Here is a 108757-nt window from a genome sequence, read left to right as displayed (position 1 = left end):
TGTGGGAGCGGGTTCTACCCGCTAAGGGGGCGCCGCGGTCACTCGTGCCAGTGGCGGCACTTGGAGGTCTGGCCGACACCCGGATTGAAGGCGTTACATGGGTCCAGTTGCTGATAGAAGGCCTTGAGCGCCGGCTTGGCCGGGTACAGATGGCCGACGTTGTGCTCGGCCGGATACTCTGCGCCGCGCTCGTCGAGCAGCGACCACATGCGATGCTCCACCGCCAGACAATCGCTGCCCTTGCGCAGGATGTAGTCCTGGTGGAACACGTGGCAGAAGAAATGCCCGTAATAGAGTTTGACGATCATCTGCTGATCGATGTCTGCGGGCAGCGTCTCGAACCATTGCCGATCATTGCGCGCCAAGGCGATGTCCAGTGCCACGATGTCCTCCACCTCCCGATCGTGCACGGCGCGGTAGCGCACCGCAGCACCGGCGGCAGCGAAACGATGCAGGAAGGCCTTGCTGCCCTCCTCCGCGGTGCACCGGAAGAAATCACCGTCACGTCCGGCGAACAGCTCTTCCAGCAGCTTCTGGGTCGCCGCCACCGAGCCAGCAGACACCTTGAGCATCAAGTAGTGTTCATAACGCTGACGGAACTCGCGAATGCGCGGCGGCAGGTGCTCGGGAAAGCAGCGCGCCGCCAGTTGCAGGACACGGTCGGCGAGGTTGGCACGCAGCCAGGGAAAGCGCTTGAGAAAAGTGTCGGCGCGGCTCTTCAAGGCGAACAACTTGGGCAGGCGCTGGGTGCCCAGGTGGTGGATCATCAGAAACGTGTCCTTGCCGTATTCGGCGGCCACGTCGTAGGCGTCGCGGTGCATGTACTCGCCGGCGATCGGCAGCTCGTCGAACCGTTCGAGCATGTGCCGGCGGATCTGGGTGAGGTCGGCGGTGTCGTTGCTGCCGATGTAGAACACCGCGGTGTCGCGCTCGGCGGCGAAGGTGTCCAGGCGTACGGCGAACACCGCCAGCTTGCCGGCACTGCCGCTGGCCTCGTACAGGCGCTGGTGGTCGGCATTGAACCGTGCGGGCGTGGGCGCGTCGACTTCGCGCACATAGGCGGCGTAGCCATGGTCGGAGCCCAGCCCGGCATCGGCCTTGATATCGGTGGCGGTGTAGCGCTGGGCGTCCAGGTTGCCGAGGATCTGCTCGGGCGTATCGCCCAGTTCGACGCCCAGGTGGTTGACCAGTTGCAAGGTGCCATCGGCGCCGAGCTGGGCGTACACCGCCATCTGCGTGTAGGCCGGTCCGCGACGCACCAGCGAGCCACCTGAATTGTTGCAGACGCCGCCGAACACCGACGCGCCGATGCACGAGGAACCGATCACCGAATGGGGCTCGCGACCCAAGGGTTTGAGGACCTTCTCCAACTGATCGAGGGTCGAGCCGGGGAAGCAGATGACCTGACGGCCCTCCTCGATCACGTGCACCGTGCGCATGCGCAAGGTGCTGATGATCACCACTTCACGGTCGTAGCCACCGTCGGGGGAGGAACCTCCGGTCAGGCCGGTGTTGGCCGCCTGCATGATGACGATCACGTCGGCCGCCACGCAGGCCTTGACCACCTGCCACTGCTCCAGCAGCGAGCCGGGGCGGACCACGGCCAGTGCCTGGCCGCTGCCGAAGCGGAAACCCTGACGAAAGCGTTCGGTCTCGGCCGAGTCGGTGAGCACATGGCTGGCGCCGACGATGTCGCGCAGTGCGCTGATCAATTCGCTCATTGCGGCATCACCGCCACCGCATCGACTTCGATGAGCATGCCGTCCAGGGCCAGGCGCGGAACCGGGATCAAGGTGCAGGCTGGCGTCATGGCATCGCCCCACGCCTCGCGCAGGGTGTCGATCCAGATGGCCAGGCGCTCATGGTCGTGGTCGACGATCAACACGGTCAGCTTGGCGACGTGGGCGTAGTCGGCACCGGCTGCACCGAGGGCAGTGCGCAGGTTGGCCAGAGCCTGCCCGGCCTGTAACTGGAAATCCGCAGAAATGCTGCTGTCCAGGCTTTCACCGCCTTGCCCGGCGATGAACAACAACTTGCTGCCGCCGGCGACCTCGGCCACATGGGAGTAACCATAGGGCGCGGGGTCGAACAGGCCGGGCGGATTGCTGAGCTTGAGCGGGACGTGGTCGGGCATGGGCAGGCTCCTGTTGGCTGACAGACCTTACCCTAGCACGGCTTGCCGGGCGCATCGCGGCTTCTTCAGGCGTCTTTCGGCCAGCCGCCGCCGAGGGCCCGATACAGACGCACGCGGTCGATCGCCGCGGCAGTGGCACTGTCCACCAGCTGGCTTTGCGTGGCCAGCAGCGCACGCTGCACACCGAGCACGTTGATGAAATCGGTCGCGCCCTGATTGTAGCGGTCGCGGGCGGTACCCAGGGCCACCGTGTTCTGCCGCACCGCCTCGCTCAGCGCAGCATGGTGCTGCTGTTCAGCGGCGTAATCGCTCATGGCATCGTCGACCTCGTGCCAGGCGGCCAGTACCACCCGCTGGTAGTCCAGCGCCGCTTCCTGCTGCTGATGTTCGCGCAGCTCCAGCGTGCCCGTCAGGCGTCCGCCCTGGAAGATAGGCAGGTACAGGCTGGGGCCGAACGACCAACTGCGTGAATCCCAGCCGCCCAGGACGGAGCCATTCAGGGCCTGAAAGCCGAAGCTGGCGCCCAGGCTCACCCGTGGATAGAAATCGGCCTTGGCCACGCCAATGGCGGCCGTGGCCCGATGCAATGCTGCCTCGCTGCGCTGGATGTCAGGCCTGCGCTGGGCCAATTCCGAGGGCAGACCCATGGGCACGTCCGGCGCCGGGTCGGGAATGGCGCGCGGGGTGCGCAGTTCGTCGGCCAGGGCGCGCGGCGGTTCGGCCAGCAGGTAGCTCAGCGCATTGATCAAGCGGTCCTGCTGCGCCTGCAGCACGGGCAGCGAGGCTTCGATGGTTGCCACCAGGGCAGCGGCGTTGGCGGTGTCCAGGTTGGTGGTGACGCCATTCTCGTAGCGAGTCTGGGTCAGGCGCTGGCTCTGCCGGGCGATCTCGAGATTCTCCCGCGCCACAGCCAGACGCGCCTGCACGCCACGCAGGCGGATGTAGTCGGTGGCCGTGCGCGCGGCGATGCTCAGGCCGACCGCGTCGCGCTGGGCCTGGCTGAACTGGACGTCGGCGTCGGCCATCTCGACGCTGCGCTGGACGTGCCCCCACAGGTCGACCTCCCAGCTGGCGTCGAGCGCCCCGCTCCACAGCTCGAACGGTGCTCGGCCGCTCTGCCCTGACGGGTCGTTGAGGCCTTCGGCGCTGTTGCGCTCGCGCTGATAGCCACCGCGCGCGCTGAGCCCCGGCAACTGCTCGCTGCCGCTGACCTGGCGCAGGGCCTGGCTTTGCTGCACGCGGTTGGCCGCCGAACGGATGTCCAGGTTGGCCTTGGCGGCGCGGGTCACCAGCGCGGTCAATTGCGGGTCGCCCAGCTGTTGCCACCAAGCGCTGTCCAGCGCTGCGTCGGCTCGGGTACCGGCGCTGTCCTGCCACTGCGCGGGCAGCGCCGCTGCGGGCCGCTGGAAGTCCGGCCCGACGCTGCACGCGGCCAGGCTGCTCAAGGTCAGGGCAAGCAATGCACGTTTCATCTCAGGGCTCCTGGGTGGTATCGACCGACGCAACCACCGACAAGCCAACACGCAGCCGGTCCAGATGGGGCTGATCGGTTTCGAACACCACCTTGACCGGAATGCGCTGGACCACCTTGGTGAAGTTGCCGGTGGCGTTGTCCGGGCTGATCTGCGCGAACGACAGACCCGTGGCCGGCGCGACGCTGTCGATGTGGCCGCGAAAGACCTGGTCGGGAATGCTGTCGACATGAATGTCTACGCGCTGATTGGCATGCATGTGCGCCAGTTGCGTCTCGCGGAAGTTGGCCACCACGAACGCCTGGTGCAGCGGCACCACGGCCAGCAGGGGTCGACCGGGGGCGACATAGGCACCGACGCGCACCGAGCGCTGGCCGATCATGCCGTCGGCCGGTGCCAGGATTTGCGTGTAGGACAGGTTCAGCTCGGCCTGTTCCAGCGCCGAGCGATCCTTGTCCACCGCCGCCTCGGCCACTTCCAGTTCAGCCTTGAGCACATCCAGGGTGCGCTGGGCGGCGACCCGTGAGGCGCCATCACGGTCGCGCGAGGCTTCCCAGCCCTGCAACTCGGCCTCGGCCTTCTGCCGCTCTTCCTGGGTGCCAGCGCCGGCCTGGGACAGGTTGCGGTAACGCTGCGCATTGGCCTGGGCGAACTTCAGGGATGCGGCGGTGGCACGCGTGGCAGCGCTGGCCTGGTCGATCACCGCCCCCTGCCGCTCGATGCTGGCGCGCAGGTTCTTCACCTGCGCCTGCGCGGCATCGACGTTGGCCCGGGCCGCCGCCACCGAGGCCGTGTAGTCGCGCGGGTCCAGGCGCGCCAGCAGTTGCCCGGCCTTGACCGACTGGTTGTCCTGCACCAGTACCTCGGTGACCACCCCGGCCACCCGCGGCGCCACCAGCACCGAGTCGGCGCGGATGTAGGCGTCGTCCGTGCTCTGTACGCCGCTGCGGTGCAGCACCTGGTAGAGGCCATAGGCGGCGCAGACGAGGATGACAGCAACGATGAGAAAGACAGCGGTGCGATGTTTGATGACAGATTTCATGACGGTACCGGGGGTTGCGGTGGATAGGCGCGTTTGGGCAGGGTCAGCAACACCACCAGCAGCACGGCGATGAAGGCCAGCAGCGCCAGGAACGCGTCGCTGTAGCTGAGCACGAAAGCCTGGGCGCGAACGCGGCCGGCCAGTTCGGCAGCCGGCTCGCCGTAGAGCGGCAACAGGCTCTGGTAGCTGTTGCCGACCTGATCGAGCAAGGTATTGGAATGCAGGTGCTCACGGGCGGTGACGAAGTTTTCCAGTACCACGCCGGCGACCACCGACGACAAGCCGCGCAGGGTATTGACCATGGACGAGGCGAACGGCCCCTCCAACGGATGGATGACCCCGGTGGCGATCATCAGCAGCGGCACCATCACCATCGGCTGGCCGAAGGTGTGCAGCGTCTGCAAGAGATAGAAGTCATCGCGAATCCATTCGCCGGTGAGCTGCGAGCCGCCCAGCAGCGCCAGGGTCAGCAGACCGAAACCGGCGGCCATCACGTAGCGCGAGTCGACCCAGTTGCGGTTGATCACGAACGCGACCAGCGGCGCGATGAGCAACTGCGGGATGGCAATGCACAACGCGGTGGGCATGGTCTGCAACGGCCGATAGCCCTGAATGTGAGTCAGGTACCCTGCCGGAATCGCGCTGCCGGCCATGCCAACGAACAGGAACAGGCACAGCGTGGTGATGCCGAAGGCGAAATTGCGCCGCCCCAGCAACTGCAGTTTGAACAGCGGCAGTGGATGAAACCATTCGTTGAGCAGAAACAGCGGCAGGCAGACACCGGCACCGATCAGCAGCAAGGCAATCAAGGGCGACTCCAACCAGTCCAGCCGTTCGCCCTGGGTCAGGCCGATGATCAGCATGCTCAGGCCGGCCGTGCCCAGCAGTGCACCGCGCCAGTCGGCCTGCTTGAAGCGCTCCAGCCGCAGTGGATCCTGCGGCAGACCGTAGGCGATGCACGCGCCACCGATCAGGCACGCCGGGATGATCTGCCAGAACACCATGCGCCAGTCGCTGCCCTCGGTCCACAGCGCGGCGAGGGGCATGGCCAGGTTCGGTCCGAACGTCGCGGTGAGCGCGTAGGCCGACAGCCCGTACAATTTGATGTGCCACGGCAGGAAGCGCAGTGCGGCGGTCATCAGCAGTGGCGGCAGCGCGCCTCCGGCCAGACCCTGAAGCACACGCAACAGCAGCAGGCTTTCCAGGTTGGGGGCGAACGGGCACAGTGCACCGAAGCCGGCGAAGGCCACGGTCACCACAATGGCGAAGCGCCGCAACGAAAAGGTCACGGCCAACCAGGGCGCCAGTAGCATCGCCGAGACTTCGGCCGCCGCGTAGGCAGAGCTGATCCAAGTGCCTTCGTCGTGGCCGAAGCCATAGATCCCCAGCAGGTCCGCCAGGGTGATGTCGGTGACGCGGTCGTTGATGCCGGAGGTCAAGGCGGCGATCAGCACGCCGACCAGCCCGATGGCCAGACGCCAGCCGAACGGCGCCGGGACAGGAGGTGAAGGTGGGGACACGGATGGAACCTGCTTGCTGCAAACGACGATGAACCAATAATTGCGGTACACTGTACCGATCAGCGATACAAAAGGCAAATTGCATGACCAGCGACAACGACCGTAGCGGCATACAAGTCATCTCCCGGGCCGCGGCCATTCTGCGCTGCCTGGAAAGCGAGCCTGACGGCCTGAGCCTGGGCGCGATCGCCAAGCGCATCGACCTGCCCCGCTCCACGGTGCAACGGCTGGTCGATGCGCTGGCCCATGAGGAGCTGCTCAAGGTCCAAGGCGCCGGTGGCGTGTGCCTTGGCCCGGCATTGATGCGCCTGGCGTCGAACAGCCATGTCGACCTGATCACCCAGGTGCGTCCTTATATGGAGGCACTGACCGAACGCACCGGAGAGACGGCAGTGCTGGTCAACCGCAACGGTACCCACCTGATGCTGCTGCATTCGGTGGTGTCGCCGCAGCCCTTGCGCGTAGCGCCCTCCTCGGGCAGCTTCCTCAGTGTCTACGCGACTTCGGGCGGCAAGGCACTGTTGGCCAAGATGAGCGACGAGGCCGTGGTGCAACTGCTCGGCCCGGTGCTGGAACCACTGACCCCGAGCACCCCGGATCTGCCACGCCTGCTCGAACAGCTGGCCGAGGTCCGCGATCGAGGGTATGCCTGCGACGCCAATGAGCACATGATGGGTGTCGGTGCCATGGCCGTGGCCCTGCAGACCTCGCAAGGGCAGTACGCCTTGGCACTGGTGGGCCCGGTATGGCGAGTCGAGGCGCAACACGTGCTGTTTCGTGAGGCGCTGTTCGATACCCGCGAGGCCTTGGCCGGTGTCCTCAGTGCTGGACTGCGCGCGAGCGAGCCATCGTCAAGTTGAAACAAAATGCCATTAACTTGAGTCGGGCAAGTCGTGAACAAACTGGCAACATGGCACTCAGAGAGTCGTCCCTGCCACTGGATAACGGGCAGGCAAAATAAAGACAGGGAGAACCCGGGCGTCTGCGTGCAGCGCGCATCGGTCGGGTGTGTCGGCTAACCCAACGAGAGTTAAAGACCCTTCCCATGAAAACCTTGAGCGACTGCGTCCGGCAGTTGAAACGCTACTCCTACGCCTTGCCTGCCCTGCTGCTGGCGGGTACCTGTTCCTTCCTCGCCCTGGAAATCAGCGACAGCCGCGCCGAGTCGGTCGATGGCACGCAGACCCTGGTGTTCCTGCGTCACGCCGAGAAGCCCGCCGGCGGTCTGGGCCAGCTCAACTGCCAGGGTCTCAACCGCGCGCTGAATCTGGCCGAGTTGCTGCCAGAGCGGTTCGGCAATGCCGATTACGTCTTCGCCGCCGACCCCGGCCGGCACGTCGAGGAAGGCGAGAACGACGAATCCTACAGCTACCTGCGTCCGCTCATGACCATCAGCCCCAGCGCCATCAAGCTCGGCCTGCCGGTGAACATCGACTACGGCGCCAACGACACCCAGGATCTGGCCCGGGAGCTGATGCGCGACAAGTACCACAACGCGGTCATCTACACCGCCTGGTCCCATGGCTACCTGCCCGAGCTGATCAACGAAGTGGCCGGCCGCGCGGTGGGCCAGGAAATGAACATCACCGACGATTGGGCAGCCAACGACTTCGATTCGGTCTACGTGCTCACCCTGACCTGGCACGACGGCAAGGCCAGCCTGCTCTCGCGTAACGTCAAGCAAGGCCTGGACAACGGCCACACCGCCTGCCCGGCCTAGCAGCGGGCCTGGGTTCACACGCAGCACCAAGCGTTGCAAGGGAGGCTCGGGTATACTGCCGCTCCCTTTCAACGTGCTGCCCCGGAGTCACCATGCCTGCCAATCAACATCCCGATGCCGAGCCGATCGTTCAGGACGCCGAAGTCGATGGCCAGGCAGCGATCCCGGCGTTTACGTTCCCGTTCAAGCCCGGCGCGTTCGCGACCAAGCAAGCGGCCAGCTACCCCGGCGCGGGCAAGTCAAACCATGACAAGACCCCAGGCCGCGCCCCGAACGGCACTCGCCGCTCCATGGGCAAGCGCTGATCCCGTTCGCCAGGACACCAGAATGACAAAGCCACCCGAGGGTGGCTTTGTCGTTTTCAGGGGGTACGGCGTTCAGGGCTTGTCGCGCTGCTGCGCATATTGCCGCTGCTGCGAACGCTGGCGCAGGATGATCGGCAGGATGCGCCGCCCGTCGTTCCAATAGCGTCCGGCCAGGCGGCTCGGTTCGCTGAGAATACGGTGCAGCCATTCCAATGAGAGCTTCTGCACCCACATCGGCGCACGTTGCACCTTGCCCGACAGGAAGTTCAACGCCGCACCGGTGCACAGGCCCACGCCATGGGTGCGACCGCGGTCGGCGATCAGCTTGCACAGCAGTTCCTGGCGTGGCGAGCCGACCGACATGATCAACAGCTGCGCCCGATGCTGCTCGACGAACTGCAAGGTGGCCTCAACTTCCGCGGGGTTGTCGAAGAAGCCCATCGGCGGGTTGTAGTGCAGGAACGTCACCGCCGGATAGCGCTGGGTCAGTATTTCCACCACATCGGGGGTGGAGCCGACGACCGTCACGGTCCAGCCTTCGCGCTGGGCTTCGTCCATCATCGACACGGTCAGGGTGCTGCCGGGAATCGCCTCGGGCACGCCTGCGTCGAACTTGCGCAGCACCGGCATCAGTACCCGGCTGTCGCAGATCCGATAAGCGGCCCCATCGTAGGCATTGCGGAATGGCGGACTGTCTTCGAGCAGTACAACATGGTTGACGTTGGCGGTGACCACGTAACCAAAAGGCTTGTTCACGTCGCCCTTGATGGCACGGATCAGGTCCCTTTGGTCACCTTTGTAGAAATCTATCCCAAAAACTTTCATCCAGGCCGTCCTATCAGTTCTAGAATGCGTTAATGCAGCGCCGTAGAAAGGCTGCGGGAGCTTGGACGATTCGGCTTGTTCGTCTAAAGCATGTAATTGATTGTCTTCTATCCATAGGCTTAGCCGATGAACATCAAAAGGTTGTTTTCACGTGCAGAGTTCGAGCGCGCTGTACCTTTCGTGCTCAAGCCCGACCCGTTACGTCCCCGTCGCGCACTGTTGAGTGCGACGATGGCGTTGCTGTTGGGCTCTGGCGCTGCGTTCGCGGATGTGCCGATGACACAGGTCAACGTGTCGGGGGCCGAGTTCTCCGAAAACGTTTTTCCGGGCGTGGAAGGTACGCACTATTTCTTCCCGCGCGAAGGCTTCTTTGCCAACTGGAAGCGTCGTGGCGTTCAAAGCGTGCGCTTCCCGTTCAAATGGGAGCGACTGCAGCCTACGCTGGGGGGTCCGCTTGACCCTGTCTACGCCAAGCTGATCGACAAGATGCTGGTGCAGGCCGCGCAAGCGAACATGCAGGTGATCCTGGACGTGCACAACTACGGGCGCTACCGCGGCAAGATCATCGGGACCCGGGACGTCACGGTGGATCACTACAAGAACCTCATGAGTCAGATAGCGCGCCGCTGGAGCGGTTACAGCGCCCTGGCCGGCTACGACCTGATGAACGAGCCCCACGACGAATCCGATGCCATCTGGCCGACGGCCGCTCAGGCGGGCATCGATGCCATTCGGGCGATCGACAAGACCCGTCCGATCTACGTCGAGGGTCGTTCGTGGGCCAGTGCCGAGCGCTGGCCGAACTACAACAACGATCTGCTCAAGCTCAAGGACCCGTCCAACAAGCTGATCTTTTCCGCGCATATCTACCTCGATCCTGACGGCAGTGGTAACTACAAGAATCGAATTTCCGGCACATGGAATCCGGACATCGCCGTGAACCGGGTCAAACCCTTCGTCGAGTGGCTCAAGCGCAACGGCAAGAAAGGCCACATCGGCGAATTCGGCATCCCTGACAACGACCCACGCTGGCTGGACGCGGCCGAGCGTCTGCACAAGTACCTGGCCCAGCAGTGCATGCCCCTCACCTACTGGTCGAGCGGCCCCTACTGGGGTGGTTACTTCATGGCGGTCGAGCCGATCAACGGCCAGCCTCGTCCTCAATGGACAGTCATGGGCAGGTACCTCAAAGAGCCGAAGTGCAAGGCTATCGGCCCGACGTAACCGCCAGGCCCGCAGTACCGGCCGGTCGTCCCAGCGGACGATCGGCCGATTGCGAAGCCGGCACCCTCACCTGCCCGTAATACACGAATGCCGCAACCGCGAGCGCTGCGATGTTGCCGTCATACATCATGGCCGGCGACAGGAACAGATTGATCAGGTTGAAGCACATGTCGAGAACAAAGGCAGCAAGCAGGTCACCTTTGTTCCGGCACTGGCGACTGATTCTCCAGAATCCGACGAAATACACCAGAATGATCAGCGGCATGATGAAGCCGTAGCGGTACATCACGCCCAGCACACCCACGTCGGACAGGTAGAAGTAAGAGCTGTACAGGCGCGAGAAACCACCCTGCCACTGCAGCGACAGTGCGCCCATCCCCACGTACCAGTTCGCAGCCGTATCGCGCAGGATGATCGCGGTGGTATCGGCACGCACACCACCCGGCTCGGTCGCTTCCTGCACCAGGGCCATCAAACGCTCGTACTGAGCTTCGAACGGCGCTGGCATCACCATGTAGGCGACCCCGCCCACGACGATGATCGCCAGGCCCAGTTTGACCAGCACGTGCAGGTGCGCGCGGAAGATCCACAACGCGGCCAGGGTCCACACCAGCATGGTGTTACGTGTCTGCAGCACCAGCCACAGGTAGGCGGCGAACAGGCCCAGCAACAGCACCGGTACCAGCTCGATACGGCGGCGCAGGCGGTACATCAGCATCATGGCGCACAGCGAGACGTAGGAGCCGCCGATGCTGAAGCGGTCCGGACGCAGCGGATTGAGGCCGTAGTCCTTCTCGTCGACGTTGAAGGCGACCGCAGCGTTTTCCGGGACGATCTTGAAGTAGTAGAGAAAGCCGACCGCCACACATGCCAGGCCGCCGATCAGGAAACAGCGCTCGAGCTGCTCCTGGGTCGGCTGCGCCTTCAGCATCAAGTACAACGCCGGAAAGAACAGCAGGTACAGAAAGTTGCGGCGTTCTTCGAGCAGGCCGTAGAACAGTGGCTGCTCGAAGTGATACCAGGAGAACAGTGCCGACATCACCGGCAGGGCCACGCCCATGAACAGGATCCACATACTGGCCCGCGACTGCCACGGGCGTTGCCACATGGCCAGCAGCAGCACGGCCGCGCCAACCACGCCAGCCAGGTACAGCTCGCGCAGGTATGGCAAGCCTGCCAGCTTGTTGTCGGTCAGGAAAAGAAAGCCGGAGTTGACCACCACCAGCACGCACAGCAACGTGCGTGGATTGAGCAAAGCCTGGAGCATGTCCGTTACCTCGTGGACGATAGATCACTCAGCGCCATTTGAACGCCAAGCCCTCGGTGATGCCCTTGATGCCGAACTTGATGTTCTTGGCACTGCCGCGGTTCTGCAACACGGTGATCGCGCCCAGGGCGACCGCCGAGACGAAGGTGCACGCGGTCGAATGGAAGCGCTTGTTGTACATGATCGCCGCACGGTTGCGGTAGTAATGAAACATGTGGCTGCGCCCTTTGGTGCTGCCGCTGTCGCCATGACGGGCGAAGCTGTCGAGGGCCACGCGGCCATGCCAGCCCACGGCGGCGGCACGACGTTCCCAGTCCACTTCTTCGGAGTACATGAAGTAGCGGTGGTCCATCATGCCGACCTCTTCGATCACCTCGCGGCGTATCATGAGGCTCGCGCCCATCAGGTAGTCGGGCTCGGGCAAGCCGGCGGTGGCCAACTGCGCGCGGTCCATGTTCTTGCCCATCAGCTTGGTCTTGCCCAACCAGGGGAACAAGGTGCCGCCACCGACGCACTGGACCACCTGTGGGCGGTCCGAGTAGACCAGCACGGAGGCCGAGAAGCCACATTTGGGCGACTGTTCCAGGGTGTCACGCAGTGCTTCCAGGGCGCCGGGCTCGACGGTGACGTCGTTGTTGAGCAGCCAGATGTAGCGATAGCCTGCGCGCACAGCGTAGTCGATGCCCACGTTGTTGCCGCCGGCGTAGCCGTGGTTGCCTTCGTTGATGATCAACACCCGCTCGTGGGGTGTGTCATAACTGCCGGCTGAGCGCTCGTCGATCACCTGCACGTCCGGGCCGGTCGAGTCGTTGAGAAACTGCTTGAGGCGCGACACGCTGTCGTCCTTGGAATCGTTGTCGATCACCACCACCGGGACGCGGCAATGGGCGTCCAGGGCGCGGATGCAGTCGATGGTGGTATCGGCGCCATTCCAGTTGAGGATGATCGCGCACACGTCGTTGTTGGATCGGGTCATGCTTGAGCCTCCTGTAGAGTGCCACTCTGGCGGTTCTGCCAGGCACGCGCCTTGAATACGACGATCGACATCATCGCCAGATAGATGAAAATGTTTGCTGCGGCGATAGCGATCACCACCGCCAGGGCCGAGCCGCCCCACAGGGCGCCGATGGCCACCGCGCCGAAGCGTAGCGAAGTCGCGAAGACTTCGAAGCCCAGGAAGTAGGCCTGCAGGCGCAACGCCGGGATGGCGACCTCGCATGGCATCGCTGCGAACCGGGCCAGCTCTGCCAGGGCCAGCCAGCGCGCGTATTCGCCCGCTTCGTGCCACTGGGCGCCGAAGGCCAGGGTGAACAGCCATGGCCCGGCGATGACCAGAATCAGGAAGCCCGACGCACCGATCGCGGTCATCGCGCCCACGCCCTTGAGCAGCAGGCCGACCACCGCTTCACGAGCGTGCACGGCAGCGGCGATGCGCGGGTAGAAAACGCTGCCCATGGCTTTGCCGATGAAGTTGCTGGGCATGGCCAGCACTTGTAGGCACAGGGCGAAATAGCCTGCCGGTATGGCGCCGAAGAGCGAGGCCAATACCAGTGTGGGCATGTGCACCGACAGCGCGTTGATCAACACTTGCGGGGCACGGAAAAGGGGGAAGTCGCGGTATTCGCTGGCCAGTTGGCGCAGGGTCTTGCGCGGGGCCTCGTCGGCCTCGGTCGCGTCGGCCGGTGCCGGCTTGCTCATGGCCATGCCGATCAGGATCAGCAGGCTGTGCACCACGTAGTACAGCGCGCTGGTCACCACCAGCATGGTCGCGCTGTTGTTGAACAGGCCGCCGACACTGCGCATGCCGTTGTAGACCAAGGCATGGCTGGTGGCCGCGCGGGCCGTCAGGCGGTAGCGGCCATGGCGATACAGCCACTGCTGGAGCACTTCGAGGACCGCCGAGCTGAACATGACCAGCGGCAGCAGCATCAGGTACGGGGTGAGCAGTTCCAGGTTCCAGCGCTCGGCCAGCATCGGCCCCCAGAACAACAGCACGACCGCCACCAGCAGGGACACCAGCAAGGCGACCACGGTCGCCAGCTTGGCCAGGCCGCTGGCGTCGCGATGGCGTTGCGGCAGGACGATGGCCATCGACCAGGTCAGGCTGCAGGCCGGAATCAGGATGATCGTCAGGCTGAGGAAGGTACCCACCACCCCGAACGCTTCGGGGCCGTAGATCCGCATGATCACCGGGATCAGCGCCAGGTTGATCAGCTGCGCGCCGGCCGAGCCGCCGAGCGCTGTCGCCAGGTTTCGCACCATGCGGTTCTGGCGCAGTTGCTGGATCAGGCCGGGGGCCGCTGCCGGCCCCTGGCTCAAGTCGTGTTCCATCCCAGCCTCCGGGCTCAATAGATGTTCCGTGAGAACAAGGTGAACGGGGTCTTGATCAGGATCTTGATGTCCAGCCACAACGACCAGTGATTGATATAGGCCAGGTCACGCTCCAGGCGCCCCTGCATCTTGTCCAGCGTGTCGGTTTCGCCACGGAAACCGCTGACCTGGGCCAGACCGGTGATGCCCGGCTTGATGCGATGACGCGCCATGTAGGCCATCAGCTTGTCGCAGTAGTAATGGTTGTGGGCGATCGCGTGGGGACGCGGACCGACCAGGGCCATTTCGCCACGCAATACGTTGAGCAGTTGCGGCAGCTCATCCAGCGACGAGCGACGCAGGAATGCACCCACGCGGGTCACTCGCGAGTCGTTGCGGGTGGCCTGCTTGACTTCCTGGTCGTCGTGCATGCGCATCGAGCGGAACTTGAAGACGTGGATCACGGTGCCATTGCAACCGTCGCGCCCCTGGCGGAAGAACACCGGGCCTGGCGAGGACAGCTTCACCGCCACTGCGCAGGTGATCAGCACCGGTGCCAGGACCACGATCGCCAGCAGTGCCAGGCTGCGGTCGATCAGATCCTTGGCCATGGCAGCGGCCGGGTGCGAACTCAACGGCGTTTCGTTGAGGTAGATGGCCGGGAACTGTTCGATCTGCGAGATCGACTGGTTGAGCAGCATCATGCTGCCGAAGTCCGGCACCCAGACCACGTCCACGGCCAGGTCGAGCAGGTCGACGTAGATCGATTCGATCTGCACCATGCGATCCAGTGGCAAGGCGATGTACACCCGGCGCACCTGTTCGCGCTGGACGATATCGCGCAGCTCGTCGAAACCACCCAGGTGCGGCACGCCCGGCACCGGCACCCAGTCGGCATCGACTTCGGCGTCGGGCGCGATCACGCCCAGCACCGGAACGCGCGGCTTGAGCTGACGAGCCAGCTTGCCGGCCAGTTCCCCGGCGCCGATGATCACTGCCTTGCGTTCGTTCTTGAGCCGCTGGTTATGGCGGTTGAGCAGGAAGCGCAAGGGAATGAACGTCGCCGCCTGGGCCAGGAAGCCGTAGACGATCAGCTTGACAGCCATGCCTGGCGCAAGGCTCTGCGGACTGCCGCTGAGGTAGATGACCACGGCCAGCGCGGCGACCAGGGTCAGCCAGCCGCCGAGCAGGCGCAGCAGGCCGCTCAGGTAGTTCAGGCGTTTGTGGTAGACGTGCAGGAAGCTGTAGACCGGAACCGAGGCAAGCACCCCGATCATCATCAGCACGCGGTACTGCGGCGGGAATTCATTGAAGTGTGCGTACAGCACACTGAATGTGAGCGCGCATGCCAGAGCGGCACCCGCGAGCCACATGGTCCAGAACGTCAGGCCCCGGCGGTTTACCATCGGGTGCAAGCGAGGCGCAATCATGGAAGTTTCCTCAGCAGACAAATGCGGCGTGGATTGGCATTTTCCGTAACGCGGCCAGCCGGGCGCACTGCTCGCCCCAAGGGGTGAGCGGCGCGGCTGCAAGGTCGGAAAGGTTTATTGGGCCGGGGCTGCCGGCAGGTAATCGTAGTAGTGGTCGCGACGCTGACCGGGCTCGGGACGCGAGACCTGGTTGAGCACCACGCCGGTGATCGGCGCGCCGGTCTGCAACAGCTGACCGATGCTCTTGCGCACCAGCGGCATGCTCGTGGCCTCGGACTTGATCACGTAGATCACCGAATCGGCCATGCCACACAGCAGTGCCGCGTCGCTCACCGACTGGCTGGCCGGGGTGTCGAGGATCACGCGGTCGTAGCGGTGACGTGCCCATTCCAGGAAGGTCTGCATGCGCGTGCTGGCCAGCAGTTCCTGCGGGTTGTAGGGCATTTCACCGGCGCAGATCACGTCCAGGCTACCGATGCTCTGCAGGCAGTCATCGACGCCCGCCTTGCCGGCCAGCAACTCGGCCAGGCCGATGTGGTGAGCGTCCAGGCCCAGGTTGGTGGCCACTTTCGGACGGCGCAGGTCGGCTTCCACCAGCAGCACGCGTTCGACACGAGCCATGGCACCGGCCAGGTTGATGGCCAGGGTGGTCTTGCCTTCGCCCGGCGTGGTCGAAGTCAATACCAGGGTCTTGCGACGGACATCGTCGTCGTTGAGCATCACGCCGGTGCGCAGGGTCCGTACGGCTTCGGCGAAAGCCGCGTCGTCGTTGCGCTCGAACTGGCGATGGATGCGCGAGCGGTTGCGGCGCTTGAGCATCGGCACCACGCTGAGCACCGGCAGGTGCAGATTGCGTTCGACGTCGGCGCTGTTCTTGAAGCTGTTGTTCCAGGCTTCACGCAGCAGGGCAATGGCGCAACCGGCAATCAGCGACAGCAGTGCAGCCAGGACCACCAGAATGGCCTTGCGCGGCGTGGTCGGGAACAGCGGAGCGATGGCCGGATCGACCACGCGGGCATTGCCCGAGACCAGGTCGGCGGTCGCCATGGTTTCGCGCAGCTTGGTCATGAAGGTGTTGTACACGTCACGGTTGCTGTCGACGTCACGCTGCAGTTCACGCAGGGCGAACTCCTTGCGGGAGATGTCCTGGATTTCCTGCTTGTTGCTGTTGAACGAGGAGCGCAGTGCGTTCTCGTTGTCCTGCGCCAACTGATAGTTGTGCTGCAGGCCGGCGACGACCTGGCTCACCTGGCTGCGCAGGCTGGCCTGGGCGGCTTGCAGTTCGGAGCGTGCGGCAACCATCTGCGGGTGTTTGTCACCGTAGCGCTGGCTGTACTCGTCGACACGCGCCTGGGCGGTGGCGGCGACGGCCTGGAACTGCTGGATCACTGGGTTGTTGATGACCGCAGGCACGCTGGACAGGTCCAGGTTGCCGCCGCGGGCCAACAGACCCTGCACCTGACGGTACTGGCTCTGGGCATCGGCACGTTCGCGGCGCGCATCGACCAGACGGTCGCTGGTGCGAGCCAGCTCGTTGGCGGTGATGGTGGCAACGCCGCCGACGTCGACCAGGCCCTGGCCATCGCGGTAGGCCTGCAGTTTGCTTTCAGCCTGCTGCAGTTGGGTACGCAGTTCCACCATGCGGGTGTTCATCCAGCGGCTGGCGTTCAGCGATTCCTGCTGCTGCGAAGACTGGCGGCTTGCGAGGTAGCCCTGAGCCAGGGCGTTGGCGGTAGCCGCGCCGGTTTCGGCGTCTGCCATGGTCACGCCGATGCTGACCAGATGGCTCTTGCCGACGACCGTCACGCTGGTGCGCTGACGCAATTCCATCACCGCGCTGTTGAAGGCCTGCTCGTCGGTGTAGTTCAGCTCCTGGTGCCAGCTCTGCGGGAACCAGTCGGCATGCCAGTTGGACAGTTGCGCCTTGATCTTGGACAGACGCGAGGCTTTCTGGCGTGGGTCCAGTTCTTCATGGTGCGACAGGTCCAGCTCACGCACGGCGCGCTCGGCCACTTCGCGGCTCTGGATCAGGCCCATCTGGGTCTGCAGGTAGTCGCTGTTGGGATCCGGACGGTCCGGCGTCTGCTGGAAGGTGATGACCTGGTTGCCACTGGGCTCGATCACCAAGGTGGCGACGGAGCGATAGGTCGGCGTCATGTTCAGCGCGTAGATCACGGCGGCAGCGGTGCCCACGGCGAAGACGCCGAGGATCATGCCGCGGCGACGCCACAGCGTGCGCCACAGTTTACGCGAGTCCAGTGCGTCGCGATCTTCCGGCGCGGGCGAGGCCTGCCATGGGGCCATGCCCTGGCTGTTTCTTACGGCAATCTGGCTCATCTTAGAAGAACCCCTGATCAATAGTGATGGTGTCGCCCGGTTCTACCGGTGTTGCCAACTGGGCCGGCTTGGCGCTGCCGCCGCGGTTGATGTTGATGCGGTTGACCGAAGCACGCTCGGTCAGACCGCCCGCCAGAGCGATGGCGCGGTCCATGGTCAGGCCCGGCTTGTAGGGATAGCCGCCCGGCGCCTTGACTTCACCGCCGATGTAGAAAGGACGGTATTCGACGACGCTCACGGTCACTTTCGGATCCTTGAGGTAATCACCGCTCAGGCCCTTGGTGATGACCCGCTCGATCTCGTCGGTGGTCTTGCCCAGCGCTTTCACGTTGCCCAGAAAGGGGTACGAGAAGGTCCCGGAATCGTTGAGGTGGACTTCTTCGTTGGTCAGGTCAGGTTCACCCAGGACGGAGACCCGGATGACGTCGCCCGAAGCGAGTTTGTAGGCATCGGCCTGGGCTCCCAGGCTGAACAGTGCCAGTACGACGATCAATGCTTGCTTGAACATGGTGGCTTCTCCCCTTTGGGTCAGGTTCACAGGGACAGCTTGAGGCTGAGCAGGTAGATGTTGCGAACGTAGTCTTCGCTGTCCACGTTCGAGTTGTTGTCCACGCGGTTGTAGCCCAGGGAAACCTCGGCCCAACGGCTGGCGGTGTAGATGATCTCGGCACCCGCGGCATTCTGGGTGTCGTCACGACCACCCGTGCCCAGGTACTCGCGCTGTGCGTGGCGATAGTTGACGTCGGTGGCGAAGAACGACGACCAGCTGTGGCGCCAGCCCAGGCGGCTGCTGGTCACGTGCACGGTGTTGGCACCGTCGTCACCTTCGTCGAAGGCGCGGCGCATGTTCACCGAGATGGTGGAATAGGTGCGTGGCTTGTAGTCCATGCCCACTTCCCAGGTGCCGCTGCCGTAGTCGTTGCTCTGCGAGCTTTCGAAATCCTTGCGCTCGTAACCGGCGCGGGCGGTACCGCTGAGCTTGGCGGTGACGTCACGGTCGATACCGAACAGCACGCGGTTGCCCTTGCTGTTACGGCGGTCGAAGTCCAGGTAGTCGTAGTCGACGTGGTCCAGCTGGACCAGGGCGCGGGTGCTGCCGCCCAGGCGATGGAACCAGGTACCGCTGACGCTGGTGGCGTCGTATTCCTTGTCGTCGTTGATGCCATCGGCGTTGCGATAGCGCTGCTGACGGTAGCCGCCACCCAGCTCGATCTGGTTCATGGCGCTGAGGGCGCCGAAGGTGTACTTCAAGCGACCGCCCTGACGGGTGTACTTGTCGTTCTCGCGCTCGTCGGCGGAGTCGACGGTTTCTTCGCCGCGCTTGTAATCGAGCGTAGCGTCGAGGCGATTGCGCGAATCGAAGGCCCAGATACCGCTCAGCTCGGCATCGTGGTCGATGTGGCTGGCGTCGGCGTGGTCCAGATAGGTCTGGCTGTCGGCCGAGTACTGGAACTTGTAGCCGGTGTTGCGGGTTTCGCGGGTAAACAACAGGGTCGGCTTGACCGAGGTGATCCAGGACGCGTCCTCATTGCGATCCACGGCGCGAAAGTTGTCGTCGTAGCGTTCGCTTATCTCCAGTGTCGGAGTGAAGTTCACGGGGCCCAACTCGACCTTTGCCGGTTCCAACGCCCAAGCGCTCAAGGGCCAGGGCGCCAGCGCCAGGCATGCCATCCACTGTTGTTTATTCATATCCATTCCCACTGCGTAATTCGGGTAGACGCCAGAGGCGCCTAGAAAGAAAAGCCGATTTCATTGCGTCGCAGATCGGCCTCGACCATCATCCGGCACAGCTCTTCGAGGCTGGTCTGCGGCTGCCAACCCAGCACTTCACGCGCCTTGGCCGGGTCACCGATCAACAGATCGACTTCGGCCGGACGGTGGAACATCGGGTTGACCTTGACCAGCACCTTGCCGGTCGCGCGGCAGGTGCCGCATTCCGAATCATCCTTGCCCGACCAGTCCAGGCTGATGTCCACAGCCTTGAACGCCATGCTGACGAAGTCGCGCACGGTTTCGGTACGGTTGGTGGCCAGCACGAAAGTGTCCGGCTCATCGGCTTGCAGCATGCGCCACATGCCTTCCACGTATTCCTTGGCGAAACCCCAGTCGCGCTTGGCGTCCAGGTTGCCCAGTTCGAGCACGTCGAGCTTGCCCAGCTTGATCTTGGCTACGCTGTCGGTGATCTTGCGGGTCACGAACTCACGGCCGCGCAGAGGCGACTCGTGGTTGAACAGGATTCCGCTGGTCGCGAAGATGCCGTAAGACTCGCGGTAGTTGATGGTCATCCAGTGGGCATACAGCTTGGCGACGCCGTACGGGCTGCGCGGGTAGAACGGCGTGCTCTCGATCTGCGGAATCGCCTGCACCTTGCCGAACATCTCGGAGGTGGACGCCTGGTAGAAGCGGATCTTCGGGTTGACGATGCGGATCGCTTCAAGCAGGTTGACCACCCCTACCCCGGTGATCTCGGCCGTGGTCAAAGGCTGCTCGAAGGACACGCCGACAAAGCTCTGCGCCGCAAGGTTGTAGACCTCGGTCGCCTCGGTGTTCTGCAGCAGGCGAATGCTGGCCGACAGGTCGGTGAGGTCATACTCGACCAGGTGCAGGTTGGCATGAGTCGCGACACCGAGCTCTTCCAGACGCCAGAAGTTCACCGAACTGGTGCGGCGGTAGGTCCCGTAGACGGTATAGCCTTTTTCCAACAAGAGCTGCGTCAGATACGCCCCATCCTGGCCGGTTACACCGGTGACAATCGCTTTCATGCAAATCTCCAGAGTCTTTGGTAAGCAATAACAACCAGTGCAACGCCCGACGGTACATCCGGAGGAGCTGACCTTGGACAAGCTATTGCAGCAAGGTTCAGTACGGACATCGTATAAGCGTGGCATTGGCGCAAAATAAATCAGGTACACGTCCTGCCCAGCACTGTGAGGCGCTGCAACTGTGGTGTACCCAAGGCATTGGCGATCGTGTGCGTCCTGTTCGGTCGCTCTTTGTCAGTGCCGACTCTGGGGCGGCATCGGTAAGGCGAGGTGATACTAGGTGTCGAAACTCCGGCAGTGCAAGCTGAGTGCTATTACCCGCCTCCAAATAAATAACAACCCGGGTGATTTTTTATAAAAACGTTGTAGATCAATAGGTTATATATTCTGTAATGATGGCGCCAAATATCTGCAGGCCCATGGTGTTATTTTTATTGGCGCCAATAAACATTGGCTCAGCAATGCAAGTCGAAAGTCCGTCGAGGCGCGACGGTTCATTGGCGAAACGGTACCAACTTCGTGTGTGGCTCAGGTGCAGCCCACGGTTGGCGAGGTCCGCAATGATTGGAGCAGGTCACCATGTGCAACACGCACGAAACAGGTTTGTTAAAAAATGGCTTCATACCCATCCGAGTCGTTCTGGATAAACGCCAGTAAACCGACTTGCAGGCTGCTTGGTCATTGCACAGCGCCCAGTCGCGCCGCTTGCTTCGCGTAGGCTGACATGCTGGTATCAGCACCCGTTTGGCTGCTGCAGTGGCCCATTGGTTAACACAAGGAAGTCCTGTGTCATCGTCTGAATCTGTAAAACGTTGGTGGGTGCTGGTCGCGGTCATGATGGTGTTTCTGCCGGTGGTGCTGGACGTGACCATCCTGCACGTGGCGATCCCGTCACTGACCTTGGCCTTGCAGGCCACCGGCACCGAAGTGCTGTGGATCATCGACATCTATCCGCTGCTCATGGCCAGCCTGCTGATTCCCATGGGCACCCTCGCCGACCGGATCGGCCATCGGCAACTGCTGATCACCGGGCTGTGCATCTTCAGCCTGGGTTCGGTACTGGCCGCCTTCTCGCCCAACGTCGCAGCCTTGATTGCCGCGCGGGCGTTCATGGCGTTCGGCTCGGCAATGATCATTCCCTGCACCTTGGCCATCCTCCGCCAGACCTTCGACGACGAGCGCGAGCGGGCGCTGGCGTTGGGTATATGGGGCGCGACCGGTTCGGCAGGCGCGGCCATCGGGCCCTTGGCGGGCGGCGCTTTGCTGGAGCATTTCTGGTGGGGCGCGGTGTTTCTGGTCAACGTGCCAGTGATGATGATCGTGATGCCGCTGGTGCTCAGGCACGTACCCCGTACCTCGATCACCGGCGACGGCAACTGGACCATTGGCCAAGCCTTGATCCTCATGCTCGGTATCATGGCCTCGGTCTATGCGCTCAAGTCGGGGTTCAAACCTGGCAGTTCGGCGTCGCTCACCACGGTGTCGGCAGTTTTGGGCCTGGGCATGCTGGGCTGGTTCGGGCACAAACAGTTGCATGCCGCGCGACCGATGCTGGATCTGAGTCTGTTCCGCTCGCCGGCGATCAGCGCCGGAGTGGTCATGGCGCTGGTGGTGATGGGTGCCTTGGCGGGGGTGGAATTGATGCTGGCGCAGGAGCTGCAATTCGTCCTCGGACAGACGCCGTTGCAGGCTGGGATGTTCCTGTTGCCTTTGATGATCGCCTCGGCGATCGGCGGGCCCATGGCGGGGTTGCTGCTGCGCGCCATCGGTCTGCGCTGGGTCGGCAGTCTGTCACTGGGCGCCGCCAGCGCGAGCCTGGCGGGCTTGGCCATGGCTGACCTGCACCAGAGCGGATGGGCGGTGATCGGGCTACTGGTGGTCCTCGGCCTGTCCCTGAGCATCGGCCTGACGGCGTCCTCGGTGGCGATCATGAGCAGCACCCCGCCGCACAAGGCGGGCTCGGCCGGCGCACTGGAAGCCACCAGCTATGACTTGGGTACGGGCCTTGGGATCACCGGCTTCGGCCTCGTGCTGGGCAGCGGCTACGTCCGCTCGATCCGATTGCCCGATGGCTTGCCGCCGGAAATCGCCGAGAGCGCCCGGCAGTCGATCGGCGAAACCATGAGTGCAGCGAAGACCCTGGAAGGTCAACAGGCGGCTGATCTGGTCGCGGCCGGTCAAGCGGCGTTCAGCACCTCGCACAGTCTGGTACTCATGTCCGCCGCGACATTGATCGGCATCCTGGCCGTGGTCATCTGGGTAACATTGCAGCGCCACGGGCACAGCCACAGCCAGACTCCCTGACCGCAAGGCACGCCCCCATCCACTGCGATCCCTGTAGCAGCGGCGCAAGCCGCGTCCGGGTGCACCGCGTTGTTCCAGGCGAACCGCGTCCACCGCCGAGGCGGCTCGCGCCGCTGCTACAGGAGCGCCGCGTCCGGGGGCGCCGCGTTACCGATGCCGTGCTCCGAAGCTCTCGCGGTAGAAGGACGGCGCCAGGCCAACGGTCCTGCGAAACGCTACCCGGAAACTTTCCGCGGAGGTGAACCCACAACGTTGAGCTATCTGTTCGGTGTCGAGCCCACTGGTTTCGAGCAACGAACGGGCTCTGGCCATTCGTTCGTGCTGCAGCCAGGCTTTGGGCGTCATGCCGGTCGCGTCATTGAAGCGCCGCAGAAACGTGCGTTCGCTCATCAGCGCCTTGGCGGCCATCTGTGGAATCGTCAACGGTTTATCCAGATGTTCGCGAACCCAATCCAGGACCACGGCCAAGTCGTGCCGCGGGGCCTGGGCGACCGGCGCGGCAATGAACTGCGCCTGCCCACCACCGCGCTGTGGCGCCATGATCAGCCGACGCGCCACGGTATTGGAAACGTGAGCGCCAAAATCCCGCTCGACCAAATGCAGGCAAGCATCGATGCCCGCCGCACTGCCTGCCGAGGTGATCACCTGCCCGCTGTCCACATAGAGCACCGAGGAATCGACAGCGATGCCCGGAAACCGCCGCGCCAACTCGTCGCTGTAGCGCCAATGGGTGGTGGCCCGCTTGCCATCCAGCAACCCAGCTGCGGCCAGCACAAAGACACCGGAGCAGATCGACAGCAGGCGCGCACCCCGTGCGTGCGCCTTGCGCAGCTCCACAAGCAGGGCCTCGGGCGGTGGCTCATCGCGACTGCGCCATCCGGGGACGATGATGGTACGCGCCTGGGCCAGCACCTCCAGCCCGGAATCGGCGCCGACAACAAAGCCGCCCGTCGCACGCAGCGGCCCCGGATCGACGGCAACGATGCGATGCGCGTACCAGGCGAAATCGAATTCCGGCCTGGGCAAGGCGAATATCTCGATGGCAATGCCGAATTCGAAGGTGCACAGACCATCGTAGGCCAGGATGGCCACCAGTCCGGGGATGTCTTGCATTGGCGGAAAATTACCGGTCGATGTCGAGTGCGCCACTGTAGCTCAAACTCTGCCCTCCCTTAAAGTGATGTCACACGAACCTTGAACGGAGCCACCTGATGCCAAGCCTGATCACTGAATACCCGGCGGCCAGCGCCGAGCAAGCCCTGGCCCACTTCAGCCAGCGGCTGCGCTTTGAAACCGATTGCTCCGATGTCTACCACAGCCAGCAGGCGGGCCAGGTGGACTATGTCCTGGTGGATGTTCGCAATGCCACTGCATTCGCCGCCGGCCACGTGCCAGGCGCGATCAACCTGCCAACCCGCACGATCACGCCCGAGCGCCTTGCCGCATTTCCGGCCAACAGCCTGTTCGTCGTCTATTGCGCCGGGCCGCATTGCAATGGCGTACACCGCGCAGCGGCGCGATTGGCCGGTCTGGGCTACTTGGTCAAGGAGATGATCGGCGGCATCACCGGTTGGCTCGACGAAGGTCTCCCGCTTGGCCGAGCGGATGAGCAACCCGTGGCGACGACAACGGTCACGTCGTGCGCCTGCTGAGCGCCTTCAGATGCCGCTGAACCAGTTATAGCCCTGATCTTCCCAGTAGCCGCCGGGGTAGTCGTTGCTGACGAAGATTTCGACGATGTGCTTGGGGTTCTTGAAGCCCAGTTTGGTCGGCACCCGAACGCGCAACGGGTAGCCGTATTCGGGCGGCAGAGCGACCTCAGCGTAATCCAGGGCGAGCAGCGTCTGCGGGTGCAGCGCGGTGGGCATGTCCAGGCTGGAGTAGTAGCGGTCGGCGCACTTGAAGCCGACGAACTTGGCCGTGGTGTCGGCACCGATGTGTTCCAGGAAGGTTTTCAGCGGCACCCCACCCCACTGGCCGATGGCGCTCCAGCCTTCGACGCAGATCAGGCGAGTGATGTCGGTGCGCTGAGGCAGCTTGCGCAGGCCTTCCAGGGTCCAGGGTGCCTTGTCGCGGACCAGGCCGGACACGGCGAGGGAATAGCCCGGTAGGTCGATATCGGGAATGTCGTCTTCGCCGTAGAACGCGTTGAACGGGAACGGCTGGGTCATCTGCGCCTTGCTGTAGGTGGGTGCCAACCGCTGGCCGCTGAACAGCCAGGCCTGCACGCGATCGTTCCAGCGCGACATGGCCCACAGCACTTTGTCGACCTGATCGCCGTCCTGAAGGTTGCAGCCGCTGAGCATCGCCATGGCGCCGACGGTCAGGCCGCCACGCAAGAAGTGCCGGCGCTGGAGGTTTTCCAGCTGAGTGCGCTGGGCAGGCTCGAGTCTGATCGGAGCGCTGCGTCGGGGTTTGGGTTCATTCATGGTCAGTCTTCCCGGTGTTCAGCGGTCGTACGCCGCCGGTGATCATCGGTGGTAGGGTCTTGGGCACCAGCAGCACCAGGACCAAGTGCACGATCACGAACGCGCCGATGGCCGACATCGCCGCGAAGTGCACATAGCGGGCGAAGTCATAGCCGCCCAGCAGAGCGACCAGTTCCTGGAACTGAATGGGCTTCCAGATGGCGACGCCGGAAATCAGGATCAGCACGCCAGCCGCCAGCACCAGCCAGTACATCAGGCGCTGCACGGCGTTGTAGACGCCCTTTTCGTGGGCCAGTCGCAGGCGCAGGGCGTCGCGCAGATCACGCTTGACCGCGCTGGGGGTCACCGGTAGCAGGTCGCGCTTGAAGTGGCGGCTGCCCAATCCGTAGAGCACATAAATGAGGCCGTTGATCACCAGCAGCCACATCACCGCAAAGTGCCAGGCCAGTGCGCCGCCCAGCCACCCGCCCAAAGTGAACGAGGGCGGGAAGCGGAACGCGAACAAGGGGGAGGCGTTGTAGATGCCCCATCCACTCATGAACATGCAGGTCATGCCAAAGGCATTGATCCAGTGGGTGAGACGTACCGTGAGTGAATGTATGCGTTGCACGGCCATGGAAAGGGCCTCCCCTGTTTAAAAAACCACTGCCCCTGGTGGGAGCGCTGTCCATGTGGGAGCCCTGCCATTGTGGGAGCACCCCCCCTTGTGGGGGAAACCTGCCCTTGTGGGAGTACTACTGTCCCTTGTGGGAGCGGGCTCTGCCCGCGAAGCAGGCGCCGCGGTATGGCTGAAGCATCGCGGCGCCTGCTTCGCGGGCAGAGCCCGCTCCCACAGAGGTCCTCCTCAGAGAGATCCTCCTTACAGAGATCCTCCTCACAGAGACCCTTCTCACAGAGCCCCCCCTCACAGAGATCTTCCCCACAGGGAACCCGCTCACTCAGGGGCCTGGCACCTATGAGGTGAGCATGTCCCGCCGCTTACATCGGCGGCTGGAAGCCGTCCTTGCCTACGGCCACACCGCGTGCGGTCTTGCCGTCATCGGCTGGGAACACGACGATCTTGGCGCCCTTGACCAACTGCTCCGCCTTGCCCGCTTCGACGTAGGCGATCGGCACGTCTTCAGGCACCACCACCTGCTTCTCGCCGCCTTTGTAGTTCACGGTCATGGTACGGCCGTTGGTCTGGGCCAGCTTGCCCACGGTACCGTTGGTCATGGTGCCGGTAGTGCCGTCGGCGTTTTCCCAGCCGTAGTGCCCTTCGCCGCTGCCCTTGAGGCTAGGTTCGAAGACCGTCACTTCCAGCGCCTTCAAGGTGCCGTCCGCCTGGGGCGTGGCGGCCGAGCCGATGAAGCTGTCGGCCTTGATCGAATCGATGTTGGCCTTGGACACCAGGCGGATGCCGGTCTTGTCGGTCAGGCCGATGGTCTGATGCGCACCGCTGCGGGTGGTGAAGGACAAGGTGTTGTTGTCAACGCCATCGACCGTGCCCCGCATTGGTTTCACGACTGGCATGTCCGCAGCCGACGCCATCACGGCGGCACTGAGCAGCAACGTGCCGAGGGTGGTCGACAGGGCAGTTTTGATCTTCATCGGTACGACTCCTTGCGATAGGTGTGCATGCATCCTCGGCCCTCCATCGGTACGCGTGCATGACCGGGCGATGACATTTCTGTCATTCAAGCAACGACGCTATCGATGACATGAATGTAACCGACAGCGTCGTGCCGCTCGTTTAGACTGCACGGCGCGGGCCCCGTTCGCCGCGCAGTCTGAACCCCGAACCGTCAACGCCCCAGCGAGCCTGATCGATGCACATCCTGTTGATCGAAGACGACATCAAGACCGGCGAGTACCTGAAAAAAGGCCTTGGCGAGTCCGGCTACAACGTCGACTGGGCGCAGCACGGTGCCGACGGTTTGCACCTGGCCCTGGAAAATCCCTATGACCTGCTGGTGCTCGACGTGATGCTGCCCGGCATCGACGGTTTCCAGATCATGGAAGTGCTGCGCGCCCGGCAGGCCGTGCCGGTGCTGTTCCTGACCGCCCGCGACCAGTTGCAGGACCGCATTCGCGGTCTGGAACTGGGCGCCGACGACTACCTGGTCAAACCCTTTTCCTTCACCGAACTGCTGCTGCGCATCCGCACCATCCTGCGTCGCGGCAGCGCCCGTGAAGCCGATCGATTCCATCTGGCTGACCTCGAACTGGACCTGCTGCGCCGTCGAGTGACCCGGCAGCAGGAGGTGATCACCCTGACCAACAAGGAGTTCGCCCTGCTGCACCTGCTGCTGCGCCGCGAAGGGGATGTACTGTCGCGAACCCAGATCGCTTCGGAGGTGTGGGACATGAATTTCGACAGCGACACCAATGTGGTCGACGTCGCGGTCAAGCGTCTGCGCAGCAAGATCGACCAACCGTACCCGGTCAAGCTCATCCACACCGTGCGCGGCATCGGCTACGTCTGCGAGGTGCGCGCATGCAACGCCGACGCCCAGCATCCCTGACCCTGCGCTCGACCCTGGCCTTTTCCCTGGTGGCGATGCTCACCGTGGCGGGCGCCGGCTGGTACCTGTACGAGTCGATGAAGACGTCGGTACTTGCGCGCAGCGACAACGCCGTGCTCGGGCGGCTCGATCACTTTCGCAAACTGCTGCACTACGATCTGACCCTGGACAAGCTCTCGAGCAGCCCGCAGATCTTCCAGAACATGCTCGGCAGCGAAGACGACATTTTCGTCATCGCCGAAGTCGGTCAGCCACCGGTGATCCAGGTCAACCCGCTGCGCGCGACCCTGCCGCCCCTGCCCGAGGTGGCCCAGGACGCCGTGCCCACCGCGTCCGACCTGCGCACCGGTACGGCGCCGTCCGGCATACCGCTGCGCGCCGCGAGCGTCTTGACCACGTCCGGCGGGCGCGAGGTGAAGCTCACCGCCGCGCACATCATGGTCAAGGAAATGGCCATGCTCGGCGAGTTCCGCCAGCGCATCTACCTGGCCGTGGGCATGGCCTTTCTGCTCACCGCCTTGCTCGGCTTCGTCCTGCTGCGGCGCGGCTTGCGGCCGTTGCGCGAGATGGCGGCGCACGCCACCGACATCTCCCCTGCCCGCCTGCACAGCCGCATGAGCAGTGACAACACGCCCGTCGAACTCCAGCAACTGAGCGACGCCTACAACGCCATGCTCGATCGTCTGGCCGAGGGCTACCAACGGCTGACCCAGTTCTCCGCCGACCTGGCCCACGAGATCCGCACCCCGGTAGGCTCGCTGATGGGCCATTGCCAGGTCGCCTTGCGCCAAGGCCGCAGCGCCGACGAGTACCAGGCGCTGCTGGCATCGAACCTTGAGGAGCTGGAGCGGATTTCACGCATCGTCGAAAGCATCCTGTTCCTGGCACGCGCCGAAGACACCCAAGCCGTGGTGCAGCGTCAGCCGCTGCAGGTGCACGACGAACTGGAACGGGTGACCGAGTATTTCGAGGGGCTTGCCGAAGAGCGCAGGATTCGTCTGTCGATTGCAGGCGACGCCACCCTGAACGCCGATCCGTTGCTGCTGCGTCGGGCCTTGAGCAACCTGGTGGCCAACGCCATCCGCTATGCCGACCCGCACAGCGAGGTGCAGATCGACGTGGCGTCGACGCCGACACAGTGCGTGATCAACGTAGAGAATCAGGGCCCTGCGCTGGACCCGGCAACGCTGACCCACCTGTTCGACCGGTTCTATCGCGGCGATGCGTCGCGTCAGCACAACTCGGACTCCAACGGCCTGGGCCTGGCTATCGTCGCGGCGATCATGCAACTGCACGCTGGTGAAGCCAGCGTCAGCCAGCCGCAGCCCGGACGCATCCGCTTCGCCCTGAGCTTTCCAGTCTTGGGCAGGGCCTGAAACGGGCCTATTCAGGTTTCTTCCGGGCGCGAAAGGCCGCCACTTTCATGCGATTGCCGCAGGTCGCCATGCTGCACCAGCGGCGCCGATGCGATTTGCTCAGGTCATGGAACAGCAGTATGCAGTCATGGGCCTCGCACTGGCGCACGAACTCGAACTTGTCACCGGTAACCAGGCTGACCAGCGCGTCGGCCACCGGCCACAGCAGGCTTGCCGGACCAGCATCCCTGGGCCGGGTGGCGACACGAAACGCCTGGGCTGCATCCTCCCAGCGCAAATAGCTAACCGGACGCCCTGCTTCCAATACCTGATTGACCATCGAGGGATCGGCTTCCACCCCCGCCATCGCTGCCTCCAGCACCGCCCTGGAATTGCTACGCAGGGCGTGGGCCTGAGCCAATAGCCCATCGAAAACCTCGGGGCTATCCTGCGCGGCGAGCAGCCCTGCCGACTCAAGCCACGTCAGCACATCCTCATCGTCGCGCAGGCAGTCGTGGCGGTGCTCGCCGACACCGTACTCGGTATTGAGGAAATCCAAGGCGATATTGTCCGCCACAAAAAGCGTATCGGGCGCGGTGCGGGTCGAGCTCATGATGACCTGTAACTCATTAAATGTGTTTGACAGGTTACCAAATTAGTTCGTAACCTTCAAATACACACATAACAGGTTACACAAGGAGGCATCATGACTACGCCTACATCCACAGCCGCTGCCGCGCTTGCCGCTTCGTTGCTCATCGGCGGTACCCAGGCCGCCCAAGCCGACGACACCGTCCACTACCGCCACGAGCAGGTCGGCGACGTGAAGGTGTTCTATCGCGAGGCGGGCAACCCCAGCGCGCCTACCGTGTTGCTGCTGCACGGCTTCGCCGCCTCGTCGTTCATGTTCCGCGACCTGATCCCGCAGTTGGCCGACCGCTACCACGTGATCGCCCCAGACCTGCCCGCGTTCGGCTTCACCGAAGCGCCCGCCCGGGGGCAGTACGCCTACACCTTCAGCCAGCTGGCGCAGACCATCGGCCAGTTCACCGAACAGCTGAAGCTGGAGCGTTACGCGCTGATGGTCCATGACTACGGCGCGCCGGTGGGCTGGCGCCTCGCCGTGGCTCACCCGGAGCGCGTGACCGCGATCATCTCGCAGAACGGCAACGCCTATGAGGAAGGTCTGGGCGCCGGATGGGCGCCGATTCAGACGTACTGGCGCGAGCCTACGCAGGCGCACCGCGACGCCCTGCAGGACTTCCCGACACCGGCGTCGATCAAATGGCAGTATCTGGAAGGTGTCAGCGACCCCAGTGTGGTCTCGCCGGACGGCTACACACTGGAAGGCCTGCAGATCTCACGCCCCGGCAATGCCGACATCCAGCTCGATCTGGTGCTGGACTACGCCTCCAACGTGGCGATGTATCCCGAGTTCCAGGCGTACTTCCGCCAGTACCAGCCGCCTCTGCTGGCAGTCTGGGGCAAGCACGATCCGTTCTTCCTTCCGGCGGGCGCCGAGGCCTGGAAGCGTGACCTGCCCAAGGCGGACATCCGGTTCTACGACACCGGGCACTTCGCTCTGGAAACCCACGGACGGGAGATCATCCCGGTGATCCGGGAGTTTCTGAACGAGCACCTGAAGTAACGGCGCTACTACAGGTCCTGCGGCTGAAAGCGCACTGCCAGTGTGTCGGCGCGGACCTTGGTGGCCTTCAACAGGCACATCTGAGCGTTGATCCGGTCGAGCGTGCCGCCCGTTAGGCCCGCCTCGACGGCGCAGTCGGCGTCGCGAAACTGGATCCACAGCCGCTGCGCATCGCGCATCGCCGTGCGCTTGGTGCCTTCAAGGGTCTTCATGCCGGCCTGGTAGTTGGCATTCAAGCGTGCGTCCTGACGCTTGGTCTCGTCGGCGGCGCAGCTGACCATGCCGGTGGTGGAACTGTTGCTGTCCATGCAGGTGGTGTACGCCGAGCTGTAGTCGGACGCCGAAGTGGAACCTTCGGCCGAAGCCAGGGTGGCCTGGCCTGCGCAGAGCGACAGCAACGCAGCAGTGAGCAAAGGCTTGCAGAGGGGTGTCATAAAAGACCTTTCGAATTCGTGAAAAGGTCTGGATCTTACCAGCCCCCACCCTCCAAGGATCCCACCCATGCTTTACATCGTTTTACTTGGCGGCAAGCACCCCAGAGCGCGCATCGAAGTGCACGACATCGCCTGCGCGGTCGCCGACAGCCTGGAGGCCAGCTACCCGCAATTGCGCGCCGACTGGTTCGGTACTCAGAAAGGCTTGCACATCGATGCCTGGATGGCTGTGGACGGCGTCGAGCAATGGAAGGTCGAATTCAGCCCGCTGGCACCGGCTGCGGGCATGCCGCGCCTGTATGTGATCAATCTGGGCGGGTACGAGGCGCGCTCGTTCGGCGAAGCGCACCACTACGTGCTGGTGGTGGCGCAAAACGCTCGCGATGCCAGAAACCGCGCCCGGCGGCTGTACCTGGAGCAGTGGCGCCAGCCCCACACCGACGCCGTCCTGGATGTGGACGATTGCGTACCGATCGAGCAGGTGGGTGGCCACTACGTGCACCTGGTCGAAGGGCCTCATCGGGGCGTCGAGCAGCGCAATGAGTACATCGTGCTGCCGGCGGGCTGACCGGAGGCTGGGGTCCGGATCACCCGAGAATGAACTTGTGACCATAACCCGTTACAGTCACGCTCTGTCGATCCACGCCCAAGAGCCCACCCGCAGCCATGACCCGTCAGCCCCCCACGTTCCCCTCACGAGGCCCGTCCGATCACAGCGTTCGCGATCAGATCGTCGAGGCCGCCATGCAGCATTTCGGTCACTACGGTTACGAAAAAACCACGGTGTCTGACCTGGCCAAGGCCATCGGCTTTTCCAAGGCCTATATCTACAAGTTCTTCGAATCCAAACAGGCCATCGGCGAGAGTATCTGCGCCAGTCGGCTGGCCATGATCATGGCCGTCGTCGACCAGGCGATGGACGAAGCCAGCGGTCCGTCCGACAAGCTGAGCCGTCTGTTCAAGGCCTTGGTGGAAGCCGGCGCTGAACTGTTCTTCCACGATCGGAAGCTGTATGACATCGCCGCCGTTGCAACCCGTGATCACTGGCCCTCGGCGGAGGCCCACCGCGAGCGCCTGCACCGGTTGATCGAGCAGATTCTGCGCGAGGGCCGGGACAGCGGGGAATTCGAGAGCAAGACGCCGCTGGAAGAAGCCAGTCATGCGGTGTTTCTGGTGATGCTTCCCTATATCAGCCCCGTGCAACTGCAATACAACCTGGAGACCGCCGCCACCGCTGCGCAGCAGCTCCCCGCGCTGATACTGAGAAGTCTGTCGGCGCCATAAGTGACCATTGACTGAATTAGTCACTCGTATCAAAATCGGGTTCCTTTCCGTTTGTGCCCGTAAGGAATCCCATGTCTCGGCTTCGCGCCTCCGCGCTCGGTATCTGCCTGCTCCCTGTGCTTCTCACGGCCTGCGACCGTCCGCCGAGCGTTGCCGACCCGCGCACCCAGCCGCCCAAGGTCAGGGTGGTCGAGGCAGGTCCTGCGCCAGAGGGTCATCGCGCCTTCACCGGCGTGGTCACGGCGCGCGTGCAAAGCGATCTGGGCTTTCGGGTGAGTGGCAAGGTGATGGAGCGCTTCGTCGATACCGGCCAGGCGGTGAGCCGCGGACAGCGCCTGATGCGCCTCGATCCGGCTGATCTGGCGCTGCAGTCCAACGCCCGCGAGCAGGCAGTCGCCGCCGCACAGGCACTGGCCACGCAGACCGCGAACGATGAACGACGAAACCGCCAACTGGTCGCCAGCGGTGCCATTTCCGCCGCCAACTACGACCGCTTCAAGTCGTTGGCCGACACCGCCCGCGCCGATCTGGTAGCGCTTCAGGCCCAGGCCGCCGTGAGCCGCAATGAGCAGAGCTATGCCACCCTGAGCGCCGATTCCGACGGTGTGGTGGTGGCCACCCTGGCCGAACCGGGTCAGGTGGTGAACGCCGGGCAAGCGGTGGTGAGGCTGGCCAAGGCAGGCCTTCGCGAAGCGGTGGTGCAACTGCCCGAGACCCTGCGGCCGGCGCTGGGCAGTTCGGCACAGGCTACCCTGTTCGGCGCCTCCGGCAATGGCGGCACCGCCACGCTGCGGCAGCTGGCCGACGCTGCAGACCCACAGACTCGCACCTTCGAAGCCCGGTATGTGTTGGGCGGCGAGCAGGCCAATGCGCCGCTGGGCTCGACCGTGACCCTGTCCATCGCATCGAACCCTTCCGTAGCCGACGCCCTGAGCGTGCCCATCGCCGCCATTCATGACTCAGGCATTGGGACGGGTGTGTGGACCGTCGAAGGCGAGCCTTCCAAGGTCGTGTGGCGGGCGGTTCAGGTCATTGGTCTGAGCGACGCCATGGCCACGGTGCGTGGGTTGCACCCAGGCGAACGCGTGGTTGCCCTGGGCCCTCACCTGCTGCACGAGGGGCAAGAGGTGCTGGTGGCGCCGCAGGATCTGCGCGCCCAGGCCGGGGACCAGCCATGAGCGGCAGCCGCTTCAACCTCTCGGCGCTGGCTGTGCGGGAACGGTCGGTCACGCTGTTCCTGATCCTTCTGGTCGCCGTCGCCGGCACCCTGTCGTTCTTCAAACTGGGGCGCGCCGAGGATCCGCCGTTCACCGTCAAGCAGCTGACCGTGGTCACGGCCTGGCCCGGTGCGACCGCACAGGAGATGCAGGACCTGGTCGCAGAGCCCCTGGAGAAGCGTCTTCAGGAGCTGCAATGGTACGACCGCAGCGAAACCTATACCCGTCCGGGCCTGGCCTTCACCCTTCTATCGCTGCAGGACAAGACGCCGCCGGCCCAGGTCGAGCAGCAGTTCTATCAGGCCCGGAAAAAGCTCGGCGACGCGGCGAGCACCTTGCCGGCAGGCGTGGTCGGGCCGCTGGTCAACGACGAGTTCGCCGACGTCACCTTCGCCTTGTTCGCCCTCAAGGCGCGCGGCGAGCCGCAACGCCTGCTGGTGCGTGAAGCCGAATCCCTGCGGCAACGGCTGCTGCATGTGCCAGGGGTGAAGAAGGTCAACATCATCGGCGAACAGTCCGAACGGATCTTCGTGTCCTTTTCCCATGAACGCCTGGCGACCCTGGGTCTGTCACCCCAGGACCCCTTCGCCAGCCTGAACGACCAGAACCGGCTGACCCCGGCCGGCTCGATCGACACCCGAGGGCCCCAGGTCGTAGTACGGCTCGACGGTGCCTTCCAGACCCTGGACGCCATTCGCAACACCCCGGTGAACGCTGGCGGACGCACGCTCAAGTTGGCGGATGTGGCGACCGTGGAGCGTGGCTACGAAGACCCAGCGACCTTCATGGTGCGCCATCAGGGCGAACCGGCGCTGATCCTGGGCGTGGTCATGCGCGATGGCTGGAACGGCCTGGATCTGGGCAAGGCGCTGGCCGCCGAGACGGCGCGGATCAATGCGGCCATGCCGCTGGGCATGACCTTCGCCCAGGTCACCGATCAATCGGTGAACATCGGTTCGGCGGTCGACGAGTTCATGATCAAGTTCTTCGTCGCCCTGCTGGTGGTGATGGTGGTGTGCTTCCTGAGCATGGGCTGGCGCGTCGGCGTGGTGGTCGCCGCGGCGGTACCGCTGACCTTGGCCATGGTGTTCGTGGTGATGGAAGCCACTGGCAAGCACTTCGACCGCATCACCCTGGGTTCGCTGATCCTCGCCCTGGGATTGCTGGTGGACGATGCGATCATCGCCATCGAGATGATGGTGGTGAAAATGGAGGAAGGCTACGACCGCATCAAGGCGTCGGCCTATGCCTGGAGCCACACCGCCGCACCCATGCTCGCCGGCACCCTGGTGACCGCCGTGGGCTTCATGCCCAACGGCTTCGCGCAGTCCACGGCCGGTGAATACACCAGCAACATGTTCTGGATCGTCGGCATCGCGCTGATCGCTTCCTGGATCGTGGCGGTGGTGTTCACGCCGTATCTGGGGGTGAAGATGCTGCCGCCGATCAAGGCCGTCGAAGGCGGTCATGCGGCCATCTACGACACCCGTCACTACAACCGCTTTCGCACCTGCCTGAGCTGGATCATCCGCTGGAAATGGCCGGTGGCGGGCATCGTGATACTGGCCTTCGCGCTGGCCATCGTCGGCATGGGCCTGGTCAAGAAGCAGTTCTTCCCGACCTCCGATCGCCCGGAAGTGCTGATCGAGGTGCAGATGCCCTATGGCACGGCCATCGAGCAGACCAGTGCGGCCACGGCCAGGATCGAAGCCTGGCTGCGCAAGGATGACGCGGCCAAAATCGTCACTGCCTACATCGGCCAGGGTTCGCCGCGGTTCTATCTGGCGATGGCGCCCGAGCTCCCCGACCCCTCCTTCGCCAAGATCGTCGTGCTCGCCGACAGCCAGGCGGCTCGGGATGCCCTGAAACTGAGAATCCGCGAGGCGGTGGCGCAGGGTCTGGCGCCCGAGGCGCGGGTACGGGTCACGCAGCTGGTCTTCGGGCCCTATTCACCCTACCCCGTTGCCTACCGCATCATGGGGCCGGACCCGCAGGTCTTGCTCGATATCGCCGGCAAGGTCGAAGCGCTCATGCAGAGCAGCGCGATGATGCGCACCGTCAATCAGGACTGGGGGCCGCGGGTTCCTGCCTTGCATTTTTCCCTGAACCAGGACCGGTTGCAGGCGCTGGGCCTGAGCTCAGCCGCCGTGGCCGAACAGTTGCAGTTCCTGCTTTCAGGGGTGCCGGTCACTGCCGTGCGCGAAGACATCCGTTCGGTGCAGGTGGTGGCCCGCGCCGCAGGGCCGGTACGCCTCGACCCGGCGAAGATCGAAGGCTTGACCCTGGCCGGCGCGAACGGCCAGCGCATACCGTTGGCGCAGATCGGGTCCGTCGAGGTGCGCATGGAAGACCCCATCCTGCGACGTCGCGATCGCGTACCGACCCTGACCGTGCGCGGCGACATCGCCGAGCACCTGCAGCCGCCGGATGTCTCCACGCAATTGACCAAAGCGCTGCAGCCGATCATGGCCGCGCTGCCCGACGGCTACCGCATCGAGCAGGCCGGGTCGATCGAAGAGTCGGCCAAGGCCACCGCCGCACTCGCGCCGCTGTTCCCGATCATGATCGCCATTACCCTGCTGATCATCATCGTGCAGACACGCTCGATGTCCGCCATGACCATGGTCTTCCTCACTGCTCCTTTGGGCCTGATCGGTGTGGTGCCCACGCTGCTGCTGTTCAACCAACCCTTCGGCATCAATGCCCTGGTCGGTCTGATCGCGCTGTCCGGGATTCTGATGCGCAACACGCTGATCCTCATCGGACAGATCCACCTCAATGAGAAGAATGGCCTGGCGCCCTTCGATGCCGTGGTCGAAGCCACCGTGCAACGCGCCCGGCCGGTGCTGCTGACGGCGCTGGCGGCGATCCTGGCGTTCATCCCGCTGACCCATTCGGTGTTCTGGGGCACCTTGGCCTACACGCTGATCGGCGGCACGTTCGGCGGTACGCTGATGACCCTGATCTTCCTGCCCGCGATGTATTCCATCTGGTTCCGCATCCGTGCGGATGCCGAGGCAACCCATCATTCAACGACAGACCTGGAGAGACACCCATGAACAATCGAGATGGCCAGAAACGCATCGTCGTCACCGGAACCGGTCTGGTCACCCCGCTGGGCTGCGGCGTCTACGAAGTGTGGCGCCGACTGCTGGCGGGCACGTCGGGCATCGGTGCGCTGCCCGCGCACATCGGTGAAGGCACGGGCGTTGCCGTGGCTGGGCAGGTGCCCACGCTGGAAGCGGACCCTGTGGCCGGCTACAACCCGGAGGCGCTGATACCGGCCAAGGAACGCAAGAAAATGGATCGCTTCATCGAGTTCGCACTGGTCGCCGCCCATGAAGCGCTGACCCAGGCGCAATGGCATCCCACCGACGAGGTTCAGCAACAGCGCACCGCTACGGTAATCGGCTCGGGTGTGGGCGGCTTCGGCGCGCTTGCAGGGGCCGTGCGCACCACGGATGAACGCGGTCCGCGGCGATTGTCGCCGTTCACCGCCCCGTCGTTCCTGGCCAACATGGCCGCCGGACACGTGTCCATCCATAACGGCTTCAAGGGCCCCCTGGGCGCGCCGGTCACCGCCTGCGCCGCGGGCGTGCAGGCCATCGGCGATGCCGCGCGGCTGATCCGCAGCGGAGAAGCGGACATCGCTATCTGCGGTGGCACCGAGGCGGCCATCGACCGGGTCACCCTGGGCTGTTTCGCTGCCGCCCGTGCCCTGTCCACCGGCTTCAACGACCGCCCTGAAGAGGCCAGCCGCCCCTTCGACCGGGATCGCGACGGGTTCGTGATGTCCGAAGGTGCAGGCCTGCTGGTCATCGAGTCCCTTGAACACGCCCTGGCCCGCGGCGCGACACCGCTGGCGGAATTGATCGGCTACGGCACCAGTGCCGACGCCTACCACCTCACGGCAGGTCCGGAAGACGGCAGCGGTGCTCGCCGCGCCATGGAACAGGCCTTGCGCCAGGGCGGTATCGATGCGCAAGACGTCCAGCACATCAATGCCCACGCCACTTCCACCCCGGTCGGCGACAAAGGTGAGCTGGCCGCCATTCGCGCCCTCTTCGGCACCCGTAACGGACTGGCCATCACCTCGACCAAATCGGCCACCGGCCACCTGCTCGGCGCCGCTGGCGGCATCGAGGCCATCTTCACCGTGCTGGCCTTGCGCGACCAGATAGCGCCGCCGACGCTGAATCTGCAAAAGCCAGATGAGGCAGCCGAAGGCCTCGACCTGGTGGGCCCGACCGCCCGCAAGACGGCAATCACCCACGCGCTTTCCAATGGCTTCGGTTTCGGCGGCGTGAACGCCAGCGCGCTGTTTCGGCGGTGGGAGGGTCGGTGATCCGCAAGTAGATGAATGGATTCAGCTCCAGCCCCTGCGGGCATTGGGCCGCGCACCTTTCGCGGCCCGCAGTGAAGATATGTTCATCCTCGACCCCGCTTTTCCGCCCTAGACTCCAGGGGCAAACATCATGAACTGACAGGAGTTGACCATTATGTTTTCCCACGAAAGCACTGGATTGATCGCGTTGTACGTCATTGTCGCGCTGATCGTGGTAAGTACCGCTGGACACATCGCGCACAGCCACTGGCAGTATCGCCAGGGCAAGCGTGATCGGTCTTTGGAGCGTAATGGACGGGACTGACCGGGCTGGGGCCAGTCGCTCGGTTCGTGGGGAGAATGATGTGCTGGATCTTCGGACGGATCGTGCGGCTGGATAAATGAACGCGTGTAGGCAGGTCTCTTCGCGGCCAAAGGGCTCGCTGCCTGCCCCGCTGAATCGATCGCGCTAATGATGACTATCAAGGTTCGCGCCTCGGTGATGGTCGCCACCCTGCCTTATACTCGCCGCCAATCCCCCCGTTACCCCCGCCTGCTCGCAGGCGACTGTCTCCTTGGAATCCATTCCCATGCCAAGTCCCCATCAGGCCGCCCCAGGCCTTTCCGAACCCACTTCGCAGAGCGTCAAGCAGCAGTGGCTGGCCATTCTTTCGGTAGCCGTGGGCGCCTTCGCCCTGGTGACCAGCGAATTCCTGCCTGTGGGCGTGCTCAACGATGTCGCCAGCGACCTGGGCATCAGTGCCGGCCAGGCGGGCCTGATGGTCACCCTGCCCGGCATCATGGCCGCCCTGGCCGCGCCGTTGCTGTCGGTGGGCATCGGCGCCATGGACCGTCGCTACTTGCTGACCGGCCTGACGCTGATCATGATCATCGCCAACTGCATCGTCTCCTTCGCCAATGACTTCAATGTGCTGTTGTTCGGCCGGGTATTGCTGGGGGTCAGCATCGGCGGCTTCTGGGCCACCGCCATTGCGTTGAGCGGTCGCCTGGCACCCAGGGGTGTCGGTGTGGCCAAGGCCACGTCGATCATCATGATGGGCGTGACCCTGGCCACGGTGCTGGGCGTGCCCGTGGGCACCTGGCTCAGCGGCTTGATGGGCTGGCGCATGACCTTTCTGGTGACCGCGCTGGTGGGTGTGCCGGTGCTGCTGGCGCAGATCTTCCTGCTGCCACCGCTGCACCCGGACCGCGCCATTCGGGTCAGCGACCTGCCGGCCCTGTTCACCAATCCCCAGGCGCGGGTGGGTTTGATCGCCGTGCTGCTGATCGGTCTGGCGCACTTTGCCGCGTACACCTATGTCGCCCCGTTCTTCAAGCAAAGTGCCGGTTTCGACGGGCCGACCATTGGCTCGCTGTTGCTGCTCTACGGCATGGCCGGAGTGCTGGGCAACGTGTTCGCCGGCTTCGCCGCCAACCGCAACGTGCGCTACACCTTGCTGCTGGTGGCGCTGATGATCGGCACCAGCACGGCCCTGTTCCCGCATTTCGCGACCGGCCTTGTCGGTGCCGCGATGCTGATCGCTCTGTGGGGTTTTGCCTTCGGCGCGTTCCCGGCCTGCTCCAGCATCTGGATGTTCGTGGTCGCGCCCAAGGACGTCGAGCGCGGCATGCCGCTATTCGTTGCGCTGTTTCAGGTGATCATTGCGCTGGGATCGTTCTTCGGCGGGCAGATCGTCGACCAGTTGGGCAGCTCGGTGCTGCTGAGCCTGGCGACAGCCTTGGTCGGTGCAGGTTTTGCGACGGTGCTGGTGTTGGGTCGCAAGGTCAGCAACAACGCGGTGGCCCAGCCCTGCTGAGCCCGCGTGCGCTGACGATCCCGGCAGGATTGTCAGCGCACCTGCGCAGATTGCAAAAAAATTTTGAACTGCCTTTCCGCCCATTCACCTAATGATCAGCCTGTGAATATTCCCACAGGCATTGTGTCAATATCGGCACTCTCCGAGAGGTGGTCAACGTGGCTAAAGACGAAAAGAAAACCAAAAGTGACGCTTCGAAAGCCAGCAAGGAATTGAAGGACAAAAAGTCGTCACCGGAAAAGAAATCTGCCGCAGCCTCAGCGCTTTCGAAGTCCTCCGACAAGGAGAAAAAAGACAAGAAGAAAGACGCCGAGCCGAAGAAAACCGCAAAGAAAGCTGACAGCAAGCCGGAAAAGGCTGAGAAAGCCAAGAAGTCCGACAAAGTGGAAAAAGCTGAAAAGCCTGCGAAGAAGAAAAAGTGACATTCGCTGTCTGCTAGGGCCCCCGCGCCCTAGCGTTCCCTCTGTATTCCCCTGCCTCTACTCCCCCGCCTATCCCGTTTTCGACGCCTTTCACGCGCGCGTCTGATTCACCACCACCACGGTCAGCCAAGGCATTCGATAGATCCGTACCGGCTGGGTGCGGGCAAGCATATCGAGCATGCCGGGAACATCGTCGAGGTTGAACACACCGCTCACCGCTGTGCTGGGCAAGCGACCGGCGATGACCAGTGAGCCCGGCAGGTAACGTTCGATGTCAGCGAATACCTCGGCCAGCGGCTGCCGATTGAAGATCAGCTTGCCGCGCTGCCACGCCGACGCCGTACCCAGGTCCAGAACGCCTGTCGCCGACGGTGTCGCGCCAGCGGTGTAGGCCAGGCGCTGAGCGGCCTTCAACGGCACCACGGCGCCGCCGGACGAGACCCTCACTTCTCCTTCCGTTACCCCCACACGCACCTGTTCACCCTGGCGATCGACATCGAAACGAGTGCCCACCGCCTGCACGCTGCCGCCCGAGGCCTGAACCACGAACGGCCGCATGGCATCCTTGCTGACTTCGAACAACGCCTCGCCCTTGAGCAGGCTGATCTCTCGACGCGCTGCCGAGTAATTCACCGACAAGGCCGAGCCGCTGTTCAACCAGACCTGGCTGCCGTCTTCCAGGGTCAACGCCCGGCGTTCACCGACCGCCGTGGCGTAGTCGGCGAAATAGACCTTGGCCGGTTCGCTCAAGCCGGTCAACGCCAGCGCACCCAGCCCGGCGGCCAATGCCGCCCAGCGCAGCGGCCGTCGCTCGCGCCTGGGTGGGGCGACGAAGGTTTGCGCTGTGTGGGTCTGTGGCAGTGCCTGCCACATCGTTTCGGCCAGCCGCGCTGCGGCCTCGTGGTCCGCACTCTGTCCACGCCAGCGGGCGAAAGCGTGGCGATCGGCATCACTGGCCTGGCCGGACGTCAGGTGCACCCACTGCTCGATGGCCTGGTCTTCCAGGTCAGTGGCGCAAGGGACGCGGTTCAAGGGTTCGGTCATGGTGAGGGGCTCGCAGGCGCCGCCGGAAGGAAGTCGGTTGCGTGCATTCTAGAGGCACTCCGACTGACGAAGCCAATCGCGGCAATGGCGCATGGCGAGCACCAGGTACTTGCCCACCGAGCTTTCCGAGACCCCGAGGCGAAGGGCGATCTGGGCGTGGGTCAGGCCCTCGAGACGGCTGAGCAGCAACGCCAGGCGGGCGTTGCTGGGCAAATGCTGCAGGGCATGGTCGAGTTGCTCGATGGCCTCGGCAGCCAGGAACGTGCGCTCCGGCGAGGCGATGGGATCGCAGGGCTCCTCGTCCGGCTCCTCGACCTGCAGCGCGCAATAACGCCGCTCCTGGCGCAGACGGTCGATGGCCAGATTGCCCGCCACGCGGAACACGAACGCGCGAGGTTCGAGAATCTGCGCGGTGTCTGCCAACCCGGCCAGGCGTACGTAGGTGTCCTGGGCCACGTCGGCCGCCTTCTCCACATTCCCCAGGCGCCGCGCCAGAAAGGCCAGCAGGTCGGCATAGTGCTCCTGAAAGACCATCAGCAAAGGGTTGGAATTGGGTGACACGGACATTCGCACGGCCCCGGCGGTTGAGGGCCGCATCCTATCCCAATTGAGAACCCTTATCATCAGAATGGCGGATGATAATGAAAATAATTTCAATCTGGACGGCAAGGTTTGCCCTGCTCGGTCGTCGTTGGAGAGAGAACCCTGATTCTCGGGCATTTCATCTCCATTCGATAACGGACGTTTCAGATGCAGGCACGTTTTCCGCACTTCGCTCCCGCCGCCGGTCGCACCCTGACCCTGGCGCTGATGCTGGCCATGACGACCGGCTTGCCGACGCTTTCACTTTCGGCACAAGCGGCCGAAGCCAGCACGGCGCTGGACCTGCGATCGGTCGAGCAGTCGCTGGACCAGGCATTGACCCGGTTGGCGGACCAGGCCAACGTGCGGTTGATCTTCAACTCGGCGGACGTGGCCAACCTGCGTGCTCCTGCCTTGAAGGGCCGGTACACCCTAGGCCAGGCCATGGAAATCCTGCTGCGCGGCAGCGGCTTCACGTGGCAACTGCTGGACGAGCGCACCCTGGTGCTGCAGAAACTGCCCGCCCGCGATGACCCGGCCATGGCCTTGGGCGCCACCACCGTCAATGCCATGAACGACCTGGGCAGCACCACCGATGGCACCGGCTCCTACACCACCGGCAGCAGCAGTACCGCCGCCAAGCTCAATCTGAGCCTCAAGGAAACCCCGCAGACCGTCAGCGTGGTGACCCGTCAGTTGATGGACGACAAGAAGCTCACCAGCCTGGACAAAGTGCTCGAACAGACTCCGGGCATCACCTTCCAGTACCGCAACTTCGGCGGCCACGTGTACACCTCTCGCGGGTTCTCCCTGCTGGCGGAAAGCTTTCTGGTCGACGGCGTTCCCGGTCAGGGTTACCAGATCACCGGCTGGATGAAGCCCGACACCGCCATCTACGATCGCGTCGAGGTCCTGCGCGGCGCGAGCGGTCTGTTGGTGGGGGCCGGCGAGCCCGGCGGTGCGGTGAATCTGGTGCGCAAACGCCCGACCGCCGAACCGCGGCTGACGGTTCAGGCCAGTGCCGGATCCTGGGACCGTTACCGCATGGACCTGGACGCCAGCGGCAAGCTCAACGATGCCGGCAACGTACGCGGACGGCTGGTCACCGCCTACGAAGACAACGGCTCATACCTGGACGAGCGCAACACGCGCACGCCGCTGGTGTACGGCATCGTCGAGGCCGATCTGGACCCCGACACCACGGTGAGCCTGAGCCTGCGTCATCAGCAGAACGTCATCAACGGCTATTCGATCTACGGCTTGCCGCGCTACAGCAACGGCAATGCACTGGACATCTCCCGCTCCACTTCCCTGGTGCAGGACTGGAACCGCCACGAAAGCGAGATGAGCGAGGCGTTCGCCGAAATCGAACATCGCTTCAACGAGCGCTGGTCGAGCACCACCTCGGTGACCGTGTCCCAAGGCAGCTTCGATCAGCAGATCGCCTACGCGCGGCGTGCCATAAGCCCGGTGACCAATACCGGCTCGGTGTTCCAGGCGGCGCTGTTCCGCCAGGACGAAGTGACCAGCACCGGGCTGGACAGCCATGTCAGCGGCAACTTCGATGCCTTCGGCCTGACCCACGACATCACCGTCGGCGGCACCTGGTCGCGCCAGGAAGCCAATACCCAGCAGGCCACCGCCAGCCTGCGCAACCAGCCACTGAACATCTTCGACGTGGATCACCATGCCATCGCCAAGCCCGCCCGGCCGGCCTGGACCACGGACATCGACATGACCGAAGAGCGTGCGGGCCTGTACGCCAACTCCCGGCTGCGCCTGAGCGAGCCGCTGAGCCTGGTGCTCGGCGGCCGCGCGAGCTGGTACGACTACACCTACGACATCAAGCGCGGCGCCGCCCTGCCCTACGAGTCCAAGGTGACGCGCAAGGTCACGCCCTACGCTGGGCTGATCTACGACATCAACGATGACTGGTCGTGGTACGCCAGCTACGCGGAAATCTTCAACGCTCAGGGCAACTACGTTGACACCCGCGGCACGCCGCTCTCCCCCTCCGAGGGTGACAACTACGAGACCGGCATCAAAGGCGCCCTGTTCGACAACCGCCTGAACCTGTCGATGGCGTTGTTCTACATCAAGCAGACCGACGTCGCTCTGGTGGACCTGGCCAACACCAACTGCACCAGCAACGACTCCGAGGGCACCTGCTACGTCAATGGCACCATCAAGCGCAGCAAGGGCATCGACCTGGAGGCCAGCGGCGAGATCCTGCCGGGCTGGCAAGTGTTCGGCGGCTACACCTTCAATCTGCTGCGCAACAACACCGAGGATGTCGAAGTTGCCTACGAGACGCCCAAGCACATGCTGCGCCTGCAGACCAGCTACAACCCGCCCGGCACCTGGGACCGGCTGACCGTCGGTGGTGGCGTCTCGGCGCAGTCCTATTACAAGGCGTCGTCGACCACGGGGCTCGATTTCGGCAGCCAGGGCTACGCCATCTGGGATGCCCGCGTGGCCTGGAAACTGGACGACCACTGGCGGGTGCAACTCAACGCCGAAAACCTCTTCGACAAGCGCTACTACACCACGGCCGTGGCGGTGGACCGTTCGAACGTGTTCGGCGAGCCGCGCAGCTACATGCTGACCTTGCGAGGCGATTTCTGATCGCATCGGTGCAGGACCCATTGCAGTGAAGGGCTCGCTGCGCCGGTCGATGGCCTGGCTGCACACCTGGTGTGGCCTGGTGTGCGGCTGGGTGCTGTGCGTGATCTTCCTCACCGGCTCGCTGAGCGTGTTCCGCGAGCCCATCACGCGCTGGATGGAGGCGCAGCCATTCGCCACGTCCGAGGTTGGCGCTTGGGTGAACGAAGGGCTGGCCGCATCCCAGGCGCAGCGCTACCTCGCGACACATGCCTCGAGCGCACGGCTGTGGCGGGTGCAGTTGCCGGCGCATCCGGGTGAAGCGGTACGCCTGCTCTGGCGGGACGGCAGCGGCACCCGGCAGATCGCCCTCGATCCTGCGACCGGCACGCCGTTACCCCCGGCAGCGCTGCGCCAGACCGAAGGGGGGCGACATTTCATGTCGTTCCACTACATGCTGCAACTGCCGGTGCTGGGGTTCTGGATCGTTGGCGCACTGACCGTCGGCTTTCTGGTGGCGCTGGTCTCCGGGGTGGTCATCCACCGGCGCCTCTTCGCCGACTTCTTTACCTTCCGGCCCGGTACCGGCCCGCGTGCCTGGCTCGATGCGCACAACGCCGCGGCCGTACTGACCCTGCCGTTTCTGCTGATGATCGCCTACACCGGGCTGTCCATCTTCGGCAACAGCTACATGCCCTGGCCCGTGCAAGCGGTATACGGTTCGGACGATGGCGCCTATGCACGGTTCACTTCCGAACTCGCCGCCGAACCGACCGTGGTCCGCCCCGTGGCGCAGCCGACCGGCGCTGCGCCGGGCTGGGCAGCGCTGCTGGACCAGGCGCGTACGCTCACCGGGCAACCGGCACAGATGCTGCTGGTGAATGCACTAGGCTCAGCCAATGCGAGCCTACGCATCATCGGCCGTGCGGACCCGGGGCAGCCTGCAGACCACCTGTTCACGCCCCAGGCCAGCGTGCTGTTCGACGCGGCCAGCGGCGGCGTGTTGCAGGTCCGGCGGCCAGACCCGGCCAGCCTGTCCTTGGGTACCCGGATCGAAGGCGTGGTGCGCTCCCTGCACTTCGCCGATTTCGGCAGCTGGGCACTGCGCTGGGTGTACTTCGCCAGCGGCCTGCTGGGCACATCGATGATGGTGGCAGGTACGCTGCTGTTCTCGATCAAGAGACGCATCAAGGGCCAGCACGAATTTGGCGATGCTACGCGACGCTTCTACCACTGCGTCGAAGCTTTCAATGTGGCGTGCAGCGTCGGCATCGGGATGGCGTGCTGTGGTTACTTCTACGCCAACCGCCTGCTGCCGTTCGAGTTACCGGACCGTGCTCAGTGGGAAATACGCGCCTTTGTGCTGATCTGGGCGGCAACCTTGTTACACGCCCTGTGTAGGCCGCGGCTGCGCGCATGGACCGAGCAGCTGGGCCTGACCGCGCTGCTGTGTCTGTGCCTGCCGCTGCTCAACCAATGGACCACGGGCCAGGCGTTGTGGCACTACGCACGCGTCGGCGACTGGCAACGGGCGAGCGTGGAAGCGGTGTGCCTGGGCTTTGGTGCGTTGCTGATAAATATCCTGGTGAAGCTGCGCCGGCACCGGTTGCGCCAGGGCTTGGTGCGCTAGGCCGATGGATGCCGATTCAAGCGGGGAAAAAGCGTATACCCTATACGCTCAATCCTTCGAATGACCCAGTGACGTGGCCCAGACCAAACTCAACGCGCCGGACCTCGGCAACTCCCCCTCGACCTCGGAGATCATCACCCGGCACCTGCGCGACGCGATCGTCGCCGGGCATTTTGCCGAGGACGAACCGATCCGGCAGGACGACATCGCGCGCCAGTTCAATGTCAGCAAGATCCCGGTTCGCGAAGCGCTCAAGCGTCTGGAAGCCGAAGGCCTGGTGATGTTCCAGCGCAATCGCGGGGCGATGGTCACACGGTTGTCGGACGCCGAGCTGGCGCAGTTGTTCGAGGTGCGCATGCTGCTGGAAGACAAAGTGCTGCGCCTGGCCATCCCGAACATGACCGAATCGACCTTTGCCCGCGCCGAGAGCATCTGCCGCGAGTTCATCGGTGAAGACGACGTGGGTCGCTGGGCAGAGCTGAACTGGGAGCTGCATGTCTGCCTGTACGAGCCCGCCCAGCGTCCGTTCCTGGTGGGCCTGATTCGCTCGGTCAACGACAAGCTGGAGCGTTACCTGCGCATGCAGATGAGCTTGTCGGCCGGCAAGGATCGCGCAGACCACGAGCACCGGGAGATCCTCCAGGCATGCCGCGAGGGCGATGTCGAACGTGCCGTGCGCCTGCTCGACGAACACATTGCCGGGGTCTGCCAGACCCTCTTCGAACACCTGCCGAGCGCGCGTTGAATTCGTTTTGCGAACCGGCCAATAAAATTGGCCACTATGCCGAATTCGTCATCGGCATGCGCTAAATCGCTCAAGCCCGACGGCTTCATCTGCGCCACCCTAAGGTTCACTGAACCAACTCGACAGGTGGCCCGATGAACCGCATTGAAGTGATCGACTCGCATACCGGGGGTGAGCCCACGCGTCTGGTGATCGAGGGTTTCCCGGATCTCGGCACGGGCACCATGGCCGAGCGCAGGCAACTGCTGGCCGAACGGCACGATGCCTGGCGGGCCGCCTGCGTGCTGGAGCCGCGCGGCAGCGATGTGCTGGTAGGCGCGCTGTTGTGCATACCAGTGGACCCCAGCGCTTGCGCAGGGGTGATCTTCTTCAATAACACCGGCTATTTGGGCATGTGCGGCCACGGCACCATCGGGCTGATCGCCTCGCTGGCGCATCTGGGCCGGATCGGCCCGGGCGTGCATGCCGTCGAAACCCCAGTGGGTACCGTCCAGGCGACATTGCATGAGGACGGTTCGGTCAGCGTGCGCAACGTGCCCGCCTATCGCTACCGCAAGGACGTAGCGCTGCAGGTGCCGGGTATCGGCGCGGTGATCGGCGACATCGCCTGGGGTGGCAACTGGTTCTTTCTGGTGGCCGAGCATGGGCTGGCGGTTGCCGGGGACAACCTCGAAGCCCTGACTGCCTACACCGTCGCCGTGCAGCAGGCACTTGAGGATCAAGGCATACGCGGTGAAGACGGCGGCCCGATCGACCATATCGAATTGTTCGCCGAAGACGATGACGCCGACAGCCGCAACTTCGTGCTGTGCCCCGGCAAGGCCTACGATCGCTCGCCCTGTGGCACGGGGACCAGCGCCAAACTGGCGTGCCTGGCGGCCGACGGCAAGCTGCAGCCCGGCCAGATCTGGCGTCAGGCCAGCGTCATCGGCAGCACGTTCGAAGGGTCCTACGAGCCGCTGGAGCCGAGCGCCGATGGGCGGGTAGTGCCGACCATTCGTGGGCAGGCGTATGTGAGCGCCGAAGCCACGCTGATTTTGCACGGCAACGACCTCTTCGCCTGGGGCATTCGCCTGTGAGCACCCAGGCCGTGGCCGACGCCATCGTGATCGGCGCGGGCATCGTCGGCGCCGCCTGCGCCCAGGCGCTCGCCAAACGTGGCCTGAACGTTCAGGTGCTGGACGCCGGCCAGCCCGGCGCCACGGCGGCCGGCATGGGCCACCTGCTGGTGCTCGACGACAACGCCGCTGAACTGGCGCTGAGCCAATACTCGCTCGGGCGCTGGCGCGAGATGGCCTCTGCGCTGCCGCAGGGCTGTGCGTACCGCAGCAACGGCACCCTCTGGCTGGCTGCGAACGATGAGGAAATGGCCGTTGCCGAGCACAAGTTCAGGGTGCTGCACGAGCATGGCGAGGCGTGCGAAATCCTTGGCGCAACCGCCCTGCGCGAGCGTGAACCGCTGCTGCGCGAGGGCCTGGAAGGCGGTCTGTTGATCAAGGGCGACGGTATCGTGTATGCACCGGCGACCGCGCAGTGGATGCTCGACCATCCCTTGATCCGCCAGCAACACGCCATGGTCATCGAGGTGGACGGCCACCGCGTGCGCCTGGCCGACGGTCAATGGCTGAGCGCCGATCTGGTGCTGTTGGCCAATGGCATCCAGGCCACCGAGCTGTGCCCCGAGTTGCCCGTCCAGGCCAAGAAAGGTCATCTGGCGATCACCGACCGCTACCCTGCGCAGATTACCCACACGCTGGTGGAGCTGGGCTACGTCACCAGCGCCCACACCGCCAGCGGCCCGTCTACGGCCTGCAACATCCAGCCGCGCCCGACCGGGCAATTGTTCATCGGTGCTTCGCGACAATTCGGCACTACCGAGCCTGATGTCGAAGGCTGGATGCTCGCCAAAATGCTCAGGCGCGCGGCCGAGTATGTCCCTGCCCTGAACGACATGAACGTGATTCGTGCCTGGACCGGTTTTCGCGCGGCCAGCCCGGACGGCTTGCCCTTGGTGGGTGAGCATCCACAGCGTCCGGGCCTGTGGCTGGCGGTGGGTCATGAAGGCTTGGGAGTGACGACCGCGCCGGCGACCGCCGACCTGCTGGTGGCGCAACTGTTCGACGAATCGCTGCCGCTGGCCGCAGCACCGTACCTGCCACAGCGTTTTCTCGGAGCACGTGCCCATGCCTGAATTGACCGTGAATGGCCGCACACTGCGTGTGGCTGCAGGCACCAGTGTCGCAGCCGCGCTGGCGATCGCCGCTGACGGCTGCACGCGGACCTCGGTCGGCGGCCAGCGGCGTGCGCCCCTGTGCGGCATGGGCATCTGCCAGGAGTGCCGGGTCACCATCGACGGTTCTCGGCGTCTGGCGTGCCAGACGCACTGCCGCGACGGCATGCAGGTGCACACCTCATGATGAACGAACACGCCGAGGTCCTGATCATCGGTGCTGGCCCCGCTGGCCTCCATGCGGCACTGGCAGCAGCGCCCAGCGGGGCTCGCATCGTGCTGCTCGACGACAATCCGGCCCCCGGTGGGCAAATCTGGCGCGACGGACCCCACGCTGCGTTGCCGACTCAGGTGATTCGACTGCGCGAGCGTTTGCAGGGATATGGCAATGTGCAGGTCCATACCGCCACCCGAGTGATTGCCCGGCCCGCGCCCTACCGCTTGCTGGTGGAGAACGAAGAGCGCGGCTGGATCATCGACTATGCCAAGCTGATCCTGTGTACCGGCGCCCGTGAGCTGTTGCTGCCCTTCCCCGGCTGGACGCTGCCCGGCGTGACCGGCGCGGGAGGTTTGCAGGCTCTGGTCAAGGGCGGCCTGCCCATCGCGGGCGAGCGTGTGGTTGTCGCGGGCAGCGGTCCGTTGCTGCTGGCCAGCGCCCACACCGCGCAAAAACAGGGCGCTCGGGTGATCCGCATCGCCGAGCAGGCCAGCCCCGGCGCTGTCGCGCGCTTCGCAGCGCAGTTGCCACGCTGGCCGCACAAGGCGCTGCAAGCGCTGCAACTCGGCTCAGCGGTGTATCGCACCGACAGCTACGTACTGGCCGCGCTCGGCAGCGAACGGCTCGAAGGCGTGCGCCTGATGCAACGGGGGCGAATCGTGGAAATACCGTGTGAGCGCCTGGCCTGTGGCTTCGGCCTGGTACCCAACACGCAGTTGGGGGAGGCCCTGGGCTGTGCGTTGCAGGCCGGAACCATTGCCGTCGATGGCTGGCAGGCGAGTAGCCTGGCCGACCATTTCGCCGCCGGCGAATGCACGGGTTTCGGCGGCAGCGAGTTGGCTTCGGTCGAAGGCAGCATCGCTGGGCACGCTGCGGTGGGCGATCAGGCTACAGCCGCACGGCTTTGGTCGAAACGCAGCCATTGGCAGGGCTTCGCCGCCGTGCTGAACCGTGCATTTACCCTGAGGCCGGCGCTCGCCACCCTGTGCGAACCGGACACACTGGTCTGCCGCTGTGAAGACGTGCCCTACGCGGCCGTTCAACCATACGGTTCCTGGCGCGAGGCCAAGCTGGCCACCCGCTGCGGGATGGGCGCCTGCCAGGGCCGGGTGTGTGGTGCTGCCACCGCGCAGCTGTTCGGCTGGCAGCCGTCCACACCCCGCCCGCCGTTCAGCCCAGCCCGGATCGCGACCTTGCTCTGCATCGACGACCACCCGCCTACTTGATCCCATCTCCAGCTTTGCGCAGCAGGCAGGGGGCACTATGCTCCGAGCGTCCTTTCCGGAGCCTGACGCCATGCTCGCCGCCGTCGTTCCTGCCAGTCCCTGCCACCTGCCCGACCTGCTGGTCAGCCTGCAACCGTTGGCGCCACTGCTCGATGCGTTAGCCGATGTGGTGTTCTTCATCAAGGACGACGCCGCCCGCTACGCCTTCGTCAACACGACCCTGGTGCAGCGTTGCGGCTTCAGGACCGGCCAGCAACTGCTGGGGTTGACTGCGGAGCAGGTGTTCCCGGAGCGCTTCGGGTCGCTCTACACCGAACAGGACCGCAAGGTGCTGGGCAGTGGCCGCGCGCTGGCCAACCAATTGGAATTGCACCTCTATTTCGGCAACCAGCCGGTGTGGTGCCTGACCCACAAGATCGCCCTGCACAATGAACAGGGCCGGATCGTTGGCCTGGCGGGCATCTCCCGCGACCTGCAACTGCCGCAATCCAACCATCCGGCCTTCCAGAAAGTGGCGGCGGTCGATGCGCACATCCGTGCCCACTACCACCGTCCGATCAGCCTCGCGGAGCTGACCGCAATCGCCGGGCTGTCGGTCGCACAGCTCGAGCGTCACTGCAAACGGATCTTCCAGCTCACGCCGCGCCAGCTCATTCACAAGGCGCGTCTGGAAGAAGCCTCGCGCCTGCTGCGCGATGAGGACCTGCCGATCACCGACATCGCCCTGCGCTGCGGCTACACCGACCACAGTGCCTTCAGCCGACAGTTTCGCGCCCTCACCCACCTGTCCCCGAGTCTGTATCGCGACAGCCATCGCTGATGTTCCGTTAGCGGGCAGTGCGGCCTGGCGATGCTCCCTTATGTAACACCCTCTCTCTTGTCATCACCTCATCACTGCATCTGCCCACAGCGTAATGCCCCTTTGGATGAGGACTATCACGGCTTCGGCCGGACTGCATACGAAATGGGCACGCCTGTTGCATTTGAAATATCGTATACGAAATTCCATAAATCCCAGCGATCACTTAAACGTCGAGGCTTCCATGAAAAACTCTGCTTTTGCCGTCGCCTTTACCGCCGCGCTCAGTACCGCTTTCATGGCAAACGCCCAGGCTGACAAACTGGACGACATCATCGGCTCCGGCAAACTGCGCTGCGCGGTGACGCTGGACTTCCCGCCCATGGGTTTCCGCGACAGTGCCAACAAACCTGCAGGGTTCGACGTCGACTACTGCAATGACCTGGCGAAGGTACTGGGCGTGGATGCCGAAGTCGTCGAAACGCCCTTCCCGGATCGGATTCCTGCATTGGTCTCAGGACGTGCCGACGTTATCGTCGCTTCCACTTCGGACACCCTTGAGCGTGCCAAGACAGTCGGTCTCAGCGTGCCCTACTTCGCGTTCCAGATGGTGGTGCTGACCCGCGACGACACCGGCATCAACAGCTTCGAAGACCTCAAAGGCAAGGCGCTGGGCAACACCAGCGGCACCTATGAGGCCATCGCCCTTGAGAAGGATGTGAAAAGCTGGGGCAACGGCAGCTTCCGGGCCTACCAGTCGCAGAACGACACCATCCTGGCCGTCGCCCAAGGCCACATCCAGGCCACCGTTGTCACCAATACGGTGGCTGCCGCAACCCTGAAGTCGGGTAAATACAAGAACCTCAAGGTCGCCGGCAACGCACCGTACGTGATCGATTACGTGTCCCTGGGCGCCAAGCGCACCGAGTACGGGCTGCTCAACTACCTCAACCTGTTCGTCAACCAGCAAGTGCGCAGCGGCCGCTACAACGAGTTGTTCGTGAAATGGGTCGGTACCGAGATCGCGCCCACCCCACTCACCGTACCCAACGTCTACTACTGAGATGAAGACCATGCCCGGCATCGTCAGTGGCCGCTGCCTGATCGATGGCAGCGCGCAGGGCGCCCTGCTGTTCGCCGACACCGGCCTGAGCTTCTGGGGCGGGGTCGACCCCTCAAGCGGCGAGGTCATTGATCGGCACCATCCTCTAAGTGGCCAGAGCGTCGCGGGCCGGGTTCTGGCGATTCCGGGCAGTCGTGGTTCCTGCACCGGCAGCAGCGTCATGATGGAGCTGATCAGCAACGCCCACGCACCGGCAGCGTTGGTGCTGGCTGAACCCGATGAGATTCTCACCCTGGGAGTGCTGGTGGCGCAGCACTTCTTCGGCCGCTCCCTGCCCGTGCTGTGCGTGGGACAATACGCCTTCGACACGCTGCGCGGTCAGCCATGGGCGCGAGTCGACGGCGCATCGTTGAGCCTCTACAGCAAAGCGCCAGATGACGCTTGGCTGCCTCGCGAAGCCGAAAGCGAAAACGATACAGCCGACGGCGCCATCGAACTGAGCCGCCGCGACCAGGAACTGCTCGACGGCGCCCACGGCAAGGCAGCCCAGGTGGCGATGCAGATCGTCCTGCGCATGGCGCGCCTGCAGGGCGCTCGCGAACTGATCGACATTACCCAGGCGCATATCGATGGGTGCATCTACACCGGTCCCGCCAGCCTGCGTTTCGCCGAACGGTTGGTGCAATGGGGTGCCCGGGTGCAGGTACCCACCACGTTGAACGCCATCTCGGTGGACCAGCGCCGCTGGCGCGAACTGGGCATCGACCCGGCCCTTGGCGAGCCCGCGAGCGCGCTGGGCGATGCGTACATGGCCATGGGCGCGCGACTGAGCTTCACCTGCGCGCCCTATCTGCTCGACAGCGCGCCGAGCCTCGGCGAGCACGTGGTGTGGGCCGAGTCCAACGCCGTGGTGTACGCCAACAGCGTGCTCGGCGCACGTACCTTGAAATACCCCGACTACCTCGATATCTGTATCGCCCTGACCGGCCGCGCGCCGTTGATCGGCTGCCACCTCCCGGAGCGGCGCCGGCCGCAACTGCAGATTCAGGTGCCGCCCCTGGCTGGAGCCGATGACAGCGTCTACCCGTTGCTCGGCTATCACATCGGTGGCCTGTGCGGCAGCCGTATTCCGTGGATCAGCGGTCTGCATCAGCAGCATCCTGACCTGGATGACCTGAAAGCGTTCGGCGCCGCCTTCGCCACCACCAGCGCCGCACCGATGTTCCACATCGCCGGGGTCACCCGCGAAGCCCTGGACCCGGACCTCTCGAGCGGGTTATCGGAGGCACTGCCCTGCGTGTCGATCACGCCACAGGATCTCCTCGCAAGCTGGAAGGAACTCAATACCGCTCGGGACACGCAGGTGCGGATGATCTCTCTGGGCAATCCACATTTCTCCCTGAGCGAATTCGCCCGCCTGGCCGCCCTCTGCCAAGGCCGACGCAAGCACCCGGGAGTGGTGCTGGCCATCACCTGTGGCCGGGCGGTGCTGGAACAGGCCCGCGCGGCAGGTCACCTGGCCGGGCTCGAAGCCTTCGGTGCGACGCTGATCACCGACACCTGCTGGTGCATGCTCGGTGAACCGGTAGTTCCCGTGGACTGCCGCAGCCTGATGACCAACTCGGGCAAGTACGCCCATTACGCACCGGGTCTGGTCGGGCGACGCGTTCACTTCGACAGCCTGGGCGCGTGTGTCGACAGCGCGTGCAGCGGTACCCGCAGCGGTCGACCACCGGCCTGGCTGTCGCCCATTTCTCTCGCGGAGCCTGCAGACCATGTTTGATTACACCTTTCAGTGGCGGGCTGCGTGGCGCGCCTTGCCCGACATGTTGCAGGGCGCCTGGGTGACATTCGAAACCGCGGCGCTGTCGATGGTCTTCGGTGTGCTCATCGCCTTGCTCTTGACGGTGATGCGCGCCGGCACCCACCCGGTGCTGCGCGGCTTCGGCGACGGCTGGGTGTCGATCGCACGCAATACCCCATCGCTGTTCCAGATCTACATCCTTTACTTCGGCCTGGGCTCGATGGGCCTGCACGTCAGCTCGTGGCTGGCCCTGCTGGCCGGTATCACCTTCAACAACGCCGGCTACCTGGCGGAAAACTTTCGCGGCGGCCTCAAGGCAGTGCCCGAGACGCAGATGCGCGCTGCACGGTCGCTGGGCATGAGCGCGTTCCAGGCATACCGGATGATCATCGTGCCGCAATTGCTGCGCGTGGTGTTCTACCCGCTCAGCAATCAGATGGTCTGGGCGGTCCTGATGACCTCGCTGGGTGTTGTGGTCGGTCTCAACGACGACCTCACTGGCGTCACCCAGGACTACAACGTCAAGACCTTCCGCACCTTCGAATATTTCGCCATGGCCGCGGTGCTCTATTACCTGATCGCCAAGCTGATCGTCGGCCTCGCCCGACTGTCGAGCTGGCGCCTGTTTCGCTACTGAGGAGCGGCGCATGTTCTCTACCAGCCTCACCGCGACAGACCTGGTGTACATGCTCGACGGCGCCTGGGTCACCCTGCAACTGACGTTCTGGGCAATTCTGCTGGGTTCGTTCGTCGGTTTGCTGTGTGGCCTGCTGCGGGCTTTGCTGCCACGCGCCAGCTTGCCGCTGGCCTGGGTGCTGGACGTGTTCCGCAGCGTGCCGCTGCTGATTCAGTTCGTCCTGCTCAATTCGTTCAAAAGCATTGCCGGGCTGAACATCAGCGCCTTCAGCGTCGGCTGTCTGGTGCTGGGTGTGTACGCCGCAGCGTACTTCACTGAGATCGTACGCAGTGGCGTGCTGGCCGTGTCGCCGTCAGTGCGCCGCGCCAGCCGCTCGCTGGGCCTGAGCTACTGGCAGGACCTGCGCTACATCGTCCTGCCGATGGCCACCCGAGTGGCCTTCCCCGGCTGGCTCAACCTGGTGCTCGGGGTCATGAAGGACACCGCACTGGTGATGTGGATCGGCATCGTCGAACTGCTGCGCGCATCACAGACCATCGTCACGCGCATACAGGAGCCGCTGCTGGTGCTGTGCATCGCCGGCCTCATCTATTACGTCATGAGCCTGGTAGTCGCACGCCTGGGCGCTCGTCTGGAAAGAAGGTGGCAGGAAAATGATTGAGATCGACAACGTACACAAATCCTTCGGCGAACTGGAGGTCATCAAGGGCGTCAGCCTGACGGTGAGCAAGGGTGAGGTGGTGTCGATCATCGGTGGCTCGGGTTCGGGCAAGTCCACCCTGCTGATGTGCATCAATGGCCTTGAACCGATCCAGAAAGGCAGCATTCGGGTCGATGGCGTCGAGGTTCATGAGCGCAGCACCGATCTCAACCGGCTGCGCCAACGCATTGGCATCGTCTTTCAGCAGTGGAATGCGTTTCCCCACCTGACGGTGCTGGAGAACGTGATGCTGGCGCCGCGCAAGGTGCTGGGCAAGAGTCGAGAGCAGGCCGAGGCGCTGGCCGTCCAGCAGTTGACCCATGTTGGCCTGGGCGACAAGTTCAACACCTTTCCCGGCAAGCTGTCGGGTGGCCAGCAGCAGCGCATGGCGATTGCCCGGGCGCTGGCCATGTCGCCGGACTACATGCTGTTCGACGAGGCCACCTCGGCGCTCGATCCGCAGTTGGTCGGCGAGGTGCTCGACACTATGCGCATGCTGGCCGAAGACGGCATGACCATGGTGCTGGTGACCCACGAGATTCGGTTTGCCCGTGATGTATCCGATCGTGTCGCTTTCTTTCGCAACGGCTTGGTGCATGAGATCGGCAGCCCGGATCAGGTCATTGGCAATCCCTTGCAGCCGGAAACGGCTGCGTTCTTGAAGTCGGTCAAATAGCCTCAAGCAGGCGATAGCTGACTTGCAACAACCGGCTTCATCAATACCGCTCACTTAAACCGTATACGAAATACTTAATCCCTGGAGACATTCTAATGAGCAAGCGCATTAACTGGAGTGGCGTATTCCCGGCCGTCACCACTCAATTCAACGATGACTTTTCCATCAACCTGGAGAAGACCCACCAGGTGATTTCCAACGTGATCCGCGACGGCGTGTCCGGGTTGGTGGTCTGTGGTTCGGTGGGCGAAAACACCTCGCTGACCGCCGAGGAAAAGATCGCGGTTACAGAGGTGGCCGTGGACGCCTCCGGTGGCCGAGTACCGGTCATCTGCGGCGTGGCCGAGTTCACCAGCGTCGCTGCCGCGAAAACGGCCAACGCCGTGCGCAAGGCCGGAGTCGATGGCGTCATGTTGATGCCAGCGCTGGTGTACGGCTCGAAACCCTTCGAAACCGCCGAGCACTTTCGCTACGTGGCCAGGCATGCCGACGTGCCGCTGATGGTCTACAACAACCCGCCGATCTACAAGAACGACGTCACTGCCGAGATCCTCATCTCTCTGGCCGACTGCGACAACGTGGTGTGCTTCAAGGACTCGTCTGGCGATACCCGACGCTTCATCGACGTGCGCAACGAGGTAGGCGACCGTTTCGTGCTGTTCGCCGGGCTCGATGACGTCGTCCTGGAGAGCATCGCAGTGGGCGCCGAAGGCTGGGTGTCGGGCATGTCCAACGTCTTCCCGCAGGAAGGCGAAACCATCTTCCGCCTGGCCAAGGCCGGACGTTTCGCCGAGGCCATGGAAATCTACCAGTGGCTGATGCCGATCCTGCACCTGGACGCCCGTGCGGACCTGGTGCAATGCATCAAACTGTGCGAAGCCATCATGGGTCGCGGCAGCGCTCTGACCCGCCCGCCGCGCCTGGCCCTGCCGGAGGAAGACCGCCTGTTCGTCGAGCGCATCATGGCCAAGGCCTTGGCCAACCGCCCCACCCTGCCCGACGTCGGTCTTTGAATCATGCCCGGGCCAGGCGCATCCGCCAGGCCCGGCCCGCTGTCACAGCCACCCCCCAGGAAGCCTGATCATGTCCACTTCTTCCAACGCGACCAACCCGGCGGGACTCAAGCGCGTCGTAGCGGCCGCCATGGCCGGTACCGTCGCCGAATGGTACGAATTCTTCCTTTACGGCACGGCTTCGGCGCTGGTCTTCGGCCAATTGTTCTTTCGCCAGACCGACCGCCCTATCGATGGCATCATCGCGGCTTTCGCCCTCTACGCCGTAGGCTTTCTGGCGCGACCGTTGGGTGGGCTGGTGTTCGGCCATTACGGGGACAAATTCGGTCGCAAGCGGCTGCTGCAACTGAGTCTGGTGGTCGTGGGCATCACCACTTTCCTGATGGGCTGCCTGCCAGGTTTCGCCACCATCGGTTACGCCGCGCCGGTATTACTGGTGCTGTTGCGCCTGATCCAGGGTTTTGCCTTCGGCGGCGAGTGGGGCGGAGCGATCCTGCTGGTGTCCGAGCACTGTCCCGACAACCGCCGCGGTTTCTGGGCCAGCTGGCCGCAGGCAGGCGTGCCGGCGGGCAACCTGATCGCCACGGTCGCTTTGCTGGGGCTGTCCAGCGGGCTTTCCGAAGAGCAGTTCCTGGCCTGGGGTTGGCGTGTGGCGTTCTGGCTGTCGGCCATCGTCGTGCTGATCGGCTACTGGATCCGCAGCAGCGTCGACGACGCGCCCATCTTCAAGGAAGCCCAGGCGCGGCAGGCGTTGATTCAATCCGAACAACTGGGTGTAGTCGAGGTACTGCGCCACCATTGGCGTTCCGTGTTGGTGGGCATCGGCGCGCGGTTTGCCGAGAACATTCTGTACTACACGGTGGTGACCTTCTCCATCACCTACCTCAAGCTGGTGGTGCACAAGGACACGTCGCAGATTCTGCTGCTGATGTTCGGCGCACACTTGCTGCACTTTTTCATGATTCCGCTGATGGGTTACCTGTCCGACCTGATCGGCCGCAAACCGGTGTACCTGACCGGAGCGGTATTGACGGCGTTCTGGGGCTTCGTCGGCTTTCCGATGATGGACACCGGCAACAACTGGCTGATCATGGCAGCCATCACGCTAGGGCTGGCCATCGAGTCCATGACCTATGCGCCCTACTCGGCGCTGATGGCCGAGATGTTCCCAACCCACGTGCGCTACACCGCCCTTTCACTGTGTTATCAAGTGGCACCGATTTTTGCCGGTTCGTTGGCTCCGCTGATCGCGATCACCTTGCTCAACAAATACCAGAGCTCCACGCCTATCGCCTTTTACCTGGTGGGCGCCGCGGTGATCTCGATCATCGCCGTCAGCCTGACCCGAGAAACTCGGGGCAAATCGTTGCGCACAGTGGACGCCGAAGCGGCCACACGCGTGGCCGCCCGTGAGCAGGCTGAAGTAACGCGCGCCAAACTGGTCTGAGCGGTTGGCGCTGCCCCCCCCGTCAGCGCCTCCTCAAAGCCCCAGATCACTCAAGCCTGGGTGATCGTCGGGGCGGCGGCCCAGGGGCCAGTGGTATTTGCGCTCGGACTCGGCGATGGGCAGGTCGTTGATGCAAGCGAAACGCCGTTGCATGAGCCCGTTGGCGGCAAACTCCCAGTTCTCGTTGCCGTAGGAGCGGAACCAGTTGCCCGAATCGTCGTGCCACTCATAGGCGTAGCGCACGGCAATGCGGTTGTCGGCGAAGGCCCACAGTTCCTTGATCAGGCGATAGTCCAGCTCTTTACGCCATTTGCGTTCGAGAAACGCCTGGGCCTGGGCGCGTCCTTCGATGAACTCGCTGCGGTTACGCCAGTACGTGTCCTGGGTATACGCCAGCGCCACCTTGGCGGCATCGCGGGAGTTCCAGCCATCCTCGGCGCCACGCACCTTCTGGATCGCGGTTTCGAGGGTGAACGGCGGCAGTGGCAGGCGTTTCTCTTCGCTCATGTCGATGCTCCTAGAGTCGATGCTCCTAGAAAGGTTTGTAGGGCAGGAATTTGCCGTCCAGGGTGATCACGGCGCGGGATCCGCCTTCTGGATCTTCGACCTTCTTGATGTCGAGCTTGAAATTGATCGCGCTGATGATGCCATCGCCGAATTGCTCGTGCACCAGCGCCTTCAGGGTCGTGCCATAGACCTGGACCATTTCGTGGAAGCGATAGATGGTCGGATCGTTCGACACGTCTTCGGCATTGCCGCGTAGGGGTATGGTCTGCAGTTCGACTACCGCCTCGGCGTCCAGCCCCAGGCGTTCAGCCACCACTTCGGCCACTGCCTGAGGCAATGGATGCTGGCCCAAAAGCGCGGCGGTCACATACACCGTGCTCAACCCGGTGCCTTCGGCCAGGCCCGCCCAGGTCAGGTTGTTCGCGGTCTTGGCCTGCAAGACGCGCTCGGTCAGGGTCTGGCGTGGTGCCTTGGAAACGTTGCTCTGGGACATGGTCGATTCTCCGGATGGGAACGCAAGGTCAGGTGTAACGCTTGGAGGCACAGAATCAACAAAACCCACCATAATGGCCAAGACTCATTTCAGATCATTTCCATAATTCCAACTTATGGTGAATCCGTGCTGCTACGTCATATCCGCTACCTGCTGGCCGTTGCCGATCACGGTAATTTCACCCGCGCCGCCGAGGCCCTGCATGTGTCCCAACCTGCGTTGTCGCAACAGATAAAGCAACTGGAATCGAGCATGGGCGTGCCCTTGTTCGACCGCAGTGGCCGCAGCATCGTCCCCACCGATGCCGGTCGCGTGTACCTGGAACATGCGCGGCGCTCGCTGCGAGAGCTGGAGGCGGGTCGGCGCGCGGTGATGGACGTCAGCGATCTGTCGCGCGGCCAATTGCGCCTGGGCGTCACGCCGACTTTCAGCGAATACCTGGTAGCGCCGCTGATCGACCGCTTCTCGGCACGGTACCCAGGGGTTGCAATCAGCCTTACGGAAATGTCGCTGGAACAGATACTCGACGCCCTGGCCCGCGATCTGCTGGATGTGGCCATCGGCTTCACCGGCGAGCATGGCGCCGACATCGATGCGCAGCCGCTGTTCGAGGAGAAACTGTGCCTGGTCACGGCAGGCTCGGCGCTGGACCCCGGTCAGCAGAACAAGGTGCTGACCCTGGCCGATCTGCAGACGCTGCGCTTCGCCCTGCTGGCCCCGGCCTTCGCCACGCGTATCTCGGTGGATGCCTGGTGCCGCAAACAGCGCTTCACGCCCAACATTGCTCTGGAAGCCAATTCGATCGCCATATTGCTCAAGGTGATCAAGCAGGGGCGCATGGTGACCATCCTGCCCGATGCCATCGTGCGCGAGCAGCGCGACCTCTACGAGCTTCGTACCAGACCGGTGCTGCCCAGGCGCACGGCGGCCTTGCTACGGCGCAAGAACGGCTATCGCAGCGTCGCCGCCGATGCATTCGCCACGTTGGTGAAGGGGTTGCAGGACTGAACGCATCGGTGCCGGCGCAAACTTTTTCCTGATTCAGGCGTCAGCTTGAGAGCGACCTTTCGCCACCGCACTTTCGCCTTTGCACTTTCGTCATTGAACAGGGACTCACCATGGTTTTCTTCATCTTCCTGCTGGCCTGCGCCGCTGCGGCCAGCACCGGCATCATCTTCAAACCCGGCCAGTGGTACGCCTCGTTGGTCAAGCCTCGTTTCACCCCGCCGAACTGGGCATTCCCCGTAGCCTGGACGGTCATCTACCTGCTGCTGGCCTGGGCCGGCTACCGCCTGACCCAACTGACCGGCAGCGAGACGGTCCTGGCGCTCTGGGCCGCGCAGATTGCCCTCAACACCCTGTGGACACCGGTGTTCTTCGGCGCCCACCGCCTGCTGGCCGGCCTGGTGATCATCGTATTGCTGTGGCTGGTGACCGCCGCCATGGTAGTTCTGGCCATCCGCCTGGACCTGATCACCGGGCTGATTCTGTTCCCCTATCTGGCCTGGCTGTGCGTGGCGGCCGCGCTGAACTTCTCGATCCTGCGCAACAACCGCTGAGCTCGGTGCCACGCCGCCTGGCTCAGGTCAGATGGCGAACTCACCCACCAATGCCGTCAGACCGACCGCCAGTCGCGACACTTCGCCACTGGCGGTCGCCGTCTGGGTGGCACCCGCAGCACTCTGCATCGAAAGATCGCGAATGCTGGTGATGTTGCGGTCGATCTCCCGCGCTACCTGAGCCTGCTCTTCGGCGGCGGTCGCGATCACGGTGTTGCGTTCGCTGATCAGGTTGATCGATTCGGAGATCTGGCTGAGCGAGGTACTGGCGTGCTGCGCCACGGCCGACGAATCGCTGGCCATCTGCTGGCTCTGCTCCATGGCTTGGACGGCCTGCACCGAATCGGTCTGCATCGAGCCGATCATCTTCTCGATCTCCTGAGTCGACTGCTGCGTACGGTGAGCCAGAGCGCGCACTTCATCGGCAACCACGGCAAAGCCACGGCCCTGTTCACCAGCGCGAGCCGCTTCGATGGCAGCGTTCAGTGCGAGCAGGTTGGTTTGTTCGGCAATGGCGCGGATCACCTCGACCACCGTGTTGATCTCACGCGCCCGAGCCGACAGCTGCTTGACCTGAGTGCTAGTGCTGCCCACGTTGGTCGCCAGCGCCTGGATAGCGGTCAGGGTCTGTTCGACCTTGCCCAGACCATCCCTCGCCAGCGATTGGGTGGTGGCCGAGGCGTCGGCGGCTTCGGCCGCGTTACGCGCCACCTCGTCGACCGCCGAGCTCATCTGGGTGACCGCACTGGCCGCCTGATTGACCTCATCGTTCTGGCGCACCAGCCCCCGGCTGGATTCCTCGGTCACCGCGCTCATCTCTTCCGAGGCGGCGGCCAGTTGGCTGGAGCTGTCGGAAATGTGCGCGATCGTCTGCCGCAGGTTGGCCTGCATCCGTGCCAACGCCGTGAGCATGCTGGCGGCTTCGTCCTGGCCAACCACGACGATCTGTTCGGTCAAGTCCTTGCGCGCGATGCGCTGGGCGATCTGCACGGCTTCCTGGATGGGCTGGGTGATGCTGCGGATCAACAGCGCCGCAAGCAGGATGGTCGCCAGCACGGCCGCAGCCATCAGCCCAATGACCCAGGCACGGCCCGACTCGAAGGTCGCGAGCGCCGCATCCCCGGCGTCGGTGGCACCGCGGTCGTTCAGCGCCATGAGCTCGTTGACCTTGCCTTCCAGGGTGTTGGTCAGCGGGCGAATGGCCGTGTTGATCAGGCCGGTTGCCGCCGTGGTGTCGGCAGCGCGCAGCATGGGTTCGAGCTGGCCCAGCAGTTGGTCATACGCAGCCGCATCGGAACGTATGGAGTCGTAAAGTTTGCGGTCATCGTCGCTGGCAACGGTGCTTTCATAGTGCTTGATGGTTTCCTGAAAAGCACGGCGATAGCCGGGAAACGCAGCGATCGTCTGTTCACGAAGCGCGGAATCGGTGGTGGTGGCGCCGCGCATGCTTTCGAGCCGCAACCTCAAGAGCCCACTGTTCATCTGGCCCGCGTCGCGGATACCCAACATCCAGTTGGTTTCCACATCCTGCTCGGCCTGGTACAGCTTGTCCATCTGGACGATGGAAAGACTTCCAAGAAGGATGACGACCACGACAATGGCCGAGAAGAATGCAATAGCGCGGGGGGCGAGGTTCAGGCGTCGAATGATCATGCAGGATTCCATTGCGATCAGGGGTTGATGCCTTCAGTCATCGGCCTGCGGCGCAAACACTTGAGCTAGAGGGCCCTGGGCAAATGTAAGCAAGCGCGAGAACAGGCCAGCTGTATGCCTGTACAGCCATTCAAGGGCAACCTATGTATAATCGCCCGCTTCAACGAAAATGGGTCCGCGCATGTCCAACGCCGATTACGAGGGTTCGCTCCCGCCACCTGCCGAAATGACCGTCATCCCCGTCATTCTGCGCCTGGTCAAAGAGGCGACCGGTCTGAGATTTGCGGCAGTGGCCAGGGTCACCGCCACGCGCTGGGTCGCCTACGCGGTGGACGACTCGGCCCACTTGGACATACGCCCGGGCGATCAGCGGCCACTTGCACAGACGTTGTGCAACGAAGTCCGCCAGCGTCGCCAGTCGCTTGCCTACGGCGAAGGCATGCACGTTCTGGCCGACGGACGCTACGAGCCGGAAACCCAACCAGGCCTGGAAACATTCAAAAGCCATATCTCGGTGCCCATCATCACCTCAGCAGGCGTGTTCGTAGGGACCCTCTGCGGACTGGACCCGGAACCGGTCGCGGTCGAAAATGCCAGCGTGATCGACACCCTCGAACTGTTCGCACAACTGCTGGCCAGCCATCTGGAACTTCACGCGCGGCTGCACGACAGCCAATCCGAACTGGGGGCATCCGAAGAAACCGGGCGATTGCGCGAGCAATTCGTGGCGGTACTGGGGCACGACCTGCGCACGCCGATCAGCGCCGTGCGGATGAGTGCCGATCTGCTGGACCGGCAGGTCACCGATAAGCGCTCCAAGACCCTCGTGGCCGCGATCCAGAGCAGCGCCAAGCGCATGTCGGCGTTGATCGACGACGTGCTGGACTTCACCCGCTGCCGCCTGGGCAGCCGCTTCGTGATCAACCTGAACCGCGTCGACAACTTGTTCGAAGCGTTGATCCCGGTCATCGCCGAAATCCGCCATGCCCACCCGCTGGCCGATGTCAGCTATCACTACACCGATGCCAAACCCGTTCAGTGCGATTTCGGACGCATCAGCCAGTTGGTCTCCAATCTGCTGTCGAACGCCGTACACCACGGCGCACCCGGCGGCCCGATCAGCATCGATGGACGCATCGAGCAGGACAGCCTGGTGCTGTCGTTTTGCAACGAAGGCCTGCCCATCCATCCCGACCGGATGGATCTGCTGTTCAAGCCGTTCACCCGCGCCGACAACGACCGGCAAAACGAAGGACTGGGTTTGGGTCTCTACATCTGCTCGCAGATCGCCGAGTCCCATGGCGGACAGTTGCAGGTCACTTCCAGCGATCGGCACACGGTGTTTACCGTGCGATTGCCGGTGCTTGACCAAGGTCGAGCCGAGCGCTGAAAGCCATACGACGGTACCGCGCTCACACTCCGCCTTCAGGTCGACAATGATGTGACCATCACCGCAGCCGGCTAGGCGTTCGCACTATGTTCACTGAAGCACGGCGCAGCTAACGCCTTATTGACCTTGAGCAACAGGATAGGGTGATACGCGCGCGCCTGATGGTTAAATTACGAATGAGGTCGGAGGAGCAGCAATCCACTGGTTCAAAAGCATCGGCGTCATCTCGCTTGGTCCAGAGTTGGAAAGCGGATTTAAGGCAGCCCCCCCTTGGGCGCCTCCGAAGCTCGCCATCGCATTGATGAGATTTTCAACGCGTGAGGTATCAATTGGGTACTCGCTTACCGATATCTCCTGAGCGCGACTGGCTGCATTTTGATTCCAACCGGCGAAAGCGACAGAATCAGATGTACCCATGACCTCCGAGGCCGCGAGCCTGTCGCCAATCCAAATGGGTTGCTTTCCCGAATCATGATGAGGCTTGGTTCCCTGGCCACCATGCCATGCCTCATCCTGAGGCTCGCTCGCTATCGAAGCAACAATCGGCCCACCCAGAATCATGTCGCTGCCTAGGCTTTCGCCAATCCAATGATCGACAGGATCCATCACCACCATTGACTCGATCTGCGCGGGCATATATTCAACACCCTCGATAGTAATAGAAGCGAGAGAGCTGCCTTGGAAATAATAGCCAAGGACCGTAACGCTTTGATCAACACCCTCACCTATTCGGATGATCAGATCATCAAAAGAACGCTGAAATGAAATCGAGTCGAGCGAAATACGTGTATCCATGATCAATCTATCAGCGCCCCCAGTGCCTGCAGCAATTTTGTCGTGACCTCCACCTGACTCATAAATATACGTGTCGTCGCCGCGATCACCCGAGAGATAGTCGTCACCTGTTCCGCCGTTGAGAATATCGTCTCCCGCAGCACCATGAAGGATATCGTCACCGGCCAGCCCGAGGATCAGATCGTTACTGGAAAGACCATGAAGGCTATCTGACTGCTCGCTCCCGAAAATCCTGTGGGATATAGGAAAACCAGATAGCAAACGGTCGGACGAATAATGCAAAGCCTGTTGCCCGTCGGTTAAGGTAATCGCGTACCGTGTAGCACCGTGCGTGAAGATCGACCGAAACGTGAGCGTGTCTTGCCGGGTGTCATCAAAGAACAATACCAAGTCTTCGTCAGATCGCTCAAGCATGTAGCTTGAAAAATCACCAATGGGCAATTGCACCTTTACTTGGCTGAAACCCCCGCACTCTAGAACATCATGGTCAGCGCCGCGACCGAAAAATACGGTATTATTTCCTTCGCCAAAACCGAGAGTGTCATTACCTTTACCACCATCGAACAGATTATTACCTCCGTTATCGGCAAGGTGATCACTACCATCACCTCCAAAGAGCTGATCATTACCGGCACCGCCATAGATCTCGTCGTCACCCGAGCCACCGTAAAGAACATCATTCCCTCCACCTCCAAGTATCAAATCATCCCCATCTTCTCCATTCAATACGTTATCCCCATGATCACCACGCAGGTCATCAGCGACTTTAGTGCCGACCCATACCGCCGCTTGGATTTTTTCGCGATTCCAAGACAATCCATTTGAAAATTCAATGCTGCTGATCGATTCCGGCGCGTCATCATGAACGATGAAATAAGACTCTGCATGTATGGACTGAGTAGGGTCGTTTGCGAGCTGAATCACCAAGTCGTGCATGGATCGATAGAGGATGATATCTGAAGGCGCTATATCAGGCCCGAATTTCACCACATTGATAGCGCCATCTGATTCCCTGATGATATCCCGTCCCCAACCGCGCGAAAAATAGTAGGTATCCATGCCTCGTCCTCCCGACAGCGTATCGTTTCCCGAACCACCTATTAACAAGTCATCGCCATGACCACCTGAGATGTAGTCGTCCCCATCTCCACCAATAAGTATGTCATCGCCAAATGCTCCGGAGAGCTCATCGTCCCCAGCGCCGCCATTCAAGAAGTCGTTACCCACACCTCCGGCGACATTGTCATCACCTTCCTCTCCAAAGAGGATATCTCTGCCTGCACCGCCATCAATTCTGTCATTTCCATCCCCACCACCGACGATATCGTCTCCAGAGCCACTGTGCACATGGTCTGCTCCGTTCCCCCCTAAGATGAAGTCAGACCGATCACGTGAGTCTCGCAGCTGGTTGGGACCCGTTGCTTCATCCAGATCATCGCTATACATAGCGGTAAGCCGAGCAAATTGTTGCGATGACAAGGCACGGGCTGTGGGTATTATCATACTTGCCCACTCGTCGGTTTTCAGTTCACGAGTAAGTTCGATAGCATCTACAACCGCCTGTAGCGGATCAGTTTGCAGGAGTGCCTCAAGGGAGCGTGTTATTTCCTCATACCGTTCGGCCGGAACACCATTTGCAACGACGAACTTCCTCTTGTCAGCGTAGGCAGCCAGTCGTGTGTGTAAAACCAGACCATTATGCACCGAAGCCCGGAGTGCAGTATAAGCCCTTTCTATTTGTGCTACCTGCTGTGGTTGAACGTTGATATCTCGCTCCGTGACATAAATTATATCTGGGGGCGGGCCAATGAACGGTACTTGGGATTCTGCTTGACTGCCCACATCCACCCCAGCCAAATAATACAGTGAGGGCATATCAAAATCTTCAGGGTCAAAGGTAAAATACTCAATACCTGTAAAAGCCTCGAGTATCTCAATCTTTCGCAACAGGTCTGCTTTCGATAGGTCGTCAGGGGAAGGCAAAGTGGAAACCACACTCGATTCGGACGCTCGCAGGCCCGCATGCCAAGAATACTGGAACTCCACGGCGTACGGGTCACGTGATAAGGAGGCGATCCGTTCTCTAAAGTTTTTCTCAGTGCTGGTTTCAGTCCAAGACATCAACAGGTCATCAAGCAGTGCGAATTGAGCCAATCGCGTAGGCGCCTTGGCATAGGCCGCAAGTGCTGTTTTTAATTTACTACTTAGCATGGCGGATTCACGCAGACTTCTTAGCGAACCGGAGCCATTCATATCAGGAAGTCTTGCGGCAACAGCATCAAGTGCAATCGGACTTTGAGGGTCCTGAAAGAACGTATTCTTGATGAAATTGACACCCTCAATGTTTCTTTCGACGACCGCACCAGCACGCGTCGACTGATAACTACCAATACCCGAAATCACATTACCGTTATCCATATAGCTTAGGGCTTGATGAGCCAGGCTGATCGAGGTTATAGCGTGTTCGCTCAGACTTTTTAGCTCCGCGCTTTGTGATAGGCCGTCCTGGTTCAGATCCCGCCATACCTTGACACGTTCGAAATCAGCGTCATTGGCGTCGAACACCGAGTCCTTATTGGTATCGTAATCAGCAAGCGCTTCAAAACCACTACTGGCTTTCTGCCCTGAGGCAAGTATCATATCGACCCCAAACAATTCGCCGCCGTTATTGATGGTACCGTCACGGTTTTTATCAATGACCAAAAGGCCGTCGTCGCTGAGTACCCACCCCGATCCAGTTCTTACGCCATCCCCGTCATGGTCAAACATGATGCCGACATCTGCGGACACTGTTTCAACTCCATCACCATCAAGATCGAGGACAAGAGGATCGATAACCTGCCGCGCGCTGGTGAAATAAGCATAGACATCGAAGTCGATCGATTCCCGCGGAGCGAACACGTGGCTGAGCGTGCTCCAAACACTATCAAAACTGATCATGTGGCCCAACCACGTACTAGACTCTAATACACTATTACCCGTGTCATAGCTGTGGTACATCAAGCCCATCGTTTCAAAGGCAAGCTCCAGTTCTTTATCGGCATGCCCTGCTGACTCCAGCACCTTGTCCCAGTACGCTTCGATTTCTGACGAATCATTAATGATTTTGAAAATACTGTCTAGCGTCCAGGCCTGGATAGGCAGGCCGTTAGCTTCGAAGACCTGGGTGTGAAACTGCAATACCTCTTCAGAATTTATCTCCCTATCTACGCTGCCATCATTACCACTCGCTATAGAATCAAGAACATCTAAATAACCGCGCGCCATATCCAAACGAATTTTATTCACATCGGACTCGGTAAGCGTTTTTCCACGACTTCTAGCGACAGACCTCATATAGGATAACGCTGCCTCACCAGACAGTGAGTTTCCTAACGCGACACCATCCGCAAGCCGCGCATAATTAAATCCATTCTCGGCGAAATAGCCATACATCTGGCTGACGCCCTGGTCCGCTAATACAGTTCTGGCGACATCCAACTGATCTCGCTCAATCTTCCTGACCATTTACCTCTCCCTGCCCTTGATGACACCAATTAATATTTTTGCCTCATCCAATATGGTTTCCCATTGTGAGAGCATATGGTAGCTGAAGCCGACTCTGAGTTCGGTGGCGGTACCCACCGATTTAGAATGTAGTAAACACCTCGTACGAAACTTGCTCGAATGAAACCTACAGATAATATATAGCGGGTCAACTTCATTGGCCGAGTTAGACCAATAGATTTCTGCCAGGCTTGTTTTGTAGACCGGATCAACACCGGAGTACTTCTGAAGACTAAACGCCTCTTCCGAACCGTAGGCTTGGCCCTGACCAGCCTTTAAATGCGGCATGTATCGTTGCAGTGTTCCGGTAAAGTCTAAGCTACTGGATGCAGGGTTCAACCTCACCATATGTATCGAAACATGGCGCTTATCCGGATCATTATAGACATTGCGTCTTCCAGCGGCTTCCATGCCCGGATAATAGACTTCCAGCACAATGGACTTGAATGACCCCGTACAGTCTTTTGTGCCGTGCTTGGGGCGGGACACCCACGAATCCCCCTCCAGCTCGGGGGGAAAGAATGTGTATTTCATATCGATCACAACCGTGTCTTTACCCCAGAGTCCACACCACACACCGGCAGCTCTTGCGGAATCCATGTCACCCAGCACAACGACCACGACAAAACATATATATACGAAGGTTTTCATGACGCATCCCGATCACGCGTGGTGTAAAATGCTGCAAAAGATAGCCCTTAGCCATTTACCGCAGAAGAGCTAGCCTGAAGCTTTACGTGCAATACCCTTTTGCCCGTTCGATAACAAGCATAGCGGGCCAAACAGCTGGGCGACCGCTGATAATATTATCGGAATATGTCAAGCATGAAGGGGTAGCGCTATCTGACGATCAGAATAATGTAGGTCTGCACACCAACGAAGTTACACCAACTCCAATCCTAGAGCTTACATAGCCACCCCATACATCCTAAAAAGCATTAATACCTATTCGTCCATACAACTGATTTACACTTATTGATAAACACACGCATCTAATACCTCTACCTGCCAAACAGATAGACATCATTCCATTGGATATCCGCAGACTCAAAGATCCCGATAAGTGGCAGCCGCGTACGCATCACCTTGCCAACTACTTAGGCAATAGCTAATTCACCGTTGTGGTGTCGTATTGGATAGGTACAGCCAGATATGGCTCGCAGAAGACTATAGATGCGTACCACGCCCCACCCACCACCTCACGCTCTGCCAAACAGAAGCCTCAAGCCTGCTCCGGCAAACACCATCGCCAAGGTGCCCTCGATCCAGCGGCGCGCCTTTTGATAGGCGCGCACCATCGGCGCTGTGGAAAACACCACCGCGTAGCCGCCGAAGATGGTCACGCTGAGCACGGCGCAACCGGCCAGGATGATGGCGACCGTCGAAGTGGTAGCCCCTGGCCCCAGACCGAGGGTCATCGTCGCGATCCAGCTCAGGATCGCCTTCGGGTTGGTGAGGTGCATCAACAGGCCACGCTGATAGAGCTTCCATCCAGATGCCTTGGGCGCCGATGACAACTCGTTGGCAAAGCGTTCGTTGGAGGTCAGCGCCGAGCGGCAGGCCTTGCTGGCAAGAAAGAGCAGATAGGCGCCCCCTATCACCTTCAAGACGATGAGCGCCTCGGCGTATTGAACGATAACGGCGGAAACCCCTGTCGCGGCCATGGATCCCCAGAAGAACGAACCGCTGATGACACCCCCTGCCAGCATCAGCGCCGGCCGTCTGCCCTGGTGCATCGCCGCGCTCATGATCCGCATGTTGCTGGGGCCGGGGCTGGCGGCGCCAACGATGTAGGTCACGAACACCAGCAGTAGAAGATGAATATCGAATGACATTGAAGGACTCCATTCCAAGGCGGCAGGTTATCGGTTTGGATACCTTATAGTACCGTCACGCTTTGAAGTATCCCCAGCCGCCACTTTCAATACCGAGGAGCTCTTGCATGTTCACAGGTCTCAGCGCGTTCCCATTGACCCCGCTGCGCAATGGCAAGGTAGACGAAAACGCCTTCGTCGGCCTGATCGAAAACCTGGTCTCGGCCGAGGTCGATTCCATCGGTGCCTTGGGATCGACAGGCAGCTATGCCTATCTCAACCGCGAGGAGCGGCGCCTCGCCGCCCAGCTGGCCGTTGGCGCGGCAGGTGACGTGCCTGTGATCGTCGGCATCGGCGCGGTCGCCACGCGGGACGTGCTGCTGCTGGCCGAAGATGCCCAGGCTGCCGGCGCGTCGGCGCTGCTACTGCCACCGGTGAGCTATCAGGCGCTTCGTGCGGATGAAGTGTTCGAACTCTATGAAACGGTCGCCCACCGGGTGTCGCTGCCGTTGGTGGTCTACGACAACCCTGGTACCACGCATTTCCAATTCACCGACGAGCTTCACGGGCGCATCGCCGCCCTGCCCAACATCGCGTCGATCAAGATCCCGGCTGTCCCGGCCGACCCGGCACAGGCGTCAGCCAGGGTCGCGAGCCTGCGGGCGGTCATCCCCAGTCACGTCAGCATCGGCGTCAGTGGCGATGCGGCCGCAGTGAACGGCCTGAATGCAGGGTGTGAGTTGTGGTACTCCGTGATGGGCGGCCTGTTTCCGCGAACCGCACGGGCATTGGTCGAGGCAAGCCGATCCGGGCAGGCCGAGCGGGGCCTTGAAGAATCGGCCCGGCTCGAACCGTTGTGGGCCCTGTTTCGTGAGTACGGCAGCCTCAGAGTCATTGCAACGGCCGCCGAAATCCTCGGCCATACCGCTGCGAACTGCCTGCCGCCGCCGCTCAAGGGGCTCGACGGGCCATCGACCCAGCGAGTCGCGCAGATCCTGCAGGCGCTGCGGCTGGCCTGAGGCGCGCTATCGCTCCGTCTCCATGCTCAGGCTCACGTCCGACGGTGCCTGTAGCCTGTAACCCATGCTGTGCACGGTATGCAGCAACGGCACCTCGAACGATTTGTCGATGGTTCGGCGCAGCATGTAGATGCCGGTTCGCAGGCTGTCCGAATCGGGCGTTTCCTCACCCCACAGCGCCAGTTCCAACTCGCGGCGCTTCACGATGGCGGGGCTCTTGCGCATCAACAGTTCCAGCAGCACGAGGGTGGTGGGGTTGAGCTTGAGCAACCTGCCCGCCCGCTTTACCTCCAGTGAATCCAGATCGAAGCTCAGGTCATGGACTTCGAGCACGTTTTTCCTCATCCCGGCCGAACGTCGACTCACTGTCTCGACGCGGGCAAACAGCTCGGACAAGGCGAACGGCTTGACGATGTAGTCGTCGGCGCCAACGCGAAATCCCGTCAGCCGGTCCTCCAGCTCGTCACGGGCAGTCAGCATCAGAATGGGCGTGTGCCGCCGGGAGACCGAGCGCAGCTTGTGACAGACCTGGTTGCCGTCCATGCCGGGCAGCATCACATCGAGAATGATGGCGTCATAATTGCCGGTCATCGCCAGGTGAAGCCCGGTCACGCCATCCAGTGCACCGGTCACTTCACACCCCTTGAGCACGAAGTATTCCGAGACGTTGGCGAGGATATCGGCATGATCTTCGATGACCAGTATGCGCATGGGACTCTCTTTTTATGTAAGGCACGAGTACGAAACACAACTACCCACTCAACGCTGGACCGGCATTTGTTTCGTGGCCACCAGCGCATTGCCGCTCACCCCTCTGCAGCCGGCAAACATGTCCAGCGCGCTGTTGTAGACCCGCGTCTGGACATTCAACAAGCCTAGCATCGAGTGAAAGAGATTGTCCTGACTCAGCGGATCGTTGCGTGTGCGCTGCAAACAATGACTGTCGACGGCAAGCGCACGTTGATAACTGTCGGAGAACCATACCAGCAGTGGGACGTGTTTCTGCTGGTCAGGTGCCAACATGTAGGGCGTGCCGTGCAGGAACACGTTGTACTCGCCAAGAGACTCGCCGTGATCGGAGAGATAGATCATGGCGGTGGCCACACGGTCCTGGTTGTTGCGCAGGGTATCGATCAGCCGCGCCAGAACGTGATCGGTGTACAGCACGGTATTATCGTAGGCATTGACGATACTCTCCCGGCTGCAGGCGTCCAGCGCGTTGCTCTTGCACACCGGAGTGAAGTGCTCGAAGGCTTGCGGATAGCGCTTGAAATATTCAGGCCCGTGACTGCCCATCTGGTGCAGGACCAACACGGTATCGTTGGAAAGGTGATCGATGAAGGCCTGCAAACCCTGCAGCAGGATTTCGTCCCTGCACTCGCTGTCTGCGCACAGAGCCGGGTCCTTGCCGTGGCTGACATCCAGCTGGGTGACCCGGTCGCAGGTGCCCTTGCAGCCGGACTGGTTATCCCACCACACCACGTCCAGGCCGGCACGCTTGAGCACGTCCAGCAACCCTTCCTGGTTTTTCGCGACGGCTGGTTTGTACTGCTTGCGGCCCATGTTGGAAAACATGCAGGGCACCGACACAGCGGTTTCGGTGCCGCAGGAATGCACGTCGGTGAACGACACCAGACCCTGCTCAGCGGCCAGTTGCGGTGTGGTATCGCGCCCATAGCCGAGGATGCCGAAGTTATCGGCCCGGGCACTTTCGCCCACCACCAGTACGGTCAATGATTTGGTGGGGTGGTTGCCCACGTTCACCGCACGCATCGCATCCTCACCCAAGGGCACGAAAGGATGCTCGACGGTCGACACCTGCTCGCGGGCATAACCGATCGAGGCGCCGATGTAGTTGCTGGGCACCACCATCAGGCGCAACTCGTGGTGATTGCGCAACAGTGACGACAGCCCCTGATAGTCCAGCAATGCGACGCCGGTGATGATGCCCGCACAGCCGGTGCCGATGAGCACTTTGTGGAGCAGCTCGCGATGGGGTTTGCGATACGCAATAGGTGTCTTCCACAACAGCACACACGGCAGCACGCCCAGCGCCAGCAGGTAGACCCACAGCAGGGGCGACAGTAGGCCTTCCACTTCGGTCACGTTGGTTTCGACAAGATTGCGGAACATGCCCGCGTCGACCACGATTCCGTACTGCCCCATGAAATACGCCACACAGGCGCTGACCAGAAACAACACCATCAGCAGCGGTTTCAACAGCTTGGGAAAGGCCAGCATCGTCAACACGAAGTTGAAGACGCACAACAGCAACATCCCAAACGCCCAGGCCAGTTGCGTACCTGCGCCCTCGCCGCCCGTGATGGACGCCAGGTGTTGCCAAAGTGGTGTGTTGAAAGCAATCAATAGAAACAGGCTTGCAGCCAGTGTGACTAATTCCGGACGAACAGGTTTTATCTTGAACATGCGAGTCTACTGTCAGGCAGATAGGCGGGCCGTGCGCAGTGCGCCGGGTATCGACAGCGCGGACTGTAATCTCGAATAACTCAAACTTTCGTGAAAGATTTGCGAGGAAAAGCTTGCTGGAAAAGAACCCGAAGTGTGCATCTCCCGCGCATTGATCATCAGTCGCAGTCATCTGCTGAACGCTGCCCACCTAACGCATTTTTCACATCTTCTTCACCCATCACTGAAGGCCGGAAATCTATCGTCGCCAGCACAGCACGCTGCAGGCAGAACCTTTGGCTGAGCAACGCTTGCGAGACTTCGTGCCTACCGCCCTCATTGATTGTCTACCCACCGATCGGAGCCGTTCATGGCTATCGAAATACCTTCCCGTGCGTCCCGGCCTTTTGACTTTCGTTTCGCCCTGGGTGTGCCACTCGCCCTCATGGCAGTGATGCTCTGGCTGTATCCGCCGGCACTGGACTTTGCGCTTGCACAAGTGTTCTACGTACCCGGCAGCGGCTTCATCGGGCGGCAAAGTTACTGGCTGGAAAACATCCTGCACGACCGCGCCAAACAGGCCGTGATCGCCTTCGCCGTACTGGCGCTGGCCGGATTCATCGTCAGTCTGTGCAGCCCGAAGTGGCGGCAATGGCGCCGGCCTTTGGGCTACGTGGTGCTGTCGATGGCCCTGACGACTGCGGTGGTGATGCCACTCAAGGTGCTCACCGCCGTGCATTGTCCGTGGAGCTTGAAGGAGTTCGGCGGCCAGGAAACCTACACGCCCCTGCTCAGCCCACGCGCCGAAACCGAAAAACCCGGTTTGTGCTGGCCGGGCGGTCATGCGTCGAGCGGCTTCTCGCTGCTCGCGCTGTTCTTCTTCTGGCGCGACCGCCGCCCACGCACTGCGCGAATCGCCCTTGCCGTGGCGCTGGGATTGGGGGCGATCTTTTCCCTGGGCCGCATGGCGCAGGGCGCCCATTTCCTCTCCCACAACATCTGGACCCTGCTGATCGATTGGATGATCTGCGTGCTGTGTTACCGCTGGATTCTGTATCGGCCTGCGGCGTCCCGGATCACCCGCAGCCAGGCCACGATGGTCACCGGAGATCGCTGAAATGAGTGCCAGACGCCAGCCGTTCAAACAGGCGAGCCTGCTGCTGGCTCTGGCAATGGCTGCCGCCCTGCTCAGCGCGTGCCAGACGACACGCGAGCGGCTGTTGGCCGAAGGCTACCCCGCGCCGTTCGCCAACGGCTTCGAGGACGGCTGCAGCAGTGGCCGCAACGCGGCGCAGGCGCTGGGGGAATTTCGCAAGAACGTCCCCACCTACCTCGCGGATCGCCAGTACGCCACCGGCTGGGACGACGGCTTTCGCCAGTGTCAGGCCAGCGTCGCCAGCGATTTCCAGCGCCGCATCGGTACCGACAGCAAGGCCGACCGCGACTGGCGGCATGCCCGGGATCAAGACATGGGCAAGGCCTTGGGTCGTACGTCGCGTGACTAGGCAGATCGGTTAGATTGCCGTCACTTCGCGACTATCGTTCGGATGCTCCGCATCGACGATCAGCGTTGCGCGGGCCAGACGAATACGCGGCGGCGCCGTCGTAGTGATAGCGCAGATGAGCAAGCAACATACCGATTGGCGCACGCGGCGACTGCCACGGTTCGCGTGACCTCCGTATCCACCCGCCAACAGTCCTTCCATTATGCGAGATCCCAATTCTGCAACAAGCCGAAAGATATGCTGTGTCGTTGAGCTCGCCGCAAGGCAGCAACTGCGTTAAAAATGGCGTGAATGGCTGAACGTGGTGTCTATGTAGCGTGAAGAACATTGCCCTGTTTTCAGGCGCCGCTTGCCAATACCCACACGGAACGCTCATCGATGCACGAGAACACCCACTGGCCGCTGACACTCTACTTCGACGGTGACTGCCCCCTGTGCGCTCACGAGATCAAGGTCCTGAGCGCTCGCGCCTCACCCGATCGCCTGCGTTTCGTCGACATCAGCGATCCGGCCTTCGATGCCCCATCCCTGGGGTTTACCCGTGCGCATATGGAGTCGTTGCTGCATGCCCGCTTTGCCGACGGAACATGGGTCACCGGCCTGGACGCCACACTCTGGAGCTGGCGAGCCGCAGGCCTTGGCATCTGGGCGGCGCCGTTGTCGTGGCGCTGGGCCCGGCCGCTGTTGAACGTGGGCTATCGCCTGTTCTGCCGCTGGCGCCCGCACCTGGCATGGCTGCCCCACCCCGACGGCAGCGCGCGCTGCCGTAGCGACAGCTGTGCGCTTCCCGATACGGATCGTGCGGCGCGCAAGCAGCCGCCTTCTGAGCCTCGGTGAGCGCCAAGGCAGTCGCTTTCACGCCATGTGTCGCATGGCAAACGAACCCATCAAATCGTCGCATGTTGCCAAAATTGACAACATGCGTATGATGGACTACAACGCAAGGAATGCTCGTGGACGTACTCAAGAAGGATCGGTTCGATGAAGCCTGTCGAAGGCATCCAACGTGCGCCAACGCACTCCGGACGTGCTATCGAGTGCTGTGCGCTATCGAACCTGAAAGCTACAACGACTTGAGCAATGCCTTCGGCAGCAGGCTCGATCTGTTCAAACCTCGTTCTGGTGCAGGATGGGTTGTGATTGATATTGGCGGTAACAAGTTAAGGCTGATCGCGGGCATAAACTACGAACGGAAGAAGTTGTACGTAAAACATATCTATACACATGCGGAATACGACGCTGCAAACCAATGGTATGCCAGAAACAGTCAAGGAGTGAGGCCATGACCGCTGCGCTTGAAAACTCGCAAGCTATTCGCGCTGCTCTGGAGAGCCTTCAGCGGCTGGTCGAGCAACTTCGTGAGTCTTTCGTTGGCGGAATCCATACGCCTGACGAGTACCAACGTGCGTCTGTTCTGCTGGACGAGCTGACCGATGGCCACCCCCTTAACAAGTACGAGACACAAGTTCTGATCGAGCTTGAGGAGGCCATTGAGCTATATGAGCGCGAATCCGAACACTTCGCGGCTATCAATGCGAACCTGACATCCGCCGTCACGCCCGTGCAGCTCCTACGTGACTTCATGGACGTGCTTGGGCTCACCGGTTCGGACTTGCCTGAAATTGGAGACAGGCACGTAGTCTCCAAAGTGCTTTCGGGCACGCGTCCGATCAGCCACAAGATGGCCTATGCGCTGGCCGAGCGGTTCAGCACCAAACCGGATGTTTTTTTGGAGAAGCAAGAGCGGTCCTGACGTTGCTCGATCGTTTCGGCGAAGACTATCGGCGTCACGGAAACTGCGCCGTTCACGAAAGCGCAGTGGTGGAAGAAGGCGCTGTACTCAACGGCGCGATCATCATCGGTGAAGAAGCCTTCGTCGCCGCGGGTGCGTACCTGCGTGATGGCGTTTACCTGGGCAGGCAGTGCATCGTGGGCCCCTGCTGCGAGCTCAGATGCAAGCAAGTGACACATTCACTTTCCTGAAAAAACACAGAAACATTTTGAAACACGCGGCGCATCTCCCTACTCCAACGTCTTTCTCTCAAAGACTAATCCATGAAGACGCCCCGTCCTGCCGCACGTTTGGAACCGCTCGAGCAACTGCGTAACTTGAAGATGGCGCGATCCGCCCATGCCTATGTGCGGGGCAGCACGGTGCAATTCTATGACTGGCTGCAGTCGCAATCGGGCCGACGCTTGCCCAGTGGTCCGCCGGTGTGGATCTGCGGCGACTGCCATGCCGGCAACCTCGGCCCTACCGGGGATTCGAAGGGCCGTATCGATATCCACATCCGCGATCTGGACCAGACCGTCATCGGCAACCCGGTGCACGATCTGGTGCGGCTGGGCCTGTCGCTGGCGACCGCCGCACGCGGCTCGGACCTGCCGGGCGTGGCCACGGCGCGCATGCTGGAAGAAATGATGGTGGGTTATGAACAGGCCTTCGAGAACAACCACGACGAAGAACCGCAACGCCCCGCCCAGGTGAAGGCCGGCATGCGCAGCGCCGTGCAGCGGACCTGGAAGCACCTGGCTCAGGAACGCATCGAGGATATGCGCCCGACGATTCCATTGGGCAAGCATTTCTGGGCCTTGTCCAAGACCGAGCGCAGCGCCATCAAAACGCTGTGCGCCACCGATGAGATTCATGCCTTGGTCACGTCGTTGAAAGGGCGATCGGGCAGCGACAGTGTCGAACTGCTGGACTCGGCTTACTGGGTCAAGGGTTGCAGCTCTCTTGGGCTCAAGCGCTACGCCGTGCTGCTGGGCGTGGGCGACGATGACGATCAGGAGTTGTGCCTGCTCGACATCAAGGAAGCCGTGGCGGCCGCAGCGCCGCGCACCGTTCGCGCAGGCATGCCACGGGACAACGGCAAGCGCGTGGTCGAAGGTGCCCGGCACCTGTCCCCCGGTCTGGGCAATCGCATGCTGGCCACGCGCATGCTCGACCATGGCTTCTTCATTCGCGAACTGCTGCCTCAGGACATGAAGCTCGAGCTTGATCAGTTGAGCGAAACCGAAGCCATGCGTGCGGCCAGTTACCTGGCCAGCGTGGTCGGTACGGCACACGCCCGGCAGATGGACCTTTCGACCAGAGCCGCCTGGATCCGCGAGCTGCAAACCAACCGCTCCAACACCCTGGATGCGCCTTCCTGGCTTTGGTCCAGCGTGGTGCATCTGGTAGGCAGCCACGAACAAGGCTATCTGGAACACTGTCGCCGCTACGCGCTGCAGAATTGAACATCGGCGCTTGCGTCGAGGACTAAATTGAAACCTTGCGCAGCCCCTCACTCAGGAACCCCGTGTATGCATATTCTTCACATTGCCAGCTCTCCTCGCGGGGAGCGTTCGGCCTCCCTGAAACTGGCCGATCGCTATCTCGAAACGGCTGCTTCGGTTGAGCCCGACACGACCGTCGACGAACTGGATGTCTGGACCACCGACCTGTTGCCGTTCGACGGCCCCGCGTTGAAAGCCAAATACGCGGACCTGGAGGGTGTGGAAATGACCGCCGAGCAGGCGGCCGTCTGGAAGCAGATACATGCCTTGGGCGAGCGTTTTCACCGCGCTGATGTGATCGTGTTCAGCGTGCCGATGTGGAACTTTGGTGTGCCCTACCGCCTCAAGCACCTGATCGACTCGGTGTCGCAGCGTGGCGTGCTGTTCGACTTCGACGACAAGGGCATGGTCGGCCTGCTCAAGGGCAAGAAAGTGGTGGTGCTGGCCACCCGCGGGGTGGCGCTTGGCGAGGATTACCCGACCGAAGACTTCGACCATCAGGTGGCCTTTCTGCGAACCTGGGCCCGCATGGTAGGGATTCCGGCCATCGATACCGTCGAATCGGAAGGCACCCTCGGCGATGCCGCAACCGCCGAGGCCAACTTCAACGCCGCCCTGGATGCAGCTGCTAAGCTGGCCACGACACTGACGTCCTCAAGCGGCCCATCGCACTAGACTTCGGTATGCCGATCCGCCGGTTGGCGCGGATCGGCACCGCTCACCTCCCCTCCTTACACCTTGAACCGCGAGACCACCGTGCGCAGCTCGGTCGCCAGCAAGGTGAGTTCTTCCGCCGTCACGGCGTTGTCTTCGATACCTTCCATGAGCGCCAGGCTGCCATTGCGGATCTGGGTCACGTTGCGGTTGATGTCCTCGGACACCGCGTGTTGCTGCACCGCCGCGCTGGCTATCTGAGTGTTCATGCCGACGATCTGTTCGACGCCATCGCTGATGGCATCCAGGCTGGTCGAGGCGGCATCGGCCGACTGCAAACATTCCTGGGCACGCTGCTTGCCGGCCTTCATCTGCTCGACGGCCGCAGAGGTGGCCGATTGCAATTCCTGAATGATCCGGCGGATTTCTTCGGTGGAGTTCTGCGTGCGTGAAGCCAGGGTCCGCACCTCGTCGGCGACCACCGCAAAGCCACGNNCAGGTTGGTCTGGTCGGCGATGTTGCGGATAACCTCGATCACGCCGCCGATCTGCTGGCTGTGCTGGGCAAGCGCCGAGACCTTCTGCGCGCTGCGCTCCACCTCATCGGCCAGGGCCTCGATGGTGACTTTGGTTTCATGCATCTTCGCCAACCCGGCCTGGGACGACTGACTGGCCTGTTCGGCAGCGTGGGCCGCCCCTTCGGTGTTCTGTGCCACGTCGGCCACGCTGGTGGTCATCTCGTTGATGGCCGTGGCGACCTGTTCGGTCTCGCTTTGCTGAGTGTTCATCGATTGCTTGGCCCGATCGATGGAAACGCCCATGCGCGCGGCGGCATCGGAAACCGACTGCGAGCTGCGCTCGACCTGGGTCAGCGAGCTGCCGAAGGCCTGCACCATGTGGTTCAGGCTGTTGCCCACGTCGGCCATTTCGTCCTTGCCACGCACCTGGACGCGTGCGCTCAAGTCACCTTGGCCGATAAGCCGGGTGGCCTGCAGCACATCCTCGATGCTGCGGCGCATGGCACTGTAGATACCGCAGAACACGTACACCAGCAGCAGGCCGACGACGGCGAACATGCCAAGAATGAACAGCCGCTCCGAGGTCTTTTCCTGAGCCCGCTGGGCCAGGCGGTTGAGCAGTTCTTCCTGCAGCGTGTCCTGCGCCTTGTACAGTTCGGCCACGACCGCGTTGCCTTTGGCGGGCACGTTCTGCACGTTGACCAGCGTGTCACTGGTGGAGGACGTGACCGCTTCCAGGTCCGCACGGAAGCCGGTCAGGCTCATGAACGCACTGTCGATAGGTGCCTGAATGCGATCGGCCAGGGCCGGCTCTCGGCGACGCAGCAGATCCAGGCTTTGCTGAAGCTCCTTGTGGATCAGCAATTCGGTCTTGAGCATCGACTTGATCACGCCCCGCGTCGCCGGGCTCAACGGCTGCCCCTCACGCAGCCCGCTGGCCAACCCGCGCAGTTGCCCGACGATGTTGATCTGGCGGGGCAGACGCAGCGTGCTCAGGTCGATCATGAACAGCGATGCGTAATCCTCATCCAGCACCATGCCCGACGTCGCGGAGACGTAGTAGACGAAATTCAGGGTCTCGATCAGTTGGTCGTTCCATTGATCGAACATGCCCCCAGGATCGACGCCGGGCTTGGCCAGCGACATCAAGCGCGTGGCCGAGGCATGCAGGCGTTCCACGCGATCGCCGGTCTGCAGAGCGTCGTTGAACTGGCGGTCAGTGGTGGCCAGTTTCGAGAAGGCGTCTTCGATCTTTGCCTGATTGGTCAGCACATCGGCCTGTGCGGTCTGATCGCCGCTGAGCAGGCGGTTGGTCAACGCGCGCTGCATCATGGACAGGCGCAGGATCGGCGTCACATCCAGCAGGTAGCGCTGGCCGGTCTGCTCCGAGCGTATGACCGCCAGGCTGTCATTGAGCTGAACGATGAAGCGGGTACCGAGCAGGAGCAGCGGAACCAGAACGATGATGGCGAGCACCGCGAATTTGGTCTTGAAGCGTAATCGGTTGGCGAGCGTTACGGCAGGAGCAAGGAGGTTCATAGGGTTCTCACAGCCCGGAATGGGACGGTTAGTGGTTAATCGTGAGTGAGAACGGTCCATTTCTCGGACGCCGGGGCTCTGTCCGGCCCCTTGGCCGAGCACAGGTGTTCTGTGCTCAAACGTCCGTATCGGTTGGGTTTCGGATAACTTTACGAGGATTTGTACAAATATCTTTATTTGTACAGGTTTTGAACTTCATGACCTGAGTAATGTCGCGGCGATATCACTGTGGGGATCGAAAAAATAAAGATTGAATACTCACAGAAAATGTTATTTAAATAACATAAATAACAGCCGACGGTGGGTCCGTCGGCGCTGGCGAGGTCACAACAACAATGAGCAAGATCGCAGTCATCGGCAGCAACATGGTCGACCTGATCACCTACATCGAGCGCATGCCCGCCCAGGGCGAAACCCTCGAAGCACCGCGTTTCGCCATGGGCTGCGGCGGCAAGGGGGCCAACCAGGCCGCGGCGGCGGCCTTGCTGGGTGCCGACGTCCTGATGCTGAGCAAGGTCGGCGACGACAACTTCGCCGATACCACCTTGGCCAATTTCCAGCGTCTGGGCATCGACTCGCGCTTCGTCGAGCGGGTACCGGGCGTGTCCAGCGGCGTGGCGCCGATCTTCGTTCAGGAGAACTCCCATAACAGCATCCTGATCGTCAAAGGCGCCAATGCCCATCTGCACCCGGCCGACATCGATCGCGCCGAGGCGCAATTGCGTGATTGCGCCCTGATTGTGCTGCAACTGGAAATCGAACTGGCGAGTGTGTACCACGCCATCGAGTTCGCTCGACGCCACGCCATTCCAGTGTTGCTCAACCCCGCCCCTGCCCTGGCCGGCCTGAGCAACGACCACCTGGCGCTGCTGGACTTCCTGATTCCCAACGAAAGCGAACTGGCGCTCATCAGCGGGCTGCCGGTGAACTCTACCGACGAAGCGGCGCATGCCGCGCGAACCCTGGTGGCCAAGGGTGTACGCCACGTCATCGTTACCTTGGGTGAACAAGGCGCCCTGTACGTCGGCGCCGAAGGCGAGTGGCAGGTCCCGGGCGTCAGGGTCGAGGCGCGCGACACCAGTGGCGCGGGCGACGCCTTCATCGGCTGCTTCGCAAGGCATTGGAGCCAGGACGCCGATATCCATCAGGCGATGCAACAAGCGGTGGCCTACTCGGCCTGCTCGGTCACCGGCCTCGGCACGCAGTCTTCCTACCCGGATGCAGAAACGTTTGCACGCTTTCTGGATGCATCGGCTCGCTGACACCTCACCAGCACTCTCGCGGAGAACAATAATGAACAAACCTGCGCTGCAACAAACCCCGGACGGGTTCTACCTGAACCGCACGCCATGGTTCGCCTTCATCCTGCTGTGTCTGATCTTCGCCCTGTGGGCCGCTGCGGCCGGCATGAACGACGTGCTGATCGCCCACTTCAAGAAGGCCTTCCTGCTCAGCGACTTCCAGTCGGCCTTCGTCCAGTCGGCGTTCTATCTGGGCTACTTCTTCGTCGCCATACCGGCAGCCCTGGTGGTGCGCCGCTTCAGCTACAAGACCACGATCCTGGTCGGCCTGATGCTGTACCTGTTCGGCTGCGCGCTGTTCTTCCCTGCCGCGTCCACCGCCAAGTACGGCATGTTTCTGATCGCCCTGTTCGTCATCGCCGCCGGCCTGTCGTTTCTCGAGACCGCCTGCAACACCTATTCGACCCTGATGGGTCCGCGGGAAACCGGCACGCGGCGCTTGAACATTTCCCAGACCTTTCACCCGTTCGGGGCCATGACCGGGGTGTACGTCGGCAGCTTCGTGATGTTCAAGGACACCGACGCCAGCCACGAGCAACTGGCGCAGATGAGTGCCAGCGAAGCGGCCGTGCAGCAGTTGCAGATGATCCAGTCGACCTTGCTGCCGTACAAATGGATGATCGCGGTGCTCATTCTGATGTTCATCCTGATCGCCATCACCCGCTTTCCCGCCTGCAAGGGCAACCGCACCGGCAGCGAACCCCGGGCCAGCCTGGGTGAAAGCCTGGGACGCCTGCGCCGCAACCCGCGCTTCTGTTTCGGCGTGCTGGCGCAGTTCCTCTACGTCGGCGCTCAGGTGGGCGTCTGGAGCTTCACCATTCGCCTGGCCATGCAGATGGGTGGCATGAACGAACGCAGTGCCTCTTGGTTTCTGTTGATCACCTTTGCCGCCTACTTCGTCGGCAAGATGATTGCCAACGTGCTGATGCGCAAGCTGCACCCCGCCAAGGTGCTGGCTCTGTACGGCGTGCTGTGCATCCTGTTGCTGGCCTACACCATCTTCGTACCCAACATCACCGCGGTGTACGCAGCCGTGGGTGTCAGCGTCTTTCTCGGTCCTTGCTGGCCGACCATCTACGGCCTGACCATCGACGGGCTCGGCGAAGACACGGGTGTCGGTGGTTCGCTGCTGGTGATGAGCATCGTCGGCGGTGGCGTGATCCCAATCTTCCAAGGCCTGCTCAGCGACGCCAACAACGGCAACATGCAGATCGCCTATACGGTGCCGCTGCTGTGCTTCGTGGCGATCGTGCTGTACGCGGTGCGCTGCATGCGCCAGCCACAACCGGCCCTGACCGGCTCAGCCGCGGCGGTGGCGCAATGAGTGCCGAATGCCTGCGCCTGCCGCTGTACCCGCAACTGTGGGACAGCACCCGTCGAACCCTGCTCGAGTCGCGTCAGTTCACCGTACACGCCTGGACCTACCCCAGCGGGGTCAAGGCACTGTCGCTGGAGAACAGCCGCGGCAAGCTGGTGATACTGCCCTGGCAGGGTCAGATGATCTGGTCGGCCGAGTTCGATGGCCACGACCTGACCATGCGCAACATGTTCAGCCAGCCCCGCCCCAGCAACAGCATCATCGGCACCTATGGCTGCTTCATGTTCCACAGCGGCCTGCTGCGCAACGGTTGCCCAGGCCCGGAAGACACCCACGCGCTACACGGCGAGATGCCCTGCGCGCCGATGGACGAGGCCTGGCTGGAAAGCGGTGAGGACGAGCATGGCGCCTACCTGCGCCTGGGCGGTACCTGCGAGTATGTGCAGGGATTCGGCGACCACTACCGGGCCAGTCCCAGCGTCACCCTGCGCCCGGCCAGTGGCGTATTCGAGATCGGCATGGAAGTGCTCAACCTGGCGGGCAAGGCCATGGACCTGATGTACATGGCGCACATGAACTACGCCTATGTCGAAGGCGCGCGGCTGAGCCAGCCGCTGGGCTGCGAGCGCACCCGGGTGCGCAGCAGCGTGCCGGCCCACGTACGGCCGACGCCAGCCTGGAGCGATTACATGGCGCAGCTGAGCCAGGATCCGCAAGCCCTGGAAGTGCTCGACTCCCCTGCCCTGTACGACCCGGAAATCGTCTGCTTCTTCGATGAAGTGCGCAGCGATGCCGAGGGGCAGGCGCATTTCTTTCTGGAGCACCCCGACGGCGCGGCCTTCTACACCCGCTACAGCCCGCAGCAGTTCGAGCATGCCGCGCGCTGGATCCTGCACAACGCGGATCAACAGGTTGCCGCGTTCGTCTTGCCCGCCACCTGCGAACCGGAGGGTTACCGCGCCGAACTGGCCAAGGGCAACGTGCGCAGCCTGGCGCCCGGTGCGCGCGCCGAGTTCAGCGTGCGCACCGGTTTTCTCAGCGCCACGGAACGGCGAGCGTTGCCGACGTGACCTGTCTACACCACCAGTTGAGCACCGCCGGCCTGGATGGCCTCGCGGTAGGCGCGGGGGATTTTCTTGTCGCTGACCACACACTGGAAGTCGCTCAACGCGCCGAAATGCGCCGTGCGCACGGCGTCGAACTTGGAGTGATCGGCCAGCAGCAGGCACTGCCGCGCCTGACGCATGACCTTCTGCTTGACCTCCACCTCGTGGAAGTTGAAGCAGGTGACGCCGCACTCCAGGCTGACACCGGCCGCGGAAACGAATGCCCAGGTGAGCCGTACGCTGTCGAGAATGCTGGCTTCGGCCTGGCTCTCGAACACCTGGTTCTTGCGGTGGAAAACGCCACCGCACAGGACGATGTTGCAACGGGTTTTCTGCTGCAGCTTGAGCAGCACGTTCAGCGAGTTGCACACCGCAGTGAACTCGAGATCGTCGGGAATGAAGTCGACCACGAAGGGCACCGTCGTACCGCAATCGAAGAACACCGTGTCGCCCGGCTGAATGAAGGCGGCCGCCAGCTTGCCGATCCGGCGCTTTTCCTCGACATGACGGGTGTCCTGCTCGCTGACCCGGTAATCCCCCGGCTCAGGGTCGTCGTGGGCGCGCGTGATGTAGCCGCCCAGCAGCCGCAACTGTTCCGGATGCCGACTCAGGTCGCGGCGCAGGGTCATTTCGGACACGTCGAGCAAGGCCGCCATCTCGCGCAGATGCACGGCTTTCTGGTCTTGCAGGACCTGTTGGATCTGTTTGATTCGGTTGGTTTTCTTGACGTCCACGGGCATCCAGGCAATCCGTTGGTGAGGTAGATACGGTTGATACCGCGAACAAAGTAACACCAATTGTTAATTTTATAACGTGTGGGCCAAGGCCCCGTGTTTCCATTGATGACAGGAATCGCTTCATGACTTCACTCGACCCCACCGCACTGGCGCAGACCATCGATCACACCTTGCTGGCGGCCGATGCCAGCCGCGAACAGATTGCCACGCTTTGCGCGGAGGCCCGTGAGCACGGTTTCTACTCCGTGTGCGTGAATTCCAGCCAGGTGCCCGTCGCGGCCCGGCATCTGGCGGGATCCGCCGTCAAGGTCTGCGCCGTGGTGGGCTTCCCGCTGGGTGCCGGCCTGAGCGCCGCCAAGGCAGCGGAAACCGTGCTGACCATCGCCGCCGGCGCACAGGAAATCGACATGGTGTTGAACATCGGTTGGCTCAGGGAAGGGCTGTACATCGACGTCCGGGACGATATCGCTGCGGTGCTGCAGGCCTGCGGCGAGGTACCGCTCAAGGTGATCCTGGAAACCTGCCTGCTCGACGATGCGCAGAAGGTGCGCGCCTGCGAGATCTGTCGCGAGCTGGGTGTGGCGTTCGTGAAAACCTCCACGGGTTTCAGCCGCAGCGGCGCCACGCTCGAAGACGTCGCCCTGATGCGCCGGGTGGTTGGCCCGGACATCGGCGTCAAGGCGTCGGGCGGCGTGCGTGACGTCGCCACCGCCCGGGCGATGATCCAGGCCGGCGCCACCCGTCTGGGCACCAGCTCGGGAATCGCCATCGTCACCGGCGGCCAGGCAGGTAGCGGCTACTGAGTCCACGTGCGATTGAGGAATGTTTTTCACCAGTGTCGATCCAAAAGGTCAGAAACAGACGTCAGGCTGACCGTTAGACTGATGTCATCTCTTGAATCTTGGACAGACACTATGAATGTACGAAATCAGGACACTCGATCGCACGATCTGGCTGACCATGACGCGTTCAGCCGTACCTTCCAACAGGACCAGTTGAGCATCGGCTTCATCGCCCCGGCCTGCGGCTATCCCGACAGCCCGTTCCCGAGCCTGTCGGACCAGGCCGAGATCGTGCAGAGTCTGGACCGCAGCGACGCCGCAGCCCTGTGGCTGCGCGACGTGCCGTTCTACGACCCCTCGTTCGGCGACACCGGCCAGGTCCTCGATCCGCTGGTGTACGCCGGCTGGCTGGCCGCCCTCACCCAGCGCATCGCGATCGGCACCGCCGGATTCGTCACGCCCCTGCGTGAACCGGTGATCACCGCCAAGCAGATCACCACCGCCGACCAATTGCTGGGCGGACGCTTTCTGGCCGGCATGGCCTCCGGTGACCGACCCACCGAATACCCGGCCTTCGGCGTCGACTTCGGGACCCGTGTCGAGCGCTATCGCGAAGCCGTGGCCTTGATCAAGACGTTGACCTCGGTGTCATTCCCACGCCTGAAGACCGAGCATTTCGGCCATTTGCGCGGGGACATCGACCTGGTACCCAAGCCGGCAGCCTCGCGCATCCCGCTCATCGCCATAGGTCGCGCCGGGCAGAGCCTGGAGTGGCTGGCCGAACACGTCGACGCCTGGATCTGGCACGGCGACGCCCAACGCATGCCGGAAGTGGTGCCGCACTGGCGCGAAATGACCGCAGCGCGGGGCTTCGTGCCCTTCGGCTACGGTGCGATGTTCGATCTGGACAGCAATGCCGACGCCCCATTGCAGACCGGCCGAGTCCTGCGTGGCGGCCGCCATGCCTTGAAGCAGTTCTTCGCGCAGCAACGCGATGCCGGCATCAACCACGTCGCCCTGAACCTCAAGCCGACTCGACGTCCGGCATTGGAGGTGATTGCGGAGCTTCAGGAACATGTGCTTCCCGAGTTCTCGCTGGCATAAGGTTCATCAGTCCCTCTCGCCTCGGTGTGCTGTAGGCCGCCTGGGATAGCATGGTCTAGAGCTTGTCCCGGCGCATCTGTGACACCAGAGTGAAGCGGTCCTGGGGGTGGGTGGTTTCCGAAACCACCATTACCGCCCCGTCCTTGTCGCGGTATTGCCGCAGAATGTTCAGGCCGGGTGAACCGACGTCCGCATTGAGGCTTTTGGCAATCTCGACCGAGAGCAGTACCGCACGTACCTGCTGATCCACCACATCAATGTACCGGCCGAAATGCCGTTCGATCAGGGCGGCGATCAGCTCGTCGGGATGCTGATTGGCCAGTTCGATCACTTCCGAATAGATATCTTGGGCGTACACATCGGTCCAGCAGAGCGGCGCGCGCGGGTTTTCCTGATCGACGCGCAGGCTGGATACTCGAAAGTAATGCTCCCCAGGCTCAAGGCCCAAGCGCTTGGCCTGCGCGATGTCGGCCACGAAATGGAGGACGTTCTGAATGCTGCGCACTTGGGTTTCGGCCAGGTGCACCAGATCCGATACCGAGGCCAGCGACTGCGAGTACCCACCGATGGGTGTGGCCGACTCGACCCGTGTGCCGACTCGCTTGCGGCGTGACACCAGGCCCTGATTCTGCAGCTGGGTAATCGCCGCGCGCACGGTATGCCGACTCACCGCATAGAGGTCGCACAGCTCCAGCTCGGTGGGCAGCAAGGTGCCCACCGGAAATCGACCGCTGGAAATCCCTTCCCTCAAGTCCTTCGCAACGACCTCATAGCGCGTCTGGCTCATACCTTCCATCAGTCTCAAGCGATCAACGAGTTGACAGTGTACCAGTGCGCGCGCAATTATTATGTACGTACATATTAATATGTATGGTTAATAACAAACATAACAGGATCTTCTCATGTCCAGCACCGTCTTTGATTCCGCTCTCTTTCGTGACATGTTCGGCACAGCGGAAATGCGTGCCGTGTTCTCCGACCAGGCGCTGATCGAACGCTATATCGAAGTGGAAGTGGCACTGGCGCGCGCGCAGGCAAGCTGTGGCGTCATTCCCGGCGAGGCCGCCGAACGCATTGCCGAAAGCGCCACCTATGCATCCCTCGACCTGGCACTCATGCAGCATGAGACCGAAATCGTCGGGTACCCGATTCTCCCGCTGGTCGAGCAACTGTCAAAAATCTGCGGCGATGCAGGTCGCTACGTCCATTGGGGGGCGACCACCCAGGACATCATGGACACCGCCGTCGTACTGCAAGTCCGCGCCGCGCTGCTGCTGATCGAGCGTGATATCAAAGCGGTGCGGGGCCTACTCGCCGACCTCGCCAGGCGCTACCGCGACACCCCCATGGCCGGTCGCACCCACCTGCAGCACGCCCTGCCGATCACCTTCGGCTACAAATGTGCCGTGTGGTTGAGCATGTTCGATCGCCACGCCGAGCGTCTGGTCGAACTGCGTCCGCGGGTTGAAATCGGCCAATTCGCAGGCGCCGCCGGAACCCTGGCGTCCCTGGGCGACAAAGGTCTTGAGGTGCAGGAAGCGCTCATGGCGGAATTGAACCTCGGCGTTCCGCAAGCCACCTGGCACGTTGCCCGGGACGGCCTGGCCGAAACCCTGAATTTCCTCGGCCTGGTCACCGCGTCCCTGGGCAAGGTCGCACTGGACGTCATGATGATGATGACCAGCGAACTGGGCGAGGCGTACGAACCTTTCGTCAAGGGACGCGGCGCCAGCAGCACCATGCCGCAGAAGCGCAATCCCATTTCCTGCGAACTGATGTATGCGGCCGCCAAAGGCGTGCGTCAGCAGGCCGGGCTGATGCTCGACGCCATGATTCAGGACTTCGAACGCTCCACCGGTCCATGGCAAGCCGAATGGATCGCCATTCCCGAAGCCTTCGCCTTGAGCGCCGCGTCGCTGGCCCAGGCCAAGTTCATGCTGGCGGGTCTGGAAGTACGTCCCGAGCGCATGCGCAAGAACCTCGACATGACCCAAGGGCTGATCGTGGCCGAAGCCGTGATGATGGGCCTAGCGCCGGCGCTGGGTCGTCAGGTTGCGCACGACGTGGTCTATGCCGCCTGCCGCCTCGCCAACGATGAAGGCACCAGCCTGCTCGACGCGTTGCTTGCCCAGGGCGAAGCCACCGCTGAACTCGATATCGAAGAGCTCAAGCGACTGACCGATCCGGCCAACTATCTGGGCCTGGCACCGCAGATGGTGGATATCGCCCTGGCCCGTGAGGGCAGCGTCAAACGCTGATTGTTCGAAGGCTCGCCGCGATCGAGCCCTTCTGCCTATTGCTCGCCTATAACAACAACGAGACTGCAGACATGACGACCCTCAACAAAAAACCGTTCTATAAGGACCTGACCTTCCAGGTCATCGCCGCCATGGTGCTGGGCATTGCCTTCGGCTTCCTGGCGCCGGAACTGGCAGCCAAGTTCAAGATTCTCGGGGATATCTTCCTCAAGTTGATCAAGACCGCCGTTGCCCCTCTGGTGTTTTTCACCGTGGTCCACGGCATCGCTTCGGCGGGTGATATAAAGCGGGTCGGCAAGGTCGGCCTGCGCGCGCTGATCTACTTCGAAATCGTCTCCACCATCGCCCTGGCCATTGGCTTGCTCTGGGGCAATCTGCTGAACATCGGCTCGGGCATGCACGATGCGCATCCGAGCAGCGCCACTGCCGCCGCAGCGACTGCGGCAGTCGCCAAAGGTCACGCGCCGGCCTCGACCCTGGACTTCATCTACGGCATCTTCCCCGACAACTTCGTCGGTGCCTTCGCAGGTGGGCAGTTGCTGCAGGTACTGGTCATCTCGGTTTTGTTCGGCTTTGCCCTGCTGGCGCTCAAGCCTGAACGTCGCAGCGTCATCGAAGATGGACTGAGCCGCATTTCCGAATGCTTCTTCGAGTTCATCAACCTGATCATGAAGTTCGCCCCTTTGGGTGCCTTCGGCTCGGTGGCCTATGCCGTAGGCAGCAACGGCGCAGCGGTCCTGATGTCCCTCGCCAACCTGGTGCTGATGTTCTACGTCTGCATCGCTTTCTTCATCTTCGTTGTGCTCGGCATCGTCTGCCGAATCTCGGGGTTCAGCCTGTGGCGCTTCCTCAAGTACATCAAGGATGAAGTCTTCATCGTGCTCGGCACCGCTTCTTCCGAGAGTGCCCTGCCCCGACTGCTGCAGAAGCTCGAGAAGTTCGGTTGCTCCAAGCAGAGTGTGGGACTGGTGCTGCCGACCGGTTATGCCTTCAACCTGGATGGCACCTCCATCTACATGTCGCTGTGCGTGCTGTTCATCGCCAACGCCTATGGCGTACCTCTGAGCTGGGAACAGCAATTGGGCATTATCGCCATCATGCTGGTGACGTCGAAAGGTGCCGCGGCGGTGTCTGGTGGCAGCTTCGTGGTCTTCGCCGCCACGGTCACCGCCATCGGCTCGCTGCCGGTGGAAGGACTGGCGTTGCTGTTCGGGGTGTACCGGTTCATGTCCATGGCGATCGCCACCTGCAACACCATAGGCAACAGTGTGGCCACGGTGGTGGTGTCGAAGTGGTCCGGCGAGTTTACCGAGCACACCGCGCGGGCGGAGTACCATCGGGTATTGGGGCGCAACCCGCAGGCAGCGCTCTGAGCGTCGGCAAGTCGGACTTGCTGAACAGGGCTCATGGGTTTATCCAGCCGTAGGCCATGGCCACCCATGCGCTTGCTCTCTCTGGCCCTGGACGAAGCCAGCGAGAGCAAGCGCCGAGCCGCGGTGCAGTCGGCCACAGGGGAAGTGACGCCCAAGCTGGGCGAATACACCAACGACGTTCTACCTGGCCTTCTACGTCGGCTGGCCCAAGGCGATATCGGCGGTGCCAGTGTCCAGGGAGGTGGTCACGTCATGGGGGTGAGCGTCCAGCATCAAAGTGGCCATGCTGAAAGCGCTAACGTTTTACCCCGCAGCGCTCGGGGTTTTGCAGCGGGTGTACTCCAACTGGTAAAGGGTCGCTTCCGGGGTGCTGGACTGCCCTTCCAGCAACCGACGCAGCTCGACCATGAAGGCATCGCCCGCGGCCTCGACATAGTCGGCAGCACAGCCTTCGATCATGACGATCCAGGCCGGAATCTGCGTGCCTTCGGCGCGGGCCTTTTTCTCGGCGGTTTCGACCTTGCTGACCGCCTCGTCAGCCACGCACAGATGCACGCCCGTGATGCCCTGCCTGTCAGCCAGCGGGGCCAGGACCCGTTGACGCAACGCATCGGAAACGGGCTTGTGCTGCTCCTGTTCAACGTCGAAGCGGACAGTCAGTAGATAGGCGCCCTGCCCCACGCCGCTGGTGTACGTCACATCGCAGATCGAGCGTGCGACGTTGCGATAGGATTTCACCGACTGCTGCGTCCAGGGCGTCGGCGTATTGAGACGCGACAAGTAGTCCTGTCCGCCCAGGACCTGCACGCTGTCTGCCTCGTAAAGGTTGAAGTAGGTCGGCCCCGCATTCAGCGCAATGTAGCGACGCCCGCGCAGAAAGCCTGGAATACCGGCACGCTCGGGCATGTGCTCGCGGTTGTGCCATTCATAGAACTCATCCCGCGCTTCGGGCAGAAGATCGTGCCAGATCGCGACCACACCTGTTCCTGCAAAACTCATGGTGTTCTCCTCGGGTAGTAGTCAGTCAACGTTCGGATGGCGACCGGCTACCCAGGCAGCACCCATTTCAGCCACGTAAGGCACAACCGCCTGAGTTTGCTCGCCCAGCCCCTGGCCGCCGACGCGCATCGTGTCACCCGCCTTGAGGAACACGGGTGGCTTCTGCCCCAGGCCGACCCCCGGTGGCGTACCGGTGATGATCACGTCGCCAGGCATCAGCGGCATGAAGCGGCTCAGGTACGCAACAATGTGGGCGACGCTGAAAATCATCGTGCGGGTGTTGCCGGTCTGCAGGCGCTTGCCGTTGACGTCCAGCCAAAGGTCCAGCGTCTGTGGGTCGGCGATCTCGTCACGGGTAACCAGCCATGGCCCCAGCGGCGCGAAGGAAAAACCGCTTTTGCCCTTGGCCCACTGGCCTTCGTATTCGAGCTGGTAGGCCCGTTCCGACACATCGTTGGCCAGGCAGTAACCGGCGATATGATCCAGCGCCTGCGACTCCGGGATCTGCCAGGCAGGCGTGCCGATGACGATGGCCAGCTCCACTTCCCAATCGAGCTTTTCCGCGCCGGTCGGCAGGATGACCGGATCGTTGGGACCGCTGATGGAGCCGGTGTGCTTGTTGAACACCACTGGCTGGCTCGGGATGGGCGTGTTGGTTTCTGCGGCGTGATCGGAGTAGTTCAGGCCGATGCAGATCAGGTTCGGCACACTGCCCACGCAGGGACCCAGGCGAGTGCCAGGCGCCACCGAGGGCAATTTTTCAATGTCGACGCCGCGCAACTTCTGCAGCACATCCGGGCTGAGGGCCGATGCATCGATGTCATCGACGATGCCCGAAAGGTCGCGGACCTCTCCCTTCGAATCCAGAATGCCTGGTAGTTCCTGCCCCGGTGAACCGAAACGAACTAAGCGCATGTATTACTCCTTGAGCGTTGAGAAATGGACAGACATGGAGCCTGCACGGCCGAACCGAATGTGCAGCGGCTCATTGACGGGTACATCGAGCACACCGGCATAGGATCCGGTGATGATCACCTGGCCTGCCCTCAGGCCTATGCCCTGTGCAGACAGAAAATTGGCCAGCCAGACGATGGGCAGAATGGGGTCGGCGTCCGGGTGTCGCCCGTTGATTTCGATTGGCTGGGCGGCACCGCGCACTGAAATGTCCAGTTCGGCTGGCAACCTTGCACAGGACAACGTCGTCCGCGGCCCAAGGACCAATCCGTGGTTGAACAGGCCGTCGGCCAGCAATTGCTCGAACGGCAGCGATTGCGGATCGGTGTATCGGCAGCCGATCACCTCCAGGGCCAAGTGGGTATCGCCGATGGCAGCGATGATGTGTTCGGCGGTGTAGGGTTCGCCTCTTACCGGCAGATCGCGGGTCAGGATGCAGGCAAGCTCCGGCTCGATCCGCGCCTGCTGGGTATCGGCGGGTAACTCATAACGCTCGCCGCTGACGATGCTGTCGCTGTAGAGGGGCGCCACGATCCACTTGCCGGTGGGTGGCAATGCACATTTCCATCCGCCCACGGTCTTGCCGGCCAATGGCCCGACGCGCTGCTGAATGGCGAAGCCTTCGGCCAGGCTGGTGGGCCGGCCAGACTCCGGCAGCGCTGTCAGGCGGATACCTTCGCGGCGGGCGTGGACCAGGGCAGCGGCTGCGGTGTCCAGCGCAGTTGCTGTTTCACTATGGACAGTTTCACTGCGGGCGCAAGGCTGCTCGTTCATGGACGCACCGAGTGCACATCGTTCTGCCGCGGCCACACCGTGCCCACCTTGTGGGCGGCGTCTTCGAGCAGTGCATGCAGCTCTTCGTAGCGCTCCGGCTGCATGCGCATGACCGGGCCTGCGATGCTCATGGTGCCCACCACCGACCCGCCGGGAATGAGCCTGACCGGCACCGCGATCGCCCACACCCCGGCCTCGGCCTCTTCAACGACCAGACCATACCCGCGCTCGCGTGTCAGCTTCAGATCGCTGAGCAGCGATTCGATGGTGCTGAGCGCTTTGGGCCCCTGACCGGGATTCGCCTCGGTGCTCCCCAGTCCACTGCGCAGCGCAAGCTCGACGGCCTGCTCATCGGGCATCGACGCCAGCCAGGCCTTGCCGTTGGCCGTCGCGTACAGATTGATCGGGTGATCCATGGCGGGCGAATAGACCAACCCAGGCGCCGCGCCTTGCGCTGACGACAGCCAGGACAGGCTGCCTTCGCTGACGACGGTGAGCCGCACCAGTTCCTGGCACTGCCTGGCAACCTGCTCGATGATCGGCTGAACGCGCTCGGGCAAGCCGATGCCGTGCAGGTAACGCTGGCCCAGCAGCGCCAGCTTCAGGGTCAGGCGATATTGCGACGTTGCCTCGTCCTGTTCCGCCCAACCCTGTTCGACCAACTGCGCAAGCACGCGGTGAGCCGGTCCCTTTTCCAGGCCCAGGTCGGCAGCGATGTCGGACATACGCATCCAGCGGGCTTCACGCGCCAGCAGCTCGATGGCTTCAAGACAACGGTCGACGGCACCTTTGACGACTCTCATATTTTTCTCGACTTATCTTTGACATCACAGTGGATTTGATCAACATTGCTATTAACGGAACAGTGTTCCAACAGTATGCAGTCCCCGTTGGATAAGTCAAACCGCTACGGATATTCCATGCATGTACCAGACAATCCGACCTTGCCTACAGCAAGCCACGTGCCGCGAGGTTATGCATCAGTGCCCTCAGGCCATAGGTCCATGGCGCCGCTTCATGGCTGTAGGTCACCCTGTTGCGCAGGGTGCCCAGCAGCGCGCTGCCGATGCTCACCTCGTCACCCTGCTTGTGGGTGAAGCCGCTGCCCGGGGCTTCACGATCCTGGGTGGGCGCAAAGAGGGTGCCCAGAAACAGCATGAAGCCATCGGGGTATTGATGTTCACCGTTCAGCGTCTGGGCCACGAGTTCCAGTGGATCCCGGCTGATCAACGCCATGGAGCTGCTGCCTTGCAGGGTGAATCCGTCCTCACCCTGAACGTGCAGATCGACCACACAGTTGCGCACGTCCTCGAGGCTGAAGGTCTCGTCGAACAATCGAATGAAAGGACCGATGGCGCAGGACGCATTGTTGTCCTTGGCCTTGCTCAACAGCAGTGCACTGCGGCCCTCGAAATCCCGCAGGTTGACGTCGTTGCCCAAGGTCACGCCATGCACGACGCCTTGGCTGTTCACCGCGAGCACGATCTCCGGTTCTGGATTGTTCCATTCGGATTTGCGATGGATGCCGATTTCGCTGCCACTGCCGACTGCAGCCATCACCGGGGCCTTGGTGAAGATCTCCGCATCCGGACCGATCCCCACTTCCAGATACTGCGACCACATCCCCTGCTCGATGAGCACGGCTTTCAGACGCATCGCCGCAGGCGAGCCGGGTTCGATGGCGCGCAAGTTGTCGCCTATCGCCTCCTGAACCAGCCGCCTCACGCTTTCGGCCCTGGCCGCGTCACCTCGCGCCTGCTCCTCGATCACGCGCTCGATCATGCTGGATGCGAAGGTCACACCTGCGGCCTTGATCACCTGGAAATCGGCCGGCGGCAGCAGCGACGGCTCGTTCGGATCGGCATGGTTGCCGGTATTGGCCAGCAACGCCTCGACGGTGCCGATGTACCGGCCCGGCGTCAGACGAACCGCCGACACCGGCGAGCGGTGCTCCAACAGGTCGCTCATCGTGGAAAAGCTGTCGGAAAGATCGAACACGCCCTCAGGTCGAATCACGATCGGCGAAGGTCCTGCGATAGCACCTGGGACCCAGGCGCGGCCAATCAATGTGCCGGCTACGCCATCCACCGGCAGTGTGTTCTGGCGCGTCAGTTTCAAAAGTCCCATCGCAGGTTCCATTTCAGTCGGCTATCGGAGCCTTGAAAGTACTGGACGGGCTTCGAAAATCCCAATGACTCAATCTCACCCATCAATGCTGTTTCGTTATCGACGCGCAGAGGCTCACCGACATGCACAGCGACCACATCACGTTTTCTAGCGTCACACGGTGGCTGAAGATCAAGCACTTGGTTCTGGTCAACAGCCTGGCCAAGACCCGGAACATGCACACCACTGCGCAACACATGAATGTCACCCAGCCGGCCATCAGCAAGCTGCTGCGCGACCTGGAAGAGTCGCTGGGTTTTCCACTGTTCGAGCGACAGACCCGCAATCTGGTACTGACCGAACTGGGCGTGTTCGTCGCCCGCTACGCACGCGTTACCCTGGAAGACACGGAGTCATTCGTGGACCAGGTCAACAAGCTGCGCAAAGGCGGCCATGGCCACTTGAAGATCGGCACCATCTTCGCAGCCACCTCGGTCGTGCTGCCCGAGGCCATCGCCTGCATCAAACGCAAACGTCCGCTGCTGGCCATCGAGGTGATCGAGCAAACCAGCAATCAGTTGCTGGAGATGCTGGAGCAGAAAAAACTCGACCTGATCATCGCGCGCTTCACCCACGATGATTGCCAGTCGTTCGAATTCGTCCCGCTGGGGCCCGAGCCGTTTTGCCTGGTCGCCAACCATGCCCATCCGCTCTGCCAGCTCGACCAAGTACCCTGCGAAGCGCTGAGCGAGTGGCCATGGGTCATGTACCCGTTCAATACCCCCATTCGCAGGCGCATGGAGCGCGCCTTCCGGCTGTTCGACATCGCGTCGCCCACCAATACGGTGGAAACCATTTCGATGCAAACCTTCCTGCAGCTGCTCCAGTCCGGCCCGATGCTGGCCATGCTGCCGGAGTCGATGGTCCAGTCTCACGTGCAGAGCGGACAGTTGCGAGTGCTCAGGACGCCCTTCAGCGTCGAGTCCCAGGATTACGGTGTCATCACCCGAAAGGATGAGCAGGTATCGGAACCGACGCAGAGCTTCATCGATACGCTGCTCGGGTTCGCCAGCCATAGGCGCGCTGCCACCGGCGATCGATGAGGGCGTCGAACCCTGCCATGAGACAAAGTTATCGAGCAATCGAAAGCTCTCATTGGGCAGCCTTTGCGCCGAATCCTATAGTGCCGGCACAAGAATGCGGCGCGCACTGGCGACCGCGCATCACCCCGCAGCCCGTGAGGATGCAATGGACCTGATCATGAAAACCGGCGCCGCCCCCGTGCTGCGCTTGAATGCCCTGGACGATGTGCTGATCGCCAGACGGCCCTTGCTGGAAGGCGAAGTAATTGAGCAGGAGGGCATCACCGTTCGGCAATCGATCGTTCCGGGCCACAAGGTTGCCTGCCGCCGTATCGAAGCCGGTCAACCGGTGAGGCGCTATGGGCAGATCATCGGTTTCGCCATCGCCGCCATCGAACCCGGCGATCACGTCCATGTACACAACCTGGCCATGGGTGAGTTCTCGCGTGATTACGCATTCGGTGTCGATGTACGGGCTGCGTCGACGCCAACCCGGATACCCACCTTCATGGGCATCGTACGCCGCGACGGACGCGTGGCGACGCGCAACTACATCGGCATTCTCACGTCGGTGAATTGCTCGGCCACAGTGGCCCGCGCCATCGCCGACCATTTCCGCAGGGACATCAACCCTGCTGCCCTGCAGGGCTATCCGAACGTGGACGGCGTCGTGGCACTGACCCACTCGGCCGGTTGTGCGGTCGATGCCTCGGGCGATGGCCTGAGCCTGCTGCGGCGGACGCTGGCCGGCTACGCGACCCATCCCAACTTCGCAGCAGTCCTGGTCATCGGCCTGGGCTGCGAGACCAATCAGATCGACGCCTTGCTCAGCACTCAAGGCCTCTCGCGCAGTGACACCCTGCGCACATTCAGCATTCAAGATACCGGCGGCACGTCCAAATCGATTGCCAAGGGGATCGCCCAGGTCCAGGCACTGCTGGGCGAAGCCAATCGGGTCCAACGCGAGCCGGTCGGCGTGCAGCACCTCACCGTGGGGCTGCAGTGCGGCGGTTCGGATGGCTACTCGGGCATCACGGCCAATCCCGCGCTGGGCAATGCGGTGGATCGGCTGGTGGCCTGCGGGGGCACCGCGATTCTTTCCGAAACGCCGGAAATCTACGGTGCCGAGCACCTGCTCACCCGTCGAGCCGTCAGCCGCGAGGTGGGCGAAAAGCTGATCGCGCGAATCCACTGGTGGGAACGCTACTGCGCGCGCATGGGCGCCGAGTTGAACAACAACCCCTCGGCGGGCAACAAGGCAGGCGGCTTGACCACCATTCTTGAGAAGTCGCTGGGCGCAGTGGCGAAGGCCGGCTCGAGCAACCTGACCGATGTCTACGAATACGCGCAAACCGTGACGGCCCATGGCCTGGTGTTCATGGACACCCCTGGCTACGACCCGGTGTCCGCCACAGGGCAAGTGGCTGGCGGGGCCAACCTGATCGCCTTTACCACGGGCCGCGGATCGGCCTATGGATGTGCGCCCGCCCCCTCGATCAAGCTGGCGACCAACAGCGCCCTGTGGGCTCGACAGCGCGAGGACATGGACATCAATTGCGGCGAGATCGCCGAAGACAAACAGACCATCGAAGCCTGCGGCGCGGCGATATTCGATGCGATGCTGCGTATTGCTTCAGGCGAGCGCAGCATGAGCGAGCAACACGGGTACGGGCAGAACGAGTTCGTGCCGTGGCAGATCGATGCCGTGACCTGAGTGTGCAGCAACGCTTTCGACACCGCGCCTATCATCACCGGACATTGGGTAATCATGGCCACACACATCAAAGGCTCCACTCGACTCTACGGATTGGTCGGCCATCGGCTCGCCGCCGCCAAATCCCCACAGCTGCTCAACCCAGTGTTCATAGACCAGGGCGAAGACGCGGTCTGCATTCCGTTTGAGGTAAAGCCCGATGGCTTGAGCAACTTCGTGATCGGCGCCAGAGCCTTGAACAACCTCGCAGGTCTGCTGGTCACCATGCCACACAAGCAAAGCATGTTGGCCCTGGTCGACGAGCTTCACCCAACGGCTCGCCAGGTGGGTGCAATCAACGTGGTCCGATGCGAAAGCGATGGACGCTGGATCGGTGCAGTGTTCGACGGCCTGGGCTGTGTTCTGGGCATGCAACAGGAAGGTCACGAGCCTGCGGGCAAGAACGTGCTGTTGGTGGGCGCAGGCGGCGCCGGTCGCGCGATCGCCTTCGCTGTCGCAGGCGCGGGCGCCCGGTCACTCACAGTGTGCGATGCCGACGAGCAGCGAGCTCGGAGCCTGGCCGAGTCCGTGGCGGCAGAAACGGGCTGTGCCACACGTGTGGGCCCACCCGACCCGCGCGGTCACCATATCGTGATCAACGCAACACCTCTGGGCATGGGCGCAAACGACCCCCTGCCCGTCGACCCGGAACGGCTCGAGCCCGACATGCTGGTCGTCGATATCATCAACTCGCCCCACTCGACACCCCTTTGCCGAGCGGCGCGCGAGAAAGGCTGCAGCACCCAGGACGGCGGCCATCTGCATCGCGGCCAGGCACGCCTGGTTCTGCGCTTCCTGGGATTGAATCAGGACGCGGATGGCGAACCTGGTGGCTTGCCTCCAGAACACGCTCGACCGGATCAGGCCATGACTCGAAGGTTATGAGGGCTGTGCTCGTTCAGGCCAGCGGCGGGACAGCAGTGATGCCGGTTTGCGCCGTCATGCGCCCGCTGTCGACCCGCCAGCTTCGGAATACTGCACACACAGCTGGTTCTTGCCACTGCGCTTGGCGCGGTACAACGCCTCGTCGGTGGCCTTGATCCAGTCGCGCTCGCTGGCGTATTGATGGGAGTACGGCACCAGGCCGATACTCAGCGTCACCTCGATGGGCACGGTCGCATCGACCCAGTCGGAAAACTGCTTGCGGATGTCGTCCAACCGCTGAGTGGCTTCACCCAGGCTCATGTCGAACAGCAGCAGACAGAATTCATCGCCCCCATAGCGCCCGGGGGCAGCCGATGCGCCCAGTCCCGAGCGCAGCAGATTGGCCAGGCGGCCGATGATCGCGTCGCCCATCAGATGGCCGTGCTCGTCGTTAATGCGCTTGAAGTTGTCGATGTCTATCAACGCCACCATCGCGATGACCTCACCTCGTCGGCATCGAGGAAAGATCTCTACCAGCTTTTCCATCCACGAAGCGTGATGCAGCAGGCGGGTCATGCCGTCCAGCTTGCTGATGAGCTTGAAGGCTTTCTTGTGCACCGCCAGTTGCACTGACACGGCGTAGCTGGCGCGGGCCACGATCAGCGGATAGATGATCAGCATGGGCAGGCAGGCCAGTTGCTGCAGCGCGCTGGTCGCCAACGACAACTCGAAGCCCTTCAGGCCCAGGGTCAGAAGCAGCCCCACCCCCTGCAACCCGACAGTGATCCGCAACAGGCGCCATCCGCCCGCTGCCATCGCGTTCATGGCGACCATGGACAGCAGCAGCACGGATGGCAGCAGGTTCAGCGCCATCAGCCCCGCCCAGCCGCCGGCGAACAAGCCATCCAGCGCGAGGCTGCGCAGTTCGACCGCGAACGGGTCTGCGGCTCTGCGTGCGAGCAGGTAGGCAAGGGTCGGCCAGACCATGAGGTTGGTCAGCATCGCAGCCCACGCCCACATCGGCGTGTAGGGGTCGACCCCCAGCACCGTACCGATGAACGTTGCACTCAACAGGCAGCCGATGGAACGGGGCCCGTAGATGCGGCGTGCAAACGTTTCTCCCAACTCACGACGACTGAGTGGCATTCCAAGGCTCTCCGGCGCTGCAATCGATGTGCCCTATCAGAGCTTGGCAGTGCCGGTGATCCGCCAAGGACTTCAGGTCAGGCGGGATGGCACTTTGGCATCGATTTTATCGCAAGCCGGGCATGCAGTCAGCAGCCATTCGGTAGACACAGACAAGTTGGCGACGAACGCCGGACCGCCCCTTCACTGCGCCTGGCCGTAGTCCTCGTCGGTGACCTGCTCCAACCACTCCACGACATTGCCGTCCAGGGCTTCGGCAATGGCAATGTGGCTCATGCCGGTATCCGGCGTTGCGCCGTGCCAGTGCTTGACCTTGGGAGGAATCCACACGGTGTCGCCGGGACGAATCGATTGCCGGACCTGACCCTCCTGCTGCACGTAGCCCGCGCCTGCGGTCACGATCAGCGTCTGCCCCAGTGGATGAGTGTGCCAGGCAGTCCGCGCACCCGGATCGAAGGTCACGGTGGCGCCGCCGATGCGTGCGCCGTCGCTGCCTTTGAACGGCGCATCGACGCGAACCTTCCCGGTAAAGTATTCAGCGGGTCCGACGGCGGACGGCTGGGAACCTGCAGGCGTGACGGTGATATTCATGGGCTGAGCTCCTTCACTTTCGAAAGCTGACAAGGACAATGAGAGCGCGGCGATCGCGAGTGTTTTCATCGAGCGTCCTTTTGGGGTTCGTGCGAGGGCTTCCAATCTACCGGTTACCTGCCCGTTCGATTAGTCGTGGGAAGCTGCATGCATAAGTGAGCGGAGCTCATCAATGTGTCGGGAAGACGCCCATGGTCTGCTCGCATTAATCGATAAGCGAGGTTGCAGGCTCCGGTCGCAACAGGTGGTTACGTCGTACCACCTTCAGCAAAGTGACAAGCGGCGCCGGCCATATTACATTGACTGATATACACTGCTGATATCACCTCAGGAGCTCCCCGATGAGCCGGATTTTAGCCGATCTCACCCCCAAGCAAATCGAAGACCTCAACCATCTGGCTTCGGCTCTCGAGACGTCCCGTGCCGCACTGATCCGGGAGGCTGTGGCTACCTTCGTGGCTGCCAAACGCGAAGAGCTGAAGCACCCTGCGCCAGATGTTTTCGGGCTTTGGAAAGATCGGGACCTGGACAGCCTTGCTTATGAGCAGGCGCTACGCAACGAATGGTGAGGTCTCTGTTCGACACCAATATTCTGATCGATCACCTATGCGGCAGGCCCATGGCAGGCCAAGTGATTCAGGCCGCGCACAGACCCATGATCAGCCTGATTACGTATATGGAAGTGCTCGTAGGCGCAACTGACCCCAAGGAGGCCGAGACGCTACGCCAGTGGATGGAGCTATTCGAAGTCGTACCCGTCTCCCTCGATATCGCCCATGACGCTGTAACACTGCGTCAACAGCGCCGCATCAAGTTACCTGACGCGATCATTTGGGCCAGCGCGCGCTTGGCGGGGGCCACCCTGGTCACTCGTAACACCAAGGATTTTCCCGAGACAGAACGAGGCGTGCAGGTGCCGTATCACCTGTAGCGTTTTTAGGAAAACAGTGCCGAAGCGCCGCTGTGGCGCCGAGCTGACGCGGGACTGAGGCTTAAGGCAGCGGCACAGACTAACAACTGTTAGGTAGTCTATTGACGGCCAATATGCGAAAGGCTATGTTGCGCCTACCTAACATACGCTAGGCGAGAATATTTTCTCCTCAGGACCTGCCCATGACCACCAAACCCCAGCTCTTCACCTCCCCCTCCGCTTTCCCCAATCCGCAACGGCTGCGGTTGTTCATGCACGAGAAAGGCATCGCCGATCAGTTCGACGAGGTCATCTACGACATGGCTCCGGGTGGACAGCAGCGCGGCTGGCGCCACCTGAACATGAACCCGTGGGGCGAAACGCCGACGCTGCAACTGGCCGATGGCAGCTACCTGGCCGAAACGGCGGCCATCGCGCGTTATCTGGATCAGACTTATCCAGGCCGCAAGATCATGGGCGACAGCGCGCTGGAACAAGGTCTGGACACCATGTGGGACAACCGCATCTGGGTGCACATCCTCTATCGCATCGTCACCGCGTTCCATGTGTTGCACACCGGGCTGGGGTTCAAACTCGAACTGACCAGGAACGAAGCATGGGGCGAGCATTGCCGCAAAGAAGCGCTGGCCCATGCGGCCCTGGTAAACCGTCATCTGGCCGATGGCCGTGAATGGCTGCTGGGTGGTGCCGAGCCGACGTTCGCCGATATCACCCTGGCCACTGCCATCGCCTTCTCCAAGTTTCCGGTCAACGCCACCCCGCTCGACGAGCGTTTCGAACACCTGGACGCCTACTGGCAGCGCTGGCAGCAACGCCCGGCCTTCAAGGCGGCCTACGCGGATCGCAGCAGCGGCATCCCGGAGCTGGATTCGCCTGCTGCGTGAGGTGGCGCAAGGGGTATCGATAACCGCGACCGCCAACCCTTGGCGGTCGCGGTGTGAGTCATGCCGGTCCCTTTTGTTTTAAGATGACCGGCTTCCCCGAGAACACGTCCGACGTACACAAGGCACGACAATGAGCATCAATGCCCGCGAGGCCATACTTCTGGCTGCCCGCAACATTGCCCAGTCACAGGGCTACAACGGCCTGAATTACCGCGACTTGGCGAGTGCCGTGGGTATCAAGCCAGCCAGCATCTATTACCACTTCCCCAGCAAGGCCGACCTGGGCATTGCCGTGGCTCGACGGTACTGGGAAGACGGAGCGGCGGCACTTGAAGTCATCTGCGAGCAAACCCCGAACCCTCTGCAGGCACTGCAACGCTTCCCGGAGATCTTTCGGCGCTCGCTCGAGGCGGATAACCGGCTGTGCCTGGGCAGCTTCGTGGGGGCCGAGACCGATAATCTTCCCCCTGCCATGGCCGAGGAGATCCAGGCGTTTGCCCAGGTCAACATCGCCTGGCTGAGCCGTCAGCTGGTCGCTGCACAAGTGTGCGACGCGGGCGACAGCGACGCGCGGGCACGGGCCATTTTTTCGGCCGTGGCCGGTGCCCAACTCATTGCCCGAAGCCGGGCGGACATCTCGTTGTACGACACGCTGATCCAATCCTATCGAGCCTATGGGCCACTGCCGGCGTGAAGCCGCAATCGATTCAACTCCGCGCTGCGGAAATAAAAGCGGTTACTCATCGGCTTTCCCAACTATTTACTAAACATTGATTGAGCTTTGCGATGAGCGGTCGATACCCCTTGAAGAGGGATACATCCAATCCGAGGGTAACAACGTGTTCAATTCAGCGCTGAAACGTAAGTTGCAATCCCAGGACGCTGAAATCATCAAACACCAAGGATTGGTGAATGCTCTGGACCGCTCGATGGCAATCGTCGAGTTGGGTCTGGATGGCAAAGTCATTCGTGCCAACGATAACTTCTTGAGAATCATGGGCTATCGCGCCGAGCAGATTCTCGGCGTGGCGCATTCGGATCTTTGTCCGACCGCGTTGGTTCGCAGCTCGGCGTATAACGAGTTCTGGGGCCGTCTTCGAGCCGGGGAGTTCGTTTCCGGCACCTTCCAGCGGATCGGTGCAGACGGCCGAAAGGTGTGGCTGGAGGCCAGTTACAGTCCGGTGCTGGATGAGCAGGGAAAAGTCTGCAAGGTCGTCAAGTTCGCACTGGATGTCACGCAAAAGGTGCTGCAGGATGCCGAGGCCAACAGCAAGCTCAATGCGCTGGATCGAGCGATGGCGGTCATCGAGTTCGACCTCAACGGCAATATCATTCAGGCCAACCAGAACTTTCTGAATACCATGGGCTATGCCCAGACTGACCTGAAAGGTAAGCATCACAGAATGTTCTGCGAAGCCGATCTGGTCGGCAGCAGTGAGTACACTGACTTCTGGAAACGACTCAACTCCGGAGAAGTCTTCAGTGGTCAGTTCAAGCGCATCGGCAAGCACGGAAGGACGCTGTGGCTCGAAGCGACCTACAACCCCGTCTTCGATGCGGACGGCACCCTGACCAAGATCGTCAAGTTCGCCAGCGACATCACCGAGCGCGTGGAGAAGTTCGAGGAAGACTCGCGCAGTGCTTCGCGCGCCTACCATATCTCGGCCGAAACCGAGAAAGTCGCCGAGCAGGGCGCCGAAGTCATTCAGCAAACGGCGGTGGAAATGCGCCTGATCGCCGACCATATCGAGTCCTCGGCGCGCCTCGTGGGCCAACTGGGTGATCGCTCGGAGCAGATCACGGCGATCGTCAACACTATTCGCAGCATCGCTGACCAGACCAACCTTCTAGCCCTCAACGCAGCCATCGAAGCGGCGCGCGCCGGCGACCAGGGTCGCGGCTTTGCCGTGGTGGCCGACGAAGTCAGGCAACTGGCGGGGCGCACCAGTCGGTCGACCAGCGAGATCGCCGAGATGATCGGCAAGATTCTGGCCGAGACCCGGGATGCGGTGACCAGCATCAACTCCACCCACGAAGGTGCGCAGCGCGGTGTCTTGCTGGCGGAACAGGCCGGCTTGGTCATTCTGCAGATCCGCACCGGTACCAGCGATGCCGTGGAGGCGGTGAGCATGTTCGCGTCCAAACTGGATGAATCGGAGGTGATTCCAAAGACGGCAGTTGGCTGGATGGGCTGATTCACATAAACACATTCGAATGTGTTAATGTATGGCCACTTTCAGTAGCCCTACGGAATCACCATGACCGACGCCAGCTTGTTCAGCCCTCTCACCCTCGGTGGCCTGACGCTCAAGAACCGCATTGCCCTCCCTCCTCTGACGCGGTCCCGGAGCAGCCAGCCGGGCGACGTCCCCAATGCCTTGATGAGCACCTATTACCGGCAGCGCGCCAGCGCCGGGTTCATGATCACCGAAGGCACGCAGATAGAACCACGCGGCCAGGGTTATGCCTGGACGCCTGGCATCTACAGCCAGGAGCAGATTGCCGGCTGGCAACAGGTGACCCGCGCCGTTCATGAAGAAGGCGGCGTGATCTTCTGCCAGCTCTGGCACGTCGGGCGGGTGTCCCATGACAGCCTGCAACCTGACAACCAGCCACCCGTCGCGCCCTCCGCCATTGCAGCAACGTCGGTGAAAGTGTTTATCGAGACCGGCCCCGAAACGGGCGAGCTGGCAGACCCCAGCCTGCCTCGCGCACTGTCCACGGCAGAGGTCAAAGCGCTGGTGGAGTTGTACCGCGTGGCCGCCGTGAACGCGAAGGAAGCAGGCTTCGACGGCGTCGAACTGCATTCGGCCAACGGTTACCTGCTCAATCAGTTCCTGTCCGAACACACCAACCAGCGCACCGACGAATACGGCGGCTCTCTGGAAAACCGTCTGCGTTTTCTGCGTGAAGTGACCGAAGCGGTGATCTCCGTGTTCGGCCGCGAGCGTGTCGGCGTGCGTTTCGCGCCGCTTTTCGAAACCACCGAGGAGGCCCGTGTCTACCTGGGCCTGGTGGAAAGCGATCCTCATGCCACCTACGTTCAGGCGGCGGCCATGTTGAATTCGCTGGGGATCGGTTACCTGTCCATTGCCGAAGCCGACTGGGACAACGCTCCGGAGTTGCCTGTGAGCTTCCGCCGGGCGCTGCGCGAAACCTTCGACAATCCGATCATGTATTCCGGCTGCTACACCCGGGAAAAAGCCGAACGGGTGCTCGCTGACGGTCATGGCGATCTGTTCGGATTCGGCCGCACGTTCATCGCCAACCCGGATTTGCCGAAGCGCTTCGCGCACGGCGCGCCACTCAATCCGGTCGACCACGCAACGCTTTATGGCGGTGGAGAACGGGGTTACATCGACTATCCGTTCATGACCCCTTAAAATAAATGCTTCCGGGCGGGTTCACCCTCGCCCATCCACAGGGTCAGGCATCCACATGACGGCGTTGAACGAGGCATTGAAAGTTCTATCCAGCCCTACACGGCGAGCCGTCCTGACCTGGCTCAAGGATCCTCATCGATCGTTCGCAGGCTACAGCCAGCTGTACGATTTCAGTGTCCACGGCGTCTGTGCCAGCCTGATTCAGGACAAGGCCGGGCTGTCGCAGCCGGCCACCTCCATCTGCCTCAAAGCCTTGCTCGACCAAGGTTTCGTCGAAGCCAGCAAAGTGGGCAAATGGACCTACTACAAACGCAACGAGGAGCAGATCACGGCGGCGATGGCCGGGTTGCTGACCGATCTGGAAGTCGACATCGCGGATCGATAGCGCACGCTCCGTCATGCCGAGTTCTGGTCCTGCGCTTCGCGCCCTCTTTTGAAATCCATGATCTGGGGCAGGTTGTCCTCGATCCAGTCCACCACCGTTTCCAGCTTCGTAGCGGCCTGAGTGCCCAGCGGCGTCAGGCTGTACTCGACGTACGGTGGTACCACCGGCAGCGCCAGACGCTGCACCAGTCCGTCGCCTTCGAGCCGTTGCAGCGTCTGCGCGAGCATCTTCTCGCTGACGCCGCCGATCTTGCGCCGCAGCTCGCTGAAGCGATGGGTGCCTCCCAGCAGCACCACCAGCACCAGCACGCCCCAGCGACTGGTCATGTGCTGGAGGATTTCCCGCGAAGGACAGTCCGCCTGCAACACTTCGCCGCGACGCAGCTTCTCGGCAAACCGGTGCGAATCGCTTTCAGCATGAGACATGGCACTTACCTTTTCGTACGTACTTACTTTTCGTAAGCTTCTATTCTAGCATCGGATTTTCTTCAACGAGAATCGAGGTGCTTTCATGATCGCCATTACCGGTGCAACGGGCCAACTGGGCCGCTTGGTCATCGATGCATTGCTGAAAAACCAGAAACCCGCAGCCCTGATCGCGTTGGTGCGTGACCCGGCCAAGGCGCGTGACCTGGCGGCCAAAGGCATCGACGTGCGGGCAGCGGACTACAACGAACCCGACACTTTGCACAGCGCGCTGACAGGGGTGGAGCGTCTGTTGCTGATCTCATCCAGTGAAGTCGGGCAACGCCGTGCACAGCATCGTGCCGTCATCGAAGCCGCCCGGTCGGCAGGCGTGAAATTGCTGGCCTATACCAGCCTGCTGCATGCCGACACATCGACGCTCGGCCTCGCCTCGGAACATCGCGATACCGAACAGGCACTGGCCGAGTCTGGCCTGCCCCATGTCATCCTGCGCAATGGTTGGTACAACGAGAATTACACGGCCGGCGTTGCACCGGCTGTCGAACACGGCGCGATCCTGGGCAGCGCGAGAGACGGCCGAATTTCCTCGGCAGCCCGTGCCGACTACGCTGAGGCCGCAGCGGCGGTGCTGACCCGCGACGACCAGGCCGGCAAGGTCTACGAACTGGCCGGCGACGACAGCTACACCCTGGCCGAGCTGGCTGCCGAAGTGGCGCAACAGTCAGGCAAGGCCGTCGTCTACAACGACCTGCCGCAAGCGCAGTACCAAGAGGCGCTGGTCAGTGTCGGGCTGCCTGTCGAATTGGCGGCGATGCTGGCCGACTCGGACGCCTGCGCAGCCAAAGGTGACCTGTACGACAACAGCCGGCAGTTGAGCCAATTGCTGGGTCACCCCACGACACCAATCGCCCAATCGGTCAGCGCCGCCCTGAAACACTGATCAACGCTTCAGGGATCGGCAGGGGCAAGGGCGAGTTTGAAGCAGCGCCCCTGCCCGCCTGCCTTCAATGACCGCTGACCACTTGCGCGGAAACCCGACCTCCTCCGGCAAATCCATGCATTCGCGCCTGGTAGGCAATGCCCAGGCCGATGAGCGTCAAGGCCAGCAGCACCCAGGGAAACGTACCCACGCCCCAATGGCCCAGCAAGACGCCCCCGAGTAACCCACCACCTGCAATCGCGCTGTTCCAGACCACGACATTCATCGACAGGGCAACATCGGCGCCCCGGCCCGCGGAGTCGGCCAGTGCCGTCTGCAACAGGGTGGCGGCGCCGCCAAACGTCAGCCCCCAGATCGCCACGCCCAGATAAATCGCGATCGCCGA

At 62.4% G+C, this 108757-nt stretch carries 103 protein-coding genes and 3 pseudogenes (1 of these 106 running past the window's edge); 63 read left to right on the top strand and 43 right to left on the bottom strand.

From position 1 onward, the window contains the following. Window positions 1-38 precede the first annotated feature (38 nt). The 5 genes from dld to B2V21_RS01795 form a co-directional block, all read right to left on the bottom strand. Entirely contained in the window at window positions 39-1721 is a 1683-nt protein-coding gene (dld, locus tag B2V21_RS01815; RefSeq protein ID WP_286915858.1) for a D-lactate dehydrogenase, read from the bottom strand. Beyond that, window positions 1718-2134 (bottom strand): RidA family protein, encoded by a 417-nt coding sequence (locus tag B2V21_RS01810; RefSeq protein WP_049859305.1) that lies wholly within the window; start codon window positions 2132-2134, stop codon window positions 1718-1720. Before B2V21_RS01810 ends, dld begins: the two co-directional genes overlap by 4 nt. Window positions 2135-2199: 65 nt before the next feature. Continuing rightward, window positions 2200-3606 (bottom strand): efflux transporter outer membrane subunit, encoded by a 1407-nt coding sequence (locus B2V21_RS01805; protein WP_286915857.1) that lies wholly within the window; start codon window positions 3604-3606, stop codon window positions 2200-2202. A 1-nt stretch (window position 3607) separates the two neighbouring features. Next, entirely contained in the window at window positions 3608-4648 is a 1041-nt protein-coding gene (locus tag B2V21_RS01800; RefSeq protein WP_286915856.1) for an HlyD family secretion protein, read from the bottom strand. After that, the gene (locus tag B2V21_RS01795; RefSeq protein ID WP_286915855.1) at window positions 4645-6168 is read right to left on the bottom strand and encodes an MFS transporter; all 1524 of its coding nucleotides are present in this window, start codon (window positions 6166-6168) and stop codon (window positions 4645-4647) included. Before B2V21_RS01795 ends, B2V21_RS01800 begins: the two co-directional genes overlap by 4 nt. Before the next feature lie 83 nt (window positions 6169-6251). On the opposite strand from B2V21_RS01795, the gene B2V21_RS01790 reads away from it, so the two are divergent. The 3 genes from B2V21_RS01790 to B2V21_RS01780 all read left to right on the top strand — a co-directional run bounded on the left by B2V21_RS01790 (window position 6252) and on the right by B2V21_RS01780 (window position 8193). Then, window positions 6252-7028 carry an IclR family transcriptional regulator gene (locus B2V21_RS01790; RefSeq protein WP_286915854.1) on the top strand — a complete coding sequence of 259 codons (777 nt, stop codon included), beginning with the start codon at window positions 6252-6254 and terminating at the stop codon, window positions 7026-7028. Window positions 7029-7213: 185 nt separating this feature from the next. Then, window positions 7214-7888 carry a hypothetical protein gene (locus tag B2V21_RS01785; protein WP_049859300.1) on the top strand — a complete coding sequence of 225 codons (675 nt, stop codon included), beginning with the start codon at window positions 7214-7216 and terminating at the stop codon, window positions 7886-7888. 92 nt (window positions 7889-7980) lie between these two features. Next, on the top strand, window positions 7981-8193 hold the full coding sequence (locus B2V21_RS01780; RefSeq protein ID WP_056842937.1) for a hypothetical protein: 213 nt from the start codon (window positions 7981-7983) through the stop codon (window positions 8191-8193). 72 nt (window positions 8194-8265) lie between these two features. On the opposite strand, the gene B2V21_RS01775 is transcribed toward B2V21_RS01780, so the two are convergent. Continuing rightward, a complete protein-coding gene (locus B2V21_RS01775; RefSeq protein ID WP_286915853.1) occupies window positions 8266-9018 on the bottom strand; it encodes a WecB/TagA/CpsF family glycosyltransferase in 753 nt (250 codons plus the stop codon). 126 nt (window positions 9019-9144) lie between these two features. Between B2V21_RS01775 and B2V21_RS01770 the strand changes: the two genes are divergently transcribed. Continuing rightward, a complete protein-coding gene (locus tag B2V21_RS01770; RefSeq protein WP_286915852.1) occupies window positions 9145-10242 on the top strand; it encodes a glycoside hydrolase family 5 protein in 1098 nt (365 codons plus the stop codon). Here the strand turns inward: B2V21_RS01770 and B2V21_RS01765 are convergent. From B2V21_RS01765 to gmd, 8 genes are all read right to left on the bottom strand, one after another. After that, window positions 10226-11509: a hypothetical protein gene (locus B2V21_RS01765; protein ID WP_282346299.1), complete on the bottom strand. Its 1284-nt coding sequence runs from the start codon at window positions 11507-11509 to the stop codon at window positions 10226-10228. The genes B2V21_RS01770 and B2V21_RS01765 overlap by 17 nt on opposite strands. A gap of 28 nt (window positions 11510-11537) precedes the next feature. Then, on the bottom strand, window positions 11538-12485 hold the full coding sequence (locus B2V21_RS01760) for a glycosyltransferase family 2 protein (protein ID WP_282346297.1): 948 nt from the start codon (window positions 12483-12485) through the stop codon (window positions 11538-11540). After that, on the bottom strand, window positions 12482-13840 hold the full coding sequence (locus tag B2V21_RS01755; protein ID WP_056842941.1) for a lipopolysaccharide biosynthesis protein: 1359 nt from the start codon (window positions 13838-13840) through the stop codon (window positions 12482-12484). Before B2V21_RS01755 ends, B2V21_RS01760 begins: the two co-directional genes overlap by 4 nt. 14 nt (window positions 13841-13854) lie before the next feature. Further along, window positions 13855-15249, bottom strand: a complete 1395-nt coding sequence (locus tag B2V21_RS01750; RefSeq protein WP_056842942.1) for an undecaprenyl-phosphate glucose phosphotransferase — start codon at window positions 15247-15249, stop codon at window positions 13855-13857. Between the two features lie 114 nt (window positions 15250-15363). Next, the gene (locus B2V21_RS01745; RefSeq protein ID WP_122743316.1) at window positions 15364-17586 is read right to left on the bottom strand and encodes a GumC family protein; all 2223 of its coding nucleotides are present in this window, start codon (window positions 17584-17586) and stop codon (window positions 15364-15366) included. Window position 17587: 1 nt separating this feature from the next. Beyond that, the gene (locus B2V21_RS01740) at window positions 17588-18094 is read right to left on the bottom strand and encodes a polysaccharide biosynthesis/export family protein (RefSeq protein ID WP_049859292.1); all 507 of its coding nucleotides are present in this window, start codon (window positions 18092-18094) and stop codon (window positions 17588-17590) included. Window positions 18095-18120: 26 nt separating this feature from the next. Further along, a complete protein-coding gene (locus B2V21_RS01735) occupies window positions 18121-19275 on the bottom strand; it encodes an outer membrane beta-barrel protein (protein WP_049859291.1) in 1155 nt (384 codons plus the stop codon). Between the two features lie 41 nt (window positions 19276-19316). Continuing rightward, window positions 19317-20348 carry a GDP-mannose 4,6-dehydratase gene (gene gmd / locus B2V21_RS01730; RefSeq protein WP_049859290.1) on the bottom strand — a complete coding sequence of 344 codons (1032 nt, stop codon included), beginning with the start codon at window positions 20346-20348 and terminating at the stop codon, window positions 19317-19319. An 834-nt stretch (window positions 20349-21182) separates the two neighbouring features. Between gmd and B2V21_RS01725 the strand changes: the two genes are divergently transcribed. Further along, window positions 21183-22652 (top strand): MFS transporter, encoded by a 1470-nt coding sequence (locus tag B2V21_RS01725; protein ID WP_286915851.1) that lies wholly within the window; start codon window positions 21183-21185, stop codon window positions 22650-22652. Window positions 22653-22799: 147 nt separating this feature from the next. Here B2V21_RS01725 and ftrA read toward each other — a convergent pair whose 3' ends face one another. Continuing rightward, window positions 22800-23765, bottom strand: coding sequence for a transcriptional regulator FtrA (gene ftrA / locus B2V21_RS01720; protein WP_286915850.1), 966 nt, complete (start codon window positions 23763-23765; stop codon window positions 22800-22802). A 98-nt stretch (window positions 23766-23863) separates the two neighbouring features. Here ftrA and B2V21_RS01715 point away from each other — a divergent pair, with 98 nt between their 5' ends. After that, window positions 23864-24304: a rhodanese-like domain-containing protein gene (locus tag B2V21_RS01715; RefSeq protein WP_286915849.1), complete on the top strand. Its 441-nt coding sequence runs from the start codon at window positions 23864-23866 to the stop codon at window positions 24302-24304. Window positions 24305-24310: 6 nt separating this feature from the next. Here the strand turns inward: B2V21_RS01715 and B2V21_RS01710 are convergent, their stop codons facing one another. From B2V21_RS01710 to B2V21_RS01700, 3 genes are all read right to left on the bottom strand, one after another. Beyond that, complete coding sequence (locus tag B2V21_RS01710; RefSeq protein ID WP_286915848.1) at window positions 24311-25081, bottom strand: molybdopterin-dependent oxidoreductase; 771 nt, start codon at window positions 25079-25081, stop codon at window positions 24311-24313. Next, window positions 25074-25697, bottom strand: coding sequence for a cytochrome b/b6 domain-containing protein (locus B2V21_RS01705; RefSeq protein WP_286915847.1), 624 nt, complete (start codon window positions 25695-25697; stop codon window positions 25074-25076). Before B2V21_RS01705 ends, B2V21_RS01710 begins: the two co-directional genes overlap by 8 nt. A gap of 362 nt (window positions 25698-26059) precedes the next feature. Then, on the bottom strand, window positions 26060-26665 hold the full coding sequence (locus B2V21_RS01700; protein ID WP_082223586.1) for a hypothetical protein: 606 nt from the start codon (window positions 26663-26665) through the stop codon (window positions 26060-26062). 224 nt (window positions 26666-26889) lie between these two features. On the opposite strand from B2V21_RS01700, the gene B2V21_RS01695 reads away from it, so the two are divergent. Both B2V21_RS01695 and B2V21_RS01690 read left to right on the top strand, forming a co-directional pair. Continuing rightward, on the top strand, window positions 26890-27585 hold the full coding sequence (locus tag B2V21_RS01695) for a heavy metal response regulator transcription factor (protein WP_286915846.1): 696 nt from the start codon (window positions 26890-26892) through the stop codon (window positions 27583-27585). Continuing rightward, entirely contained in the window at window positions 27558-28961 is a 1404-nt protein-coding gene (locus tag B2V21_RS01690; RefSeq protein WP_286915845.1) for a heavy metal sensor histidine kinase, read from the top strand. The genes B2V21_RS01695 and B2V21_RS01690 overlap by 28 nt, the downstream gene beginning before the upstream one ends. 7 nt (window positions 28962-28968) lie before the next feature. On the opposite strand, the gene B2V21_RS01685 is transcribed toward B2V21_RS01690, so the two are convergent. After that, the gene (locus tag B2V21_RS01685; protein WP_286915844.1) at window positions 28969-29553 is read right to left on the bottom strand and encodes a CGNR zinc finger domain-containing protein; all 585 of its coding nucleotides are present in this window, start codon (window positions 29551-29553) and stop codon (window positions 28969-28971) included. Window positions 29554-29646: 93 nt separating this feature from the next. On the opposite strand from B2V21_RS01685, the gene B2V21_RS01680 reads away from it, so the two are divergent. Further along, window positions 29647-30588: an alpha/beta fold hydrolase gene (locus B2V21_RS01680; protein WP_286915843.1), complete on the top strand. Its 942-nt coding sequence runs from the start codon at window positions 29647-29649 to the stop codon at window positions 30586-30588. Window positions 30589-30596: 8 nt separating this feature from the next. Here the strand turns inward: B2V21_RS01680 and B2V21_RS01675 are convergent, their stop codons facing one another. Next, window positions 30597-31022, bottom strand: a complete 426-nt coding sequence (locus B2V21_RS01675) for a lysozyme inhibitor LprI family protein (RefSeq protein ID WP_177331285.1) — start codon at window positions 31020-31022, stop codon at window positions 30597-30599. A gap of 67 nt (window positions 31023-31089) precedes the next feature. On the opposite strand from B2V21_RS01675, the gene B2V21_RS01670 reads away from it, so the two are divergent. The 8 genes from B2V21_RS01670 (at window position 31090) to B2V21_RS01635 (ending at window position 40086) form a co-directional block, all read left to right on the top strand. Beyond that, window positions 31090-31590, top strand: a complete 501-nt coding sequence (locus tag B2V21_RS01670; RefSeq protein ID WP_286915842.1) for a DUF1543 domain-containing protein — start codon at window positions 31090-31092, stop codon at window positions 31588-31590. 98 nt (window positions 31591-31688) lie between these two features. Then, the gene (locus tag B2V21_RS01665) at window positions 31689-32306 is read left to right on the top strand and encodes a TetR/AcrR family transcriptional regulator (RefSeq protein WP_286915841.1); all 618 of its coding nucleotides are present in this window, start codon (window positions 31689-31691) and stop codon (window positions 32304-32306) included. Between the two features lie 71 nt (window positions 32307-32377). Next, window positions 32378-33484 (top strand): efflux RND transporter periplasmic adaptor subunit, encoded by a 1107-nt coding sequence (locus tag B2V21_RS01660; RefSeq protein WP_286915840.1) that lies wholly within the window; start codon window positions 32378-32380, stop codon window positions 33482-33484. After that, window positions 33481-36582, top strand: a complete 3102-nt coding sequence (locus B2V21_RS01655) for an efflux RND transporter permease subunit (protein WP_286915839.1) — start codon at window positions 33481-33483, stop codon at window positions 36580-36582. The genes B2V21_RS01660 and B2V21_RS01655 overlap by 4 nt, the downstream gene beginning before the upstream one ends. After that, the gene (fabF, locus tag B2V21_RS01650; RefSeq protein ID WP_286915838.1) at window positions 36579-37868 is read left to right on the top strand and encodes a beta-ketoacyl-ACP synthase II; all 1290 of its coding nucleotides are present in this window, start codon (window positions 36579-36581) and stop codon (window positions 37866-37868) included. The genes B2V21_RS01655 and fabF overlap by 4 nt, the downstream gene beginning before the upstream one ends. Before the next feature lie 154 nt (window positions 37869-38022). Then, window positions 38023-38172: a hypothetical protein gene (locus B2V21_RS01645; protein ID WP_161804282.1), complete on the top strand. Its 150-nt coding sequence runs from the start codon at window positions 38023-38025 to the stop codon at window positions 38170-38172. Between the two features lie 265 nt (window positions 38173-38437). Continuing rightward, window positions 38438-39664 carry an MFS transporter gene (locus B2V21_RS01640; protein ID WP_286915837.1) on the top strand — a complete coding sequence of 409 codons (1227 nt, stop codon included), beginning with the start codon at window positions 38438-38440 and terminating at the stop codon, window positions 39662-39664. A gap of 149 nt (window positions 39665-39813) precedes the next feature. Further along, window positions 39814-40086 (top strand): hypothetical protein, encoded by a 273-nt coding sequence (locus B2V21_RS01635; RefSeq protein WP_049859274.1) that lies wholly within the window; start codon window positions 39814-39816, stop codon window positions 40084-40086. A 90-nt stretch (window positions 40087-40176) separates the two neighbouring features. On the opposite strand, the gene B2V21_RS01630 is transcribed toward B2V21_RS01635, so the two are convergent. Further along, window positions 40177-41130 (bottom strand): FecR family protein, encoded by a 954-nt coding sequence (locus tag B2V21_RS01630; RefSeq protein ID WP_286915836.1) that lies wholly within the window; start codon window positions 41128-41130, stop codon window positions 40177-40179. Window positions 41131-41178: 48 nt separating this feature from the next. Beyond that, complete coding sequence (locus B2V21_RS01625; protein WP_049859273.1) at window positions 41179-41697, bottom strand: sigma-70 family RNA polymerase sigma factor; 519 nt, start codon at window positions 41695-41697, stop codon at window positions 41179-41181. 183 nt (window positions 41698-41880) lie between these two features. Here B2V21_RS01625 and B2V21_RS01620 point away from each other — a divergent pair, with 183 nt between their 5' ends. The 15 genes from B2V21_RS01620 (at window position 41881) to abaF (ending at window position 58500) form a co-directional block, all read left to right on the top strand. Then, window positions 41881-44337: a TonB-dependent siderophore receptor gene (locus B2V21_RS01620; RefSeq protein ID WP_286915835.1), complete on the top strand. Its 2457-nt coding sequence runs from the start codon at window positions 41881-41883 to the stop codon at window positions 44335-44337. Between the two features lie 25 nt (window positions 44338-44362). Then, complete coding sequence (locus B2V21_RS01615; protein WP_286915834.1) at window positions 44363-45943, top strand: PepSY-associated TM helix domain-containing protein; 1581 nt, start codon at window positions 44363-44365, stop codon at window positions 45941-45943. 73 nt (window positions 45944-46016) lie between these two features. Then, window positions 46017-46688, top strand: coding sequence for a GntR family transcriptional regulator (locus B2V21_RS01610; protein WP_286915833.1), 672 nt, complete (start codon window positions 46017-46019; stop codon window positions 46686-46688). Between the two features lie 134 nt (window positions 46689-46822). Further along, window positions 46823-47767: a 4-hydroxyproline epimerase gene (locus tag B2V21_RS01605; protein ID WP_286915832.1), complete on the top strand. Its 945-nt coding sequence runs from the start codon at window positions 46823-46825 to the stop codon at window positions 47765-47767. After that, entirely contained in the window at window positions 47764-48879 is a 1116-nt protein-coding gene (locus tag B2V21_RS01600; RefSeq protein WP_286915831.1) for an NAD(P)/FAD-dependent oxidoreductase, read from the top strand. Before B2V21_RS01605 ends, B2V21_RS01600 begins: the two co-directional genes overlap by 4 nt. Beyond that, window positions 48872-49105: a 2Fe-2S iron-sulfur cluster-binding protein gene (locus B2V21_RS01595; RefSeq protein ID WP_286915830.1), complete on the top strand. Its 234-nt coding sequence runs from the start codon at window positions 48872-48874 to the stop codon at window positions 49103-49105. The genes B2V21_RS01600 and B2V21_RS01595 overlap by 8 nt, the downstream gene beginning before the upstream one ends. Beyond that, window positions 49105-50361 carry an NAD(P)/FAD-dependent oxidoreductase gene (locus B2V21_RS01590; RefSeq protein ID WP_049859791.1) on the top strand — a complete coding sequence of 419 codons (1257 nt, stop codon included), beginning with the start codon at window positions 49105-49107 and terminating at the stop codon, window positions 50359-50361. Before B2V21_RS01595 ends, B2V21_RS01590 begins: the two co-directional genes overlap by 1 nt. Window positions 50362-50431: 70 nt before the next feature. Further along, window positions 50432-51181: a helix-turn-helix domain-containing protein gene (locus B2V21_RS01585; protein ID WP_376787084.1), complete on the top strand. Its 750-nt coding sequence runs from the start codon at window positions 50432-50434 to the stop codon at window positions 51179-51181. Window positions 51182-51404: 223 nt separating this feature from the next. Next, complete coding sequence (locus tag B2V21_RS01580; protein WP_286915828.1) at window positions 51405-52223, top strand: transporter substrate-binding domain-containing protein; 819 nt, start codon at window positions 51405-51407, stop codon at window positions 52221-52223. A gap of 10 nt (window positions 52224-52233) precedes the next feature. Beyond that, complete coding sequence (locus B2V21_RS01575) at window positions 52234-54006, top strand: aconitase family protein (RefSeq protein WP_286915874.1); 1773 nt, start codon at window positions 52234-52236, stop codon at window positions 54004-54006. Further along, window positions 53999-54664 (top strand): amino acid ABC transporter permease, encoded by a 666-nt coding sequence (locus tag B2V21_RS01570; RefSeq protein ID WP_049859264.1) that lies wholly within the window; start codon window positions 53999-54001, stop codon window positions 54662-54664. Before B2V21_RS01575 ends, B2V21_RS01570 begins: the two co-directional genes overlap by 8 nt. A gap of 10 nt (window positions 54665-54674) precedes the next feature. Then, on the top strand, window positions 54675-55325 hold the full coding sequence (locus B2V21_RS01565) for an amino acid ABC transporter permease (RefSeq protein ID WP_049859263.1): 651 nt from the start codon (window positions 54675-54677) through the stop codon (window positions 55323-55325). After that, on the top strand, window positions 55318-56040 hold the full coding sequence (locus B2V21_RS01560) for an amino acid ABC transporter ATP-binding protein (protein ID WP_049859262.1): 723 nt from the start codon (window positions 55318-55320) through the stop codon (window positions 56038-56040). Before B2V21_RS01565 ends, B2V21_RS01560 begins: the two co-directional genes overlap by 8 nt. A 95-nt stretch (window positions 56041-56135) precedes the next feature. Beyond that, window positions 56136-57053, top strand: coding sequence for a dihydrodipicolinate synthase family protein (locus B2V21_RS01555; RefSeq protein ID WP_049859261.1), 918 nt, complete (start codon window positions 56136-56138; stop codon window positions 57051-57053). A 70-nt stretch (window positions 57054-57123) separates the two neighbouring features. Then, entirely contained in the window at window positions 57124-58500 is a 1377-nt protein-coding gene (gene abaF / locus B2V21_RS01550) for a fosfomycin efflux MFS transporter AbaF (protein ID WP_286915827.1), read from the top strand. Window positions 58501-58533: 33 nt separating this feature from the next. On the opposite strand, the gene B2V21_RS01545 is transcribed toward abaF, so the two are convergent. Then, window positions 58534-59007 (bottom strand): DUF1348 family protein, encoded by a 474-nt coding sequence (locus B2V21_RS01545; RefSeq protein WP_049859259.1) that lies wholly within the window; start codon window positions 59005-59007, stop codon window positions 58534-58536. Window positions 59008-59032: 25 nt separating this feature from the next. Beyond that, window positions 59033-59500, bottom strand: a complete 468-nt coding sequence (cynS, locus tag B2V21_RS01540; RefSeq protein WP_049859258.1) for a cyanase — start codon at window positions 59498-59500, stop codon at window positions 59033-59035. A gap of 126 nt (window positions 59501-59626) precedes the next feature. Here cynS and cynR point away from each other — a divergent pair, with 126 nt between their 5' ends. Both cynR and tspO read left to right on the top strand, forming a co-directional pair. Further along, window positions 59627-60508: a transcriptional regulator CynR gene (gene cynR / locus B2V21_RS01535; protein ID WP_049859257.1), complete on the top strand. Its 882-nt coding sequence runs from the start codon at window positions 59627-59629 to the stop codon at window positions 60506-60508. 110 nt (window positions 60509-60618) lie between these two features. Continuing rightward, the gene (tspO, locus tag B2V21_RS01530) at window positions 60619-61059 is read left to right on the top strand and encodes a tryptophan-rich sensory protein TspO (protein WP_056842973.1); all 441 of its coding nucleotides are present in this window, start codon (window positions 60619-60621) and stop codon (window positions 61057-61059) included. Window positions 61060-61086: 27 nt separating this feature from the next. Here tspO and B2V21_RS21535 read toward each other — a convergent pair whose 3' ends face one another. Continuing rightward, entirely contained in the window at window positions 61087-61875 is a 789-nt protein-coding gene (locus B2V21_RS21535) for a methyl-accepting chemotaxis protein (RefSeq protein WP_414705009.1), read from the bottom strand. Between the two features lie 66 nt (window positions 61876-61941). Further along, window positions 61942-62712: pseudogene (locus B2V21_RS21530) on the bottom strand (MCP four helix bundle domain-containing protein); the annotation flags it as partial. 181 nt (window positions 62713-62893) lie between these two features. On the opposite strand from B2V21_RS21530, the gene B2V21_RS01520 reads away from it, so the two are divergent. Next, complete coding sequence (locus B2V21_RS01520) at window positions 62894-64102, top strand: sensor histidine kinase (RefSeq protein ID WP_286915826.1); 1209 nt, start codon at window positions 62894-62896, stop codon at window positions 64100-64102. 165 nt (window positions 64103-64267) lie between these two features. Here B2V21_RS01520 and B2V21_RS01515 read toward each other — a convergent pair whose 3' ends face one another. The 3 genes from B2V21_RS01515 to B2V21_RS01505 all read right to left on the bottom strand — a co-directional run bounded on the left by B2V21_RS01515 (window position 64268) and on the right by B2V21_RS01505 (window position 70296). After that, window positions 64268-68404, bottom strand: a complete 4137-nt coding sequence (locus tag B2V21_RS01515) for a calcium-binding protein (protein ID WP_286915825.1) — start codon at window positions 68402-68404, stop codon at window positions 64268-64270. Next, on the bottom strand, window positions 68405-69094 hold the full coding sequence (locus B2V21_RS01510; RefSeq protein WP_286915824.1) for a hypothetical protein: 690 nt from the start codon (window positions 69092-69094) through the stop codon (window positions 68405-68407). It abuts the gene before it with no gap. 548 nt (window positions 69095-69642) lie between these two features. Next, the gene (locus tag B2V21_RS01505; protein ID WP_286915823.1) at window positions 69643-70296 is read right to left on the bottom strand and encodes a LysE family translocator; all 654 of its coding nucleotides are present in this window, start codon (window positions 70294-70296) and stop codon (window positions 69643-69645) included. A gap of 89 nt (window positions 70297-70385) precedes the next feature. Between B2V21_RS01505 and B2V21_RS01500 the strand changes: the two genes are divergently transcribed. Beyond that, window positions 70386-71276, top strand: coding sequence for a dihydrodipicolinate synthase family protein (locus tag B2V21_RS01500; protein WP_286915822.1), 891 nt, complete (start codon window positions 70386-70388; stop codon window positions 71274-71276). 6 nt (window positions 71277-71282) lie between these two features. Here the strand turns inward: B2V21_RS01500 and B2V21_RS01495 are convergent, their stop codons facing one another. Continuing rightward, window positions 71283-71987: a response regulator transcription factor gene (locus tag B2V21_RS01495; protein WP_286915821.1), complete on the bottom strand. Its 705-nt coding sequence runs from the start codon at window positions 71985-71987 to the stop codon at window positions 71283-71285. Between the two features lie 48 nt (window positions 71988-72035). Continuing rightward, entirely contained in the window at window positions 72036-73703 is a 1668-nt protein-coding gene (locus tag B2V21_RS01490; RefSeq protein ID WP_286915820.1) for a phosphoethanolamine transferase, read from the bottom strand. Window positions 73704-74052: 349 nt separating this feature from the next. Between B2V21_RS01490 and B2V21_RS01485 the strand changes: the two genes are divergently transcribed. The 8 genes from B2V21_RS01485 to B2V21_RS01450 all read left to right on the top strand — a co-directional run bounded on the left by B2V21_RS01485 (window position 74053) and on the right by B2V21_RS01450 (window position 79141). Beyond that, on the top strand, window positions 74053-74799 hold the full coding sequence (locus tag B2V21_RS01485; RefSeq protein WP_286915819.1) for a phosphatase PAP2 family protein: 747 nt from the start codon (window positions 74053-74055) through the stop codon (window positions 74797-74799). A 55-nt stretch (window positions 74800-74854) separates the two neighbouring features. Beyond that, window positions 74855-75187 (top strand): hypothetical protein, encoded by a 333-nt coding sequence (locus B2V21_RS01480; protein WP_056843440.1) that lies wholly within the window; start codon window positions 74855-74857, stop codon window positions 75185-75187. A gap of 378 nt (window positions 75188-75565) precedes the next feature. Continuing rightward, a complete protein-coding gene (locus B2V21_RS01475; protein ID WP_286915818.1) occupies window positions 75566-76024 on the top strand; it encodes a thiol-disulfide oxidoreductase DCC family protein in 459 nt (152 codons plus the stop codon). A 116-nt stretch (window positions 76025-76140) separates the two neighbouring features. Next, complete coding sequence (locus B2V21_RS01470; RefSeq protein ID WP_082223585.1) at window positions 76141-76473, top strand: type II toxin-antitoxin system HigB family toxin; 333 nt, start codon at window positions 76141-76143, stop codon at window positions 76471-76473. Next, complete coding sequence (locus tag B2V21_RS01465; RefSeq protein ID WP_286915817.1) at window positions 76470-76940, top strand: helix-turn-helix domain-containing protein; 471 nt, start codon at window positions 76470-76472, stop codon at window positions 76938-76940. Before B2V21_RS01470 ends, B2V21_RS01465 begins: the two co-directional genes overlap by 4 nt. Window positions 76941-76942: 2 nt before the next feature. Then, window positions 76943-77170, top strand: coding sequence for a hypothetical protein (locus B2V21_RS01460; protein ID WP_376787085.1), 228 nt, complete (start codon window positions 76943-76945; stop codon window positions 77168-77170). Window positions 77171-77242: 72 nt separating this feature from the next. Next, window positions 77243-78427, top strand: coding sequence for a DUF2252 domain-containing protein (locus B2V21_RS01455; protein WP_049859245.1), 1185 nt, complete (start codon window positions 77243-77245; stop codon window positions 78425-78427). Window positions 78428-78493: 66 nt separating this feature from the next. Further along, window positions 78494-79141: an FMN-dependent NADH-azoreductase gene (locus B2V21_RS01450; protein WP_286915816.1), complete on the top strand. Its 648-nt coding sequence runs from the start codon at window positions 78494-78496 to the stop codon at window positions 79139-79141. A 56-nt stretch (window positions 79142-79197) separates the two neighbouring features. Here B2V21_RS01450 and B2V21_RS01445 read toward each other — a convergent pair. After that, window positions 79198-81176: pseudogene (locus B2V21_RS01445) on the bottom strand (methyl-accepting chemotaxis protein). Window positions 81177-81511: 335 nt separating this feature from the next. Between B2V21_RS01445 and rbsK the strand changes: the two are divergent. Genes rbsK through B2V21_RS01430 form a run of 3 tightly spaced genes read left to right on the top strand, consistent with a single transcriptional unit; the run spans window position 81512 to window position 84865 of the window. Continuing rightward, window positions 81512-82438: a ribokinase gene (gene rbsK / locus B2V21_RS01440; RefSeq protein WP_286915815.1), complete on the top strand. Its 927-nt coding sequence runs from the start codon at window positions 81512-81514 to the stop codon at window positions 82436-82438. A 31-nt stretch (window positions 82439-82469) separates the two neighbouring features. Continuing rightward, entirely contained in the window at window positions 82470-83801 is a 1332-nt protein-coding gene (fucP, locus tag B2V21_RS01435) for an L-fucose:H+ symporter permease (protein WP_286915814.1), read from the top strand. Further along, complete coding sequence (locus tag B2V21_RS01430) at window positions 83798-84865, top strand: aldose 1-epimerase family protein (RefSeq protein ID WP_286915813.1); 1068 nt, start codon at window positions 83798-83800, stop codon at window positions 84863-84865. The genes fucP and B2V21_RS01430 overlap by 4 nt, the downstream gene beginning before the upstream one ends. 5 nt (window positions 84866-84870) lie before the next feature. Here the strand turns inward: B2V21_RS01430 and deoR are convergent, their stop codons facing one another. Further along, the gene (gene deoR / locus B2V21_RS01425; protein ID WP_082223554.1) at window positions 84871-85641 is read right to left on the bottom strand and encodes a DNA-binding transcriptional repressor DeoR; all 771 of its coding nucleotides are present in this window, start codon (window positions 85639-85641) and stop codon (window positions 84871-84873) included. A gap of 119 nt (window positions 85642-85760) precedes the next feature. On the opposite strand from deoR, the gene deoC reads away from it, so the two are divergent. Both deoC and B2V21_RS01415 read left to right on the top strand, forming a co-directional pair. Continuing rightward, window positions 85761-86441, top strand: coding sequence for a deoxyribose-phosphate aldolase (gene deoC, locus B2V21_RS01420; RefSeq protein ID WP_286915812.1), 681 nt, complete (start codon window positions 85761-85763; stop codon window positions 86439-86441). A gap of 111 nt (window positions 86442-86552) precedes the next feature. Further along, window positions 86553-87524: an LLM class oxidoreductase gene (locus B2V21_RS01415; RefSeq protein ID WP_286915811.1), complete on the top strand. Its 972-nt coding sequence runs from the start codon at window positions 86553-86555 to the stop codon at window positions 87522-87524. 55 nt (window positions 87525-87579) lie between these two features. Here the strand turns inward: B2V21_RS01415 and B2V21_RS01410 are convergent, their stop codons facing one another. Beyond that, window positions 87580-88311, bottom strand: a complete 732-nt coding sequence (locus tag B2V21_RS01410) for a GntR family transcriptional regulator (protein WP_090362128.1) — start codon at window positions 88309-88311, stop codon at window positions 87580-87582. A 115-nt stretch (window positions 88312-88426) separates the two neighbouring features. Here B2V21_RS01410 and B2V21_RS01405 point away from each other — a divergent pair, with 115 nt between their 5' ends. After that, the gene (locus B2V21_RS01405) at window positions 88427-89782 is read left to right on the top strand and encodes a class-II fumarase/aspartase family protein (protein ID WP_286915810.1); all 1356 of its coding nucleotides are present in this window, start codon (window positions 88427-88429) and stop codon (window positions 89780-89782) included. 71 nt (window positions 89783-89853) lie between these two features. Next, window positions 89854-91155 carry a C4-dicarboxylate transporter DctA gene (dctA, locus tag B2V21_RS01400; RefSeq protein WP_049859236.1) on the top strand — a complete coding sequence of 434 codons (1302 nt, stop codon included), beginning with the start codon at window positions 89854-89856 and terminating at the stop codon, window positions 91153-91155. 303 nt (window positions 91156-91458) lie between these two features. Here the strand turns inward: dctA and B2V21_RS01395 are convergent, their stop codons facing one another. From B2V21_RS01395 to B2V21_RS01375, 5 genes are all read right to left on the bottom strand, one after another. Then, the gene (locus B2V21_RS01395; protein ID WP_286915809.1) at window positions 91459-92154 is read right to left on the bottom strand and encodes a DUF4286 family protein; all 696 of its coding nucleotides are present in this window, start codon (window positions 92152-92154) and stop codon (window positions 91459-91461) included. Window positions 92155-92175: 21 nt separating this feature from the next. Further along, window positions 92176-93069 (bottom strand): fumarylacetoacetate hydrolase family protein, encoded by an 894-nt coding sequence (locus B2V21_RS01390; protein ID WP_286915808.1) that lies wholly within the window; start codon window positions 93067-93069, stop codon window positions 92176-92178. A gap of 3 nt (window positions 93070-93072) precedes the next feature. Beyond that, window positions 93073-93882 (bottom strand): 2-keto-4-pentenoate hydratase, encoded by an 810-nt coding sequence (locus B2V21_RS01385; RefSeq protein WP_286915807.1) that lies wholly within the window; start codon window positions 93880-93882, stop codon window positions 93073-93075. Continuing rightward, window positions 93879-94685 carry an IclR family transcriptional regulator gene (locus tag B2V21_RS01380; protein WP_049859231.1) on the bottom strand — a complete coding sequence of 269 codons (807 nt, stop codon included), beginning with the start codon at window positions 94683-94685 and terminating at the stop codon, window positions 93879-93881. Before B2V21_RS01380 ends, B2V21_RS01385 begins: the two co-directional genes overlap by 4 nt. Window positions 94686-94830: 145 nt before the next feature. Further along, the gene (locus B2V21_RS01375) at window positions 94831-96009 is read right to left on the bottom strand and encodes a fumarylacetoacetate hydrolase family protein (protein WP_286915806.1); all 1179 of its coding nucleotides are present in this window, start codon (window positions 96007-96009) and stop codon (window positions 94831-94833) included. A 122-nt stretch (window positions 96010-96131) separates the two neighbouring features. On the opposite strand from B2V21_RS01375, the gene B2V21_RS01370 reads away from it, so the two are divergent. From B2V21_RS01370 to B2V21_RS01360, 3 genes are all read left to right on the top strand, one after another. Further along, window positions 96132-97091, top strand: coding sequence for a LysR family transcriptional regulator (locus B2V21_RS01370; RefSeq protein ID WP_286915805.1), 960 nt, complete (start codon window positions 96132-96134; stop codon window positions 97089-97091). A gap of 145 nt (window positions 97092-97236) precedes the next feature. Beyond that, window positions 97237-98784, top strand: coding sequence for a UxaA family hydrolase (locus B2V21_RS01365; RefSeq protein ID WP_286915804.1), 1548 nt, complete (start codon window positions 97237-97239; stop codon window positions 98782-98784). Window positions 98785-98838: 54 nt separating this feature from the next. Beyond that, complete coding sequence (locus B2V21_RS01360) at window positions 98839-99708, top strand: shikimate dehydrogenase family protein (RefSeq protein ID WP_286915803.1); 870 nt, start codon at window positions 98839-98841, stop codon at window positions 99706-99708. Between the two features lie 54 nt (window positions 99709-99762). Here B2V21_RS01360 and B2V21_RS01355 read toward each other — a convergent pair whose 3' ends face one another. Then, the gene (locus B2V21_RS01355) at window positions 99763-100833 is read right to left on the bottom strand and encodes a diguanylate cyclase (protein ID WP_286915802.1); all 1071 of its coding nucleotides are present in this window, start codon (window positions 100831-100833) and stop codon (window positions 99763-99765) included. Between the two features lie 183 nt (window positions 100834-101016). Further along, window positions 101017-101493: a (R)-mandelonitrile lyase gene (locus B2V21_RS01350; protein WP_122741937.1), complete on the bottom strand. Its 477-nt coding sequence runs from the start codon at window positions 101491-101493 to the stop codon at window positions 101017-101019. Between the two features lie 272 nt (window positions 101494-101765). On the opposite strand from B2V21_RS01350, the gene B2V21_RS01345 reads away from it, so the two are divergent. The 8 genes and pseudogenes from B2V21_RS01345 to B2V21_RS01315 all read left to right on the top strand — a co-directional run bounded on the left by B2V21_RS01345 (window position 101766) and on the right by B2V21_RS01315 (window position 107007). Beyond that, entirely contained in the window at window positions 101766-101993 is a 228-nt protein-coding gene (locus tag B2V21_RS01345; protein WP_286915801.1) for a ribbon-helix-helix protein, CopG family, read from the top strand. Continuing rightward, window positions 101987-102355, top strand: coding sequence for a type II toxin-antitoxin system VapC family toxin (locus B2V21_RS01340; protein ID WP_286915800.1), 369 nt, complete (start codon window positions 101987-101989; stop codon window positions 102353-102355). Before B2V21_RS01345 ends, B2V21_RS01340 begins: the two co-directional genes overlap by 7 nt. A gap of 182 nt (window positions 102356-102537) precedes the next feature. After that, on the top strand, window positions 102538-103239 hold the full coding sequence (locus B2V21_RS01335; protein ID WP_286915799.1) for a glutathione S-transferase family protein: 702 nt from the start codon (window positions 102538-102540) through the stop codon (window positions 103237-103239). A 130-nt stretch (window positions 103240-103369) separates the two neighbouring features. Further along, a complete protein-coding gene (locus B2V21_RS01330) occupies window positions 103370-103933 on the top strand; it encodes a TetR/AcrR family transcriptional regulator (RefSeq protein ID WP_049859223.1) in 564 nt (187 codons plus the stop codon). A gap of 235 nt (window positions 103934-104168) precedes the next feature. After that, a pseudogene (locus B2V21_RS21525) lies at window positions 104169-104846 on the top strand (PAS domain-containing protein); the annotation flags it as partial. Between the two features lie 3 nt (window positions 104847-104849). After that, window positions 104850-105434: a methyl-accepting chemotaxis protein gene (locus tag B2V21_RS21520; RefSeq protein ID WP_269083343.1), complete on the top strand. Its 585-nt coding sequence runs from the start codon at window positions 104850-104852 to the stop codon at window positions 105432-105434. A 63-nt stretch (window positions 105435-105497) separates the two neighbouring features. After that, window positions 105498-106622 (top strand): alkene reductase, encoded by a 1125-nt coding sequence (locus tag B2V21_RS01320; RefSeq protein WP_286915798.1) that lies wholly within the window; start codon window positions 105498-105500, stop codon window positions 106620-106622. A gap of 55 nt (window positions 106623-106677) precedes the next feature. Then, window positions 106678-107007 carry an ArsR/SmtB family transcription factor gene (locus tag B2V21_RS01315; protein ID WP_049859220.1) on the top strand — a complete coding sequence of 110 codons (330 nt, stop codon included), beginning with the start codon at window positions 106678-106680 and terminating at the stop codon, window positions 107005-107007. Between the two features lie 11 nt (window positions 107008-107018). Here the strand turns inward: B2V21_RS01315 and B2V21_RS01310 are convergent, their stop codons facing one another. Next, window positions 107019-107432, bottom strand: coding sequence for a winged helix-turn-helix transcriptional regulator (locus B2V21_RS01310; protein ID WP_056843003.1), 414 nt, complete (start codon window positions 107430-107432; stop codon window positions 107019-107021). An 85-nt stretch (window positions 107433-107517) separates the two neighbouring features. On the opposite strand from B2V21_RS01310, the gene B2V21_RS01305 reads away from it, so the two are divergent. Beyond that, on the top strand, window positions 107518-108372 hold the full coding sequence (locus B2V21_RS01305; protein ID WP_286915797.1) for an SDR family oxidoreductase: 855 nt from the start codon (window positions 107518-107520) through the stop codon (window positions 108370-108372). A gap of 64 nt (window positions 108373-108436) precedes the next feature. On the opposite strand, the gene B2V21_RS01300 is transcribed toward B2V21_RS01305, so the two are convergent. Then, window positions 108437-108757, bottom strand: the final stretch of a protein-coding gene (locus tag B2V21_RS01300; protein ID WP_286915796.1) for an MFS transporter. Its footprint extends 885 nt past the window's final position; the window shows 321 of its 1206 coding nt (coding positions 886-1206); its start codon lies beyond the right edge, outside the window; it ends in the stop codon at window positions 108437-108439.

The organism is Pseudomonas sp. UBA6276, from assembly GCF_002438365.1.
Lineage (GTDB): Bacteria > Pseudomonadota > Gammaproteobacteria > Pseudomonadales > Pseudomonadaceae > Aquipseudomonas > Aquipseudomonas coleopterorum.
This window is presented reverse-complemented; position numbering and strand designations above follow the sequence as displayed.

What these genes read in the sequence shown, in the direction of transcription:
- dld (WP_286915858.1), bottom strand. Translation starts at nt 1,721, where the DNA reads ATGAGCGAATTGATCAGCGCACTGCGCGACATCGTCGGCGCCAGCCAT.
- B2V21_RS01810 (WP_049859305.1), bottom strand. Translation starts at nt 2,134, where the DNA reads ATGCCCGACCACGTCCCGCTCAAGCTCAGCAATCCGCCCGGCCTGTTC.
- B2V21_RS01805 (WP_286915857.1), bottom strand. Translation starts at nt 3,606, where the DNA reads ATGAAACGTGCATTGCTTGCCCTGACCTTGAGCAGCCTGGCCGCGTGC.
- B2V21_RS01800 (WP_286915856.1), bottom strand. Translation starts at nt 4,648, where the DNA reads ATGAAATCTGTCATCAAACATCGCACCGCTGTCTTTCTCATCGTTGCT.
- B2V21_RS01790 (WP_286915854.1), top strand. Translation starts at nt 6,252, where the DNA reads ATGACCAGCGACAACGACCGTAGCGGCATACAAGTCATCTCCCGGGCC.
- B2V21_RS01785 (WP_049859300.1), top strand. Translation starts at nt 7,214, where the DNA reads ATGAAAACCTTGAGCGACTGCGTCCGGCAGTTGAAACGCTACTCCTAC.
- B2V21_RS01780 (WP_056842937.1), top strand. Translation starts at nt 7,981, where the DNA reads ATGCCTGCCAATCAACATCCCGATGCCGAGCCGATCGTTCAGGACGCC.
- B2V21_RS01775 (WP_286915853.1), bottom strand. Translation starts at nt 9,018, where the DNA reads ATGAAAGTTTTTGGGATAGATTTCTACAAAGGTGACCAAAGGGACCTG.
- B2V21_RS01770 (WP_286915852.1), top strand. Translation starts at nt 9,145, where the DNA reads ATGAACATCAAAAGGTTGTTTTCACGTGCAGAGTTCGAGCGCGCTGTA.
- B2V21_RS01765 (WP_282346299.1), bottom strand. Translation starts at nt 11,509, where the DNA reads ATGCTCCAGGCTTTGCTCAATCCACGCACGTTGCTGTGCGTGCTGGTG.
- B2V21_RS01760 (WP_282346297.1), bottom strand. Translation starts at nt 12,485, where the DNA reads ATGACCCGATCCAACAACGACGTGTGCGCGATCATCCTCAACTGGAAT.
- B2V21_RS01755 (WP_056842941.1), bottom strand. Translation starts at nt 13,840, where the DNA reads ATGGAACACGACTTGAGCCAGGGGCCGGCAGCGGCCCCCGGCCTGATC.
- B2V21_RS01750 (WP_056842942.1), bottom strand. Translation starts at nt 15,249, where the DNA reads ATGATTGCGCCTCGCTTGCACCCGATGGTAAACCGCCGGGGCCTGACG.
- B2V21_RS01745 (WP_122743316.1), bottom strand. Translation starts at nt 17,586, where the DNA reads ATGAGCCAGATTGCCGTAAGAAACAGCCAGGGCATGGCCCCATGGCAG.
- B2V21_RS01740 (WP_049859292.1), bottom strand. Translation starts at nt 18,094, where the DNA reads ATGTTCAAGCAAGCATTGATCGTCGTACTGGCACTGTTCAGCCTGGGA.
- B2V21_RS01735 (WP_049859291.1), bottom strand. Translation starts at nt 19,275, where the DNA reads ATGAATAAACAACAGTGGATGGCATGCCTGGCGCTGGCGCCCTGGCCC.
- gmd (WP_049859290.1), bottom strand. Translation starts at nt 20,348, where the DNA reads ATGAAAGCGATTGTCACCGGTGTAACCGGCCAGGATGGGGCGTATCTG.
- B2V21_RS01725 (WP_286915851.1), top strand. Translation starts at nt 21,183, where the DNA reads ATGATGGTGTTTCTGCCGGTGGTGCTGGACGTGACCATCCTGCACGTG.
- ftrA (WP_286915850.1), bottom strand. Translation starts at nt 23,765, where the DNA reads ATGCAAGACATCCCCGGACTGGTGGCCATCCTGGCCTACGATGGTCTG.
- B2V21_RS01715 (WP_286915849.1), top strand. Translation starts at nt 23,864, where the DNA reads ATGCCAAGCCTGATCACTGAATACCCGGCGGCCAGCGCCGAGCAAGCC.
- B2V21_RS01710 (WP_286915848.1), bottom strand. Translation starts at nt 25,081, where the DNA reads ATGAATGAACCCAAACCCCGACGCAGCGCTCCGATCAGACTCGAGCCT.
- B2V21_RS01705 (WP_286915847.1), bottom strand. Translation starts at nt 25,697, where the DNA reads ATGGCCGTGCAACGCATACATTCACTCACGGTACGTCTCACCCACTGG.
- B2V21_RS01695 (WP_286915846.1), top strand. Translation starts at nt 26,890, where the DNA reads ATGCACATCCTGTTGATCGAAGACGACATCAAGACCGGCGAGTACCTG.
- B2V21_RS01690 (WP_286915845.1), top strand. Translation starts at nt 27,558, where the DNA reads ATGCAACGCCGACGCCCAGCATCCCTGACCCTGCGCTCGACCCTGGCC.
- B2V21_RS01685 (WP_286915844.1), bottom strand. Translation starts at nt 29,553, where the DNA reads ATGAGCTCGACCCGCACCGCGCCCGATACGCTTTTTGTGGCGGACAAT.
- B2V21_RS01680 (WP_286915843.1), top strand. Translation starts at nt 29,647, where the DNA reads ATGACTACGCCTACATCCACAGCCGCTGCCGCGCTTGCCGCTTCGTTG.
- B2V21_RS01675 (WP_177331285.1), bottom strand. Translation starts at nt 31,022, where the DNA reads ATGACACCCCTCTGCAAGCCTTTGCTCACTGCTGCGTTGCTGTCGCTC.
- B2V21_RS01670 (WP_286915842.1), top strand. Translation starts at nt 31,090, where the DNA reads ATGCTTTACATCGTTTTACTTGGCGGCAAGCACCCCAGAGCGCGCATC.
- B2V21_RS01665 (WP_286915841.1), top strand. Translation starts at nt 31,689, where the DNA reads ATGACCCGTCAGCCCCCCACGTTCCCCTCACGAGGCCCGTCCGATCAC.
- B2V21_RS01660 (WP_286915840.1), top strand. Translation starts at nt 32,378, where the DNA reads ATGTCTCGGCTTCGCGCCTCCGCGCTCGGTATCTGCCTGCTCCCTGTG.
- B2V21_RS01655 (WP_286915839.1), top strand. Translation starts at nt 33,481, where the DNA reads ATGAGCGGCAGCCGCTTCAACCTCTCGGCGCTGGCTGTGCGGGAACGG.
- fabF (WP_286915838.1), top strand. Translation starts at nt 36,579, where the DNA reads ATGAACAATCGAGATGGCCAGAAACGCATCGTCGTCACCGGAACCGGT.
- B2V21_RS01645 (WP_161804282.1), top strand. Translation starts at nt 38,023, where the DNA reads ATGTTTTCCCACGAAAGCACTGGATTGATCGCGTTGTACGTCATTGTC.
- B2V21_RS01640 (WP_286915837.1), top strand. Translation starts at nt 38,438, where the DNA reads ATGCCAAGTCCCCATCAGGCCGCCCCAGGCCTTTCCGAACCCACTTCG.
- B2V21_RS01630 (WP_286915836.1), bottom strand. Translation starts at nt 41,130, where the DNA reads ATGACCGAACCCTTGAACCGCGTCCCTTGCGCCACTGACCTGGAAGAC.
- B2V21_RS01625 (WP_049859273.1), bottom strand. Translation starts at nt 41,697, where the DNA reads ATGTCCGTGTCACCCAATTCCAACCCTTTGCTGATGGTCTTTCAGGAG.
- B2V21_RS01620 (WP_286915835.1), top strand. Translation starts at nt 41,881, where the DNA reads ATGCAGGCACGTTTTCCGCACTTCGCTCCCGCCGCCGGTCGCACCCTG.
- B2V21_RS01605 (WP_286915832.1), top strand. Translation starts at nt 46,823, where the DNA reads ATGAACCGCATTGAAGTGATCGACTCGCATACCGGGGGTGAGCCCACG.
- B2V21_RS01595 (WP_286915830.1), top strand. Translation starts at nt 48,872, where the DNA reads ATGCCTGAATTGACCGTGAATGGCCGCACACTGCGTGTGGCTGCAGGC.
- B2V21_RS01590 (WP_049859791.1), top strand. Translation starts at nt 49,105, where the DNA reads ATGAACGAACACGCCGAGGTCCTGATCATCGGTGCTGGCCCCGCTGGC.
- B2V21_RS01585 (WP_376787084.1), top strand. Translation starts at nt 50,432, where the DNA reads ATGCTCGCCGCCGTCGTTCCTGCCAGTCCCTGCCACCTGCCCGACCTG.
- B2V21_RS01580 (WP_286915828.1), top strand. Translation starts at nt 51,405, where the DNA reads ATGAAAAACTCTGCTTTTGCCGTCGCCTTTACCGCCGCGCTCAGTACC.
- B2V21_RS01575 (WP_286915874.1), top strand. Translation starts at nt 52,234, where the DNA reads ATGCCCGGCATCGTCAGTGGCCGCTGCCTGATCGATGGCAGCGCGCAG.
- B2V21_RS01570 (WP_049859264.1), top strand. Translation starts at nt 53,999, where the DNA reads ATGTTTGATTACACCTTTCAGTGGCGGGCTGCGTGGCGCGCCTTGCCC.
- B2V21_RS01565 (WP_049859263.1), top strand. Translation starts at nt 54,675, where the DNA reads ATGTTCTCTACCAGCCTCACCGCGACAGACCTGGTGTACATGCTCGAC.
- B2V21_RS01560 (WP_049859262.1), top strand. Translation starts at nt 55,318, where the DNA reads ATGATTGAGATCGACAACGTACACAAATCCTTCGGCGAACTGGAGGTC.
- B2V21_RS01555 (WP_049859261.1), top strand. Translation starts at nt 56,136, where the DNA reads ATGAGCAAGCGCATTAACTGGAGTGGCGTATTCCCGGCCGTCACCACT.
- abaF (WP_286915827.1), top strand. Translation starts at nt 57,124, where the DNA reads ATGTCCACTTCTTCCAACGCGACCAACCCGGCGGGACTCAAGCGCGTC.
- B2V21_RS01545 (WP_049859259.1), bottom strand. Translation starts at nt 59,007, where the DNA reads ATGAGCGAAGAGAAACGCCTGCCACTGCCGCCGTTCACCCTCGAAACC.
- cynS (WP_049859258.1), bottom strand. Translation starts at nt 59,500, where the DNA reads ATGTCCCAGAGCAACGTTTCCAAGGCACCACGCCAGACCCTGACCGAG.
- tspO (WP_056842973.1), top strand. Translation starts at nt 60,619, where the DNA reads ATGGTTTTCTTCATCTTCCTGCTGGCCTGCGCCGCTGCGGCCAGCACC.
- B2V21_RS21535 (WP_414705009.1), bottom strand. Translation starts at nt 61,875, where the DNA reads ATGAGCGCGGTGACCGAGGAATCCAGCCGGGGGCTGGTGCGCCAGAAC.
- B2V21_RS01520 (WP_286915826.1), top strand. Translation starts at nt 62,894, where the DNA reads ATGTCCAACGCCGATTACGAGGGTTCGCTCCCGCCACCTGCCGAAATG.
- B2V21_RS01515 (WP_286915825.1), bottom strand. Translation starts at nt 68,404, where the DNA reads ATGGTCAGGAAGATTGAGCGAGATCAGTTGGATGTCGCCAGAACTGTA.
- B2V21_RS01510 (WP_286915824.1), bottom strand. Translation starts at nt 69,094, where the DNA reads ATGAAAACCTTCGTATATATATGTTTTGTCGTGGTCGTTGTGCTGGGT.
- B2V21_RS01500 (WP_286915822.1), top strand. Translation starts at nt 70,386, where the DNA reads ATGTTCACAGGTCTCAGCGCGTTCCCATTGACCCCGCTGCGCAATGGC.
- B2V21_RS01495 (WP_286915821.1), bottom strand. Translation starts at nt 71,987, where the DNA reads ATGCGCATACTGGTCATCGAAGATCATGCCGATATCCTCGCCAACGTC.
- B2V21_RS01490 (WP_286915820.1), bottom strand. Translation starts at nt 73,703, where the DNA reads ATGTTCAAGATAAAACCTGTTCGTCCGGAATTAGTCACACTGGCTGCA.
- B2V21_RS01485 (WP_286915819.1), top strand. Translation starts at nt 74,053, where the DNA reads ATGGCTATCGAAATACCTTCCCGTGCGTCCCGGCCTTTTGACTTTCGT.
- B2V21_RS01480 (WP_056843440.1), top strand. Translation starts at nt 74,855, where the DNA reads ATGGCTGCCGCCCTGCTCAGCGCGTGCCAGACGACACGCGAGCGGCTG.
- B2V21_RS01475 (WP_286915818.1), top strand. Translation starts at nt 75,566, where the DNA reads ATGCACGAGAACACCCACTGGCCGCTGACACTCTACTTCGACGGTGAC.
- B2V21_RS01465 (WP_286915817.1), top strand. Translation starts at nt 76,470, where the DNA reads ATGACCGCTGCGCTTGAAAACTCGCAAGCTATTCGCGCTGCTCTGGAG.
- B2V21_RS01455 (WP_049859245.1), top strand. Translation starts at nt 77,243, where the DNA reads ATGAAGACGCCCCGTCCTGCCGCACGTTTGGAACCGCTCGAGCAACTG.
- B2V21_RS01450 (WP_286915816.1), top strand. Translation starts at nt 78,494, where the DNA reads ATGCATATTCTTCACATTGCCAGCTCTCCTCGCGGGGAGCGTTCGGCC.
- rbsK (WP_286915815.1), top strand. Translation starts at nt 81,512, where the DNA reads ATGAGCAAGATCGCAGTCATCGGCAGCAACATGGTCGACCTGATCACC.
- fucP (WP_286915814.1), top strand. Translation starts at nt 82,470, where the DNA reads ATGAACAAACCTGCGCTGCAACAAACCCCGGACGGGTTCTACCTGAAC.
- B2V21_RS01430 (WP_286915813.1), top strand. Translation starts at nt 83,798, where the DNA reads ATGAGTGCCGAATGCCTGCGCCTGCCGCTGTACCCGCAACTGTGGGAC.
- deoR (WP_082223554.1), bottom strand. Translation starts at nt 85,641, where the DNA reads ATGCCCGTGGACGTCAAGAAAACCAACCGAATCAAACAGATCCAACAG.
- deoC (WP_286915812.1), top strand. Translation starts at nt 85,761, where the DNA reads ATGACTTCACTCGACCCCACCGCACTGGCGCAGACCATCGATCACACC.
- B2V21_RS01415 (WP_286915811.1), top strand. Translation starts at nt 86,553, where the DNA reads ATGAATGTACGAAATCAGGACACTCGATCGCACGATCTGGCTGACCAT.
- B2V21_RS01410 (WP_090362128.1), bottom strand. Translation starts at nt 88,311, where the DNA reads ATGAGCCAGACGCGCTATGAGGTCGTTGCGAAGGACTTGAGGGAAGGG.
- B2V21_RS01405 (WP_286915810.1), top strand. Translation starts at nt 88,427, where the DNA reads ATGTCCAGCACCGTCTTTGATTCCGCTCTCTTTCGTGACATGTTCGGC.
- dctA (WP_049859236.1), top strand. Translation starts at nt 89,854, where the DNA reads ATGACGACCCTCAACAAAAAACCGTTCTATAAGGACCTGACCTTCCAG.
- B2V21_RS01395 (WP_286915809.1), bottom strand. Translation starts at nt 92,154, where the DNA reads ATGAGTTTTGCAGGAACAGGTGTGGTCGCGATCTGGCACGATCTTCTG.
- B2V21_RS01390 (WP_286915808.1), bottom strand. Translation starts at nt 93,069, where the DNA reads ATGCGCTTAGTTCGTTTCGGTTCACCGGGGCAGGAACTACCAGGCATT.
- B2V21_RS01385 (WP_286915807.1), bottom strand. Translation starts at nt 93,882, where the DNA reads ATGAACGAGCAGCCTTGCGCCCGCAGTGAAACTGTCCATAGTGAAACA.
- B2V21_RS01380 (WP_049859231.1), bottom strand. Translation starts at nt 94,685, where the DNA reads ATGAGAGTCGTCAAAGGTGCCGTCGACCGTTGTCTTGAAGCCATCGAG.
- B2V21_RS01375 (WP_286915806.1), bottom strand. Translation starts at nt 96,009, where the DNA reads ATGGGACTTTTGAAACTGACGCGCCAGAACACACTGCCGGTGGATGGC.
- B2V21_RS01370 (WP_286915805.1), top strand. Translation starts at nt 96,132, where the DNA reads ATGCACAGCGACCACATCACGTTTTCTAGCGTCACACGGTGGCTGAAG.
- B2V21_RS01365 (WP_286915804.1), top strand. Translation starts at nt 97,237, where the DNA reads ATGGACCTGATCATGAAAACCGGCGCCGCCCCCGTGCTGCGCTTGAAT.
- B2V21_RS01360 (WP_286915803.1), top strand. Translation starts at nt 98,839, where the DNA reads ATGGCCACACACATCAAAGGCTCCACTCGACTCTACGGATTGGTCGGC.
- B2V21_RS01355 (WP_286915802.1), bottom strand. Translation starts at nt 100,833, where the DNA reads ATGCCACTCAGTCGTCGTGAGTTGGGAGAAACGTTTGCACGCCGCATC.
- B2V21_RS01350 (WP_122741937.1), bottom strand. Translation starts at nt 101,493, where the DNA reads ATGAAAACACTCGCGATCGCCGCGCTCTCATTGTCCTTGTCAGCTTTC.
- B2V21_RS01345 (WP_286915801.1), top strand. Translation starts at nt 101,766, where the DNA reads ATGAGCCGGATTTTAGCCGATCTCACCCCCAAGCAAATCGAAGACCTC.
- B2V21_RS01340 (WP_286915800.1), top strand. Translation starts at nt 101,987, where the DNA reads ATGGTGAGGTCTCTGTTCGACACCAATATTCTGATCGATCACCTATGC.
- B2V21_RS01335 (WP_286915799.1), top strand. Translation starts at nt 102,538, where the DNA reads ATGACCACCAAACCCCAGCTCTTCACCTCCCCCTCCGCTTTCCCCAAT.
- B2V21_RS01330 (WP_049859223.1), top strand. Translation starts at nt 103,370, where the DNA reads ATGAGCATCAATGCCCGCGAGGCCATACTTCTGGCTGCCCGCAACATT.
- B2V21_RS01320 (WP_286915798.1), top strand. Translation starts at nt 105,498, where the DNA reads ATGACCGACGCCAGCTTGTTCAGCCCTCTCACCCTCGGTGGCCTGACG.
- B2V21_RS01315 (WP_049859220.1), top strand. Translation starts at nt 106,678, where the DNA reads ATGACGGCGTTGAACGAGGCATTGAAAGTTCTATCCAGCCCTACACGG.
- B2V21_RS01310 (WP_056843003.1), bottom strand. Translation starts at nt 107,432, where the DNA reads ATGTCTCATGCTGAAAGCGATTCGCACCGGTTTGCCGAGAAGCTGCGT.
- B2V21_RS01305 (WP_286915797.1), top strand. Translation starts at nt 107,518, where the DNA reads ATGATCGCCATTACCGGTGCAACGGGCCAACTGGGCCGCTTGGTCATC.